Source organism: Pseudomonas sp. GL_117 (assembly GCF_057835125.1).
Genome location: NZ_CM174418.1, coordinates 171,612 through 284,872, shown reverse-complemented (window position 1 = coordinate 284,872; position 113,261 = coordinate 171,612). Strand labels below are relative to the sequence as shown.

At 62.2% G+C, this 113,261-nt stretch carries 102 protein-coding genes and 1 tRNA gene (2 of these 103 cut by a window edge); 39 read left to right on the top strand and 64 right to left on the bottom strand.

Annotated features, from left to right (window positions below):
- The 5 genes from AC3ISR_RS01290 to AC3ISR_RS01270 form a co-directional block, all read left to right on the top strand.
- Window positions 1-228: the 3' end of a putative adenosine monophosphate-protein transferase Fic gene (locus AC3ISR_RS01290; protein ID WP_463983806.1), read on the top strand. 372 nt of this gene lie to the left of the window's left edge; the window shows 228 of its 600 coding nt (coding positions 373-600); its start codon lies beyond the left edge, outside the window; it ends in the stop codon at window positions 226-228.
- Between the two features lie 282 nt (window positions 229-510).
- Window positions 511-1,002 carry a hypothetical protein gene (locus AC3ISR_RS01285; protein WP_463983805.1) on the top strand — a complete coding sequence of 164 codons (492 nt, stop codon included), beginning with the start codon at window positions 511-513 and terminating at the stop codon, window positions 1,000-1,002.
- Window positions 999-1,634 carry a DUF1493 family protein gene (locus tag AC3ISR_RS01280; protein ID WP_463983804.1) on the top strand — a complete coding sequence of 212 codons (636 nt, stop codon included), beginning with the start codon at window positions 999-1,001 and terminating at the stop codon, window positions 1,632-1,634. Before AC3ISR_RS01285 ends, AC3ISR_RS01280 begins: the two co-directional genes overlap by 4 nt.
- Before the next feature lie 269 nt (window positions 1,635-1,903).
- Complete coding sequence (locus AC3ISR_RS01275; RefSeq protein ID WP_226456729.1) at window positions 1,904-2,260, top strand: DUF1493 family protein; 357 nt, start codon at window positions 1,904-1,906, stop codon at window positions 2,258-2,260.
- A gap of 161 nt (window positions 2,261-2,421) precedes the next feature.
- Window positions 2,422-3,273, top strand: a complete 852-nt coding sequence (locus AC3ISR_RS01270) for an EamA family transporter (RefSeq protein WP_192298601.1) — start codon at window positions 2,422-2,424, stop codon at window positions 3,271-3,273.
- Window positions 3,274-3,330: 57 nt separating this feature from the next.
- Here AC3ISR_RS01270 and AC3ISR_RS01265 read toward each other — a convergent pair whose 3' ends face one another.
- Window positions 3,331-4,872, bottom strand: a complete 1,542-nt coding sequence (locus tag AC3ISR_RS01265) for a phosphoenolpyruvate carboxykinase (RefSeq protein WP_226456727.1) — start codon at window positions 4,870-4,872, stop codon at window positions 3,331-3,333.
- Between the two features lie 179 nt (window positions 4,873-5,051).
- Entirely contained in the window at window positions 5,052-5,954 is a 903-nt protein-coding gene (gene hslO, locus AC3ISR_RS01260; protein WP_192298467.1) for an Hsp33 family molecular chaperone HslO, read from the bottom strand.
- Window positions 5,955-6,058: 104 nt separating this feature from the next.
- Between hslO and AC3ISR_RS01255 the strand changes: the two genes are divergently transcribed.
- Window positions 6,059-6,856 carry a phosphatase PAP2 family protein gene (locus AC3ISR_RS01255; RefSeq protein ID WP_192298468.1) on the top strand — a complete coding sequence of 266 codons (798 nt, stop codon included), beginning with the start codon at window positions 6,059-6,061 and terminating at the stop codon, window positions 6,854-6,856.
- Between the two features lie 24 nt (window positions 6,857-6,880).
- Here the strand turns inward: AC3ISR_RS01255 and AC3ISR_RS01250 are convergent, their stop codons facing one another.
- A complete protein-coding gene (locus AC3ISR_RS01250) occupies window positions 6,881-7,288 on the bottom strand; it encodes an RNA-binding S4 domain-containing protein (protein ID WP_192298469.1) in 408 nt (135 codons plus the stop codon).
- A gap of 116 nt (window positions 7,289-7,404) precedes the next feature.
- Here AC3ISR_RS01250 and rimA point away from each other — a divergent pair, with 116 nt between their 5' ends.
- The 3 genes from rimA to rimK are packed head-to-tail and all read left to right on the top strand — an operon-like array spanning window position 7,405 to window position 9,582.
- Entirely contained in the window at window positions 7,405-8,184 is a 780-nt protein-coding gene (gene rimA, locus AC3ISR_RS01245; protein WP_192298470.1) for a S6 modification regulatory phosphodiesterase RimA, read from the top strand.
- A 13-nt stretch (window positions 8,185-8,197) separates the two neighbouring features.
- Window positions 8,198-8,680: a retropepsin-like aspartic endopeptidase RimB gene (gene rimB, locus AC3ISR_RS01240; protein ID WP_225595425.1), complete on the top strand. Its 483-nt coding sequence runs from the start codon at window positions 8,198-8,200 to the stop codon at window positions 8,678-8,680.
- Window positions 8,677-9,582 (top strand): 30S ribosomal protein S6--L-glutamate ligase, encoded by a 906-nt coding sequence (gene rimK / locus AC3ISR_RS01235; protein WP_122718247.1) that lies wholly within the window; start codon window positions 8,677-8,679, stop codon window positions 9,580-9,582. The genes rimB and rimK overlap by 4 nt, the downstream gene beginning before the upstream one ends.
- Before the next feature lie 156 nt (window positions 9,583-9,738).
- Here rimK and AC3ISR_RS01230 read toward each other — a convergent pair whose 3' ends face one another.
- Together AC3ISR_RS01230 and ompR are read right to left on the bottom strand one after the other, a co-directional pair.
- A complete protein-coding gene (locus AC3ISR_RS01230) occupies window positions 9,739-11,052 on the bottom strand; it encodes an ATP-binding protein (RefSeq protein WP_192298471.1) in 1,314 nt (437 codons plus the stop codon).
- A gap of 117 nt (window positions 11,053-11,169) precedes the next feature.
- A complete protein-coding gene (gene ompR, locus AC3ISR_RS01225; protein WP_017737550.1) occupies window positions 11,170-11,910 on the bottom strand; it encodes an osmolarity response regulator transcription factor OmpR in 741 nt (246 codons plus the stop codon).
- 357 nt (window positions 11,911-12,267) lie between these two features.
- On the opposite strand from ompR, the gene AC3ISR_RS01220 reads away from it, so the two are divergent.
- The 7 genes from AC3ISR_RS01220 to tauD all read left to right on the top strand — a co-directional run bounded on the left by AC3ISR_RS01220 (window position 12,268) and on the right by tauD (window position 20,467).
- Complete coding sequence (locus AC3ISR_RS01220) at window positions 12,268-14,592, top strand: Tex family protein (protein WP_192298472.1); 2,325 nt, start codon at window positions 12,268-12,270, stop codon at window positions 14,590-14,592.
- The gene (locus AC3ISR_RS01215) at window positions 14,592-14,975 is read left to right on the top strand and encodes a PaaI family thioesterase (protein WP_192298473.1); all 384 of its coding nucleotides are present in this window, start codon (window positions 14,592-14,594) and stop codon (window positions 14,973-14,975) included. The genes AC3ISR_RS01220 and AC3ISR_RS01215 overlap by 1 nt, the downstream gene beginning before the upstream one ends.
- Window positions 14,976-15,190: 215 nt before the next feature.
- Window positions 15,191-16,774 (top strand): glutamate--cysteine ligase, encoded by a 1,584-nt coding sequence (gshA, locus tag AC3ISR_RS01210; RefSeq protein WP_463983802.1) that lies wholly within the window; start codon window positions 15,191-15,193, stop codon window positions 16,772-16,774.
- Between the two features lie 245 nt (window positions 16,775-17,019).
- Window positions 17,020-17,997 carry a taurine ABC transporter substrate-binding protein gene (tauA, locus tag AC3ISR_RS01205; protein ID WP_463983801.1) on the top strand — a complete coding sequence of 326 codons (978 nt, stop codon included), beginning with the start codon at window positions 17,020-17,022 and terminating at the stop codon, window positions 17,995-17,997.
- A gap of 18 nt (window positions 17,998-18,015) precedes the next feature.
- A complete protein-coding gene (tauB, locus tag AC3ISR_RS01200) occupies window positions 18,016-18,795 on the top strand; it encodes a taurine ABC transporter ATP-binding subunit (protein ID WP_192298476.1) in 780 nt (259 codons plus the stop codon).
- Complete coding sequence (tauC, locus tag AC3ISR_RS01195; protein ID WP_463983800.1) at window positions 18,792-19,619, top strand: taurine ABC transporter permease TauC; 828 nt, start codon at window positions 18,792-18,794, stop codon at window positions 19,617-19,619. The genes tauB and tauC overlap by 4 nt, the downstream gene beginning before the upstream one ends.
- A gap of 11 nt (window positions 19,620-19,630) precedes the next feature.
- The gene (gene tauD, locus AC3ISR_RS01190; RefSeq protein WP_463983799.1) at window positions 19,631-20,467 is read left to right on the top strand and encodes a taurine dioxygenase; all 837 of its coding nucleotides are present in this window, start codon (window positions 19,631-19,633) and stop codon (window positions 20,465-20,467) included.
- Window positions 20,468-20,880: 413 nt separating this feature from the next.
- Here tauD and AC3ISR_RS01185 read toward each other — a convergent pair whose 3' ends face one another.
- From AC3ISR_RS01185 to epsC, 5 genes are all read right to left on the bottom strand, one after another.
- Entirely contained in the window at window positions 20,881-22,023 is a 1,143-nt protein-coding gene (locus AC3ISR_RS01185) for a helix-turn-helix domain-containing protein (protein WP_489324335.1), read from the bottom strand.
- A 331-nt stretch (window positions 22,024-22,354) separates the two neighbouring features.
- The gene (gene mgrA / locus AC3ISR_RS01180) at window positions 22,355-23,392 is read right to left on the bottom strand and encodes an L-glyceraldehyde 3-phosphate reductase (protein WP_192298479.1); all 1,038 of its coding nucleotides are present in this window, start codon (window positions 23,390-23,392) and stop codon (window positions 22,355-22,357) included.
- Window positions 23,393-23,500: 108 nt separating this feature from the next.
- A complete protein-coding gene (locus AC3ISR_RS01175; protein WP_463984907.1) occupies window positions 23,501-24,829 on the bottom strand; it encodes an OprD family outer membrane porin in 1,329 nt (442 codons plus the stop codon).
- Between the two features lie 306 nt (window positions 24,830-25,135).
- Window positions 25,136-27,097, bottom strand: coding sequence for a choline transporter BetT (betT, locus tag AC3ISR_RS01170; protein WP_192298604.1), 1,962 nt, complete (start codon window positions 27,095-27,097; stop codon window positions 25,136-25,138).
- A 414-nt stretch (window positions 27,098-27,511) separates the two neighbouring features.
- Entirely contained in the window at window positions 27,512-28,438 is a 927-nt protein-coding gene (gene epsC, locus AC3ISR_RS01165) for a serine O-acetyltransferase EpsC (RefSeq protein ID WP_192298480.1), read from the bottom strand.
- Between the two features lie 166 nt (window positions 28,439-28,604).
- On the opposite strand from epsC, the gene AC3ISR_RS01160 reads away from it, so the two are divergent.
- The 12 genes from AC3ISR_RS01160 (at window position 28,605) to AC3ISR_RS01105 (ending at window position 40,607) form a co-directional block, all read left to right on the top strand.
- Entirely contained in the window at window positions 28,605-29,600 is a 996-nt protein-coding gene (locus AC3ISR_RS01160) for a D-cysteine desulfhydrase (RefSeq protein WP_489324557.1), read from the top strand.
- Between the two features lie 281 nt (window positions 29,601-29,881).
- Window positions 29,882-30,676 carry a cystine ABC transporter substrate-binding protein gene (gene tcyJ / locus AC3ISR_RS01155; RefSeq protein WP_192298482.1) on the top strand — a complete coding sequence of 265 codons (795 nt, stop codon included), beginning with the start codon at window positions 29,882-29,884 and terminating at the stop codon, window positions 30,674-30,676.
- Window positions 30,676-31,341 (top strand): cystine ABC transporter permease, encoded by a 666-nt coding sequence (gene tcyL / locus AC3ISR_RS01150; RefSeq protein ID WP_017734622.1) that lies wholly within the window; start codon window positions 30,676-30,678, stop codon window positions 31,339-31,341. The genes tcyJ and tcyL overlap by 1 nt, the downstream gene beginning before the upstream one ends.
- Before the next feature lie 3 nt (window positions 31,342-31,344).
- The gene (gene tcyN / locus AC3ISR_RS01145) at window positions 31,345-32,091 is read left to right on the top strand and encodes an L-cystine ABC transporter ATP-binding protein TcyN (RefSeq protein ID WP_192298483.1); all 747 of its coding nucleotides are present in this window, start codon (window positions 31,345-31,347) and stop codon (window positions 32,089-32,091) included.
- 380 nt (window positions 32,092-32,471) lie between these two features.
- The gene (locus AC3ISR_RS01140) at window positions 32,472-33,236 is read left to right on the top strand and encodes a hypothetical protein (protein ID WP_192298484.1); all 765 of its coding nucleotides are present in this window, start codon (window positions 32,472-32,474) and stop codon (window positions 33,234-33,236) included.
- A gap of 187 nt (window positions 33,237-33,423) precedes the next feature.
- Entirely contained in the window at window positions 33,424-34,665 is a 1,242-nt protein-coding gene (locus tag AC3ISR_RS01135) for an SfnB family sulfur acquisition oxidoreductase (RefSeq protein WP_192298485.1), read from the top strand.
- Window positions 34,666-34,690: 25 nt separating this feature from the next.
- Window positions 34,691-35,884 carry an SfnB family sulfur acquisition oxidoreductase gene (locus tag AC3ISR_RS01130; protein ID WP_192298486.1) on the top strand — a complete coding sequence of 398 codons (1,194 nt, stop codon included), beginning with the start codon at window positions 34,691-34,693 and terminating at the stop codon, window positions 35,882-35,884.
- Window positions 35,885-37,237 (top strand): LLM class flavin-dependent oxidoreductase, encoded by a 1,353-nt coding sequence (locus AC3ISR_RS01125; protein WP_489324556.1) that lies wholly within the window; start codon window positions 35,885-35,887, stop codon window positions 37,235-37,237. It begins immediately after the preceding gene.
- A gap of 142 nt (window positions 37,238-37,379) precedes the next feature.
- A complete protein-coding gene (locus tag AC3ISR_RS01120; RefSeq protein WP_489324555.1) occupies window positions 37,380-38,195 on the top strand; it encodes a MetQ/NlpA family ABC transporter substrate-binding protein in 816 nt (271 codons plus the stop codon).
- Window positions 38,192-39,307, top strand: a complete 1,116-nt coding sequence (locus AC3ISR_RS01115; RefSeq protein WP_489324554.1) for a methionine ABC transporter ATP-binding protein — start codon at window positions 38,192-38,194, stop codon at window positions 39,305-39,307. Before AC3ISR_RS01120 ends, AC3ISR_RS01115 begins: the two co-directional genes overlap by 4 nt.
- The gene (locus AC3ISR_RS01110) at window positions 39,297-39,941 is read left to right on the top strand and encodes a methionine ABC transporter permease (RefSeq protein WP_017736886.1); all 645 of its coding nucleotides are present in this window, start codon (window positions 39,297-39,299) and stop codon (window positions 39,939-39,941) included. Before AC3ISR_RS01115 ends, AC3ISR_RS01110 begins: the two co-directional genes overlap by 11 nt.
- Window positions 39,942-39,980: 39 nt before the next feature.
- Complete coding sequence (locus AC3ISR_RS01105) at window positions 39,981-40,607, top strand: class I SAM-dependent methyltransferase (RefSeq protein WP_226456700.1); 627 nt, start codon at window positions 39,981-39,983, stop codon at window positions 40,605-40,607.
- Between the two features lie 93 nt (window positions 40,608-40,700).
- Here AC3ISR_RS01105 and AC3ISR_RS01100 read toward each other — a convergent pair whose 3' ends face one another.
- From AC3ISR_RS01100 to AC3ISR_RS01085, 4 genes are all read right to left on the bottom strand, one after another.
- The gene (locus tag AC3ISR_RS01100) at window positions 40,701-42,875 is read right to left on the bottom strand and encodes a glycoside hydrolase (protein ID WP_489324553.1); all 2,175 of its coding nucleotides are present in this window, start codon (window positions 42,873-42,875) and stop codon (window positions 40,701-40,703) included.
- A gap of 197 nt (window positions 42,876-43,072) precedes the next feature.
- Window positions 43,073-46,132, bottom strand: a complete 3,060-nt coding sequence (locus tag AC3ISR_RS01095; protein WP_192298492.1) for an efflux RND transporter permease subunit — start codon at window positions 46,130-46,132, stop codon at window positions 43,073-43,075.
- Window positions 46,129-47,199 (bottom strand): efflux RND transporter periplasmic adaptor subunit, encoded by a 1,071-nt coding sequence (locus AC3ISR_RS01090; RefSeq protein WP_489324552.1) that lies wholly within the window; start codon window positions 47,197-47,199, stop codon window positions 46,129-46,131. Before AC3ISR_RS01090 ends, AC3ISR_RS01095 begins: the two co-directional genes overlap by 4 nt.
- Window positions 47,196-48,278, bottom strand: coding sequence for an efflux RND transporter periplasmic adaptor subunit (locus tag AC3ISR_RS01085; protein ID WP_489324551.1), 1,083 nt, complete (start codon window positions 48,276-48,278; stop codon window positions 47,196-47,198). The genes AC3ISR_RS01090 and AC3ISR_RS01085 overlap by 4 nt, the downstream gene beginning before the upstream one ends.
- A 217-nt stretch (window positions 48,279-48,495) precedes the next feature.
- Here AC3ISR_RS01085 and AC3ISR_RS01080 point away from each other — a divergent pair, with 217 nt between their 5' ends.
- Window positions 48,496-49,656: an AAA family ATPase gene (locus AC3ISR_RS01080; protein ID WP_192298495.1), complete on the top strand. Its 1,161-nt coding sequence runs from the start codon at window positions 48,496-48,498 to the stop codon at window positions 49,654-49,656.
- Between the two features lie 134 nt (window positions 49,657-49,790).
- Here AC3ISR_RS01080 and AC3ISR_RS01075 read toward each other — a convergent pair whose 3' ends face one another.
- The 11 genes from AC3ISR_RS01075 to AC3ISR_RS01025 all read right to left on the bottom strand — a co-directional run bounded on the left by AC3ISR_RS01075 (window position 49,791) and on the right by AC3ISR_RS01025 (window position 58,883).
- Window positions 49,791-50,645, bottom strand: coding sequence for a transporter substrate-binding domain-containing protein (locus tag AC3ISR_RS01075; protein ID WP_192298496.1), 855 nt, complete (start codon window positions 50,643-50,645; stop codon window positions 49,791-49,793).
- Window positions 50,642-51,418 (bottom strand): amino acid ABC transporter ATP-binding protein, encoded by a 777-nt coding sequence (locus AC3ISR_RS01070; protein WP_192298497.1) that lies wholly within the window; start codon window positions 51,416-51,418, stop codon window positions 50,642-50,644. The genes AC3ISR_RS01075 and AC3ISR_RS01070 overlap by 4 nt, the downstream gene beginning before the upstream one ends.
- Complete coding sequence (locus AC3ISR_RS01065; RefSeq protein WP_192298498.1) at window positions 51,415-52,074, bottom strand: amino acid ABC transporter permease; 660 nt, start codon at window positions 52,072-52,074, stop codon at window positions 51,415-51,417. Before AC3ISR_RS01065 ends, AC3ISR_RS01070 begins: the two co-directional genes overlap by 4 nt.
- Window positions 52,055-52,720, bottom strand: a complete 666-nt coding sequence (locus AC3ISR_RS01060; protein WP_065941074.1) for an amino acid ABC transporter permease — start codon at window positions 52,718-52,720, stop codon at window positions 52,055-52,057. Before AC3ISR_RS01060 ends, AC3ISR_RS01065 begins: the two co-directional genes overlap by 20 nt.
- Before the next feature lie 286 nt (window positions 52,721-53,006).
- Window positions 53,007-53,789 carry a MetQ/NlpA family ABC transporter substrate-binding protein gene (locus AC3ISR_RS01055; RefSeq protein ID WP_192298499.1) on the bottom strand — a complete coding sequence of 261 codons (783 nt, stop codon included), beginning with the start codon at window positions 53,787-53,789 and terminating at the stop codon, window positions 53,007-53,009.
- Window positions 53,790-53,933: 144 nt separating this feature from the next.
- On the bottom strand, window positions 53,934-54,854 hold the full coding sequence (locus AC3ISR_RS01050) for a sigma 54-interacting transcriptional regulator (protein WP_192298500.1): 921 nt from the start codon (window positions 54,852-54,854) through the stop codon (window positions 53,934-53,936).
- Between the two features lie 49 nt (window positions 54,855-54,903).
- Window positions 54,904-55,485 carry an alpha/beta hydrolase gene (locus AC3ISR_RS01045; protein WP_192298501.1) on the bottom strand — a complete coding sequence of 194 codons (582 nt, stop codon included), beginning with the start codon at window positions 55,483-55,485 and terminating at the stop codon, window positions 54,904-54,906.
- Between the two features lie 316 nt (window positions 55,486-55,801).
- Window positions 55,802-56,203: an ExbD/TolR family protein gene (locus AC3ISR_RS01040; RefSeq protein WP_124526239.1), complete on the bottom strand. Its 402-nt coding sequence runs from the start codon at window positions 56,201-56,203 to the stop codon at window positions 55,802-55,804.
- Window position 56,204: 1 nt separating this feature from the next.
- A complete protein-coding gene (locus AC3ISR_RS01035) occupies window positions 56,205-56,927 on the bottom strand; it encodes a MotA/TolQ/ExbB proton channel family protein (protein ID WP_192298605.1) in 723 nt (240 codons plus the stop codon).
- Between the two features lie 51 nt (window positions 56,928-56,978).
- On the bottom strand, window positions 56,979-57,791 hold the full coding sequence (locus AC3ISR_RS01030) for an energy transducer TonB (RefSeq protein WP_192298502.1): 813 nt from the start codon (window positions 57,789-57,791) through the stop codon (window positions 56,979-56,981).
- A gap of 240 nt (window positions 57,792-58,031) precedes the next feature.
- Entirely contained in the window at window positions 58,032-58,883 is an 852-nt protein-coding gene (locus AC3ISR_RS01025; RefSeq protein WP_192298503.1) for a LysR family transcriptional regulator, read from the bottom strand.
- A gap of 108 nt (window positions 58,884-58,991) precedes the next feature.
- Here AC3ISR_RS01025 and AC3ISR_RS01020 point away from each other — a divergent pair, with 108 nt between their 5' ends.
- Window positions 58,992-60,161: a CynX/NimT family MFS transporter gene (locus AC3ISR_RS01020; protein WP_192298504.1), complete on the top strand. Its 1,170-nt coding sequence runs from the start codon at window positions 58,992-58,994 to the stop codon at window positions 60,159-60,161.
- A 98-nt stretch (window positions 60,162-60,259) separates the two neighbouring features.
- Complete coding sequence (locus AC3ISR_RS01015; protein WP_226456689.1) at window positions 60,260-61,195, top strand: LysR family transcriptional regulator; 936 nt, start codon at window positions 60,260-60,262, stop codon at window positions 61,193-61,195.
- Here the strand turns inward: AC3ISR_RS01015 and AC3ISR_RS01010 are convergent.
- A complete protein-coding gene (locus tag AC3ISR_RS01010) occupies window positions 61,086-62,180 on the bottom strand; it encodes a fatty acid desaturase (RefSeq protein ID WP_489324550.1) in 1,095 nt (364 codons plus the stop codon). The two genes, AC3ISR_RS01015 and AC3ISR_RS01010, sit on opposite strands and share 110 nt — an antisense overlap.
- A gap of 100 nt (window positions 62,181-62,280) precedes the next feature.
- Here AC3ISR_RS01010 and AC3ISR_RS01005 point away from each other — a divergent pair, with 100 nt between their 5' ends.
- On the top strand, window positions 62,281-63,285 hold the full coding sequence (locus AC3ISR_RS01005; RefSeq protein WP_226456687.1) for an AraC family transcriptional regulator: 1,005 nt from the start codon (window positions 62,281-62,283) through the stop codon (window positions 63,283-63,285).
- Window positions 63,286-63,408: 123 nt separating this feature from the next.
- Here the strand turns inward: AC3ISR_RS01005 and AC3ISR_RS01000 are convergent, their stop codons facing one another.
- Together AC3ISR_RS01000 and AC3ISR_RS00995 are read right to left on the bottom strand one after the other, a co-directional pair.
- Entirely contained in the window at window positions 63,409-63,774 is a 366-nt protein-coding gene (locus tag AC3ISR_RS01000; RefSeq protein ID WP_489324549.1) for a response regulator transcription factor, read from the bottom strand.
- A 38-nt stretch (window positions 63,775-63,812) separates the two neighbouring features.
- Window positions 63,813-64,499 (bottom strand): Crp/Fnr family transcriptional regulator, encoded by a 687-nt coding sequence (locus AC3ISR_RS00995; RefSeq protein WP_192298509.1) that lies wholly within the window; start codon window positions 64,497-64,499, stop codon window positions 63,813-63,815.
- Window positions 64,500-64,582: 83 nt separating this feature from the next.
- Here AC3ISR_RS00995 and AC3ISR_RS00990 point away from each other — a divergent pair, with 83 nt between their 5' ends.
- Window positions 64,583-65,110: an Mpo1 family 2-hydroxy fatty acid dioxygenase gene (locus tag AC3ISR_RS00990; RefSeq protein ID WP_192298510.1), complete on the top strand. Its 528-nt coding sequence runs from the start codon at window positions 64,583-64,585 to the stop codon at window positions 65,108-65,110.
- 129 nt (window positions 65,111-65,239) lie between these two features.
- On the opposite strand, the gene AC3ISR_RS00985 is transcribed toward AC3ISR_RS00990, so the two are convergent.
- The 6 genes from AC3ISR_RS00985 to dibA form a co-directional block, all read right to left on the bottom strand.
- Window positions 65,240-66,220 (bottom strand): sulfate/molybdate ABC transporter ATP-binding protein, encoded by a 981-nt coding sequence (locus AC3ISR_RS00985; RefSeq protein WP_463985073.1) that lies wholly within the window; start codon window positions 66,218-66,220, stop codon window positions 65,240-65,242.
- A gap of 3 nt (window positions 66,221-66,223) precedes the next feature.
- Window positions 66,224-67,096 carry a sulfate ABC transporter permease subunit CysW gene (cysW, locus tag AC3ISR_RS00980; RefSeq protein WP_192298512.1) on the bottom strand — a complete coding sequence of 291 codons (873 nt, stop codon included), beginning with the start codon at window positions 67,094-67,096 and terminating at the stop codon, window positions 66,224-66,226.
- A gap of 13 nt (window positions 67,097-67,109) precedes the next feature.
- On the bottom strand, window positions 67,110-67,928 hold the full coding sequence (gene cysT / locus AC3ISR_RS00975) for a sulfate ABC transporter permease subunit CysT (RefSeq protein ID WP_192298513.1): 819 nt from the start codon (window positions 67,926-67,928) through the stop codon (window positions 67,110-67,112).
- A 198-nt stretch (window positions 67,929-68,126) separates the two neighbouring features.
- Window positions 68,127-69,137, bottom strand: a complete 1,011-nt coding sequence (locus AC3ISR_RS00970; RefSeq protein ID WP_226456681.1) for a sulfate ABC transporter substrate-binding protein — start codon at window positions 69,135-69,137, stop codon at window positions 68,127-68,129.
- Between the two features lie 74 nt (window positions 69,138-69,211).
- Window positions 69,212-69,394 (bottom strand): sulfur starvation response protein OscA, encoded by a 183-nt coding sequence (oscA, locus tag AC3ISR_RS00965; protein ID WP_003170956.1) that lies wholly within the window; start codon window positions 69,392-69,394, stop codon window positions 69,212-69,214.
- Window positions 69,395-69,711: 317 nt separating this feature from the next.
- A complete protein-coding gene (gene dibA, locus AC3ISR_RS00960) occupies window positions 69,712-71,625 on the bottom strand; it encodes a phosphodiesterase DibA (protein WP_463985074.1) in 1,914 nt (637 codons plus the stop codon).
- Window positions 71,626-71,791: 166 nt separating this feature from the next.
- On the opposite strand from dibA, the gene desA reads away from it, so the two are divergent.
- Together desA and AC3ISR_RS00950 are read left to right on the top strand one after the other, a co-directional pair.
- Entirely contained in the window at window positions 71,792-72,976 is a 1,185-nt protein-coding gene (gene desA, locus AC3ISR_RS00955) for a delta-9 fatty acid desaturase DesA (RefSeq protein ID WP_192298516.1), read from the top strand.
- Window positions 72,977-73,164: 188 nt separating this feature from the next.
- Window positions 73,165-74,166 (top strand): GGDEF domain-containing protein, encoded by a 1,002-nt coding sequence (locus AC3ISR_RS00950; protein ID WP_192298517.1) that lies wholly within the window; start codon window positions 73,165-73,167, stop codon window positions 74,164-74,166.
- Window positions 74,167-74,302: 136 nt separating this feature from the next.
- Here AC3ISR_RS00950 and AC3ISR_RS00945 read toward each other — a convergent pair whose 3' ends face one another.
- The 4 genes from AC3ISR_RS00945 to gabD form a co-directional block, all read right to left on the bottom strand.
- On the bottom strand, window positions 74,303-75,511 hold the full coding sequence (locus tag AC3ISR_RS00945; protein ID WP_463985075.1) for an HDOD domain-containing protein: 1,209 nt from the start codon (window positions 75,509-75,511) through the stop codon (window positions 74,303-74,305).
- An 86-nt stretch (window positions 75,512-75,597) separates the two neighbouring features.
- A complete protein-coding gene (locus AC3ISR_RS00940; RefSeq protein WP_192298519.1) occupies window positions 75,598-75,858 on the bottom strand; it encodes a hypothetical protein in 261 nt (86 codons plus the stop codon).
- Window positions 75,859-76,113: 255 nt separating this feature from the next.
- The gene (gene gabT, locus AC3ISR_RS00935; RefSeq protein ID WP_463985076.1) at window positions 76,114-77,391 is read right to left on the bottom strand and encodes a 4-aminobutyrate--2-oxoglutarate transaminase; all 1,278 of its coding nucleotides are present in this window, start codon (window positions 77,389-77,391) and stop codon (window positions 76,114-76,116) included.
- 185 nt (window positions 77,392-77,576) lie between these two features.
- The gene (gabD, locus tag AC3ISR_RS00930) at window positions 77,577-79,019 is read right to left on the bottom strand and encodes an NADP-dependent succinate-semialdehyde dehydrogenase (protein ID WP_017734500.1); all 1,443 of its coding nucleotides are present in this window, start codon (window positions 79,017-79,019) and stop codon (window positions 77,577-77,579) included.
- Between the two features lie 371 nt (window positions 79,020-79,390).
- Here gabD and AC3ISR_RS00925 point away from each other — a divergent pair.
- Window positions 79,391-79,467: transfer RNA gene (locus tag AC3ISR_RS00925), tRNA-Arg, on the top strand.
- 57 nt (window positions 79,468-79,524) lie between these two features.
- Here AC3ISR_RS00925 and AC3ISR_RS00920 read toward each other — a convergent pair.
- From AC3ISR_RS00920 to AC3ISR_RS00910, 3 genes are all read right to left on the bottom strand, one after another.
- A complete protein-coding gene (locus tag AC3ISR_RS00920; protein ID WP_463985077.1) occupies window positions 79,525-80,118 on the bottom strand; it encodes a hypothetical protein in 594 nt (197 codons plus the stop codon).
- A complete protein-coding gene (locus AC3ISR_RS00915; protein WP_226456645.1) occupies window positions 80,115-80,687 on the bottom strand; it encodes an RNA polymerase sigma factor in 573 nt (190 codons plus the stop codon). The genes AC3ISR_RS00920 and AC3ISR_RS00915 overlap by 4 nt, the downstream gene beginning before the upstream one ends.
- 76 nt (window positions 80,688-80,763) lie before the next feature.
- A complete protein-coding gene (locus tag AC3ISR_RS00910) occupies window positions 80,764-82,398 on the bottom strand; it encodes a vWA domain-containing protein (protein WP_463985078.1) in 1,635 nt (544 codons plus the stop codon).
- 670 nt (window positions 82,399-83,068) lie between these two features.
- Between AC3ISR_RS00910 and AC3ISR_RS00905 the strand changes: the two genes are divergently transcribed.
- Window positions 83,069-84,337 carry a M10 family metallopeptidase C-terminal domain-containing protein gene (locus AC3ISR_RS00905; RefSeq protein ID WP_463985079.1) on the top strand — a complete coding sequence of 423 codons (1,269 nt, stop codon included), beginning with the start codon at window positions 83,069-83,071 and terminating at the stop codon, window positions 84,335-84,337.
- An 84-nt stretch (window positions 84,338-84,421) separates the two neighbouring features.
- On the opposite strand, the gene AC3ISR_RS00900 is transcribed toward AC3ISR_RS00905, so the two are convergent.
- The 5 genes from AC3ISR_RS00900 to AC3ISR_RS00880 form a co-directional block, all read right to left on the bottom strand.
- The gene (locus AC3ISR_RS00900; protein WP_192298534.1) at window positions 84,422-85,072 is read right to left on the bottom strand and encodes a DUF799 domain-containing protein; all 651 of its coding nucleotides are present in this window, start codon (window positions 85,070-85,072) and stop codon (window positions 84,422-84,424) included.
- Window positions 85,069-85,431, bottom strand: a complete 363-nt coding sequence (locus AC3ISR_RS00895; protein WP_192298535.1) for a DUF4810 domain-containing protein — start codon at window positions 85,429-85,431, stop codon at window positions 85,069-85,071. The genes AC3ISR_RS00900 and AC3ISR_RS00895 overlap by 4 nt, the downstream gene beginning before the upstream one ends.
- A 29-nt stretch (window positions 85,432-85,460) precedes the next feature.
- Entirely contained in the window at window positions 85,461-86,132 is a 672-nt protein-coding gene (locus AC3ISR_RS00890; RefSeq protein WP_192298536.1) for a CsgG/HfaB family protein, read from the bottom strand.
- Window positions 86,133-86,176: 44 nt separating this feature from the next.
- The gene (locus AC3ISR_RS00885; protein ID WP_192298537.1) at window positions 86,177-86,758 is read right to left on the bottom strand and encodes a hypothetical protein; all 582 of its coding nucleotides are present in this window, start codon (window positions 86,756-86,758) and stop codon (window positions 86,177-86,179) included.
- Between the two features lie 71 nt (window positions 86,759-86,829).
- Window positions 86,830-87,330: a hypothetical protein gene (locus tag AC3ISR_RS00880; RefSeq protein WP_463985080.1), complete on the bottom strand. Its 501-nt coding sequence runs from the start codon at window positions 87,328-87,330 to the stop codon at window positions 86,830-86,832.
- Window positions 87,331-87,355: 25 nt separating this feature from the next.
- On the opposite strand from AC3ISR_RS00880, the gene AC3ISR_RS00875 reads away from it, so the two are divergent.
- Window positions 87,356-87,925: a hypothetical protein gene (locus AC3ISR_RS00875; protein ID WP_463985081.1), complete on the top strand. Its 570-nt coding sequence runs from the start codon at window positions 87,356-87,358 to the stop codon at window positions 87,923-87,925.
- Window positions 87,926-87,928: 3 nt separating this feature from the next.
- Window positions 87,929-88,516 carry a hypothetical protein gene (locus tag AC3ISR_RS00870; protein ID WP_463985082.1) on the top strand — a complete coding sequence of 196 codons (588 nt, stop codon included), beginning with the start codon at window positions 87,929-87,931 and terminating at the stop codon, window positions 88,514-88,516.
- A 1,131-nt stretch (window positions 88,517-89,647) separates the two neighbouring features.
- On the opposite strand, the gene AC3ISR_RS00865 is transcribed toward AC3ISR_RS00870, so the two are convergent.
- The 18 genes from AC3ISR_RS00865 to AC3ISR_RS00780 all read right to left on the bottom strand — a co-directional run.
- On the bottom strand, window positions 89,648-90,229 hold the full coding sequence (locus AC3ISR_RS00865) for a hypothetical protein (protein ID WP_463985099.1): 582 nt from the start codon (window positions 90,227-90,229) through the stop codon (window positions 89,648-89,650).
- 14 nt (window positions 90,230-90,243) lie between these two features.
- Window positions 90,244-91,032, bottom strand: a complete 789-nt coding sequence (gene lepB / locus AC3ISR_RS00860; protein WP_463985100.1) for a signal peptidase I — start codon at window positions 91,030-91,032, stop codon at window positions 90,244-90,246.
- A gap of 9 nt (window positions 91,033-91,041) precedes the next feature.
- Window positions 91,042-91,344 carry a hypothetical protein gene (locus tag AC3ISR_RS00855; protein ID WP_192298543.1) on the bottom strand — a complete coding sequence of 101 codons (303 nt, stop codon included), beginning with the start codon at window positions 91,342-91,344 and terminating at the stop codon, window positions 91,042-91,044.
- 84 nt (window positions 91,345-91,428) lie between these two features.
- Window positions 91,429-94,017 (bottom strand): autotransporter family protein, encoded by a 2,589-nt coding sequence (locus AC3ISR_RS00850; RefSeq protein ID WP_463985101.1) that lies wholly within the window; start codon window positions 94,015-94,017, stop codon window positions 91,429-91,431.
- Between the two features lie 614 nt (window positions 94,018-94,631).
- Complete coding sequence (pgaD, locus tag AC3ISR_RS00845; protein WP_192298545.1) at window positions 94,632-95,114, bottom strand: poly-beta-1,6-N-acetyl-D-glucosamine biosynthesis protein PgaD; 483 nt, start codon at window positions 95,112-95,114, stop codon at window positions 94,632-94,634.
- A gap of 2 nt (window positions 95,115-95,116) precedes the next feature.
- Window positions 95,117-96,457: a poly-beta-1,6-N-acetyl-D-glucosamine synthase gene (gene pgaC, locus AC3ISR_RS00840; RefSeq protein WP_192298546.1), complete on the bottom strand. Its 1,341-nt coding sequence runs from the start codon at window positions 96,455-96,457 to the stop codon at window positions 95,117-95,119.
- Between the two features lie 2 nt (window positions 96,458-96,459).
- Complete coding sequence (pgaB, locus tag AC3ISR_RS00835; protein WP_192298547.1) at window positions 96,460-98,457, bottom strand: poly-beta-1,6-N-acetyl-D-glucosamine N-deacetylase PgaB; 1,998 nt, start codon at window positions 98,455-98,457, stop codon at window positions 96,460-96,462.
- 12 nt (window positions 98,458-98,469) lie between these two features.
- Window positions 98,470-100,950, bottom strand: a complete 2,481-nt coding sequence (gene pgaA / locus AC3ISR_RS00830) for a poly-beta-1,6 N-acetyl-D-glucosamine export porin PgaA (RefSeq protein WP_463985058.1) — start codon at window positions 100,948-100,950, stop codon at window positions 98,470-98,472.
- A 286-nt stretch (window positions 100,951-101,236) separates the two neighbouring features.
- Window positions 101,237-102,733, bottom strand: a complete 1,497-nt coding sequence (locus tag AC3ISR_RS00825; protein WP_226456624.1) for a YdgA family protein — start codon at window positions 102,731-102,733, stop codon at window positions 101,237-101,239.
- A 147-nt stretch (window positions 102,734-102,880) separates the two neighbouring features.
- Window positions 102,881-103,513, bottom strand: a complete 633-nt coding sequence (locus tag AC3ISR_RS00820) for an NADH:ubiquinone oxidoreductase subunit N (protein WP_192298550.1) — start codon at window positions 103,511-103,513, stop codon at window positions 102,881-102,883.
- 94 nt (window positions 103,514-103,607) lie between these two features.
- Window positions 103,608-105,050 (bottom strand): efflux transporter outer membrane subunit, encoded by a 1,443-nt coding sequence (locus tag AC3ISR_RS00815; protein WP_226456622.1) that lies wholly within the window; start codon window positions 105,048-105,050, stop codon window positions 103,608-103,610.
- Entirely contained in the window at window positions 105,047-105,919 is an 873-nt protein-coding gene (locus AC3ISR_RS00810) for an efflux RND transporter periplasmic adaptor subunit (protein WP_192298552.1), read from the bottom strand. Before AC3ISR_RS00810 ends, AC3ISR_RS00815 begins: the two co-directional genes overlap by 4 nt.
- A complete protein-coding gene (locus AC3ISR_RS00805) occupies window positions 105,916-106,125 on the bottom strand; it encodes a DUF1656 domain-containing protein (RefSeq protein WP_010214247.1) in 210 nt (69 codons plus the stop codon). Before AC3ISR_RS00805 ends, AC3ISR_RS00810 begins: the two co-directional genes overlap by 4 nt.
- On the bottom strand, window positions 106,122-108,200 hold the full coding sequence (locus tag AC3ISR_RS00800; protein ID WP_226456621.1) for an FUSC family protein: 2,079 nt from the start codon (window positions 108,198-108,200) through the stop codon (window positions 106,122-106,124). Before AC3ISR_RS00800 ends, AC3ISR_RS00805 begins: the two co-directional genes overlap by 4 nt.
- Window positions 108,197-108,607: a MarR family winged helix-turn-helix transcriptional regulator gene (locus tag AC3ISR_RS00795; RefSeq protein WP_192298554.1), complete on the bottom strand. Its 411-nt coding sequence runs from the start codon at window positions 108,605-108,607 to the stop codon at window positions 108,197-108,199. Before AC3ISR_RS00795 ends, AC3ISR_RS00800 begins: the two co-directional genes overlap by 4 nt.
- Window positions 108,608-108,802: 195 nt before the next feature.
- Entirely contained in the window at window positions 108,803-109,048 is a 246-nt protein-coding gene (locus AC3ISR_RS00790; protein ID WP_463985059.1) for a DUF2789 domain-containing protein, read from the bottom strand.
- A gap of 116 nt (window positions 109,049-109,164) precedes the next feature.
- Window positions 109,165-110,679 (bottom strand): TolC family protein, encoded by a 1,515-nt coding sequence (locus AC3ISR_RS00785; RefSeq protein ID WP_192298556.1) that lies wholly within the window; start codon window positions 110,677-110,679, stop codon window positions 109,165-109,167.
- 41 nt (window positions 110,680-110,720) lie between these two features.
- Window positions 110,721-113,261 carry the 3' portion of an Ig-like domain-containing protein gene (locus AC3ISR_RS00780; protein WP_489324828.1) on the bottom strand. It continues 5,247 nt past the right edge of the window, so only the last 2,541 of its 7,788 coding nucleotides appear in the window; its start codon lies off the right edge, out of view — the gene reads right to left on this strand; its stop codon occupies window positions 110,721-110,723.

Here is a 113,261-nt window from a genome sequence, read left to right as displayed (position 1 = left end):
GCCGAGGCGTACGGCGACCTCAACGTTATTCACCCCTTCCGCGAAGGCAACGGGCGGGCGCAGCGGATTTTGTTTGAACAGATCATCGTGAATGCGGGGTTTTCAGTGAACTGGTGGCTGGTGAAACACGCCGCTTGGGTGCCGGCGAATATTGATGCGGTGGCGTGTGATTACCGGGGGTTGGAGGCGATTTTTGAGCGGTGTATCAGCAGGCCTGCCAACAACTGATCAACCACACCTGTGGGAGCTGGCTTGCCTGCGATAGCGGTGTGTCAGCCTGCCCTTCCATACCTGACACACCGCCATCGCAGGCAAGCCCGACTCCCACAATTGGCGCGTTTTTCCTGTGAAACCACTGCCAAGCTACCAACGCCGGACGCCGCTGTAAGAAACCGCCAAACACCGCGCCATCCGCTTCCGAAACTGCTTAAAACACTCACGCGCCCCTCTACAAAACCCATATTCGCCTGTCCGAAACTAGCGCCCTTTCCACGGCCAGGACAAAACCCTTTGAACATCGAAAGGACTCAATACGTCGGCCACTACGGCGTCACTTTCACCGTGCTGCGCGTTACCGTTTTACCTGCCAATCGGAACGCGCTGGCAAACCTCTGCCTACTAGAAGCTGGCGCGTCCGCAAATGAGGTCCGCCAACAACTGCTGGATCTCTACGGAAAAATGCTTGCTCGTGATTTGCGTTGCGTGATGACTATCGCGATCACCAAACCGCTAACCCGACAGCAGGCGGACCTGTTCAATGAGCGCGGGACCATCATCGCTTTGTTGCTAGCGGGGGCTTTCAGCGCGCCAATTCACCCATTTTCAAAACCCGTGGCACGCGTCGTTGCCACAACGGTGGGAGTGATCACCAAAAGCATCATTCGCACCTATCACGCAGGCGATGTGGTTATCGGAATTGAAGCGCAGGTCGAAGGTGGGATAGGCCCCCAGCGCTCCATGTCTGCAATGGTTATCCCATTCATGGGGGGCATCACCCAATGATGGAGTACCTGCAGTGGCTGATTTTTATCGTGCTGAACGTTGTCATCGACAACAAAATACGCGCGCAAAACCCAAGGAAGTATGTCGGTTTGTCTCTGCTAGCCACAGGGCTGGCCTGTGCAATATGGCTCCCTTACTGGGCACACGAAGCCCAGTTGCCCAGCGTGCCGATAGGTGCAGTCCTATTAGGTTCGGGACTGTTCCTGGACCGCAACCGCTACAGTCGAACCCAATCCGCTCACCCACTGCTTGTGGCACCCACGCTTAACTTGGCCGCCGATTTCCCAGACGACCCCCTCATGCTCCATCTTCTGCAACTCGTACATGAAGATGTGGGCCTGCCCAAGCACCAGGCCATTAACCTCAATACCTCAATCAACCACGATCTCGGCTGTAGCAGTAGCGAGGCCAGACGATTGATGGCAGCGCTGAAACAAGATTTCGGTTTGAAACTCGGTGACTATAAAAACAACCGCTACTTCAAGCGCCGAGGTTTCGACGTCTATTTGCGATATGTAGAAAGAGGGTGCGAAGGCAAGACGCCACTCACCATCAACATGCTCTACCAAGCCATCAAAGCCAAACGCTGGGACTCTGAGACGCTCGAAGCAATCGGTTACCAAATGTCATGAATATCTATCTGCAAACAGCCCTTTTCCTCGGCCTTTACTTGCTGCTGCATCTACAAGTCACAGACCCCACCCTCAGAAAGCGTTTCGCACTCACATTTCTCGTGACCGGGCTCACTTTGACGTTCCTACTCCCCTACGTGGCGGTGATTCTCAGAATGCCCTTCCTACCTGTCTTCATATTCTTGATAGGCTTGGCACTCTTCATCACCCGCAACAAATACCGCCGGCAACATAACCATCCCCCTCACCCACTCCTGCGTGCCCCCACCATGAACCTCGCCCCCGACTTCCCCGAAGACCTCGCGATGCAGCAACTCCTGCAACTGCTGCACGAAGAAATCGGTCTGCCGAAACACAAGACCCTGCGCCTGCAAACCGCGATCAACTTCGACCTCGGTTGCGACGGTGCAGAGGCCAAGCAGTTCATGGAAGCCGTTGAAGAGGAATTTGCGCTCGATATGGGCGACTACGACGCCTATCGCTACTTCAACCCGCCGGTGTTCGATGTATTCCTGAAGCATCGCGCCAAGGGTCGCGGCGACAAAATCCCGCTGACCATCGGCATGTTGTACCTGGCGATCAAGACGCAAAGATGGGACACACAGACCTTGGAAAACCTGAGCTGATTGAGCGCAGACCCAAAGCACAGCAACGTTCCAATGTGGGAGCGGGCTTGCCCGCGAATACGGAGTGTCAGCCAACACACCTCCAACTGAAGCACATATTCGATCTGCGCTAGTCTGGCGAGCCGCTGACAGAACAACAAGGACCTTACATGGACGTAACAATGGGCCTGCTGGCCGCTCTGCTCTGGGGCGGCACGGACTTTCTCGTGGGCCTCAACGCCCGTGCCGTCGGGGTCAAGCGCGCGGTGTACTTCGGCCAGGCCCTGGGCTTTTTGATCATGACCCTGTTGCTGGTCATCTTCCCGGCCTTCCTCGTCAAATCCCTCGATGCCGCGCTGAGCGTCTGGCTACTGGGCATCACCGCCGCCCTGCTCACCGTCTCCGGCGCTCTCGCACTGTCCAAGGCGTTCGCCCTGGGCAAGGCTGCCATCGTCGCACCGCTGGTGACCTCCTACGGCGTAGTCACCACGCTGCTGTCCTGGGCCAGCGGTGAACACATCAGCCTGACGCAACTGTGCTGCATCGCGCTGTGCGTGATTGGCGTGATCCTCTCCAGCATCCACAAGGACAACGACGTCCCTCACAACAACCCGCGGCTGTCCATCATCTACGCCATGCTCGCGGCAACGCTGTACGGCACCAGCTTCTGGCTGCAAGGCCGCTATACATTGCCGGCGCTGGGGCCGATCACCATGCTGTGGTTGGGTTACCTGGTGGGCCTGTGCGTGCTGGTGGTGATGGTGCTGAAGATCAAGGACGGCCTGAAAATCCCGCCGCTGAAAAACTGTGCGACGCTGACCGGCGCGAGCTTGATGAACCTGGGTGGGTTCTCGGCGTTTTCGTGGGGGGCGATGGCGGGGTCGGTGTCAGTGGTGACGGTGATCAGTACGTTGTCGGGGGGGATTGCGGCGATCTTGGGGTTCGTGTTTTTCAAGGAGCGCTTGTCGGCCGTACAAATTCTGGGGGTCGTGCTGGTGCTGGTCGGGGCCGTGGTTTTGCACATCGCCGACTGACCTGTCGCGCACAAAAAAGCCGCCTGCAAGAGGCGGCTTTTTCACAACTACCGAATCTTACAACTGAGGACCGGCAGCCTTGATCGCATCGCTCACGTCAAACTTCTTGAAGTTCTCGATGAACAGACCTGCCAGCGCCTTCGCTGCTTCGTCGTAGGCAGCCTTGTCAGCCCAGGTGTTACGTGGGTTCAACAGGCCGGTCTCAACGCCCGGTACGGCCAGTGGCACGTCGAGGTTGATGGTGTCGAGGTGCTCGGTTTGTGCACCGACCAACGCGCCGCTCTGGATCGCTGCGATCACGCCGCGAGTGGTCGGGATGTTGAAGCGGTTGCCAACGCCGTAGCCGCCGCCGGTCCAGCCGGTGTTGACCAGGTAGACCTTGGAGCCGAAGCCGCGGATGCGCTTGATCAACAGCTCGGCGTATTCACCAGCCGGACGCGGGAAGAACGGCGCGCCGAAGCAGGTGGAGAAGGTCGACTTGATGCCGCCGCCGGAACCCATTTCGGTCGAGCCCACCAGTGCGGTGTAGCCGGACAGGAAGTGGTAGGCCGCTTGTTCTTCACTGAGGATCGACACGGGCGGCAGAACGCCGGTCAGGTCGCAGGTCAGGAAGATCACCGCGTTTGGCTCGCCGCCCAGGTTTTTCTCGGAACGCTTGGCAACGTGCTCCAGCGGGTAGGCTGCGCGGCTGTTCTGGGTCAGGCTGACATTGGTGTAGTCCGCGTGCTTGGCGTCGTCGATGACAACGTTTTCCAGGACGGCGCCGTGCTTGATGGCTTTCCAGATGACCGGCTCGTTCTTCTCGGACAGGTCGATGCACTTGGCATAGCAACCGCCTTCGATGTTGAACACCACGCCTTCGCCCCAGCCGTGTTCGTCGTCACCGATCAGGTAACGGCTTTCGTCGGCGGACAGGGTGGTTTTACCCGTGCCCGACAGACCGAAGAACAGGGTTACGTCGCCCGCTTCGCCGATGTTGGCGGCGCAGTGCATAGGCAGCACGTCGGAAGCCGGCAGCAGGAAGTTCTGCACCGAGAACATGGCTTTTTTCATCTCACCGGCGTAACGCATGCCGGCGATCAGCACTTTCTTCTGTGCGAAGTTGAGGATCACGCAACCGTCGGAGTTGGTGCCGTCACGCTCTGGCACGCACTCGAAGTTGGCCACGTTGAGCACTTGCCATTCATCGCGACCGGCAGGGTTGTACTGGGCCGGGTTGATGAACAGGCAACGACCGAACAGGTTCTGCCAGGCAGTCTGGGTGGTCATTTTCACGGCCAGGTAGTGGTCTTCGGCAGCCCCTACGTGAACGTGGGAAACGAAATGCTCTTGCGCATTGTTGAAGGCCTCGACACGAGCCCACAGCGCATCGAACTTGTCGGCCGGGAACTTGCGGTTGATCGGGCCCCAGGCGATGGCGTCCTGGGTGGTTGGCTCTTCAACGATGAAACGATCGACTGGCGAACGGCCGGTGCGGTGACCGGTTTCTACGACCAGCGCGCCAGTATCGGCAAGCACGCCTTCACCGCGCTGCAGGGCTTCTTTGACCAGATCGTCAACACTCAGATCGGTGTATACGGCGTTATTGGCTTGCGTCATGAGGTTCCCCGTCGGCCTATGGCCGAGTGCTCCAAACGTTTTGTAGTAGAAAGTTGCGCACTACTACCGCGAAAAAAGTGGGCCGGATTATGCCAGAAAAGCCCAAAAAGAGTAGGGCCCTCCCGTCAGAACTGCGCTAATCCGGCGTTTGTCAGGTGATTTACCTGTGCTTAAACGTTTTAGTGGCGGGTATCGGAAGGGGTGTCAATGCCTGCGCCAGCGAACAATTGGGCTACATCGGCGGCGTCAAACAGGTAACGTTCATTGCAGAACTGGCAGTCGATCTCGATATTGCCGCCGTGTTCCACCACCAGATTCTGTGCATCTTCCAGGCCCAGGCTGACCAGCGCATTGGCCGAGCGCTCGCGTGAGCAGCTGCAATTGAAGCGCAGGGACTGTGCGTCGAACAGGCGCACGGCCTCTTCGTGGTACAGGCGGTGCAGGATGGTTTCGTTGCTCAGGCCCAGCAATTCCTCAGCCGTGAGCGTACCGGCCAGGGCGGTGAGGCCGCGCCAGCTTTCGGCGCGATCGTCGTCGTCCTTGATGCGGTCAGCCGGCAGTTGTTGCAGCAGCAGGCCACGGGCGCGATGGCCATCGGCGTTGAGCCAGAACTTGGTGCCCACTTGCTGGGACATCACGAAATAGTTGGTGAAGCAGTCCGACAGGGTCTCGCCGTCGAGGTCGACGATACCCTGGTAGCGCTGGCCTTCGGTCGGATCGACGGTGAGCGCCAATACGCCGTTGGGCATCAGGTCGGACAGGGTCGCGTCCGGGGCGATCTGGTCGGCTTCGTAACGGGCCAGGCCACGGATGTCGCGCTCGCTGGAGCATTCGATCATCAGCAATGGGACAGGGCCTTCGGAACGGGCCTGCAGGATCAGCAAACCGTCGAACTTCATGGTGCCCACCAGCAGCGCAGCCGCCGCCATCAGCTCACCGAGCAATTGCGCGACCGGCTCCGGATAGGGGTGCTTGGCGAGGACTTCGGCGTAGCTGCGCTCCAGCGAGACCAGTTCGCCACGGGCGTCGGTCTCGTCGAAGATGAAGCGTTGGGTGAAGTCGGTATCCGGTAGATCAGTCATAGGTCTGGGTATCTGAATTGATGACAAATTGATTACAAGGTTTATAGAATTAAACGCTTTAGCACTAATTTGGTGCGGTTTTTTAGAGCGATGGGGGACAGTTTATGAACAATCCGGGTTTGTTCCAAGCCAAGTGGAACCTCGGGCGATGGGCCGTTTGCAATCTACTCGCAATCGGACTGCTGTGTTTTTGGCTGTGGCCCACGGGCCAGATGCTGTGTGTGGTTTTCGACGAATGGCTGTTTCATCTGCTCAATGATCCGCTGGCAACCCACTCAAGCTGGCTGCACGTATGGGCCGTGGCCAGTCTGCGACCGTTTGATGCAGTGGTCGGCGTGATTCTGCTGATGCTGCTGATTCGCGGCGACTGGGTCTTCAACGCCGTGCAGGTACGCCAGGCGCTGTTAGGTTTTGTCGGCATTTTGTTGCTGTTGCTGTTTATCCGCATGCTGTTTTCCAAACTCGCGGCACACATGGGCTGGCAACACAGTAGCCCGTCGATGGTGATCAGCGGGGCCATTCAGATGAGCGACTACTTTCCCGGGCTGGAGAAGACCTGGGAGCTCAAAGACCGTTCGAGCCAGAGTTTTCCGGGGGACCATGCCTCGGTACTGTTGATCTGGGCGATGTTCATGACGGTGTTCACCAAGCGTATCGGCCAGGTGCTGGTGATCTGGGGCCTGGCGCTGCTGTTCATGATGCCGCGCCTGGTGGCGGGTGCGCATTGGGGGCAGGACGATTACATCGGTGGTGTATTGCTGGCGCTGTTGGCTTTGGGGTGGGGGTATTACACGCCGTTTGCGGCGAAAGTATCGCAGGGGTTGCTACGGGTGACGGCGCCGGTTTTCGGACTGTTTCAGCGCGTGCCACTGATCAGCCGCCTGAGCGTCATGCACCCGTAATACGTAGGATTGCCCGAGCCGGGGTTAGTCGTCATTGCCGCTGCCGCGAAACTTGAACAGATCGCGGCGCTGCTTCTTGCTCGGCTTGCCATCGGTGCTCAGGCCCATGGCCCCGGCCTTGCGCATCGCCGCCGCATTCTCGCGCTTGGCGATGCTGGCTTCGGTCTCGACGTAGAGCGTCTGCGCTTGCGGCGCGCCACGGCGCACGATGGACAGCGCCTGGACCACCACGGTCTTTTCATCAAACCCCGTACGAATCTGGAATTCGTCGCCGACGCGCGGTTCCTTGCCCGGCTTGCAGCGTTCACCGCGATGGTGCACCTTGCCGCTCTCGATGGCGGCCTTGGCCAGGGCGCGGGTTTTATAGAAACGCGCGGCCCACAACCACTTGTCCAGACGGACCTTCTCTTCCTCTTCCTGCTTTTGAGCCACTTGAATTCCCCGCTCTGAAAAATGTCGCAACTTTACCGTTGAACCCCTTCGACGCATAAACCCTTGGGCTCACCTAAGATACGCCAGGTAGCAACCTGTATTGCGAGGATTATGCCGTGACCGATTTCCCCATTTCACTCACCTCGCCCAACCAGCGCTGCACGGGTTGCCAGGAAAGCGAGCCCCTGGGCTTCGATTTTTCCTTCGCCTATCAACCGATTGTCGACCTTCGCGACCGCTCGATTTTCGCCAACGAAGCGCTGGTGCGCGGGGTTAATGGTGAAGGTGCGCTTTCGGTGCTGGAGCAAGTCAACGAGACCAACCGCTACCGCTTCGACCAGCGTTGCCGGACCCAGGCCATTGCCGGCGCCGCGGCCCTGGGGATGCAAACCCACCTTTCGATCAACTTCATGCCTAACGCCGTCTATCGCCCGGAGCTGTGTATTCGCAGCACCCTGGAGGCCGCACGTGCGCATAATTTCCCGCTGGATCGGCTGGTTTTCGAGACGCTGGAAAGCGAGCATGTAGATAACTATCGCCATTTGACGAATATTCTGCGTGAATACCGCGAATTCGGCTTCAAGACCGCCATCGACGATTTCGGTGCGGGCTATTCGGGGCTGAATCTGCTGGCCGATTTCCAACCTGACCTGATCAAACTCGACATGGCGTTGATTCGCGATGTCGATCAGGACCGTGTCCGTCAGGTGATCGTCCGGGGGATTGTCACAATCTGTGAGCAGTTGGGGGTTACTGTCATCGCCGAAGGCATCGAAAGTGCCGGCGAGCGTGACTTCCTTTCCGACTGTGGAATATTTCTGATGCAGGGATACTGGTTCGCCAAGCCCGCATTCAAAGCCTTGGCTGAGGTTTCCCCTCATGCCTGGGCGAATTGATCGGTTACCCATATTGAAGACATTTGACCATTTGACCGTTGTCGGTCTGCGTGAGTGGGTGGCACTTCCCGACCTGGGAGTGGCAGGCCTGCGCGCAAAGATCGACACCGGCGCCAGCACCTCAAGCCTGCACGCCACCGACATCGAGCCGTTTGAGCGCGACGGTGAGCAGTGGGTGCGCTTTACCGCGCACCTGGGCAGTGTGGTGCAACTGCGTCACCGCCGCTGCGAAGCGCCGCTGGTGACGATGAAAACCATCAAGAGCTCCAACGGTCATGCGCAGGTGCGCTATGTGATCAGCACCACCCTGGCGCTGGGTGATCGGGTCTGGCGGGTGGAGTTCACCCTCGCCTGCCGTAAAGCCATGCGTTACCGCCTGTTACTCGGTTCCAAGGCGCTGATTGACGGCCAGTTGGTGGTCAATCCAAGCGTCAAGTACGTTCAAGACAAGCCGGTGTTCCCGGTCTCTACTATTTCTGCCCCAGGTGCTGCATGAAGATTGCTGTGCTGTCGCGAAATCCGCGTCTGTATTCCACCCGCCGCCTGGTTGAGGCCGGCACCGAACGTGGCCACGAAATGGTGGTGATCGACACGTTGCGTGCCTATATGAACATTGCCAGCCACAAGCCGCAGATCCACTACCGGGGCAAGCCGCTGGAGGGTTTTGATGCGGTGATCCCGCGCATTGGCGCATCGGTGACGTTCTATGGCTGCGCAGTGTTGCGCCAGTTTGAAATGATGGGGGTGTTCCCCCTCAATGAATCGGTTGCCATAGCGCGCTCACGCGACAAGCTGCGTTCACTGCAATTGCTCTCGCGCCGGGGCATCGGCCTGCCGGTCACCGGCTTTGCCCACTCCCCCGACGACATCCCCGACCTGATCGAAATGGTCAACGGCGCGCCGCTGGTGATCAAGGTACTGGAAGGCACCCAGGGTATCGGCGTGGTGCTGTGTGAAACCGCAACGGCGGCCGAGTCGGTGATCGAAGCCTTCATGGGCCTCAAGCAGAACATCATGGTGCAGGAATACATCAAGGAAGCCGGCGGTGCGGATATTCGCTGCTTCGTGGTCGGCGACAAGGTGATTGCGGCGATGAAGCGCCAGGCCAAACCGGGTGAGTTCCGTTCCAACCTGCACCGTGGCGGCAGTGCCAGCCTGATCAAGATCACTCCGGAAGAACGCATGACTGCGCTGCGGGCTGCCAAGGTCATGGGGTTGAGCGTGGCGGGTGTGGATATATTGCGCTCCAACCACGGGCCACTGGTGATGGAGGTAAATTCATCCCCAGGGCTGGAAGGGATCGAGACCACCACGGGCAAGGACGTGGCGGGGATCATCATTCAGCACCTGGAGAAGAATAGTGGCCCGAACATGACGCGGACCAAGGGCAAGGGCTGATCAAACACGGCGGTTGAAACGCCGCAACCCAATGTGGAAGCGGGCTTGTGTGGGAGCGGGCTTGCTCGCGAATGCGATAGATCAGCCAATACATGTGCAAGCTGATCCACCGCATTCGCGAGCAAGCCCGCTCCCACATTTGAATGGTGTTGCTGCCTAGACCGCATCCCGGGGCAACATCAGCCCCAACGGCAAGCGCACCCGCGCTTCCAGGCCACCCTCTTCACGGTTGCGCAACTCAACATTGCCGCCATGCATCGAAGCAATCCGCCGCACAATCGCCAGCCCCAGGCCAGTGCCTTTGCCACCCCGGGCACGGTCGCCACGGGTGAACGGGTTGAAAATGCCTTCCAACTCGTCCGGGTCGATGCCCGCTCCCCGGTCCATCACACTCAGCACCACATAAGGCGCCGCGCTGTCGCCGGAAACGTACGCCGCCACTTCCACATCCGAACCCGCGTGATGCAAGGCATTGCCGATCAGGTTGTTCAACAGGCGCTTCATCGACACCCGGCGCAACGCAAACGGCTGGATCGGCTCAAGGCGCATGCGGACCTGTTCGCCATTCTGGTTATAGGGCGCCACGACTTCACGTACCAGATCCGTCAGGTCGACTTCCTCCAACACTTCATCACGGCCATCCCGGATAAACGCCAGGAACTGGTCGAGAATCGCGTCCATGTCTTCGATGTCACGGACCATGTCATCGGTCAGGTCGTTATGGTTGCCCATCAGCTCCAGTGACAGCCGCAATCGCGTCAGCGGCGTACGCAGGTCATGGGACACCCCCGCCAGCATCAGCTCGCGTTCACGCCCGGCCTGTTCGACATCCTCCGCCATCTGGTTGAACGCGCTGTAGACCTCGGTCATCTCACTGGGCGTGTCGCTGACCGGCAGGCGCACACTGCGCCCCTGGCCCAGTTGCCGGGCGGCAAACACCAGGCGTTTGAGCGGCTGGTTGAGCTGGCGCACGAAAATCCACGCAGACGCGGTTGAAAGCAGCCCGATCGCCAGGAACCAGCCCAGCACGTTCCAGATCTTCTGCCCCCGCAGCGGATGCGGATACAGCGGCACTTTCAGCCAATCCTCACCCAGGCTCGGCGCCCTCACCCATAACGCCGGCGATACATGCATGCGCAGCCGCACCTCGGTGTCATCGCCCAGTTCGGCCTGCATCTGGCGCTGGTAGATCTCACTGTAGGGCCAGTGCTGCTCGCCCTCGGGCACACCTGCGCCCGCCACACGGACCAGAGTGGCAGCCTTGGCGATCTTCTCGCGGTTCTCGGGGTCGGCGGCCCAGTAGGCGCGCAGCGTCAGGGCCACCCCGTGGCTGTATTGTCGGTCCACTAGCACGTCTTCGTTCATCAACAGATAAACCAGCGTGAGTGCCTTGGAAAACAGAACGACGATCAGCACCAGCCAAAGGGTGCGGGAGAAGAAACTTTGCGGGAACCACAGCGGGGTTTTCATAGGAAACAGCTAGACACCTTGCAGGAACGAGCGGCGCTCGCAGAATTGCAGACGCCGGGCACCCCGTCGACTCTCATGGAGCCGAACGCCAGGATGCCCGCCCCTGCAAATCATCGGTCACTTGGTTGCAGTGCCATCCGGCACAAACACATATCCCACGCCCCACACCGTCTGGATGTATCGCGGCTTGGACGGGTCCGGCTCGATCATCCGACGCAGACGGGAGATCTGCACATCGATGGAACGCTCCAGGGCGTCCCATTCTCGGCCACGGGCCAGGTTCATCAGCTTGTCGCGGGTCAGCGGTTGGCGCGCGTTCATCACCAGCGCCTTGAGCACGGCGAACTCGCCGGTGGTCAGCATGTGCACTTCATCGCCACGCTTGAGCTCACGGGTCGCCAGCGACAGTTCATAGTCGCCAAAGGTGACGCTTTCGTCTTCACTGCCCGGCGCGCCTGGAACCGGCGGAGCCTGGCGACGCAATACGGCCTTGACCCGCGCCATCAGCTCGTCGGGGTTGAACGGCTTGGCCAAATAGTCATCGGCGCCCAGTTCGAGGCCCTTGATGCGGCTCAGCTCATCGCCCTTGGCGGTCAGCATGATGATAGGAATCTGATTGTTCGCGCTGCGCAGGCGTTTGCAGGCGGTCAGGCCGTCTTCGCCGGGCAACATCAGGTCGAGCACGACCAGGTTGAATACTTCACGCCCCAACAGGCGGTCCATCTGCTCGGTGTTCGGCACCGCGCGGGCACGATAGCCCTTGGAGTTGAAGAAACGCTCCAGCAGGCTGCTCAGCCCCGGATCGTCGTCAACGATGAGAATTTTTTCGCCTTCAGCAGTTTGTGCAGTGCTGCTCATTGGATGCTCCTCTTATCTCGGCGCGCATTATGGCCTAGCTGCCGTTATACGCACCGTGTGCATTGTTAGCAGATTTTTCCTCTACCGACAGCGAACCCGCGCCCTGCAACCTCCAGGCGCAGTACCCCCCAAGGGCAGAACGCTGGTTATAATGCGGCGCCTTTGTGCAGGGCAACGTCAGATCGTTACCGTTTACTGCCAGGCTTTTTTTACCCGCTTGTCGTGATTTTTTCGATTTCGAGGGTCAATAGGCTGCCTCTTGACCCAGGTAGCGGCGCCAGTCGGGCCGCTCAACCAGCCTTGCCGGGCCTTGTTTTCCGGGCCTGCGAGCTGCTTTTCAGAATTTCAGGTGGTTTTATGGACAGCATCAACAGCCGCATCGCCGAGGAACTCGGCGTACGCCCACAACAGGTCGAAGCGGCCGTCGCTCTACTGGATGAGGGCTCCACCGTGCCCTTCATCGCCCGTTACCGTAAAGAAGTGACCGGCAGCCTCGACGACACCCAACTGCGTCACCTGGAAGAGCGCCTGCGCTACCTGCGAGAACTCGACGAACGGCGCATCAGCATCCTCGCCAGCATCGAGGAACAGGGCAAGCTGACCCCACAGCTGGAGCGCGACATCAAGCTCGCCGACACCAAGACCCGCCTCGAAGACCTCTACCTGCCGTACAAGCAGAAGCGTCGCACCAAGGGCCAGATCGCCTTGGAAGCCGGCCTGGGCGAACTGGCCGACGGCCTGTTCAACGACCCGACACTGACCCCGGACACCGAAGCCGCACGCTTCATCGATGCCGAAAAAGGCGTCGCCGACGTCAAGGCCGCCCTCGAAGGCGCCAAGTACATCCTCATGGAGCGCTTCGCCGAAGACGCCAGCCTGCTGGAAAAACTGCGCACCTACCTCAAGCAGGAAGCGATCCTCAGCGCCCGCGTCATCGCCGGCAAAGAGGAAGAAGGCGCCAAGTTCCGCGACTACTTCGAACACGACGAACCGCTCAAGAGCATGCCGTCCCACCGTGCGCTCGCCATTTTCCGTGGCCGCAACGAAGGCATTCTCAGCTCCGCGCTGAAAGTCGGCGACGAGCTGCCGGGCACCATGCACCCGTGCGAAGGCATGATCGGTCAACAATTCGGCATCCAGAATCAGAATCGTCCTGCGGACAAGTGGCTCGGTGAAGTCGTGCGCTGGACCTGGAAGGTCAAGCTCTACACCCACCTCGAAACCGACCTGCTCGGCGAACTGCGCGACGGCGCGGAAACCGAGGCGATCAACGTGTTCGCCCACAACCTGCACGACCTGCTGCTGGCCGCCCCGGCCGGCCCGCGTGCCACACTGGGCCTCGACCCGGGCCTGCGTACCGGCTGCAAGGTCGCGGTGGTCGACTCCACCGGCAAGCTGCTGGACCACGCCACCGTGTACCCGCACGTGCCGCACAACAAGTGGGACCAGACCCTCGCGATCCTGGCCGCGCTGTGCGCCAAGCACGCGGTAGACCTGATCGCCATCGGCAACGGCACCGCCAGCCGCGAGACCGACAAGCTGGCCGCCGAACTGATCAAAAAATACCCAGCCATGAAGATGACCAAGGTCATGGTCTCCGAAGCCGGCGCATCGGTGTACTCGGCGTCGGAACTGGCCTCCAAGGAATTCCCGGACCTCGACGTGTCGATCCGTGGCGCGGTGTCGATCGCTCGCCGTTTGCAGGACCCGCTGGCCGAACTGGTGAAGATCGACCCTAAATCCATCGGCGTCGGCCAGTACCAGCACGACGTGTCGCAGCTCAAATTGGCACGCGGCCTGGATGCGGTGGTGGAAGACTGCGTAAACGCCGTGGGCGTGGACGTGAACACCGCCTCCGTAGCCCTGCTGGCGCGTATTTCCGGCCTCAACGCGACCCTGGCGCAGAACATCGTCACCCACCGTGACGAAAACGGCGCGTTCAAAACCCGCGCCGCGCTGAAAAAAGTCGCACGCCTGGGCGAGAAAACCTTCGAGCAAGCCGCTGGTTTCCTACGCGTAATGAACGGCGACAACCCGCTGGACTCCTCCGCCGTCCACCCGGAAGCCTACCCGCTGGTGCAACGCATCGCCGCCGAGACCGGCCGCGACATCCGCTCGCTGATCGGCGACGCCGCGTTCCTCAAGCGCCTGGACCCGAAGAAGTACACCGATGAAACCTTCGGCGTACCGACCATCACCGACATCCTGCAAGAGCTGGAAAAACCTGGCCGCGACCCACGCCCCGAGTTCAAGACCGCCGAGTTCCAGGACGGCGTCGAAGACCTCAAGGACCTGGAACTGGGCATGATCCTCGAAGGCGTCGTCACCAACGTGACCAACTTCGGTGCCTTCGTGGACATCGGCGTGCATCAGGACGGTTTGGTGCATATCTCTGCGCTTTCGGAGAAGTTCATCAAGGACCCACGCGAAGCGGTAAAAGCCGGTGACGTGGTCAAGGTCAAGGTCATGGAAGTCGACATCCCGCGCAAACGCGTCGGCCTGTCGATGCGCATGAGCGACACCCCCGGCGAAAAAATCGACGGTGCCCGTGGCGCCCGCCCAGGCTCGGCGCCACGCCAGTCTCAAAACAGCGCACCACGCAAGGAAACCGCCACCGCCGCGCCAAGCAACAACGCCATGGCCTCGCTGTTCGCCAACGCCAAGCAGTTGAAGAAACGTTGATGCAAATCCCGGCCGGGTTGACCCAGAGCGCCTTTAGCGAACTGATCGGCTGCCGCCTGCAACGCCTTGAAGAGGGCGTTGCCGAGGTGGCCCTGACCCTGGAGCCGCACCTGCGCAACCGCGCGGGCAAGCTCCACGGCGGGGCGATTTTCAGCCTGGTGGACATCACCATGGGGCTGGCCTGTTCCAGCAGCCATGGTTTCGACCAGCAGAGCGCGACCATCGAGTGCAAGATCAACTACATCCGCGCCGTCGAAGACGGTGAGGTGCTGTGCACCAGCCGGGTGATTCATGCCGGCCGACGCACGTTGGTGGTCGAAGCGGATGTGTACCAGAGCGACAGACTTGTCGCAAAAGCACAGGGCACCTTCGCTGTCCTATAGCTCCCCACCCTCGATTTGAGTTAATTTCGGCGCTGCACTAAACAGCGTCGGAATTTTCTTGCTGCGCTATAGCCAAATTCATGGAGTGAAGTCGGCTTTTTCAGAGCGGGTCAAATCGACTCTAGACCAGGCGATAACGCCAGTTTTAACTTCACCCTTGTAGACCGTCTTGCCCACCCCCATATTGGGGCGACTGACGCGTGAAGGAATCCAACTTGAGCGAACTTCTCAACCGCCGCCTGGCTCTGCTCGGCAAGCGCGAACACCTCTCCCTGCTGGAGCAGTGCCTGCACGGCATCGAGCGTGAATGCCTACGCGTCACCGGCGAGGGTCGCCTGGCACAAACGCCGCACCCCGAAGCCCTGGGCGCCGCGCTGACCCATGAACAGATCACCACCGACTACTCGGAATCGCTGCTGGAGTTCATCACTCCCGCCCTGCCAGACCCGGCCGATACCCTGAGCAGCCTGGACAAGATCCACCGCTTCGCCTACACCAAGCTCGGCAGCGAATACCTGTGGAGCCCTTCGATGCCGTGCCCGTTGCCGGCCGAAGAAGACATTCCGATTGCCTACTACGGCACCTCCAATATCGGACAGCTCAAGTACGTGTATCGCAAGGGCCTGGCCCTGCGCTACGGCAAGACCATGCAGTGCATCGCCGGTATTCACTACAACTTTTCCCTGCCGGAACAGTTGTGGCCGTTGCTCAAGGAGGCTGAAGGATTTGTCGGCACCGACCGCGATTACCAGTCCACGGCCTACATCGCGCTGATCCGTAATTTCCGGCGCTACAGCTGGCTGCTGATGTACCTGTTCGGCGCGTCGCCGGCCCTGGACGCGGGTTTCCTGCGCGGTCGCTCGCACCAGCTCGAAGTACTGGACGCCGACACCCTGTACCTGCCGTACGCCACCAGCCTGCGCATGAGCGACCTGGGTTACCAGAGCAACGCCCAGGCCGGCCTCACGCCGTGTTACAACGATTTGAACAGCTACACCGACAGCCTGCGCGAAGCGGTGGCAACGCCCTACCCGCCCTACGTCGAAATCGGCACGCACAAGGACGGTGAGTGGGTCCAGCTCAACACCAACATCCTGCAGATCGAAAACGAGTACTACTCCAACATCCGCCCAAAACGTGTGACCTACACCGGCGAGCGGCCGATCCAGGCATTGATGGCCCGTGGCATCCAGTACATCGAAGTGCGTTGCCTGGACATCAACCCGTTCCTGCCGATGGGCATCGACCTGCCGGAGTCGCGTTTCCTCGACGCATTCCTGCTGTACTGCGCGCTGAACGACAGCCCGCTGTTCGCCAGCAACGAGTGCGGCAACGCCACGTCCAACTTCCTCAGTGTGGTCAAGGAAGGTCGCCGTCCGGGCCTGCAATTGCAGCGTGAAGGTGCGCCGGTGGACATGAAGGAATGGGCCACCGAGCTGCTGGAGAAGATCGCCCCGTTGGCCGCGCTGCTGGATCAGAGCCACGGCATCAACGAGCACAGCCAGGCGTTGGACGCCCAGTTGGCGAAGGTCCAGGACCCGTCCCTGACCCCGTCGGCCCAGGTGTTGGCGGCGATGGCCGAGCGTAAAGAGAGCTTTGCGCAGTTTTCCCTGCACCAGAGCCAGGTGCATGCCGAGCATTTCCGCCGCGAACCGCTGCCGGCCGCAGAGCAAGCACACTTTGAAGAACTGGCGCGCACGTCGCTGGCACAGCAGGCAGAGCTGGAGCAGAACGAAGTGGGCGATTTCGATGTGTTTGTCGGGTCGTACCAGGCCAGCATCCTGGCAATTAGTAACTAAGGTTCCACGCGGGCCCCTGTGGGAGCTGGCTTGCCTGCGATAGCGCTGTATCAGTTGGCACCTGTGCGACTGACCCACCGCTATCGCAGGCAAGCCAGCTCCCACATTTGCTTGTGCCAGCCTGAAGGTCTAGCTCCGCGCTTCTCCTCATAAGCTAATTCGAAAATGTTATTTATTTTCGGATTCTTAGATCATTTAGTCTCCTCACACGCCGATCCTCGGCCGCCTGATTGAGGAGCTTCCCCTTGAAACTATTGACCCCTCTGCGCCTGTTGGCCGCACTGTCCCTGGCCGGCGCCAGCCTGTTTGCCCAGGCGGCGGATGTGACCATCGCGTACCAGACCACCGTGGACCCGGCCAAAGTCGCTCAGGCCGACGGTGCGTACGAAAAAGCCACCAACGCCAAGATCGACTGGCGCAAGTTCGACAATGGCGCCGACATCATCGCCGCCATCGCCTCCGGCGACGTGCAGATCGGCTACCTCGGTTCCAGCCCGCTGACCGCTGCCATCACCCGCAAAGTGCCGGTGGAAACCTTCCTCGTCGCCACCCAGATTGGCGGCGCCGAAGCCCTGGTGGCGCGCAACGGTGCAGGGATCAACAGCCCGCAGGACCTGATCGGCAAGAAAATCGCCGTACCCTTTGTTTCCACCGGCCACTACAGCCTGCTGGCCGCGCTGAAGCACTGGAACATCGACCCGTCGAAAGTGACCATTCTCAACCTCGCGCCACCGGCGATCATCGCCGCCTGGAAGCGTGGTGACATCGACGCCACCTACGTGTGGGACCCAGCCCTGGGCGTGGCCAAGGAAAACGGCAAGGTGCTGATCACCTCCGGCGAACTGGCCAAGTTTGGCGCACCGACCTTCGATGCCTGGATCGTGCGTAAGGATTTCGCCGCCAAGCACCCGGAAATCGTCACAGCCTTCGCCAAAGTCACTCTGGATGCCTACGCCGCCTACCGCAAAGACCCACAAAACTGGCTCGCCGACAAAGGCAATGTCGACAAGCTGGTGAAACTCTCCGGCGCCAAGGCCAGCGACATCCCGCTGCTGCTGCAAGGCAACGTCTACCCGCTGGCGGCCGACCAGGTGACGCTGCTGGGCGCGCCGACCACCAAGGCCGTGACCGATACCGCTGCGTTCCTCAAGGAGCAAGGCAAGGTCGACGCCGTACTGCCGGACTACGCCCCGTACGTCAGCGCCAAGTTCATCACCAACTGATTCAGGGAGTTCATTGCGATGGCCTTGCTACAACTGGAGCGCATCAGCGCACAGTACCCAGGCGCCACACACCCGGTACTGTCTGACATTTCAATCGACCTGGGGCCCCAGCAATTGCTGGTGGCCCTCGGCCCGTCCGGCAGTGGCAAGACTTCGCTGTTGAACCTGATTGCCGGCTTTGTCGAACCGTCCGCCGGGCGCATCAGCCTGGATGGCGTGCCGGTCAAAGGCCCCAGCGCCGAACGCGGCGTGGTGTTCCAGGACGACGCCCTGCTGCCCTGGCAGGACGTGCTGGCCAACGTCGGCTTCGGCCTGGAGTTGGCCGGCGTGCCCAAGGCGCAACGTGAAGTGCGCGCCCGGGAAATGCTCGCGCTGGTGGACCTGGCCGGCTTTGACAGCCGCCGCATCTGGCAGCTGTCCGGTGGCCAGAAGCAGCGTGTCGGCCTGGCCCGCGCGCTCGCCGCCGACCCACGCGTGTTGCTGATGGACGAACCCTTCGGCGCCCTTGATGCGTTCACCCGCGAACAGATGCAGGAGCTGCTGCTACAGGTCTGGCGGCGCACGGCCAAGCCGGTGTTCTTGATTACCCACGACATCGAAGAAGCGGTGTTCCTCGCCACCGACCTGATCCTGCTGGCGCCCAACCCCGGCCAGATCGTCGAACGCCTGCGCCTGGACTTCGGCCAACGCTACGCCGCCGGTGAATCGGCGCGGGCGATCAAGTCCGACCCACGCTTTATCGAAACCCGCGAGCACGTGCTGGGCAAAGTGTTCTCGCAACGGCAGGTGTCCGCATGAGCAGCTACGAACTCGCCGCCAAACCACTGGCGCAAACGGTTATCCCGCTGCGCTGCAGCTTGAGCACCCGCTGGATCAGCGTGCTGACCCTGATCGCCCTGCTCACCCTCTGGTGGGCCGTGACCGCCAGCGGCCTGATCGAACCGCTGTTCCTGCCGCCGCCGTCCGCCGTGCTGCAAAAAGGCTGGCTGCTGGCGACCAGCGGCTATATGGACTCCACCTTGTGGCAGCACCTGGGCGCGAGCCTCAGCCGTATCGGCCTGGGTCTTGGCTTCGCGGTGCTGACCGCCGTGCCGGTGGGTATTGCCATCGGCTCCAATCGCATCGCCCGGGGCATTCTCGACCCGCTGATCGAGTTCTACCGGCCGATCCCGCCACTGGCCTACCTGCCGTTGATCGTGATCTGGTGCGGCATTGGCGAGCTGTCCAAGGTGCTGCTGATTTACCTGGCGATCTTTGCCCCGATTGCCATCGCGACTGCCACCGGCGTACGCACGGTCGACCCGGCCAAGCTGCGGGCAGCGCAGTCGCTTGGCGCAACCCGTGCCCAGCTGATTCGCCACGTGATCCTGCCCAGCGCCCTGCCCGACATCCTCACCGGCGTGCGTATCGGCCTGGGTGTGGGCTGGTCCACGCTGGTCGCTGCCGAGCTGATCGCGGCCACCAGCGGCCTGGGCTTCATGGTGCAGTCGGCGGCGCAGTTTCTGGTCACCGACGTGGTGGTGCTGGGCATCCTGGTCATCGCCCTGATCGCCTTCGCCATGGAAATGGGCCTGCGTGCCCTGCAGCGTAAACTGGTGCCGTGGCATGGCCAGGCACATTGAGTGAGAACAGCATGAGCAGCCTGACCGTTACCCCATTAAGCATCGCCCTCGGCGCCCAGATCAGTGGCGTCGATATCACTCAACCGCTGAACCTCGAACAGCGCGACGCCATCGAACAGGCGTTGCTCACGCACTCGGTGCTGTTCTTCCGCGGCCAAGCCATCATCCCGCAACAGCAAGCACGGTTCGCGGCGAATTTCGGCGACCTGCACATTCACCCGATCTACCCCAACGTGCCGGAGCAACCTGAAGTACTGATCCTCGACACCGCCGTCACCGACGTGCGCGACAACGCCGTGTGGCACACCGACGTGACCTTCCTGCCCACCCCGGCGCTCGGCGCGGTACTCAGCGCCAAGCTGCTGCCGGCGTTTGGCGGCGACACGTTATGGGCCAGTGGGATTGCGGCGTATGAGGCCCTGTCGCAACCGTTGAAGGTCTTGCTCGACGGGCTGACCGCGACCCACGATTTCACCAAATCCTTCCCGCTGGAGCGCTTTGGCAACAGCGCCGAAGACCTGGCGCGCTGGGAAGAAACCCGCAAGAAGAACCCACCGCTGTCCCACCCGGTGGTGCGTACGCATCCGGTGAGCGGGCGTAAATCGTTGTTTGTCAGCGAAGGGTTCACCACCCGCATCAATGAACTGGAACCGGCGGAAAGCGAGGCGATCCTCAAACTGCTGTTCGCCCACGCCACCCGCCCGGAGTTCACCATCCGCTGGCGCTGGCAGGAAAACGACGTGGCGTTCTGGGACAACCGCGTGACCCAGCATTACGCGGTGGACGACTACCGGCCGCAACGGCGGGTGATGCACCGGGCGACGATTTTGGGCGACGTCCCGTTCTAGAAACTGGCGACGTTCAGATATGGCAGCTGGCTTGCCTGCGATAGCGGTGGGTCAGCCAGCACTTTCATCGACTGACACGCCGCCTTCGCGGGCAAGCCCGCTCCCACACGGATCGGGTTGTGACCGCATTCTTCGCAACGCTGTAAAACCAATGTGGGAGCTGGCTTGCCTGCGATAGCGGTGGGTCAGCCAGCACTTTCATCGACTGACCCACCGCCTTCGCGGGCAAGCCCGCTCCCACACGGATCGGGTTGTGACCGCATTCTTCGCAACGCTGTAAACCCGATGTGGGAGCTGGCTTGCCTGCGATAGCGGTGGGTCGGCCAGCACTTTCATCGACTGATCCACCGCCTTCGCGGTGTAGAACCGTAGACATCCTTTACATCTGAAACCGGGGACATCGTTTACACATTTTAGGCTTGGACGCGGCCCATGCCTCGTCCAAGCCTCCCTAGGGGATAGTCACACAGGTACAGATCCCAAACATCATCTTCAACTTCTTTGAGCGCAATCCGCTCTCCTGATAGCGCTTCGCTTACAAACAACAACTTTCCTTTCCACATGATTGAGCCGTTCTGTCTGACGCTTCGTACTTTCATTTCCGCGGCATACTCCACATCCGGCAGACATCCTGGATAAGGTCGAGTAGACGGCACATATACTTCACCCGGGCGCTTCATGCCCAGCGCCTCGTGAGGTCGTATGTAATTGAATTCATGTCGAAAATGCTCCAGCAAGAGCTGCTGCTCAACCAGGTTTTTCCCCAGTGGCAACTCAAACTTCAAACTACGATGCATCCGTTCGTGCCGGCCGTTCTGGGCAGGTCTTCCCGGCATGGTTCGCTCCGGGTAAATACCCAGGCGGATCCACCAAACTGCCAGTGTGGACATTCTTGCCAGGCCTGGAGAAGCAAAAGGAACGCCGTTGTCAGAGCGAATGACTTCCGGCATCCCGTACTCTTGAAAAAGCCTCTCGAATGCCTGTTTGACGGGCAAGGTCTTGATTTTGGGGTGAGCCCTGCAGGCCAAAATCAAGCGAGAGGCATGGTCCGTAACGGTCAGGGGATAGCACATCTGGGCGTTGAGCATCTTGAACTGCCCCTTGTAATCAACGCACCACGTCTTGTTGGGCTCGTTGGCTTCGCGCATTTCCCTGTGAGCAGTGCTGTGCCGTCGCTTGAAGCGCCGTTTACTGACAAGCCCAAGCCGGTCAAGCCATTGGCCTGCCGTGCTGGGCGATGGCCAGGCGACTGACGGATCCTCGATTCGTAATAGCCTGACAAGCTTCTTCGGCCCCCATTTATCGTGGGTTTCTTTCATCGCCACTATGCGAGCCAAGATCTCATCGTCAGTCTTGTTTGGGCTGGTATGAGGTCGTCGAGACAGCTCTGCCAACGACTTCAAATCGCCGTCAACGTGACGAGAGATCCATTTATCTACAGTTGGTCGACTGACGCCGAAGCGCCGAGCTAGCTGGCTTTTGCTGAAGTCACCAGAAAGCCAGTCGATGACCAGTTTGATTCGTTGATCCATGGGAGACTCTTGGTTCCAGGGCATGATCAGTTACCTCCTGATCATGCGTATTAACCTGTAAACCATGTCCCCGGTTAGATATGTAAACGATGTCCCCGGTTTGTACCCGGGCAAGCCCGCTCCCACACGGATCGGGTTGTGACCGCATTCTTCGCAACGCTGTAAACCTGATGTGGCAGCTGGCTTGCCTGCGATAGCGGTGGGTCAGCCAGCACTTTCATCGACTGACACGCCGCCTTCGCGGGCAAGCCCGCTCCCACACGGATCGGGTTGTGACCGCATTCTTCGCAACGCTGTAAAACCAATGTGGGAGCTGGCTTGCCTGCTCCCACATTGACCGCGTACTGCCGGCCGCTTATTCAGCGGTGGATGGTTTTTCCCACAGGTTGATCCCGCCTTCCTGGGCAAACCGGTCGATCTCTGCCAACTCCTCGGCACTGAAGCTCAAGTTTTTCAACGCGCCGACGTTCTCGATGATCTGCTCCGGCCGGCTCGCGCCGATCAGCGCGCTGGTCACCCGTGGATCACGCAGGGTCCACGCCAGCGCCAGTTGCGCCAGGCTCTGGCCACGGCCCTTGGCGATTTCATTCAACGCACGCACGTGGGCGATGTTGGCTTCGGACAAGTGCTTGGCCTGCAACGAACCACCGCCCGGACGATTCACCCGTGCATCCGCCGGTACGCCGTTGAGGTATTTGTCGGTCAGCAGGCCCTGGGCCAGCGGCGTGAATGCGATCACCCCGGCGCCGAGCTCTTCGGTGGTGTCCAACAGGTCTTTTTCTACCCAGCGGTTGAGCAGGTTGTAGGCCGGTTGGTGAATCAACAGCGGCACTTTCCACTCTTTGAGCAGGGCAGCGATCTCGCGGGTTTTCACCCCGGAATACGAAGAGATGCCGATGTACAACGCCTTGCCTTGTTGCACGGCAGTGGCAAGGGCGCTGGCGGTTTCTTCCAGCGGGGTGTCGGCGTCAAAACGGTGGGAGTAGAAGATGTCCACGTAGTCGACGCCCAGGCGTTGCAGGCTCTGGTCCAGGCTCGCCAGGATGTATTTGCGCGAACCGCCGCCCTGGCCATAAGGGCCTGGCCACATGTCCCAACCGGCCTTGCTGGAGATGATCAGTTCGTCGCGGTAATGCTTGAAGTCTTCGCGCAGCAAACGGCCGAAGTTGATCTCGGCGCTGCCATACGGCGGGCCGTAGTTGTTGGCCAGGTCGAAGTGGTTGATCCCCAGGTCGAACGCGGTGCGCAACAGGGCGCGCTGGGTGTCGATCGGGGTGCTGTCGCCAAAGTTGTGCCACAGCCCCAGGGACAGTGCAGGCAGCACCAATCCACTGCGGCCTACGCGGCGATACGGGATAGATTCATAGCGGTTTTCGGCAGCAATGTACGTCATCGAATCCTCTCTGGGCTTAGGGCAAATAAGGCCTGGGAATAACCTTATTCCCAGGCCTTTTAACCAGCTGAATCGCTTAAGTCTGCCCTTTCGTTTTACAGCAATTTCCTACCAGAGTGGAACGACATAGCTGACATAAAAGCGGTTTTCATCCTGTACGGTGGCACCGGAAATATCCGGGCTGGCGTGGGCATTTTTCCAGGTCACACCGAGGCCCTTGAGGGTGCCTGTAGGCACTTGATACGCCACGGCAACGTCACGCTCCCATTCGCTGGTGGTGCCCTGTGCCGTGCGGATGTCATCGCCGTGGGCATAGGCGGCAGAAAAGGTCACGCCGGTGAGGCCGAGCTTGCCCAGATCGTATTTGTACTGGGCCAGCCAGGTGCGCTCACCGGCATGCTGGAATTTGTTCAACTGCAGGTTGGTCAGCGCCGGCGTGTCCGCACCTGAGCCGGGACCTTGGCGGGCATCACCGCTGTTGAGGCCGGAGTCGAGGTAAGGGAAGTCGCTTTCACCGCTGTTTTTCTGGATGCCCAGGCCGACGGTATGACCGTCCAGGCTGTAGCTTTCAAGCAGGCTGGCGGTGGTCTGGTTGATACGGCCTTTGTTCACGCCATCGCCGTAGACACCACTGGCTGCATAGTCCTTGTCGCCATCGGCATTGCCGCCCACACCGAGGCTGCGGAACACACGCACATCGGTATCGAGCGCACCCACCGACAACGCATCATGGCGCTTGGCGCCCACGAAAAACTGCTGGTAGTAATCCTCAAGGTTCGAATACCACAGGCTGACCGTCGTATTCCGGATGCCGGTGTAATCGGCGCCGCCGAACAGGAAGCGATCGCTTTCCTTGGTACCGCCGGCAGTGATCATGCCCTGGTCGCCGGTTTCGTTGCGGATCTTGGTCTTGAAAATATCGCCGCCGGTGAAGGTGAAATCGCTGAGGTCCTTGGATACCCACTGCACCCCGGTATTGGTCTGCTGGTACAGGCGGCCATCGGTGTTGGCCAGCACCGGGTTGTTGCCGTATAGCGTGCCGACGCGCAGTTCATCCTTGGCTAGGCGCATCTTGAACGTCGGGCTGAGTACACCGAACTGGTCGGCGGACTTGCCGTTGTCCAACGGGAACATGCTGCCGGGGTAGCGGCTCTGGTGGTCCTTGTCGTTGAGGTCACCGCCGGAGTCCAGCTTCAACCCGTAGAACGCCTGCAGATCGAGGCCAAAACCCACCGGCCCGTCGGTGTAGCCCGACTTGAAGTTGAACTCGAACCCCTGCCCCCAATCGCGGATGCTGTGGGCCTTGGCGTTGCTGTTCACCACATCGCGCCCCTGCTGGTTGAGATAGCGATTGAGCAGGGTCACGTCGGCATGGCTGTCATCGATAAAATCGGCATGGGCGGACAGCATAAAGCTCGCCATGGCGGCTCCCACCATGGGGCTCAATAACCTCTTCATTGTTACCGGTCTCCGTCACTGTTCTGAAATGAAAGCGTCAAACGCTTCACACAATTACGCAGTGGACAGATGACAGTTGCGCGTCAAAACCGGGGCGCGACGGATGAAATTAAATTCATGAAAGCCCTGTAGATCAGGGCTTTGCGAGGTTTTTTTGTGGGAGCGGGCTTGTGTGGGAGCGGGCTTGCTCGCGAATGCGTCGTGTCAGTCGATGCCTGTGTGACTGATACACCGCATTCGCGGGCAAGCCCGCTCCCACATAAAGCAGGCTTCACAAGCCTGCTATCAACGCACCAAGTGCAGGAACTGCAAATGCCGCTCGTACTGGTCAAGGATGTCGTTGATGATCTGCTCCTTGGTGTAGCCAACCAGATCGTAGTCCTGGCTGCCCTCGGCCAAATGCACTTCCGCCCGGTAGTAGCGGCGGTTGTTGAGCTCTTTGGAACCCATGCCGCCACGGGCAAACGACGGCGTGAAGTAGCCGCGCATCTGCACCTGGTAGATGAACGGATGCTCCTCGCCATGCCCGATTTCCAGGCTGACACTGTCGTTGGACGGGTCGGGCTGAGTCGTCACATTCAGGCCCTTCTCGACAAACACCGCCGTCACTTCTTCAATCGCCGGTCGCACCGTCGATTCAAGGAAGCGGTACACCTCATCCCGCGACGGGAAGTGCACGGCCTGGCTTAAACGCTGACGCCAACCGCCACGGCCTCTGCGCGACGCCGACACCGGCGCCAGGGAATGCAACTGCGCAATCTGCTTTTGCGATTCGAGGTAGAACGCCTTGTGCAGGCCCCACATCATCAGCAGCAGGATCAACGAGAACGGCAGCGAGGTCAGCACCACGGCTGACTTCAGCGAGTCGATGCTGCCGGCAAACAGCAGCGCACTGGTGACCAACCCGGTCATCACACCCCAGAACACCCGCAGCCACTTCGGCCCGTCTTCATCGGCGTTGCCGCCCTTGGACGACAGGGTCGACAGCACCACCGTGCCGGAGTCGGCCGAGGTAACGAAGAACACAAAGCTGATAAACACCGTGACCGCGATCACCACCTTGCTCCACGGGTAGGTTTCCAGCAGCAGGTAGAGGCTCATCGACGGATTGTCGACGGCCGACTGACCGAGCGCCGCCATGCCGTGGTTGAGCACCTGGTCGATGGCGCTGTTGCCGAAGATCGACATCCACGCCAGGGTGAAACCCAGCGGGATCAGCAGCACGCCAAACACGAATTCGCGGATAGTGCGGCCACGGGAAATCCGCGCGATAAACAGCCCTACGAACGGCGACCACGCGATCCACCAGGCCCAGTAGAACACTGTCCAACCGCCCAGCCAGTCGCTCGGTTTGTCATAGGCGTACACGTCGAAACTCTTGGTCGGCAATGCGCCCAGGTAGTCGCCGAGGTTCTGGATCAGGGTGTTGAGCAAATGCTGGGTAGGCCCGGCAAACAATACGAACAGCAGCAGCGCACAGGCCAGCAGCATGTTGATGTCGGACATCACCCGCACACCCTTGTCGACCCCCGCCACCGCGACAATGATCGCGGCGCCCATCATCAAGGTGATCAGGCCGACCTGGATCCACTGGGTGTGGGCGATGCCAAACAAGTAGTCCAGGCCCGAGTTGAGGTGCAGCACCCCGAAGCCCATGTCCGCGCCCAGGCCAAACACCGTGGCGATGATGCCGAAGCCATCCACCGCATAACCGATGGGGCCGTTGATACGCTTGCCGATCAGCGGGTACAGCGCCGAACGCAACGCCAGCGGCAGGTTATGCCGATAGGCGAAATACGCCAGGGCCATGCCGACAAAGGCGAACACCCCCCAGCCATGCAGGCCCCAGTGCAGAAACAGGATCTGCATGGCCTGGCGCGCGGCATCGGCGTTCATTGGCGCGCCTTGGGGTGGCTGCACCAAGTGGGTCAGCGGCTCGGACACGCAGAAGAAAAACAGCGTGATGCTGATCCCGGCAGCGAACAGCATGCCGGCCCAGGACAGGTAACTGAACTCGGGCTCGTCGTGGTCGGCACCGAGTTTTATCTTGCCGTAGCCCGATAACGCGGTGACCACCACGAAGACCAGATACAGGGTCATCGCCAGCATGTAGTACCAGCCAACCGTATTGGCCGCCCAGTTTTGCGCGGCCAGCAACCAGGCACCGGCCTGTTGCGGGATGGCGATGACAATCAGGCCGAACAGCAGAATGAACGTGGCGGCAAAGTAGAAGACCGGCGCATTCATGCGCACCAGGCCGCTGGATGGGGTGGACGATGCACTCATGAGCGATGCACCCCGAGGGTGAGGGATGTGGCTGTATAAAACGGACTCAGCAAAGGTAAGCCTCCTGTTGTGAGCGGGCAGCGAACCACCGGATTTAACTTGAACGAGTGTTCAAGTTAAACATGGATGGGCGCTCCGGGACTAATCGCAGGGCTGAGTGGTAGGTGCTTCCTACACTCGCTCAGGGAAGGCTATGACGAGCGGGGATGGCAAATCGTTCAGCAATAGGGGGGTGAAATGCGCACAAAACTGTGGGAGCGGGCTTGCTCGCGAATACGGAGTATCAGCCAATACATGTGCTGACTGATCCACCGCTTTCGCGAGCAAGCCCGCTCCCACACAAGCCCGCTCCCCCAGGGGATGTGTGCAGGTGCGCTATTTCTGCGCACCGTCATCGTGCTGCAGGTTCGCCTGGGTAATGTTCGCCCCCGCCGGCACGCTGCGCGTCAGCCACACATTACCGCCGATGGTCGAGCCCTGGCCGATGGTGATGCGCCCCAGGATCGTCGCGCCGGCGTAGATCACCACGTCATCCTCGACAATCGGGTGGCGTGGATGGCCTTTCTGCAACTGCCCGTCTTCATCCGCCGGAAAGCGCTTGGCCCCCAGGGTCACAGCCTGGTAGATGCGCACGCGCTCGCCGATGATCGCGGTCTCGCCGATCACCACGCCGGTCCCGTGGTCGATGAAGAAACTCGGGCCGATCTGCGCGCCGGGGTGGATGTCGATGCCGGTGGCCGAGTGCGCGATTTCTGCGCTGATCCGCGCCAGCAACGGCAGCCCGGCGCGATACAGATGGTGGGCCAGGCGATGGTGAATCACCGCCAGGATGCCGGGGTAGCACAGCAGCACTTCATCTACGCTGCGCGCCGCCGGGTCGCCGTGGTAGGCGGCGAGGACATCGGTGTCCAACAGGCTGCGCAGGGAGGGCAGGGCCAGGGCGAAATCCTGGATCAAGCGGATCGCCCGCGCATCGACCTCGCGGTCATCCTGGCCGCCTTGGCGGGCGGCGTAGCGCAGTTCCAGGCGCGCCTGGCCGAGCAAGGCGTTGAGTGCGACGTCGAGGGTATGGCCGACGTAGAAATCTTCACTTTCCTCGCGCAAATCCACCGGGCCCAGGCGCATCGGGAACAGCGCCCCACACAACGCCTCAAGAATCTGCGCCACCGCCTCGCGCGACGGCAACTCGCGCCCGCCATGCTCGCCACTCAAACGGCCATTGCGCGTTCGCCACTGGTCCCGGGCGCCGCGCAGTTGGCTGACGATGGTCTGTAATTGCCAATGACTGGAACGCTCACTCACGGTCTTCACTCCTGACGAAATGCCCATCACTTTACGGTATGCACCCTGGCCGCCATTAAGAACCAATGGTGTGATGCTAAGAACTGTCCGATATAAGCGATTGGCGGTTGCCCGATGAAAAGTGCCTGCCTATAGTCGCTTCATCCTTTATCAACCGTGCGCAGCCATGATCAAACAACAACTCGACCGCTTTAGCCGCCTGGAACTGCTGGGCGGCGCCACCGCCCTGGAAAAACTCGAACGGCTGTCGGCCTGGTTGGGCCGCGACATCTACGTCAAGCGCGACGACACCACGCCCCTGGCCATGGGCGGCAACAAGCTGCGCAAGCTCGAATACCTCGCCGCCGACGCCATCGCCCAGGGCGCCGACACCCTGGTCACCGCCGGTGCGATCCAGTCCAACCACGTGCGCCAGACCGCCGCGCTGGCCGCCAAGCTCGGCCTGGGCTGCGTCGCGCTGCTGGAAAACCCCACCGACACCAAAGACCCGAACTACCTGGGCAACGGCAACCGTCTGTTGCTGGACCTGTTCGACGCCAAAGTCGAACTGGTCGAGAACCTCGACAACGCCGACGACCAACTCAACGCCCTCGCCGACCGTCTGCGCAGCAACGGCAAGAAGCCCTACCTGGTGCCCATCGGCGGCTCCAACGCCCTCGGCGCCCTGGGTTACGTGCGCGCCGGCCTGGAACTGGCCGCGCAGATCGAAGACAGCGGGATCAAATTTGCCGCCGTGGTGCTGGCCTCCGGCAGCGCTGGCACCCACAGCGGCCTGGCGTTGGCGCTGAGCGAAGCGTTGCCGGACTTGCCAGTGGTGGGCGTCACCGTTTCGCGCACCGACGAAGCCCAGCGCCCGAAAGTCGAAGGCCTGGCCGCACGCACCGCCGAGCTGCTCGGCGTGGCGATTCCCGAGGCGTTCAAAGTGATCCTGTGGGACGAATACTTCGGCCCGCGCTACGGTGAACCGAACGCCGGCACCCTTTCGGCGGTCAAGCTATTGGCGAGCCAGGAAGGCCTGCTGCTGGACCCGGTCTACACTGGCAAGGCCATGGCCGGCTTGTTGGACGGGATCGGGCGCCAGCGGTTTGAGGATGGCCCGATCATTTTCCTGCACACCGGCGGGGCGCCGGCGTTGTTTGCTTATGGCGCCGCCTTTAGCTGAAGGAACAAGGATCAAAATGTGGGGGCGGGCTTGCTCGCGAAAGCGGTGTGTCATTGAGCCTATGCGTTGACTGATGCACCGCATTCGCGAGCAAGCCCGCTCCCACATTAGAATTGCGTCTTATTCCACAAAAGAATATCAAATAAGTTTTATATTATTTTCAAGTCTTAAAAACCCGCTCTATCATCGCGCCGCAGGCGAAGACGCGCTACGCGCTTTAAGGCAGGATACGACCACTGCGTCACCTGCTTCGCTCAACACAAAAAACACAGGGGCATTTCATGACTATTTCTGTATTCCGTCGCACGTTGTTGGTTGGCACTTTGGGCCTGGCACTCGGCGCTGGCCTGATCGGCCAAGCCGTCGCGGGTGAACAGCTGGACAACATCAAGAAGGCTGGCGAGATCAAGATCGGCCTGGAAGGCACCTACCCACCGTTCAGCTTCGTCGATGAAAGCGGCAAGCTCAGCGGCTTCGAAGTGGAGCTGTCCGAAGCCCTGGCCAAAGAGCTGGGCGTCAAGGTCAAGCTGCAAGCCACGCCATGGGACGGCATCCTCGCCGCCCTGGAATCCAAGCGCCTCGACGCGGTGGTCAACCAAGTGACCATCTCTGACGAGCGCAAGAAGAAATACGATTTCTCCAAGCCGTACACCGTCTCCGGGATCCAGGCACTGACCCAGGCGAAAGACGTCGACACCATCAAGACCGCCGACGACCTGGCCGGCAAGAAAGTCGGTGTGGGCCTGGGCACCAACTACGAACAATGGCTCAAGGACAACCAACCCAAGGCCATCATCAAGACCTACAACGATGACCCGACCAAGTTCCAGGACCTGCGCATCGGCCGCATCAATGTGATCCTGATCGACCGCCTGGCCGCCCTCGAATACGCCAAGAAAGCCAAGGACACCGCCGCTGCCGGCGCAGCCTTCTCGCGCCAGGAAGCCGGTATCGCCCTGCGCAAAGGCGAGCCTGAACTGCTCGACGCCGTGAACAAGGCCCTCGACAAGCTGCGCGCCGACGGCACCTTGAAGAAGCTGTCCGAGAAGTACTTCAACGCTGACGTCACTCAATAATGGAAGCAGGTTTCCAACTCGCGCTGGACTCCGCGCCCTTCCTGCTCAAGGGCGCGTATTACACGGTGATTCTCAGCCTCGGCGGGATGTTCTTCGGTTTGCTGCTGGGCTTCGGCCTGGCCTTGATGCGCCTGTCGCGCTTCAAGCTATTGAGCTGGACCGCCCGAGTCTACGTGTCGTTCTTTCGCGGCACGCCCTTGCTGGTGCAGCTGTTTTTGATCTACTACGGCTTGCCGCAAGTGGGCATCGAGCTGGATCCGATCCCGGCGGCCATGATCGGCTTTTCGCTGAACATGGCCGCCTACGCCTGTGAAATCCTGCGCGCCGCCATCAGCTCCATCGAGCGCGGCCAGTGGGAAGCCGCGGCCAGTATCGGCATGACCCGCGCGCAGACCCTGCGCCGGGCCATCCTGCCGCAGGCCATGCGCACGGCCTTGCCGCCGCTGGGCAACAGCTTTATTTCACTGGTCAAGGACACCGCGCTGGCCGCCACCATCCAGGTGCCCGAACTGTTCCGCCAGGCACAACTGGTGTCGGCACGCACCTTTGAAATCTTCACCATGTACCTGTCCGCCGCCCTGATCTACTGGATCCTGGCGAGCATCCTGGCGCATTTGCAAAATCGTCTGGAAGACCGGGTCAACCGGCATGACCTGGAGTCTTGACCCATGATCGTGGTTGAAAAACTGACCAAACAATTCAAGGGCCAGGTGGTACTCAACGGCATCGACCTCGAGGTCAAGGAAGGCGAAGTCATCGCCATCATCGGCCCCAGCGGTTCCGGCAAGACCACCTTCCTGCGCTGCCTGAATCTCCTCGAACAACCCACCAGCGGTCGCATCAAGGTGGGTGACATCGAGATCGACAGCAGCAAGTCCATCAACCAGCAACAAGGCCTGGTGCGGCGCTTGCGTCAGCACGTGGGTTTCGTGTTCCAGAACTTCAACCTGTTCCCCCACCGCACAGCGTTGGAAAACGTCATCGAAGGCCCTACCGTGGTCAAGAAGATGCCTCGCGAGGCGGCGGTTGCCCTGGGGCGCAAGCTGCTGGAAAGAGTCGGCCTGGCGGGCAAGGAAGACGCCTACCCGCGGCGCCTGTCCGGCGGCCAGCAGCAACGCGTGGCAATTGCCCGAGCGCTGGCCATGGAACCGGAGGTGATCCTGTTCGACGAACCCACTTCCGCCCTCGACCCGGAACTGGTGGGTGAAGTGCTGGCGACCATCCGCAGCCTGGCCGAAGAGAACCGCACCATGGTCATCGTTACCCACGAGATGAGCTTTGCGCGGGACGTGGCCAACCGGGTGATTTTCTTCGACAAGGGCGTGATCGTCGAGCAAGGCGAAGCCAAGGCCCTGTTCGCCAACCCCAAGGAAGAACGCACCAAACAGTTCCTGAGCAAATTCCTCGCCCACTGACACCCCGCAAGCGGTGGAACACGGCTGACCTGTGGCGAGGGCGCTTGCTCCCGCTGGAGTGCGCAGCGCTCCCAGGATTTTTGGGAGCGCTGCGCACTCCAGCGCGGGGCAGCCCGCTCACTACCCACTGCGAGGCCTACAAAAAGTCCTCGCACGTGTGCCTCTTAAAATCCCCCCGCCAGTCAGACCCTTCTGAATATCTCCCTGCCTGCCGTTTAGCCTTTTGCCGCCATTGACGCTCCTTGGCCAACCCTCTTATCTAGCTCCCTGAGGATTGGATCCTATCCCGGCTATTCACTGCACCGTGCTTTTCAGCCCCCTGCACACCCGCGTGCAAAGGGCCGGAACGATTGCTGCTGGCTGCATCAAGGAGATGACTTATGACGCACACCCTGCTCACCGCGCCAACACTGCCCCAGGCCCTGGGAAACGGCATCAATGCCCTGGCCGCCGCACATTTGCAGGTCGACATTGCGCCCTACCCCGGCATGGAAGAAGGCGACCTGATCGAGCTGTTCTGGAACAACTGCTTTGCCGCCTCACGGCGCGTGACCACGTGCAAGATCGGCACGCCAACCCACTTGCGGGTGCCGGAAAGTTTCGTGCTCGATGGCCCGGCCCAGGTGCATTACCAAGTCATGCAAGTCGGCCACGCACCGGCGCGCTCGGCGGTGACGCGGGTGCGGGTCAAGACCAACTACCCCGGCGGCCTGCCCTCGCCGCTGTACAGCGACGAAAACCTCAACCTCGCCCCCGTGGGCCTGCCCGACACCATTCGCCGCTACGGCATCAACCCCAGCCAGGTGCGGCGCGGTGTTCCCCTGACCATCGAGCCGTACCTGAACATGACCCGCGGCGACGCCATCACCCTGCGCTGGGGCGACGTACGCCTGGACCTGCCCAAGCTCCAGACCAGGGACGTCGGCCAGCCTCTGCACGTGTGGGTGCCTTCGGCCGTGATTGTCGAAGCCGGCGACGACAGCCGCCTGGACATCACCTACTGCATTCTCGATCGCGTGGGCAACAATTCGCGCTGGGCGCCAACGCGCACTTTGCGCATCGCCGCCGGGGCGCCAGCCCGCCCGGCCGGCACGGCGTCGATCTATCAACCACGGCCCCTCGGCTCGCCCTGCGAACCGGGGTGACAGACCTTCTATGCTTATTCCAAAAAGCGCGTTTATTTAAATATTTAACACGCTTAGGGTATATGCACCGGACCACCGGACATCTTTGATTTTTCTGTTTTCATTTCATTGAATGCGAGGTCGGTATGGTCAGAATTACCCCGGTGCATAACGCCAGGGCATTGCGTGCAGCCAAGGAGCGGCGCTGATGTCTAACTTGGCTCTAACACCCCCCCAGAGTGATCTGGACGTCGCCCCCCTGCTGTTGCCGGCCGCCGTGCTGCGCAACGATGCAGAGGCACTCAACGCCGCCCACGAGTTGGCCCAGGCGGCACGCCTGCAAGCCGCCACGCGCGATCAGCAACGCAAGCTGCCGTGGGCACAGCTCGAACAGTTCACCCGCAGTGGCCTGGGCAGTATTTCCATTCCCCGCGAATACGGCGGCCCGCAGGTGTCATTCGTGACCCTGGCCGAGGTGTTCGCGATCATCAGCGCTGCCGATCCCGCCCTCGGCCAGATCCCGCAGAACCATTTCGGCATCCTGCACCTGTTGCAGGGCGCAGCCACCGAGCGCCAGAAAAAGCAGCTGTTCCAGAGCGTCCTCGACGGTTGGCGCATCGGCAATGGCGGCCCGGAACGCGGCACCAAGAACACCCTGGAACTCAAGGCGCGCATCACCGCCAAGGGCGACGGCTACGTGATCAGCGGCCAGAAGTTCTATTCCACTGGCGCACTGTTCGCTCACTGGGTGGCGATCAAGGCACTCAACGATGACGGCAAGCAGGTCATGGCCTTTGTACGCCGCGGCACCGAGGGGCTGCGCATCGTGGACGATTGGTCGGGCTTCGGCCAACGCACCACCGCCAGCGGCACGGTGCTGCTCGATCACGTGCCGGTGGACGCCGAGCTGGTGGTCGACAACTGGCGCATCGGCGACACCCCGAATATCCAGGGCGCCGTGTCGCAACTGATCCAGGCCGCCATCGACGCCGGCATCGCCCGCGGTGCCCTCGACGACACCATCGCCTTCGTGCGCGAACGTTCGCGCCCGTGGATCGATGCCAAGGTCGAACGCGCCAGCGACGACCTGTATGTGATCGCCGACATCGGCAGGCTGAAGATCGAACTGCATGCCGCCGAGGCCCTGCTGCGCAAGGCCGGCCAGGTACTCGACCAGGTCAGTGCCGCGCCGATCACCGCGCAATCCGCCGCCCGAGCCTCGATTGCCGTGGCCGAAGCGAAAGTGCTGACCACCGAAGTGTCGCTGCTGGTCAGCGAAAAGCTCTTCGAACTGGCCGGCAGCCGCGCGACCCTTGCCGAATTCAACCTCGACCGTCACTGGCGCAACGCCCGCGTGCACACCCTGCACGACCCGGTGCGCTGGAAGTATCACGCCGTCGGCGCCTACCGATTGAACGGCACCTTGCCGGCTCGGCATTCCTGGATCTGACCGACCAGACCTCTGGAGAACACCTATGACTTTCTCTGCAAACGTCGCGGTCATCACCAGCGACGAACAAGCCCTTGTTGTCGCCAGCGACCTGGCCGAAGACTTTCGCCGCGACAGCGCCCAGCGCGACCGCGAACGCCGCCTGCCCCTGCCCGAACTGGACGTGTTCTCACGCTCCGGCCTATGGGGCATCAGCGTACCGAAAGAATACGGCGGCGCCGGCGTGTCCAACGTCACCCTGGCCAAGGTCATCGCGCTGATCGCCCAGGCGGACGCCTCCCTCGGCCAGATCCCGCAAAACCATTTCTACGCCCTGGAAGTGCTGCGCGTGAACGGCAGCCCGGCGCAGCAACAACGCCTGTATGCCGAAGTCTTGGCCGGCCAGCGCTTCGGTAATGCCCTGGCCGAACTGGGCACCAAGACCGCCCACGACCGCGTCACCGCGCTCACCCGCGACGGCGACGGTTTTCGCGTCAACGGCCGCAAGTTCTATTCCACCGGCGCGATCTACGCCCAGCGCATCCCCACCTCGGTGGTGGATGAACACGGCGTGCAGCAACTGGCCTTTGTCCCGCGGGACAGCGAGGGCCTGACGGTGATCGACGACTGGAGCGGCTTCGGCCAACGCACCACCGGCAGCGGTTCGGTGGTGTTCGACAACGTGTGGGTCGCCGCCGCCGACGTGATCCCGTTCCAGAGCGCGTTCGAACGCCCGACCACGGTCGGCCCGCTGGCGCAGATCCTGCACGCCGCCATCGACACCGGCATCGCCCGCGCCGCATTCGAGGATGCGCTGCACTTCGTGCGCACCAAGACCCGCCCGTGGATCGATGCCGGCAACGACAAAGCCAGCGAAGACCCCTTGACCCTGAAAAGCTTCGGCCACCTGAGCATCCGCCTGCACGCCAGCGAAGCCCTGCTGGAACGCGCAGGCGAATACCTCGACCGCGCCCAGGCCGAGAGCAACGCCCAGACCGTGGCGGCCGCCTCGATTGCCGTCGCCGAAGTGCGCGCCTTGAGCACCGAGATTTCCCTGGCCGCCGGCAGCACCCTGTTCGAACTGGCCGGCAGCCAGGCGACCCTGGCCGAACACGGCCTCGACCGCCACTGGCGCAACGCCCGGGTGCACACCCTGCACGACCCGGTGCGCTGGAAGTACCACGCGGTGGGCAATTACTACCTCAACGATGCAAACCCGCCACTGCGGGGGACCATCTAAATGGCCAAGAAAAAAATCCTGCTCAATGCCTTCAACATGAACTGCATCGGGCATATCAACCACGGCATGTGGACCCACCCACGGGACACCTCGACCCAGTACAAGACCCTCGAGTACTGGACCGAGTTGGCGCAAATCCTCGAACGCGGGCTGTTCGACGGCTTGTTCATTGCCGACATCGTCGGCGTGTACGACGTGTATCAACACTCCATCGACGTGCCGCTCAAAGAGTCGATCCAACTGCCGGTGAATGATCCCTTGCTGTTGGTCTCGGCGATGGCGGCCGTGACGAAACACCTGGGCTTCGGCCTCACCGCCAACCTCACCTACGAGCCGCCGTATCTGTTCGCCCGGCGTATGTCCACGCTGGATCACCTGAGCCGTGGCCGGGTCGGTTGGAACATCGTCACCGGCTACCTCGACAGCGCCGCCAAGGCCATGGGCCTCACCGAGCAGGTCGAGCATGACCGCCGCTACGACCAGGCCGACGAATACCTGGAAGTGCTCTACAAACTCTGGGAAGGCAGCTGGGAAGACGACGCCGTGCTCAACGATCCGCAGGCACGGGTGTATGCCCAGCCGGGCAAGGTGCACAAGGTCGAGCACCACGGCGAGTTCTATCAGGTGGACGGTTATCACCTGTGCGAGCCGTCGCCGCAACGCACGCCAGTGCTGTTCCAGGCCGGCAGTTCGGAACGTGGCTTGCTGTTCGCCGGGCGCCATGCCGAGTGTGTGTTCATCAGCGGGCAGAACAAGGCGTCGACCAAGGTCCAGGTGGACAAGGTCCGCGCCAGCGCCGTGGAAGCCGGGCGCAACCCGGATGACATCAAGGTGTTCATGGGCCTCAACGTGATCGTCGGCGCCACCGAGGAACTTGCCTGGCAGAAGCACGCCGAGTACCTCGGCTACGCCAGCGCAGAAGCTGGTGTGGCGCATTTTTCGGCGTCCACCGCGATTGATTTCTCCCAATACGCGCTGGACGAACCGATCCAGTACGTGAAGAGCAACGCGATCCAGTCGGCCACCAAGAACCTGCAGAACAACGACTGGACCCGGCGCAAATTGCTCGAACAGCACGCGTTGGGCGGACGCTATATCACCCTGGTCGGCTCGCCCGAACAGGTGGCAGATGAGCTGGAAGCGTGGATCAGCGAGACCGGGCTGGATGGCTTCAACCTGACGCGGATTGTCACGCCGGAAAGCTATGTGGACTTCATTGATCTGGTGGTGCCGGAGTTGCAGAAGCGAGGGTCGTACAAGACTGCTTATGAGACCGGCACGCTGCGCGAAAAAGTCTTCCACGCCAGCGCCAGACTTCCCCAACAACACACCGGATCGACCTACCGACACTAACCCCTGTGGGAGCGGGCTTGCTCGCGAATGCGCTGTGTCAGTCGACACATTCGCCAGCTGACACAGCGCATTCGCGAGCAAGCCCGCTCCCACATTTGGATCTCCATTGTTTGTACCAATACCTTATGACTGGACAATCATTATGAAAAAAACCCTGCTCGCCCACCCAGTCAAAGCACTGGCCCTGGCCCTCGGCCTGTTCAGCTCGGCGGTGTTCGCCAACGACGCACCGCTGAAAGTCGGCACCACCGCCGCCTTCGCCATCCCGCTGGAAGCCGCCGTCGCCGAAGCCGGCAAGCAAGGCCTGAAAGTCGAGCTGGTGGAGTTCACCGACTGGATCGCGCCCAACGTCAGCCTGGCCGCCGGTGACATCGACGTGAACTACTTCCAGCACATCCCGTTCCTGGAAAACGCCAAGGCCGCCGCCGGTTTTGACCTGGTGCCGTACGCGCCGGGGATCATCAACAACGTCGGCCTGTACTCGAAGCAATTCAAAAGCATCAATGACCTGCCCCAGGGCGCCAGCGTGGCCATCGCCAACGACCCGATCAACAGCGGCCGCGGCCTGCAATTGCTGGCCAAGGCGGGCTTGATCACCCTCAAGCCGGGCGTGGGCTACAAGGCCACCGAAGAAGACATCGTCAGCAACCCGAAAAAGCTCAAGATCCTGCAAGTCGAGGCGGTGCAACTGGTGCGCGCGTATGACGATGCCGACCTGGTGCAGGGCTACCCGGCGTACATCCGCCTGTCCAAGACCTTCGATGCCGAGTCGGCGCTGCTGTTCGACGGCCTCGACCACCCGGAATACGTGATCCAGTTCGTCACCCAGCCCAAGGGCACGAGCGACCCACGGGTGATCAAGTTCGTCGACATCTACCAGCACTCGCCGGTGGTGCGCGCCGCGTTGGATAAATCCCTGGGCAAGCTCTACCAGGTCGGTTGGGAAGCCAAGAAATGACCGCCGCCCACTCTCGACTGCGCGACCCGGGCACACCGCCCAGGGACGCCGAGCAGACCGAACTGCACCCGGCGCTGAACCGTGCCCATGTGCGCTTCATCAACCTGGGCAAGAGCTATGACGGCAAGGTGCATGCCTTACAGGGTATCGACCTGGCGATCCAGCGCGGGGAAGTGTTCGGCATCATCGGCCGCAGCGGCGCGGGCAAGTCCTCGCTGATCCGCACCATCAACCGCCTGGAGCAACCCAGCAGCGGGCGGGTGCTGATCGATCAGGTGGACATCGGCGACTTCGACGAAGATCGCCTGGTGGCGCTGCGTCGGCGCATCGGCATGATCTTCCAGCACTTCAATTTGATGTCGGCCAAGACCGTGTGGCAGAACGTCGAATTGCCGCTCAAAGTCGCCGGTGTGCCCAAGCCCCAACGCGAACAGAAGGTGCGCGAGCTGCTGGAGTTGGTGGGTTTGCAGGACAAACACAAGGCTTACCCGGCGCAGCTCTCCGGCGGGCAGAAACAGCGGGTGGGCATCGCCCGTTCGCTGGTGCACGACCCCGAGATCCTGCTGTGCGACGAAGCCACTTCGGCCCTCGACCCGGAGACCACCCAGTCGATCCTCGGCCTGCTGCGCGAGATCAATCAGCGCCTGGGCCTGACCATCGTATTGATCACCCACGAGATGGCGGTGATCCGCGAGATCTGCGACCGCGTGGTGGTGCTGGAACACGGGCATATCGTCGAGCAAGGCCCGGTGTGGCAGGTGTTCGGCGACCCGCAGCATGAGGTCAGCAAGACGCTGCTGGCGCCGCTGCAACACGGGCTGCCGCCAGAGCTGCAAGAGCGGCTGCAGGCCTCGCCGGCGTCGGCCGCGGCGGCCGTGGTGCTGCGTTTGCAATTCACCGGCAGCGACACCGACGAGCCGGACCTGGCGGCACTGTTCGCTGCCCTCGGCGGGCGCGTGCGCCTGCTGCAAGGCGGCGTGGAGCGCATCCAGGGCCACGCGCTCGGGCAATTGTTGCTGGCGGTGAATGGCGCGCCCCACAGCGCCGACGAATTGCGCAACCGCGCCGCGAACTGGGCGCAACAGGTGGAGGTGCTGGGCTATGTGGTTTGATCGTTTGTTGCAGGGTGCCATCGACACCTTGCTGATGGTCGGTGTGTCGTCGTTGATCGCGCTGCTGGTGGGGATTCCGCTGGCGGTGTTCCTGGTCACCAGCGACAAGGGCGGCATCTACCAGGCGCCAGCGCTGAACCGTGTGCTGGGGGCGTTCGTCAATCTGTTCCGCTCGATTCCGTTCCTGATCCTGATGGTGGCGCTGATCCCGTTCACCCGGCTGATCGTCGGCACCACTTACGGCGTGTGGGCGGCGGTCGTACCGCTGACCATCGCCGCCACGCCGTTTTTTGCGCGGATTGCCGAGGTGAGCCTGCGTGAGGTCGATCACGGCTTGATCGAAGCCGCACAGGCCATGGGCTGCCGCCGCTGGCACATCATCTGGCACGTGCTGTTGCCGGAAGCCCTGCCGGGGATTGTCGGCGGCTTTACCATTACCTTGGTGACGATGATCAATTCGTCGGCCATGGCCGGTGCAATTGGCGCAGGAGGCTTGGGTGACATTGCCTACCGCTACGGCTACCAGCGCTTTGACACGCAGATCATGCTCACGGTGATTGTGTTGCTGGTGGTGCTGGTGGCGTTCATTCAGTTGGGTGGCGATCGGTTGGCGCGGGTGCTCAACAAGCGGTGAGGTATAGTCGGGGCATTCCAGTGCCCGGTATTACCCGCCATGACGCTCAAGCCCGACGACCTCGACCAGATCACCTCCACCACCCTCGGCCACTACAACAAGGTGGCCGAGGACTTCCGCGAAGGCACCCGCGACCACGATGTGAGCCAGAACATCGATGCGCTGCTGCGGCATATCCAGGGTACGCCGCCGTTTACCGTGCTGGATTTCGGCTGCGGGCCGGGGCGCGACTTGCAGACTTTTACGCGCATGGGGCATATCGCCGTGGGCCTGGATGGCTCCGAGCGGTTCGCGCAGATGGCGCGCCAGGACAGTGGCTGCGAGGTGTTGCAGCAGGACTTTCTCAAGCTGGCGCTGCCGGCCGGACGCTTTGACGGGATTTTCGCCAATGCGGTGCTGTTCCATATTCCCAAGCAGGAACTGCCGCGTGTGCTCAAGCAGCTGCATGGGGCGTTGAAGCCGGGGGGCGTGTTGTTCAGCTCCAACCCGCGCGGGGATAACCAGGAAGGTTGGAATGGTCCGCGGTATGGGTCTTATCACGATCTTGAGGCGTGGCAGGCATTGCTGGCTGAGGCCGGGTTTGTGGAGTTGGAACATTACTACCGGCCGGCGGGGCTGCCCCGAGAGCAGCAGCCCTGGTTGGCCAGTGTGTGGCGCAGGCTTTAGGGGCGTCTGGTCTGGCGCCTTCGCGGGCAAGCCCGCTCCCACATTTGACCGAGTTCCAATGTGGGCTTGCCCGCGAAGTTCTCAAAGCCACCGCTAATCGACCTGATACACCACCGGTTTCTCACCCACCACTAACACCGTAACACTGCTCGCGGCATAACCCTCTCTCGGGACCGCCGCAAAATTCGCCACCAACCGCGTGCCATCCGCAAAGGTGGTCTCCTGCACCTGCCGATCGTCCGTCAGCCAGCGGAACCCGGTCATCGCCTGGGTCGCCAAGCGCTGGTGCAGCGGCCGGAAAAACCGGTCCTGGCGCTGAATCAGCGGCAGCCGCTGCTCAACCGTCGACGCACTCAGGTGATACAGCGGCGGCACGTTGTAGAGCAGTTGCGTCAGCTCGTTCGCCACCTGCACATTGCTCAGTTTCAGGCTGTCGAACAGCCAGTGGTGCGTGGTGATCACCGAGCCATGGAACACCGCCTGATACAGCGGCAAGCGCATGCCCGGCTCGAAATGCACGGTGCGAAACGGTTCCTTGAGCGGCACCGGCTTGAAGAACACCGTCGGTTGCTCCGGCGGGAACCAATTGCCGACGTAATAGGGCGACTGCTTGTCCTGGGTCATCGCTTGATCACCCCAGCCAATCACCGGCGTTTGCATGCCATGGGCAAACAGGATGCCCTGGGCCGTGATCGCATTGCCGTCTTCGGAACCCGTGGGCAACTTGAGCGTGGTGTTCAGCCAGCGCGAAGCATCGATGTTGCCAGCGGCATTTTGCGCCTGGGTCATGGGCGTGCCGTTGCGATAGCTGTCGAAAACCATGCCGGTGGCGTAGGCATCAAGAAACCAGGCGTTGAAACCGGCCTTGGCCTGCACGGCTTGCGCCCGTGCTTCGAGCAGGGGGCGCACGCAGCGCGGGTCGGTGTAGTGGCCGGATTGCTGGAAGCCGGCCTTGAGCTTGCCGTTCTTCAACACGATCGCGCAGTCGCGGTAGGCCTGGCGGCCCAGGTGGGCGGTGGTCCAGTCCGGGTTTTCGCTGGCGGACAACGCGGTTTCATAGGAGTCGTACGGCGCCATCAGAAACCCGGCGTCGACCCCGGCGCGGATCGCTTCCGGGTGCCAGAGGCCGCCTTCCCAACCGTCGCCCAGGGTCAGCAACAAGCGCGTAAGACCCGCATCGCGCAGCGCTTGAACCGTCTGGCTGCCCCAGCGTTCAGGACGCTCGCTCAACGCCCCGGCAAACGCCACCGCCAGCTCATTGCGCAGCTGGCCATAACGCGAGGCGAGGCGGGTCATATCCGGTTCATCCACCTGCCAACTCTGGCGGGCTTTGGTGTTGATGGCGGCGTTGAGGCCGCGCAACAGCACGGTCTGTTCATAGCGGTTCAACACACGGGTTTGCGCGAGAATCTGCGCGGCTTCCTTGTCCAGCAACCCCTTGAGTTCGTGCCCGCGCAGCCGCTGGATCAGCAGCGGCCAGTCGCGCACATCCTCCGGCGCCAGCAGGTCATTGCCCCACAGGTAGACGTGACTGGCGCCCAGCAGCTTCTCGGCCTCGGGGGTTTGCCGCAGCTTGTCCGCCAGCGGCTCGTAACGGCCCTGCTCCACCAGCCATTGGCGATAACGCTTGGCGCCGGCCAGCGGATCGGCATCGCCCAGGTGCAACACCAAGGTCATCGGCTCGGTGGGGTCCAGCGCGGTGAATTCGTGGGCCACCGACAACGCCAGCGCGTCTTTCCAGCTCAGGCGGTTGTTGTAAGGATTGGTCAACAGCCAGTTCAAGGTGAAGGCACCGTGGTCCATGCCCCACAAGGGCAGGCTGAGGTCCTGGGTGGTGTTGAGGTCGCCCTGTTCCACCAGAAAGGCTCTCCAGACGGCATTGTCGACGGGCACGTAATGCCCTTCGGCCAACGGCCAGATCAGGCCCTTGCCGAGGGCGCTGGCGGGTTGTCGAAGGATCGTTAATTCACCCGGTTCGCGTGCGGTGATGGCAAGCATCAGGTCGCGTTGCGCAAGGCTGGCCGTGACGCGAAAGGCTCCCCACTGCCAACTGGCTTGCTGGGCGCTCTGCGCGAGATCGCTGACCGCGCGCGCGGCAACGCCGCTAGAGGCCTGTACCGGCGCCTGGCCGCTGGGCGTGGCACGGATGGCGAGGGTCGCGGGGTCGAGTTCGATACGCCATAGCGGGTTTTCGAGGACGGTGCTGGCAAGGGCCAGCGGGGAGATGAGGAATGTGCAGAGCAGCAAAAGGTGACGATGCCAGTTCATTTTCTTCGACCGTTTGAGGTGAAGGTCGAGAGGGTAGAACACTGCACAGCCTCAAACGACCGCAGTCAATATTTCAGGAGGTTTCCCACAAGCCAAAAGGCATGTGGAGATCCAAATGTGGGAGCGGGCTTGCCCGCGAAGGCGGTGGGTCAGTCAGCACACTTTTAACTGACAGACCGCTCCCACATTTTTTGACCTTATTCGGCCTGTTGCTCCTGTTTCGGCTCGCGGATCTTGTACCAGGCCACGTACAGCGCCGGCAGGAACAACAGGGTCAACAACGTGGCAATGATGATCCCGCCAATCATCGCGTAGGCCATCGGCCCCCAGAACACTTCGCGGGCGATGGGGATCATGCCCAGGCTCGCCGCCGCCGCCGTCAGCAGGATCGGTCGACGCCGATGTTCGGTGGCCTCCACCACCGCATCCCACGGGGTAAAACCCGCCTGCTCATATTCATCGATCTGCGTCACCAGGATCACCGAGTTGCGGATGATGATGCCGATCAGCGCGAGGATGCCGAGGATCGCCACAAACCCCATCGGCGTGCCCGTGGGGATCAGCGCCAACACCACGCCGATCAGCCCCAGCGGCGCGACGCTCGCCACCAGGAACATCTTCTGCACGCTGTGCAACTGGATCATCAGGAACGTCGCCATCAGGAACAACATCAACGGCACCACGCTGGCAATCGGGCCTTGGGCCTTGCCGCTTTCTTCCACGGTGCCGCCGGTGGCGACCTTGTAGCCCACCGGCAAACCGGCGCTGAATTTTTCGATGGTCGGCGCCAGCTGTTTGACCAAGTCGGTGGGCTGCATCTCATCGCGCACCGAGGCCTTGATGGTGATGGTCGGCTTGCGGTCGCGGCGCCACACCAGCGGTTGCTCCAGCTCATAGCGCACGGTGGCGAACGCCAAAAGCGGGATCGAGGTGCCGTTGGGCGTGACGATCTGCAGGTTCTGCAAGGTTTCCGGCGTACCGCGCTCGGCGTCTTCGGCGCGACCGACCACATTGATCAGGTAGATGTCGTCGTGCACCTGGGTCACGGATGCGCCACTGACCACGCTGTTCATCAGTTGCGCGACGTCTTCCGAAGAAAACCCCAACTGCCGCGCCTTGTCCTGGGCGATGTCCACCCGCAGCACTTTGCCCGGCTCGTTCCAGTCGTAAATGATCTCGCCCAGGTGCGTATTTTTGTCCAGTAAGGTCGCCAGCTCGATCGCGTGTTTGCGCACCTGGTCAGTGTCTTTGCCCGACACCCGATACTGAATCGGCCGCCCCACCGGCGGGCCCATTTCCAGCGGCTGCACAAAGCTGCCGATACCGACGAAATCGTCGCGCAGGCGCTTTTGCAGACGCGCGATCAGGGCGCCGCGCTCTTCCAGGCCTTTGCTCACGATCACCAACTGCGCGTAGTAGGGGTTCTCCAGTTGCTGGTCCAGCGGCAGGTAGAAACGGATCGCGCCCTGGCCGATATAGGTGCTCCAGCGGGCAATGTCCGGGTCGTCCTTGATGATCGCCTCAAGACGGTCCACGGCGCGGCGCGTCTCATTGATCGAGGCGTTTTGCGGCAGGTTGAGGTCCACCAGGATCTCCGGGCGGTCCGACGACGGAAAGAACTGGTTCTGCACAAACTGCATGGAAAACACCGACGCCACGAACAACGCCACGGTGATGCCGATAGCCCACCAGCGGTTGCGCATGGCCCACAGCATGCCGCCGTTGAACGCCCGGCCAATCCGCCCCGGCTCGGCATCGTGGGGTTTCACTTTGGCGCTGAGGATATGCACGCCAATCACCGGCGCAAACAGCACCGCCACCACCCAGGACACCAGCATCGCCACGGCAATCACCGCGAACAGGGTGAAGGTGTACTCGCCCGCCGAGCTGGCGTTGAGGCCGATCGGCACAAAGCCGGCGACCGTCACCAAGGTGCCGGTGAGCATCGGAAACGCCGTCGACGTGTAGGCGTAAGTCGCCGCCTGTTCCTTGGTTTCGCCTTTTTCCAGGCGCGTGATCATCATCTCCACGGTGATCATCGCGTCGTCCACCAACAGCCCGAGGGCGATGATCAACGCGCCCAACGACACACGCTGCATGGTGATGCCGCTGTATTCCATGAACACGAACACCAGCGCCAGCACCAACGGAATCGAGCACGCCACCACCAGCCCGGCGCGCAGGCCGAGGCTGATAAAACTCACCACCAGCACGATGATCACCGCTTCGAACAACGCGCTGGTGAAGCCGCCGACAGCCTCCTCCACCACTTCGGCCTGGTCAGACACCTTGTGCACGCCGACGCCCACCGGCAGGTCGGCGGTCAGCTCATCCATGCGCCCGTGCAGGGCCGCGCCGAACGCCTGGATATTGCCGCCCTTCTGCATGGCGATGGCCAGGCCGATTGCCGGTTGGCCGTTGAACCGGAACAGCGGCCGCGCCGGGTCGACGTAGCCACGGCTGATCTCGGCGATGTCCGCCAGCCGGTAAAAACGATCGTTGAGCCGCAGATTGACGTCGGCCAGGTCCTTCTCCGAGGCGAACTGCCCCGAAGTGCGCACGGAAATCCGCTCCGGCCCGGCCTCGATCACCCCGGCCGGGGTCACGGCGTTCTGCGATTGCAGGCTCTGCACCACCTGGCGCTGATCGATGCCCAGCGCGGCGAGTTTGCGCGTGGAGAAGTTCAGGTAAATCACTTCATCCTGCTGGCCGATCATCTCGACCTTGCCCAACCCCGGCACCGAACGGATCTCGGCGCGCACCTGCTCGACGTAGTCGCGCAACTGGCGCATCGACAGGCCGTCGCCGGTAAACGCGTAGACCGAGCCGAACACATCACCGAACTCGTCGTTGAACGACGGCCCCTGCAAACCTTGGGGAAAGGTGCCGCGGATGTCGTCGATCTTCTTGCGCACCTGGTACCAGATTTCCGGGATGGCCTTGGCGCTGGTGGTGTCCTTCAAGAAGACGAACACCGTGGACTCGCCCGGCCGCGTATAGCTTTTCACGTAGTCGAGGGAGTCCAGTTCCTCGAGTTTTTTCTCGATGCGGTCGGTGACCTGCTTGAGGGTTTCTTCCTGGGTCGCGCCCGGCCAGCGGGTCTGGATCACCATGGTCTTGATGGTGAAGGAAGGGTCTTCCTCGCGGCCCAGGTTCATGTAGGAGAACACGCCCATCAGCAGCGCGACGAACATCAGGTACCAGACGAAGGACTGATGCTTGAGCGCCCAGTCGGATAAGTTGAAGCTGCCTTTCATCGCGGGCTGTCCTCGTCGATTTTGACTTTCTGCCCGGGTTTCAGGCTGTTCACGCCGGCGGTGACGATACGTTCACCGGGCTGTACGCCGCCGCTGAGCACGGCGCTGCTGGCGTCACGGCTGATGACGCTGACCTCACGCGGCTGCACGGTCTGGTTCTGGGTGTCGAGCAGCCAGATGCGGCTCTTGCCGTCGACTTGCTGCAAGGCGCTCAGGGGCAGTTCGATACGCGGCGCGATGGCGCTGCTCAAGGTCACGCTGATCGCTGTGCCGAGGCGGAACGCGGGCGGCGTCTCGGCCAGGCTCAGGCGCGCGCGACGGGTGCGGGTGGCGCTTTGGGCCTGGGGTTCGATCTCGCGCACGATGGCGGTGGTGTTGACGCTCGGGTCCAGTTGCCCGGCAACCAGGAACACCACGTCATGGGGCAGCCGCTCGGCGAGGCCTGCGGGCAGGTCGATCACCGCTTCCTTGATGTCCGGGCGCGCCAGGGTCACCACTTGCTGGCCGGCGCTGACCACCTGGCCGGCCTCGGCGCTCCAGGCGGTGACGATGCCACCGTGGTCGGTGCGCAACTCGGCGTAGTTGAGCTGGTCCTTGGCCTGGTTGACGGCGGCCTGGGCTTGATCGAGGGAGGCCTGGGTGGTTTTCAGGTCGGTCTGGGCGATGTCCAGCTGAGCCTGGGCGCCGACGCCACGGTTGAACAGTTCCTGCTGGCGCCGCGCGTTGGCCTGGGCATTGATGTATTGCGCCTGCACGCGCGCCAGGTCGCCTTGGGCGGCGCGCAGTTGGTTTTGCTGGTCGGTGGGGTCGAGGACCGCGAGCAAGGCGCCCTTCTCCACCTCTGCGCCGACATCCACGGCACGCCGGGCAATACGGCCGGGCACGCGGAACCCCAGGTTGCTTTCATAGCGGGCCTGGATAGTGCCGGCGAAGCGGCCGAGGGTTTCCTGGTCTTCGGCTTTCACTTCCATGGACAGCACCGGGCGCACGGGCTCAGGCGCGGGTTCCTGCTTGGAGCACGCTGCCAGCAACAGGCTGGCGGCGAGTATGGCCGTCAGGTGCTTCATGGCTGGGCTCCTTGTTGGGCGATCTCGACGAGCATGCCGGGGTGCAGCAGTTGCCCACCGGCCACCACGACTTTTTCGCCGCCCTTGAGGCCGTCGCCGATGATGACTTTGCCGGTGAGATACCGCGCCACGCTGACCTTGTGCAACTGCGCCTTGCCGTCGCCGTCGACCAACCAAACAGCCGGTTCGTTGAGGTCTTTGGTCAGGGCTGACCAGGGCAACTCGATGCTGGGCCTGGCCGGGCCACTGGCGGTGGCGCTGACCACCGAGCCGAGTTGCATGCCCTTGGGCAGCGCCTCCAGGGCAATCTTCACCTGAACGGTGCCGGTGTTGGCGGCCACGGCCGGGGTGACTTCGCGGACTTTGCCTTGGGCCTTGATGCTGGGGTTTTCCAACAGGCTGACAGTGATCGGCGCATCCGGCGGCGGCTCCATCAGCAGCGATTCATACACGTTGAACACCGCATCGCGTTCGCCGTCGCGGGCCAGGCTGAAGATCGGCACGGTGGCCTGCACCACTTGGCCGACTTCGGCCTGACGCGCAGTAATCACGCCCGGCGCCTCAGCGATCAACGCGGTGTAGCCCAGTTGTTCGCGGGCGTTGGCCAATTGGGCTTGCGCGGCGGCCAGGGCGCTTTGGCTGCTGCGCAGCGCGGCCTGGGCGGCGTCGTATTCGCTGCGGCTGGTGTAGCCCTTGGGCAGCAGCTTTTCCTGGCGCACAAAGGCGGCGGCCGTCTGCTTGACCCGCGCCTGCTCGGCCACGACCTGGGCCTGGGCGGAATCAACGTTGGTCTGCAAATCCTTGGGATCGAGCTTGGCCAGCACCTGCTTGGCGCTGACGCGGTCACCCACGTCGACCATGCGCTGGATGATTTTGCCGCCGACGCGGAACGACAGGTCGGTCTGCACACGGGCCTGGATGTCCCCGGTGAGCGTGACCGCCGCGGCGAAATCCGTTGGCTGCACAGTGTGCACAAACACCCGCGAATGCTGTTTGGGCTCGGCTTTTTCCTGGCCACAACCACCGAGCAATGTCAGCAAACCCAGTCCGATAATACAGGTGCAAATACGACCGCCCATGCAGGCTCCTTTGCGTGACGCGATAGGTCAGATGTGTATGCGACTGTGAGCTTAGTTCAGCGTTCCCCCCGTGCATGGAATCTGTGTAGCGAGCGGGTGGCGCAGCCGGCCCAACCCAGGCAACTCGGTATTTCTTATACACTGCGGTGTCTCGATTGGGGCGGCTGCGCCACCCGGCGCGGGCAAGCCCGCTCAACCCGCACCCGGTAGGTGACCGATGCTCAAGACCCTCGCGGTGGCCAATTACCGCTCGATCAATAAATTGGTGGTGCCCCTCGCCCGCTTGAACCTGGTGACCGGCCCCAATGGCAGCGGCAAGTCCAACTTGTACCGCGCCCTGCGCCTGCTGGCAGAAACCGCCCAGGGCGGAGTGATCAATGCGCTGGCCCGTGAGGGCGGGCTGGATTCGACCTTCTGGGCCGGGCCGGAAACCCTCAGCCGCCGCATGAAAAGCGGCGAGGTGCCGGTTGAGTCCACGGTGCGCCAAGGCGTCAAACGCCTGCGCCTGGGCTTTGCCGGCGAAGATTTCAGCTACGCCATCTCCCTCGGCCTGCCGGAAAAGACCCTGTCGTTTTTCGCCCTTGATCCGCAAGTGAAGAAAGAATGCATCTGGGCCGGCCCCATCTACCGCCCGGCCAGCCTGCTGGTGCAGCGTTCCGGGCCGATGGTACGCGCCCGCGACGGTCGCCAATGGGACGTGCTGGCCCAGCACACCCCGAACTACCACAGCCTGTTCGATCAGGTCGGCAGCCTGCGCGGCTCGCCGGAGGTGTTGCTGCTGCGCGAAAACATTCGCGGCTGGCGCTTTTATGATCACTTTCGCAGCGACGCCGACGCGCCGGTGCGCCAACCGCAACTGGGCACCCGCACGCCGGTGTTGCACCATGACGGGCGCGACCTGGCGGCGGCGTTGCAGACCATTCGCGAGATAGGCGACCCAGAGGCGTTGCAGCAGGCGGTCAGCGACGCCTTCCCCGGTGCGCGCCTGAATATCCAACCGTTGCAGGGCGGGCGCTTTGCGATCGAGTTCTATCAGGAAGGCTTGCTGCGGCCATTGTCGGCGGCGGAGCTGTCGGACGGCACCTTGCGTTACCTGCTGCTGATCGCGGCGCTGCTGACTCCACGGCCGCCAACCATGATGGTGCTGAACGAGCCCGAGACCAGCTTGCACCCGGACCTGCTGCCGGCGTTGGCGCGCTTGATTATCCAGGCGTCCGAGCACTGCCAGGTGTGGGTGGTGTCCCATGCCAGCCGGTTGATTGCGGCGTTGCAGCAGGATGCGGGGTGCAATTCGATTGTGTTGGAGAAGGTGTTGGGGGAGACGCGGATTGTCGGGCAGGGGATGTTGGATGCGCCGGCTTGGCATTGGCCGGAGTAAGTTGTGACTGGGAGGGCCTCTTCGCGAGCAAGCCCGCTCCCACATTTGACCGAGTTCTTCCTTTGGAATGCGGGAAAATGTGGGAGCGGGCTTGCTCGCGAAAGCGGTAGTTCAGTCACCACAAAAGCAAAGGATCAACCCTGCCACTTGCCCCCTTCAACAATCACGCTCTCAGGCTTGGTGTCATCGCTCAGCTCTTTACGCACATATTGGTCATACAGCTTGAGCAGGAACTTCTCCTCACCCAACTTCGCCAACTCGGCATTCACCCAGTCACGCAGCTCAACGTTGCCCTTCTTCACCGCCGGCGCAATCGGCGCTTCATCGCCGAGCTTCTCTTCCAGCACGCGGTAACCCGGGTTCTGCTTGGCCCAGCTGAACAGCACCAGGTTGTCTTGCGCATAAGCGTCACCACGACCCGCCGACAACGCTTGCAGCGACTCGGAGTTTTTCTCGAACTTGAGCAGTTTCCAGTCCGGGTGGTTCTTGGTCAGCCAGATGTCGGCGGTGGTGCCGGTGGTCACGATGGTGGTGCGGGTCGCCAGGTCATCCAGGCTTTTCACCGCGCTGTCGTTGGGCACCAGGGCCTGTACCGCGACTTTCAGGTTGGGGTTGGTGAAGTCCACCGCTTCCTTGCGCTCCGGCGTCACGGTCATGTTGGCGAGGATCAGGTCGACCTTGTCGCTTTGCAGGAACGGAATGCGGCTGGCCGGCTCGACCGCGACGAATTCCACCTTGTTTTCATCGCCCAGCAGATCCTTGGCGAATTGGCGGCCGATGTCGGTATCGAAGCCAACGTAGCGCCCGGCTTCGTTGACGAAGCCGAACGGCGGCTTGTCGGTGAACACGCCGACGATCAGCTTGTCGCGCGCCTTGATCTTGTCGATGTAGCTCGTGGCAGCGGCGACGGGTTTGGCCGGCTCTTCGGCCTTTTTATCGCAGCCGGCCAGTACGGCGACGGCCAACAGTGGCAGCAGTAGTTTTTTCATAGCAGCTCCAGTTCCTTGGTTTTCTTGGGCAGTGTTGAGACAAAGGAGAACTTCTCCAGGAACTGCTGCGCGCGTGCGGTTTGCGGGTTCGTAAAGAATTCTTCGGGGGTGTTGTGTTCGAGGATGCGCCCGGCCTCCATAAACACCACGCGGTCGGCGACGGCGCGGGCGAAGGCCATTTCGTGGGTGACGATCAGCAGGGTCATGCCATCGCGGGCCAGGCCCTGGATCACTTCCAACACTTCCTTGACCATTTCCGGGTCGAGGGCAGCGGTGACTTCGTCAAACAGCATGACTTGCGGGTTCATGCACAACGAACGGACGATGGCGATGCGTTGCTGCTGGCCGCCGGAGAGCTGGCGCGGGAAGGCGTCGCGCTTGTCGGCCAGGCCGACGCGTTCGAGGAGTTTTTCGGCTTGCTCGCGGGCTTCGCGGGGGTCACGTTTTTGCACTTTCAGCGGGCCGAGCAGGATGTTGTCGAGCACGCTCATATGCGGGAACAGGTGGTAACTCTGGAACACCATGCCGATGTCCTGGCGCACCTGGCGCCAGTCGGTGCTTGTGTCCAACAGCTCGTTGCCGGCAAAACGCAGGCTACCGCTGTGGGCCACTTCCAGCCCGTTCAGGCAGCGCAGCAAGGTGCTTTTGCCGCAGCCGCTGGGGCCGAGGATCACCACTACTTCGCCGCTGCGCACACGCAAGTCGATGCCCTTGAGCACCTGCGTTTCGCCGAAGAATTTGTTGAAACCCTGAAACTCGATCAATGCGCTCATGCTTGGGCCCAGCGCCGTTCCAGCACCTTGGAGGCGGCCGACAACGGGTAGCAGATAAAGAAGAAAAACAGGAACAGCACGCCGTAAATCAACACGGATTCGTAGGTGCGTTCGATGATTTGCTGACCGACCTTGATCACGTCCACCACGCCGATCAGCACCGCCAGGGAGCTGGTCTTGATGATGCGCGTGTAGACGTTGATGGTCGGCGGCGTCATGCGCTTGAGCGCCTGGGGCAGCAGCACGTAGCCGTACAGCTGCGGACCGGACAGGCCAATCGACAAGCCCGCCTCTCGCTGGCCACGGGGCAGCGAATGCAACGCGCCGCGCACCACTTCGCCGACTTCACTGGCCCCCCACAACGACAGCACCAGCACCGCACACCAGAAGCTCGGAATGCTCAGGCCGAAGAAAATCGGCAGGCCGAAAAACAGCAGGTACAGCCACACCAGCACCGGGATCGCGCGAAACAGCTCCAGGTACACCCGCAACACCGCGTTGAGCAGGCGGTTGTTCAAGCTGCGCAACACGCCATACACCACGCCGCCGACGGTGCTGAAGGCGATGCTCAAGAAGGAAATCGACAGGGTTTGCGCAGCGCCCTTGCCCAGTTGCGGCAACGACACCCACAGCAACTCAAGACCCGAACTGGCCATGCTGGAGCCTCCTTTCCAGGCGGCTGAGCAGCAGCGACAGCGGCAAGAACAGCAACACGCAGATCAGCGTCAGCACGGCGAGCATCTCGTAGGTCTTGTAGTAGAGCGCGATGTAGCTTTTGGTGGTGTAGAGAATCTCCGGCACCGCCACGGCAGACACCACGGTGGTCTCCTTGAGCAGGAAGATGAAATTGGCGAACAGCGCCGGCAGGCTGAGAATGCCGGCCTGGGGCAGGATCACGTGGCGCAGCAGTTGCCAGTCGGACAGGCCGATGGACTTGCCCGACTCGATCTGCGCCAGCGGCACCGCTTCCACCCCGGCGCGCAGTACTTCGGTGAGGTAGGCGCCGCCGAGGAACGTCATGGTGATGATCGCCGCCCAGAACCCGGAGATATTCAAGCCCAGGGCCGGCAGCGCGAAGTAGACGAAAAACAGTTGGATCAGCAGCGGCGTGTTGCGCGCCAGCTCCACGTACAGCGCCACCAGGCGCGACAGGTAGGGCGTGCGAAACACCAGCAGCGCAGCGTTGATCAGCGCCACCAGCAGCGAGGTGGCAATGGCGATCAGGCCGACTTGCAGCGTCACCCCGACGGCGTTGAGAAACGCCGGCAGGGTGCTGAGGATAAACGCGAAATCGAAGGTCATCGGAAGTCCAAAACGCCACAGGGGTAATGCGGCGTGCGCGGTTCGAGCCGGCGTGGGTAACGCCGGGTAGCGCAGACTTTAAAGGTATAAAAAAGAAATTTTAAATACCCAAATAGCATATTCATATCACGCAAAAAGCTAACCCTTGCAAACCTACACAAATCTCCTGTGGGAGCTGGCTTGCCTGCTCCCACAGGTTTGATTGCATTCCAAATTTCAGGCAATAAAAAACGCCGACGCTGTAGGAGCCGTCGGCGTTGAAACCTTGAAGGGGTTTTGGGCTACATCAGAACGCAGGCACTACCGCGCCGTTGTACTTCTTCTCGATGAAAGCTTTGACTTCCGGGCTGGTCAGGGCCTTGGAGAGCTTCTGGATCGCGTCGCTGTCCTTGTTGTCCGGGCGAGCCACCAGGAAGTTCACGTACGGCGACTTGGCGTCTTCGATGATCAGCGCGTCCTTGGCCGGGTTCAGACCCGCTTCCAGGGCGTAGTTGGTGTTGATCAGGTCCAGGTCAACCTGGTCCAGCACACGTGGCAGCAGGGCCGATTCCAGCTCCTTGAATTTCAGGTGCTTGGGGTTGTCCTTGATGTCTTTTGGCGTGGACAAGGCATTGGTCGGGTCTTTCAGGGTGATCACGCCGGCTTTCTGCAGCAGCAACAGGGCGCGGCCGCTGTTGGAGCCTTCGTTCGGGATGGCCACGGTGGCGCCATCTTTGAGCTCGGAAATATTTTTGATCTTTTTCGAATAACCGCCGAAGGGTTCAACGTGCACACCAACCACGGTGACCAGGTTGGTGCCCTTGCCCTTGTTGAAGTTTTCCAGGTACGGCAGGGTCTGGAAGTAGTTGGCGTCCAGGCGCTTCTCGGCGACCTGTACGTTGGGTTGTACGTAGTCAGTGAAGACTTTGATTTCCAGGTCCACGCCTTCTTTGGCCAGGGTTGGCTTGACCAGTTCGAGGATCTCGGCGTGCGGGATCGGGGTGGCAGCAACCACCAGCTTCTCGTTGGCCTGGGCGAAGCTTGCAGTCAGGGCAGCCGTCAGTGCGGTAAACAACAGAACCTTTTTCATGCAGTGTCCTTAATTCCGGGGCGTCGGTGACGGCCGCTTGTTATGTGGTGTGCCAGCGATGTGCTATCGCGGCGTGAAGCGGACAATACCTAGATTTTTTATTCCCGAACAATATCTTTTATTCACGTTGATATTCCATTTTGTTCATGTAGCTGCTTTTTGAGATAGAAAGTTGCGCAAGCTTTCCCGTTCAGCGGCGCTGGCGTTATTGAAAATCCGCTGCACCTGCTCAAGGGGCGAACCGGCCACGGGCAGATTCAAATGCTCGGGCAAGATCTCGTCGCCACTGCTTACCAGCAAGGCAAAGTGAATGACGTTTTCCAGCTCGCGGGTATTGCCCGGCCAACTGTGTTGTTCCAGCACCTGCTGGGCCGCATCGCTGATCAGCGGCACCGGCAGGTCCAGGCGCTGACTGTAGATGCCGAGAAAATATTCGGCCAGGGACAGGATGTCGCCAACCCGCTCGCGCAGTGCTGGCAACTCCAGCTGGCCTTCGCTCAGGTAATGGAACAGGCGCTCATTGAACTTGCCCGCCGCCACGGCCTGGGCCAGGTCGATGCTGGTGGCGGCAACCAGGCGCACATCCACCGGGCTTGGCTGATGGGCGCCGACGCGGGTGACTTCGTGGTTTTCCAGGGCGGCGAGCAATTTGACCTGGATCGGCAGCGGCAAGTCGCCGATCTCGTCCAGGTACAAGGTGCCGCCGTTGGCCGAACCGAACCAGCCGGCCCGGCTGCTGGCCGCGCCGCTGTGGGCACCGGCGGCGTAGCCGAACAGCTCGGCGTCGGCGTAGGTCGGGCTGATCGCACCGCAGTTGACCGACACAAACAAGCCGCCGCGATCGCTGCCACGGTGGATATGCCGCGCCAGCAACTCTTTACCGCTGCCGGTCTCGCCGCGAATCAACACCGGCAGGGCGCGGGGCGCGAGGCTTTCGAGGTCTTCGCGCAACTGGCGCGAGCGTGGGTCGACAAACACCAGCGCCTTGGCGCGGATGCTCAACGGGCTTTTATCGGCGTCGGGAAAGGTCAGCAATGGCTGGCCGTAGGTTTCATGCAGACTCATGGCAGGCTCCCGCCCCAGATCCACTCAGGGACGGGGCGTTGAAAAGTGTTCAGGCACTGCGCCGGGCGTGGTGCTCGAGGCGGCTTTGCAGGCGATAGAGGTAGGCGAAGCCCTGTTCCCAGCGCTGGTGGCCGGACTTCACGTTGATATGCCCGGCACCCGCGAGGATGCCGGCTTCGGCGCCCCAGTGACGCGCCAGCTCCAGGGCCCGCGGGGCGCTGACGGCGGCGTCGTTGTCGGAGCTGACCACTTGGCTCGGAAACGGCAGCAGGTCAGTGGGAATCGGTGCGAAATTACGCAAGGCAGGCGAGCAGGCAGGCCGTTCGACATCGGCCGGGGCCACCAGCAAGGCACCCCGCACCTGGCGCAAGAACTGCACCGGGGCAGTCGCAGCCCAATGCGCCACGGTGATGCACCCCAGGCTATGGGCGATCAGGATCACCGGCGTGCTGTCGGCGGCGATGGCCTCGGCCAGCGCGGCCACCCAGTCTTCACGGCGCGGGGTCAGCCAGTCGGCCTGTTCCACGCGTGCACTGTTGGGCAGGCTGTTCTGCCAATGACTTTGCCAATGATCTTCTGGCGATCCTTGCCAGCCCGGCACGATCAGATAACGAATCGACTCGCTGTGCATGGGTGTGCCCTCCTGCAGCGTTTAACGTTGTAGGACAGTATAGGGACGAGGTTTATATTCGTTAAGGAATAAGAAGCTATTTATTAATAACCAAAAACTTAAACCCAATAAAGATCCAAATGTGGGAGCGGGCTTGCTCGCGAATGCGGTGGGTCAGCGATGAAGATGCCGACTGGTACACCGCATTCGCGAGCAAGCCCGCTCCCACAGGGGCCCTCATTCCAGGCTGGCGTTTGTGTTGCTGGTTAAATTCCAGGCAAAAAAAAGGCCGCACCCTGCCAAGGAGACGGCCAAAAACTTGTCGAGGCTTTTGCAATCAACGGGCGGTAATCACCGACAACTTGGTAATGCCCGCACGTTCGATCGACGCCATGGCTCGCGCCACTTCGCCGTAGTTCACACCATCGTCAGCCTGCAGTTGCACCCGCACATCGGGGTCCTTGGCTTTCGCCGCCTGCAGGTTGAATTCCAGCAGGTCCGGCTGGATTTCGTCCTTGTTGATAAACACTTTGCCGGCGCCGTCGATGCTCACCACCAGCGGGTCCTTCTGCTCCACCGGGGCCACGGCCTCGGTCTTGGGCAGGTTGATCGGGATCGCGTTGGTCAACAGCGGCGCGGTGACGATAAACACCACCAGCAGCACCAGCATCACGTCCACCAGCGGCGTGACGTTGATCTCGCTCAGTACCTCATCACTGTCTTGCGTGGAGAAGGCCATCTCAGGACGCCTCCTTCACTTTCTGCGGGTTGCCGGCCGCGGTTTTGTTCAGGGTCGGGTGCAGCAGCACGCGGAACGAATTTTTCTGCGCCAGGCTGTAGAAGTCGTGGGCAAAGTCGTCGAGGTCCGCAGCCGTCAGCTTGAGACGGCGCAGGAAGTAGTTGTAGACCAGCACCGCCGGTACGGCGACGGCGATACCTACACCCGTGGCCACCAGTGCGGCACCAATCGGGCCGGCCACGGTTTCGAGGCTGGCGGAACCGGCGGCACTGATGCCCTTGAGCGCTTCCATGATGCCCCACACGGTGCCGAACAGGCCGATGAACGGCGAGGTGCTGCCGATACTGGCGACCACGGCCAGGCCGGTCTCCAGGGAACGGCGTTCACGCACGATCTGTTGGCGCAGGGCGCGTTCGAGGCGGTCCTGGTGGTTGATGGCCTGGCTCAGGTCGGCAGCGTGTGGCGTCTCGCCCACCTGGATCGCGGCGTAACCGGCCTGGGCCACACGGGCTGCGGCGCCGGGTTGGGTTTCTGCCAGCTCGGCGGCCGAGTCGAGGCTCGACGCCGCCCAGAACTGTTTATGGAACTTGCGATCCTGCGCCTTGAGGCGACCGAACTGCACGCCCTTGAGCAGGGCCAGGCCCCAGGTGGCGACCGAAAAAACCACCAGCAGCCAGATCACCGCGCTTTCGATGGATTCAAGTGGAGATGCTAATGCCATGATGTCTTCCCTCTGTGCAGGTCGCGGCGTGTGCAACACACCGCAGCCGAATAGTTAGTGAATCTTGAAATCGATCGGGACGCTGACCCAGCCGTTCTGGGCGACGTCGCCCTGCTTGGCCGGTACGAAGCTCCAACGCTTCACCGCAGCCAGCGCGGCGTCGTCGAGTTGCTGGCGACCGCTGCTCTTCTGGATCTGGATCTCACCCGGCTTGCCACTGGCCAGCACCTGCACCCGCAGCAACACCGTGCCTTCCCAGCCACGGCGCTGGGCCAGTGACGGGTATTCGGGCGCCGGGTTCTTCAAATACGCGGCGTTGGCCGAAGCGGGCGTTACCGGCGCCGGTGCCGGTGGCGCGGGCGGTGCGGGCGGTGCCGGGGTCGGGGGTGCGGGCGGCGGCTCGACCGGTTTGGGGGCGGGCTCAGGCTTGGGCACCGGCTTCGGCACGGGCTTGGGTTTTGGAATCGGCTTTTTCGGCGCCGGCTTGGCGGCCAACTCATCCACCACGGGCGGCGGTGGCTCAACCACGGGCGGCGGCGGTGGTGGCGGCACAGGCGGTGGCGGTTCGACCACCGGCGGCGCCGGCTGGGAAAATTCGATGGTCATCGGCGGAATTTCCGGCGGCACGATCGGCAGCACCGGTGTCGGCTTCTGCGCCACCCAGTAGATCACCGCAGCGTGCAGGGCCAGCACCAGCAAACCCAGCAGAATGCCTTCGCGACGGCTGGAGAAACGCTTGGGGGTTTGCTGCGTGCGCAGTTGCCCCAGCGGCGCGCGATGCGGCCGGCCAAGGTCGACCAACTCACCACCCGGTGCCTGGCGCCATTGCGCCTCGTGTGCACTGGCGGCGGTCTGGACATTGCCCATGGATTCACTCCCTACGGTTTTCAAACAAAAAACCGACGGGCCTGCGTTGGAAGGCCGTCGAGGACTGAATCATCGGGGCCAGACGCTTATCTCTTAAAGTAATCTTTAAAGTTATACATAGACCGAAACTGCATAACCGAGCCGGACTGAAACGCCAAACCCACGTCGTTCGTGGCCTGGCGCCGAGGCGTGTTTTTTCAATGCTTTACAGGCATACAAAATATTCAGCAAAGGCATGGCTCAACACGGGCTGTTTGCACATAAATCGAACAACTCGCTCTGTAGACACTGCCCCGCCGCCCCCAGGCCGCTGCGCGCATACAACGCCAGGCGCACGCCCTGCACCACCGGCAGGCCGCTGTCCTCACCGAGGATCTGGTGCCCGGCCTGCACCACCCGTACCGGCAGCAAGCTGATACCCAAGCCCGCCGCCACCGCCGCACACACACCTGCCAGGCTGGCGCTGGAATAGCCGATGCGCCAGCGCCAGCCGCCGACTTCCAGGTGTTGCAGCATCTCGTTGCGGTACAGCCCGCCCACCGGGAACGCCACCAGCGGCAGCGGCTCGCGGTCCAGGCACGGCATGCTGCGGCTGTCGACCCAGCACAATGGCTCCGGCCACGAGGCCAGGCAGTCATCGCTGTCGCCCATCTGCTTGACCAGCAGCACGTCGAACTCACCACTGCGGTATTGGCGCTGCAACTCGGGGCCCAGGCCACTGGTGACTTCCAGGCGCACCCGTGGATACGCCCCGACAAACGCCGAGAGCAGCGGCAGCAGGCGCTCGGAGGCGAAATCTTCCGGCACGCCCAGGCGCAGCACGCCGTCGCTTTGCTGGTTGATCAGCACGTCGGCGGCCTCTTCATGCAGCGCCAGGATGCGCCGCGCGTAGGCCAGCAAGCGCTCACCCTCGGTGGTGGCGACCACGCGGCGCTGATCGCGGTCGAGCAACTGGCAACCGGCGACGTCCTCCAGGCGGCGGATCTGCTGGCTTACGGTGGATTGGGTCAGGTGCAGGCGCTCGGCGGCGCGGGTGAAGTTGCCGCAGTCCACTACGGCAACAAAGCTGCGTAACAACACGGGATCGAACATGGCGCTCACCATTCAACTTGCCACTGATTGGCATGGTTATATTTAATTTCAGAATACCTGCGGCGCTGCCCATACTCACGCCTCATTTACCTGCCGCAAGGGCGCCGCATGACCCTCAATAAATCCTTCGCCGGCTGGGGCCTGCTGATCGTGTTGGGCCTCAACCTGCGGCCGATCCTCAGTTCCATCAGCCCGTTGCTCGGCGAAATCCGCCTGGCCACCGGCCTGAGTTTTCAGAGCAGCGCCCTGCTCACCAGCCTGCCGGTGATTTGCATGGGCCTGGTCGCACTGGTCGGCGTGCGCGTCGAGGCGCAACTGGGCGAGCGGCGCGGCATCGCGTTGGGCCTGATGATGATTCTGCTGGCGTGCCTGGCGCGCTGGCTGATGGGCCAGGGCGCGGCGCTGCTGGTGACGGCGCTGTTGGGGGGTGCGGGCGTGGCGCTGATCCAGGCGTTGGTGCCGGCGATGATCAAGCGCGAATTCCAGCACCGCGTGCCGGTGGCGATGGGCGTGTATTCGGCCTCGTTGATGGCCGGCGGCGGTTTGGCGGCGCTGCTCAGCCCGCTGGTGGCCACGCAGTTCGGCGCTTGGCAGGCAGGGCTCGGCGTGTGGCTGCTGCCCGCGCTGGCGGCGTTGTTGCTGTGGGCCTGTTTGCCCCTCGGTGCGGCGAAAAGCGCCAGGCAGATACCGGCGTTCAAGGGCCTGCGCAACCGCCGCGCCTGGCTGCTGGCGTTGTATTTCGGCTTGGTCAATTGCGGCTACATGAGCCTGGTGGCGTGGCTGCCGGCGTTCTATCAGCAACTGGGTTGGGGCGTACTGCCCAGCGGTTCGTTGCTGGCGTTCATGACCATCTTCCAGGTGCTCGCCGCGCTGTTGATGCCGGTGCTGGCGCAACGCGGCATCGACCGGCGGCCGTTGCTCGGCATCAGCCTGCTGGCGCAGACCATCGGGTACCTGGGGCTGATCATGGCCCCGCTGCAATTTCCCCATGTGTGGGTGGCGCTGTGCGGCTTCGGCCTGGGCGCGTGTTTTGCCCTGAGCCTGCTGCTGACCCTCGACCATCACCGCGACCCGCGCCAAGCCGGGCAACTGGCGGCCTTCGTGCAGGGCGTGGGCTTCCTGATCAACGCGGTGTCGCCGTGGATGACCGGCTGGCTGCGCGAACTGAGCGGCAATTTTGTCAGCGCCTGGGTGGTGCTGACCGTCACCGCCGTGGCAATGCTGGTGGTGACACGAGTGTTCAGCCCGGCCACCTACCGCACGGCAGCCGCTCTATAGATATGCATTTAAGATCTAGATAAAACAAACATGCTTCATTGACGGAATAAGCAAGCCCCTTAAAATCCCGGTTCCCCCTCTTGGACGCCGGGCGCCCCATGGATCTTCGCCAACTGCGCTACTTCATCGCGCTCAACGAGCACCGCAGTTTCGTGCGTGCCGCCGACGCCATGGGCATCACGCAACCGGCGTTCAGCCGCAGCATCCAGGGCCTGGAGCAGGAGTTCGGCTGCGTGCTGGTGGACCGCGCCCACAAGGAGCTGCGCCCCACCCCCGAAGGCCAGGTGGTGCTGCAACATGCCCTGAGCCTGGTGCAAGGCGCGGCGTTGCTCAGCCACGAAGTCACGCGCATGACCAAGCTCGACGCCGGTGAAGTACGTTTTGGCAGTGATGGGGCGGCGGCGGTCAATCTGGTGCCCCAGGCCCTCGCGCGGTTTATCACCACCTACCCCAAGGTGCGCAGCGCGTTGCAGGTGGATAACTGGGAAAAACTCGGGCGTAGCCTGAGCCGCGAAGAGATCGAGTTTTTTATCGCCGATGTGCGCCACTTCGAGGCCGACCCGAACTTCCAGACCCGGGCCCTGACACCCCGGCGCAGTGTGTTTTTCTGCCGTGCCGGGCACCCGTTGCTGGCCAAGGACAGCCTGTCCACCAACGACCTGTTCGGCTACCCGCTGGCCACGCCGCTGATCGCGCCGGGCATTCGCAAACTGCTGGCCAACCTCAGCGGGCGTATCGACTTTGTGCCCGCCATCGAGCTTGAGCAGTTCTCGACACTGGCGAGCATCGTGCGCCAGTCCGATGCGATTGGCCTGGGCGCCGAAGAAGCCTTCGTCGAAGCGTTCGCCAGCGGCGCGTTGCAGGTACTGCACTGGCGCAACCTGCCCCACGCCCTCGACAGCCTGAGCAACCGCTGCGGCGTGATCAGCCGCGCTGGGGTGCGCTTGTCGCCTGCGGCGAAGGCGTTGATCGAGACGCTGCAGGCGGTGGAAAGCCAAGCCGATTGGCCCGCGCAAACGTCCCGAAATCATTGAAGCGTACGCCCATCTGCGCCATGACCTGATGCGCGACCCTGGCGGTCAGTTGGCGGATGTAGAACGGCTCCTTGACCACAAAATGGTGGATGCCGTGGGTGCTGCCGAAGTTGAAGCAGAACGCCTGCAGCGGCCACAGCCACCACGGGTTCAGCACCTGGGTCTGCTGGATCACGTTGCCCGGCTCCACATCGCCGTAGTAGTGCATGTTGGAGCTGACAAAGTGCAGGCAAAAGGTGCGCAGCACGTTGGGGCCGATGATCACCACGGCGGCGATGTCGATCACGTGCATCATCTGCAAGGTGCCGGCCGACCACTCGATGGGCGCCCCCAGCAGGCTGGCGACGCCATTGGCCGCGTGAAAGCCGAGGAACACATACCACGCGCCCCAATGCAGCAGCGCCAGCGGTGCGTAGACCAGCAGCGCACGCTTGAGGATGCTGAGTTTGTGCTTCCAGGTTTTGGCCCGCAGCATTCGGATAAACGCCGACATGACGTTGTCACCGACCATCAACAGCCGCGCCAGCCCCCAGGGTTCACCGTTGGTGATGGCGCGCTCCTCCATGTCGGCCTCGGTGCCGGAGACCTTGTGGTGGTTCAGATGCAGATGACGGCGGACCCACGGGTTGATCGTGCTCGGCCGCGCCAGCCAGACCAGGCCCATCATCAGGTTGTGGGGGATGCGCTGCTTGCGAAAGTACATGCTGTGGATCAGGTCGTGTTCCAGCTCGTGGGTCAGCGAGGCGAGAAACGCATTGATCAGCAGGCACGCCCACCAAGCCATGTGACCGCTGATGTAGAGCGCCGCCGAGCCGAGCATGCCGAGCAACGCAAAGGCCAGGATGCCGGCGCCCAGGGCGTCCTGATGCAGCAGCCAGGGGTGCTGCTGGCGCAGGCGCACGCCTTCGGCCAGCACCACGTCACGGATATGCGCCGCACGCTGTTGTGCGTTCATCTGTTGGGGACTTGCAGAAGTACCGTCCATGCTTCCATCCTCTGGTTATCGATGGATGCATCCTGGCCCATGCGGTCCCCCAGGGCATCAGCTCCACACGCCAACCTGTTGACCGCAAGCGCCAATCACCATGCCCGAAGCCACTTCCCTCGCCAGCTGGACCCGCGCCCTGCGCAAGCAACTCGACGCCCTCGGCCTCGACAGCGCCGCGCTGTGCATCGCGGCCGGGCTCGACCCGCAGCTGATGGACGATCCCAATGCGCGCTACCCGCTGTCGGCCACCACACGCCTGTGGGCGCTGGCGGTGCAGGCCAGCGGCGACCCGGCGATCGGTTTGCGGGTGTCGCGGTTTGTCAGCCCCACCACCTTTCACGCACTGGGCTATGCGCTGGTGGCCAGCGGCAGCCTGCGCGAAGTGTTCGAGCGCATCGTGAGGTATCACCAGGTGGTCAGCGATGCCCTGACCCTGGAGCTGAGCGGGGATGGCGAACGCTACCGTTTTCGCCTGCTGCAACCGCAGGGCAGCCCGGCGCCGGCGTTTGAAGCCATCGATGCGTTTGCGGCGATCTATGTGCGCACCTGCCGCAATCGCCTGGGGCGTGACTATGCACCGCTCGCCGTGTACTTGCGGCGCCCGCAGCCGGCTGACCCCACGCCGTGGCACACAGTGTTTCGCGCGCCGGTGTTTTTTGCCGCCGAGGAAGACCGCCTGGAATTCGCCGCCCAGGACTTCGACAGCCACCTCGACGACGCCAACCCCGAGCTGGCCGAACACAATGAAACCGTGCTCAAGCGCACCCTCGCGCAACTGCAACCGCTGACCTGGGAGCGCAGGGTGCGCCGGGTGATCGAAGCGCAACTGCCCGACGGCGAGCCGAGCGCGGAGCGGGTTGCCCAGGCGTTGCACTTGAGCCTGCGCAGTTTGCAGCGGCATCTGGCGGATGAAGGCTGTCGGTTTGATGCGCTGCTCAATGAGTGCCGGGAGAATCTGGCGTTGCTGCACTTGCGGGACCCGCAATGCTCATTGGCGGAGATCAGTCATTTGCTCGGGTTTGCCGATACCAGCAGTTTCAGCCGCGCGTTCAAGCGCTGGACGGGGGTGACGCCGGGGCAGTTCCGGGATGGGTTGCGGTAGAGGGATTTATGGGGGGGTTGAGGGCCTCATCGCGGGCAAGCCCGCTCCCACAGGTGATCGGGTTCCAACCTTGGAATGCAATCAAATGTGGGAGCGGGCTTGCCCGCGATGGCGCCAGTACCGTCAACGCCCACGATCACGCCGCAACACGTTGCGCACCCGCGCCACCAACGCCTTGGCCGCGAACGGCTTGAGCAAGTAGTCATCCTCATGCAGTTCCAACCCGCGCAGGCGGTCTTCAATTCCACCGGGCGTGGTCAGGAACAACAGCGGCGTGTCGCCCTTCTGGCGAATCGCCTGCTGCAACTTCCAGGCATTCAGCCCCGGCAGCATCACATCCAGGATCACCAGATCGTACTCGCTGCTTTCCACAAAGCGCTGGGCCGCCATGCCGTTGGCCGCGACTTCCACGCTGTAACCCGCCTCGTTCAGGCCCTGGGCCATCTGCTGTGCCTCATCGGATTCATGTTCCACTAACAGCACGCGCATAACACACCTCGATTGATCAGGCCTGCAGGCTAACACCCTCAGGTGTGCGCCGCCTCCCGCAGGCGCTCGGCGTCGAGGATTTCGATTGCGCCGTAGCCCAGGCGCACGATGCCCCGGGCTTGCAGGTCCTTGAGCAGGGCGTTGGTGGTCTGGCGTGACAGGCTGAGCATCGCGGCGAGGTCTTCCTGGGGCAGTTGCACGCTGCGCCGTGAGGGCTCGATGTCGCCGTAGCCCTCGACCATCATCAGCAAACGATGGGCCAGGCGCACCGAGGCGGGCATCAGGCTCAGGTGTTCCAGGCCGATAAAACTCAGACGCAGTTTCTGGCTCATCAGCAAGGCCAGGTCGCGCCAATACCGGGGGTTTTGCTCAAGAATGCCGAGCAGCGCCTGCTGCGGCACCTGCAACAGCGTGCACGGCCCGACGGCGCTGGCGTCGTGGGTACGCGGCAGGCCGTCGAACAGGCAGATTTCGCCGAACCAGAACGGCGACTCCACCAGGCTCAATACCGCCTCCTTGCCGTGTTCGTTCACCGCGCTGATGCGCAGGCTGCCGTCCAGCACCGCATACAGGCCGCAGGGTGGATCACCGCGTTTGAACAGGCATTGCCCAGCGACCAGCGAGCGCAATCGGGCGTGAGCCAGCAAGCTATGCTGAAACGCTGTAGGCAGGTGGCTGAACCAGTGACCGGCGGCGAGCCGCGCGTGCCATTGAGCTGCGTCCATGGGAACTCCAGAGATTGTCGCCCAGCTGACAGTCAGGCAACGACTGACAGAGCATGATCAAACATCCTACAGGAGGAACAAGAATGAAAAGCCTCGTCGAGCATCTTAGCCAATACGCCGCCTACCACCGCGACCCACGCAATATCGCCAGCCACTTTATCGGCATCCCGTTGATTGTCGTCGCAGTGGCCGTGCTGCTGTCACGCCCGCAATGGGCGGTGGCTGGGCTGTGGATTTCACCGGCGGTTCTTCTCGCGTTGTTCAGCGCAGTGTTTTACCTGCGCCTGGAACTGGCGCTGGGTGCACTGATGACGGTGCTGATGGGCTTGTCGGTGTGGGCCGGGCATGTGCTGGCGGCGCAGAGCACAGCGGTGTGGCTCGGCAGCGGCATCGGGATGTTCGTGGTGGGCTGGGTGATCCAGTTCGTAGGGCACTACTACGAAGGCAAAAAGCCCGCGTTTGTGGATGATGTGTCGGGGCTGATCGTCGGGCCGTTGTTTGTGGTGGCCGAGTTGGCGTTTCTGCTGGGGCTGCGCCATGACCTCAAGCAGCAGATCGAAGCACGGTCGGGCCCTGTGACACGCCGCGATCTTGAGCCGAGAAAGGTCTAGATGTGGGAGCTGGCTTGCCTGCGATAGCGGTGGGTCAGCCAGCACTTTCATCAACTGACACGCCGCCTTCGCGAGCAAGCCCGCTCCCACAGTTTGATCCCATTCCAGATTGGGCCTGGCGGTGGGTTCTTAGGCTTTTTGCCAGACCTTGGGCTTGAAGAACAGGGTCTCGCCACGGGCCAGACCCGTGAGGCTGTCGTGGTCTTTAACCACTTCAGCTTCGATCAGTTCGCTCTGGCCTTCCACTTTCAACGTCACCCGCGTGGTGGCGCCCAGGGGGCGGATGTCGCGCACTTCGGCGGCGTGGTGGTCTTCCAGTTCATGGCGCGACAGCGACACTTCATGCGGGCGGAACAACACATGATTGTCTTCGCCCAGGTGCAGACGGTTCGAATCACCGAGGAAGTGATAGACGAAATCGCTGGCCGGGTTTTCGTAGACGTCGCCCGGTGAGCCGATCTGCTCGATCACGCCCTTGTTCATCACCACGATACGGTCGGCAACTTCCATGGCCTCTTCCTGGTCGTGGGTCACGAACACCGAGGTCAGGTTGATGTCTTCGTGCAGGCGCGCCAGCCAGCGGCGCAGTTCCTTGCGCACCTTGGCGTCGAGGGCGCCGAAGGGTTCGTCGAGCAGCAGCACTTTGGGCTCCACCGCCAGGGCGCGGGCCAGGGCGATACGCTGGCGCTGGCCACCGGAGAGTTGTTCCGGGTAACGATCCGACAACCAATCCAACTGCACCATGTTCAGCAGTTCGTGGACCTTGCTGGCGATCTGGCTTTCGTTCGGACGCTGGTTTTTCGGTTTCATGCGCAGGCCGAACGCCACGTTATCGAACACGGTCATGTGCCGGAACAACGCGTAGTGCTGGAATACGAAGCCGACGTTGCGATCACGCACGTCGTGGCCGGAGACGTCTTCACCGTGGAACACGATGCTGCCGTCATCCGGGGTTTCCAGGCCGGCGATGATGCGCAGCAAGGTAGTCTTGCCGCAGCCGGAGGGCCCGAGCAACGCCACCAGCTCGCCACTCTGGATGTCCAGATTGATGCTGTTCAGGGCCTTGAAGGCATTGAAGTTCTTGCTGACATTACGCACTTCGATCGACATGACTTATTCCTCACCGGCACTTTTGCGCAGGCGGTTGATACGGTTCTCGCTCCACTGCTTGAGCAGCAGGATAAAGAGCGCCAGGATCAGCAGCAGGCTGGCCACCGCAAACGCGGCAACGTGGTTGTATTCGTTATAGAGAATCTCGACGTGCAGCGGCAGGGTGTTGGTGACGCCGCGGATGTGGCCGGACACCACCGACACCGCGCCGAACTCGCCCATGGCCCGCGCGGTGCACAGCACCACGCCGTAGATCAGGCCCCATTTGATGTTCGGCACGGTAACGTGCCAGAACATCTGCCAGCCGTTCGCACCGAGCAGCCGCGCGGCTTCTTCTTCCTGGGTGCCCTGCTCTTGCATCAGCGGGATCAGTTCACGGGCCACGAACGGCACGGTGACGAAGATGGTCGCGAGCACGATGCCGGGCAAGGCGAACACGATCTGGATGTCGTGGTCCTGCAACCACGGGCCAAAGAAGCCCTGGGCGCCGAACATCAGCACGTAGACCAGGCCCGCAATGACCGGCGACACCGAGAACGGCAGGTCGATCAGCGTGACCAGGATGCTCTTGCCACGGAACGAGTACTTGCTCACGCACCACGCGGCGCTGACGCCAAACACCAGGTTGAGCGGCACCGAGATCAATACGGCGATCACGGTGAGTTTCAACGCCGACAGCGCGTCGGGTTCAAGGATCGCGGTGAAGAACGAACCCAGGCCGTTCTTCAGGCCCTGGGTCACCACGATCAACAGCGGCAACAGCAGGAACAGCACAAACACCAGCCAGCCGAGGCCGATCAGGATACGTCGTGACGTCGCGCTGCCACGGCGGGCGGCGTTGGCCGAAGACGCGGCGGAAATAGACGATTGGGACATGTTCCGCGCCTCCTTATGGACGTTCGATGCGCCGCTGCAACAAGTTGATCAGCAGCAGCAAGACAAAGGAAACCACCAGCATCAACACCCCGATGGAGGTGGCGCCGCGGTAGTCGTATTGGTCGAGCTTGACCATGATCAGCAGCGGCAGGATCTCGGTTTTCATCGGCATGTTGCCGGCGATGAAGATCACCGAGCCGTACTCACCGACGCCACGGGCAAACGCCAGGGCAAAGCCGGTCAGCCAGGCGGGCAGCAGTGCCGGCACCAGGATGTAGCGGAACACCTGCAACGGCTTGGCGCCCAGGCAGGCGGCGGCTTCTTCGACTTCGCGGGGGATGTCGGCGAGTACCGGCTGCACCGTGCGCACCACGAACGGCAGCGTGACGAACGTCAGCGCCAGGGTGATGCCCAGGGGGGTGTAGGCGATCTTGAAGCCCAGGTCAGCGGCGAACTGGCCGACGAAGCCGTTTGGCGTGTACAGCGCGGTCAGCGCGATACCGGCGACAGCCGTGGGCAAGGCGAACGGCAGGTCGATCATCGCGTCGATGATCTTGCGGCCGGGGAAGGTGTAGCGCACCAGCACCCAGGCCAGCAGTGTGCCGATCACGCCGTTGATCAGCGCGGCGTACAACGCGGTGCTGAAGCTCAATTGCAACGCCGCCAACACGCGCGGAGCGGAGATGATGTTCCAGAACTGATCCCAGGTGAGTTGGGCGGCGTGTACAAACATCGCCGCCAGGGGGATGAGTACGATCAGGCTGAGGTACACCACGGTGTAGCCCAGCGTCAGCCCGAAGCCGGGTATGACGGGGGAGATACGACGCGACATAAGAGTCCTTGGTTAGCGGGGAAGATACCACTGTAGGAACAAGCCTTCTGTGGGGCTGGCTTTTCGGTGGGAGCTGGGCTTGCCCGCGATGCAGGCACCTCGGTGTGTCAGTCACACCTTGGTGATGCTATCGCAGGCAAGTCAGCTCCCACACAAGCCAGATCTCACAGAAAAGCGGGTTACTACAGGTAGTGTTGCTTACTGCGCCGTGTAGATCTGGTCGAACACGCCACCGTCGTTAAAGAACTTCGGCTGGGCAGTTTTCCAGCCGCCGAAGTCTTTGTCGATAGTCACCAGGTCCAGTTTCGGGAACTGTTGGGCGTATTTGGCGGCGACTTTGGCATCGCGTGGGCGGTAGAAGTTTTTCGCCGCAATCTCCTGGCCAGCCGGGCTGTACAGGTGTTTCAGGTATTCGGTGGCGATCTCGGTGTTACCCTTTTTCTCGGCGTTCTTGTCGACCACGGCAACCGGTGGTTCGGCAAGGATCGACAGGGACGGTACGACGATGTCGAACTTGTCGGCGCCGCCGTCTTCCTTGAGTGCCAGGAAGGCTTCGTTTTCCCAGGCCAGCAACACGTCACCCTGACCGTTGTTGACAAAGGTGATGGTCGAACCGCGAGCGCCGGTGTCCAGCACAGGCACGTGTTTGAACAGCTCTTTCACGTATTCCTGGGCCTTGGCTTCGCTACCGCCGGTTTTCAGGCCGTAGGCCCAGGCGGCGAGGAAGTTCCAGCGGGCGCCGCCGGAGGTTTTCGGGTTCGGGGTGATCACCGACACGTCTTTCTTGATCAGGTCGCCCCAATCCTTGATGCCTTTGGGGTTGCCCTTGCGCACCAGGAACACGATGGTCGAGGTATACGGGGTGCTGGCGTCCGGCAGGCGGGTCTGCCAGTTTTCCGGAAGGGTCTTGCCCAGCTTGGCGATTTCATCGATGTCACCGGCCAGGGCCAGGGTCACGACGTCGGCGCGCAGACCGTCGATCACGGCGCGGCCTTGCTTGCCCGAACCGCCGTGGGATTGCTGGATCTTCACATTGTCGCCAGGGTGAGCCTGCTTCCAGTAGCTGGTGAACTCAGCGTTGTAGTCCTGGTACAGCTCACGGGTCGGGTCGTACGAGACGTTGAGCAACTCGTAGTCCTTGGCAACGGCGGAACCGGCAAACACGGCGCTGGCCAGGGCGGCCAGGGCATAACGGCGAATCGACGACATAGAAGCTCCTGAAAATTCTGGGTGTTGGCTTTTTCTTATAAGTGCGGGTCTAGCATGCGAATCGCCGTTGCTGCTCAGCTCGGTTTGTTACCCGGGTTCTGCAGGCGGAATTTTTCTTTGCGTTCGATCTGTACCACTTGCGCGTTGTGCACAGTGATTTCCACCGCGCCGAACCGCAGATCGCGCAAGGCGCTCTGGATCTCACGCAAAATGGCTGCTTCGTCCTGGCCGTCGACGCTACGTAGAGATGCGCTCATGGTCTCGCTCCTGAAATGAATAGTGCCTCGCAGTGGCGGCACTGCTTGCGGCGTGAGAGCGATAGTAGATAAGCGCAGATATTCTTAAAAATACTATTTAAGAATGTTTATATAACCAGAAAGAATTTTCTGATGGGACGTGGGGTTGCGCGGGACTTTCAGGCGTCGACACTGAAATCAAGCCTTGCATAGAGCCAAATGTGGGAGCGGGCTTGCTCGCGAATGCGGTCTGTCAGTGACAGATGTGTTGTCTGATCCATCGCTTTCGCGGGCAAGCCCGCTCCCACACAAGCCCGCTCCCACATTCTGGCTGTATTTCACATTTGGATTGCCGGTGCCCTCGCCCAATCGATTTCACTCGCAGGCACCGGCCGGCCAAACCAATAACCCTGCCCCATATCGCAATCCTGGGCCAACAGAAACCGCGCCTGCTCCACCTGTTCGATCCCCTCGGCATGCACTTGCATGCCCATGCTTTTCGCCAAGGCAATCACCACGCGCACGATGGCGGCATCATCCTCATCCCATGGCAACCCAGCGACAAACCCCTGGTCGATCTTGAGCTTCTGCACCGGCAGGCGTTTGAGGCGCAGCAGTGAGGAATAGCCGGTGCCAAAATCGTCGATGGCCAGGCGCAAACCCAGTTCGCGCAGGCGGTGCAGTTGCTCCAGGGCCACTTCGGGGTCTTCCATCACAGCGCTTTCGGTGACTTCCAGCTCCAGATACGCCGGGTCCAGGCCGGTGTCGTGCAGCACTTGGGCGACCTGGTCGTACAGCTCGCGCCGGGCGAACAGGCGGCTGGAAACGTTGACCGCGATAAAGCTCAATGGCAAGCCGTCCGCCAGCCATTGGCACATCTGGCGGCACGCCTGGCCCAGCACCCAAGCGTCGATGTCGGCGATCAGCCCGGTGCGTTCGGCGATGGGGATGAAATCCCCCGGGGGCACCAGGCCGCGTTCGGGGTGTTCCCAGCGCACCAGCGCTTCGACGCCCACCAGGCGGCTGTCTTGCAGGTTGTGCACGGGCTGGTAGTAGACGCGCAACTCGTGCTGGTCGAGGGCGCGGCGCAACTCGCTGGCGATTTCCACGCGGTTTTGCGCGTGGGCGGTGAGTTCTTCAGTGTACAACGCGTAGCTTTCGCGCCCGGCGCTCTTGGCCTTGAACAGCGCGGAGTCGGCGTTGCGCAGCAGTTGTTCGGCGCTCAGGGCGTCGCTGGGGAACACGCTGATGCCAATGCTGGCGCTGATGAACAACTGGTGGCCGTCGAAGATGAACGGCTGTTTCATCACATCCAGCATGCGTTGCGCCACGCCGGCGGCTTGCGCGACCTGTGGACAACTTTCCGCCAGCACCGCAAATTCGTCACCGCCCAGGCGCGCCAGGGTCACACCGGGGCCGAACAGTGCCTTGAGCCGTTCGCCCACCAGTTTCAGCAGTTGATCGCCGACGGCGTGGCCAAGGCTGTCGTTGATGATCTTGAAATGGTCCAGGTCCAGCAGCAGCAAGGCACAGCCACGCTTGTGCACTTGCGCCGAAGCGAGCGCCTGCTCGGCGCGGTCGGTGAACAGCAGGCGGTTGGGCAGGTCGGTGAGAGGGTCGTGGTGCGCCAGGTGGGCCAGTTCGCGTTCGGAATGCTTGATGGCGCTGATGTCGGAAAATACCGCGACGTAGTGGCTGACGTGGCCCAGATCGTCCTGCACGGCGCGGATGGTTTGCCACTGTGGATAAATCTCGCCGCTTTCGCGTCGGTTCCAGATTTCCCCGCTCCATTCGCCGGTGCGCCCCAGGGTATGGAACATCTGTTGGTAAAAACTCGACGAATGGCGCCCGGATTTGAACAGGCTCGGCTGCTGCCCCATCACGTCTTCGCGCCGGTAGCCGGTGATCTCCATGAAGGCCCGGTTCACGTGCACGATCAGGCCCTTGGCGTCGGTGACCAGCACACCTTCGCGGGTGCAATCGAACACGGCGGCGGCCTGGCGCAGGCGTTCGCGGTTTTCCTTGAGGGGTTGATCCTGCTGGCTGGTGCGGTCGAAGCGTCGGCAGATCAGGTAAATCGCCAACGCGCTGAGGGCCACCCATACGTAGCCGCGCATCTGCATCCAATGGCTCAACTGACTCGGTTCATCGAGAAAGTTGATCAATACCTGGCGACTGAGCTGGAGCCAGGCAATGGAAACCAGTAGGTATACCAGCCCTACGCGTAGGGCACCTCGGTATGAAAACAGCATATGCTCAGTAATCCTTACCAAAAAAACAGAATCGTCCTACAACCGATGCGGATTATAGAGTAAGAAACATCCAGTCACTCCTATCTGAAAGGGCGGCTGGTTTTCTCTGTGGGCTTAGTGATAATGCGTGAGCTGTTTTTTTCTTTATCTGAGGGCCATACAGCCTATGTGGTACAACGGTTTTCTTGACTTGTCAGCCTGGCAACTGGTGGCAGTCACTCTGTTGATGACCCACGTGACCATCGTTGGGGTCACCGTCTATCTACACCGTTATTCAGCCCATCGTTCCCTGGAACTCAATGGCGGCCTGAAACACTTCTTCCGCTTCTGGCTGTGGCTGACCACGGCGCAGAACACCCGCGAGTGGACGGCCATCCACCGCAAGCACCACGCCAAATGCGAAACCGTCGATGACCCGCACAGCCCGGTGATCAAGGGCTTGTCCACGGTATTACGCAAAGGTGCCGAGCTGTACCGCGCCGAAGCGGAAAACCCCGAGACCCTGCGCATCTACGGCAAGAACTGCCCGGACGACTGGATCGAACGCAAACTTTACACCCCCTACCCGCTGCTGGGCGTGGCGATCATGGGCGTGATCGATCTGCTGCTGTTCGGCACCATCGGCATCACCATCTGGGCGATCCAGATGATGTGGATCCCGTTCTGGGCCGCCGGTGTGATCAACGGCCTGGGCCATGCCGTCGGCTATCGCAATTTCGAATGCCGTGATGCGGCGACCAACCTGGTGCCGTGGGGCATCATCGTCGGTGGCGAAGAGCTGCACAACAACCATCACACCTACCCCAACTCCGCCAAGCTGTCGGTGAAGAAGTGGGAGTTCGACCTGGGCTGGGCCTGGATCAAAGTGTTCAGCTTCCTGCGCCTGGCCAAGGTGCAGCGCGTGGCACCGATTGCCCACCGGGTCGAGGGCAAGGGCCACCTGGACATGGACACCGCCATGGCGATCCTCAACAACCGCTTCCAGATCATGGCCCAGTACCGCAAGTTGGTGATCGGCCCACTGGTCAAGCAAGAGCTGGAAAAGGTCGATCATTCGGTACGCCACCAGTTCCATCGCGCCAAGCGCTTGCTGTCGCGCGAGACCAGCCTGCTGGATGAGCGCCATCACGTGCGCATCCAGAGCATGCTGGAGCACAGCCACGCCCTGACCGTGATCTACGAGAAGCGCCTGGCGCTGCAACAGATCTGGCTCAAGACCAGCAGCAACGGCCACGATATGCTCGCCGCGATCAAGGAGTGGGTACACGAGGCAGAGGCCAGCGGCATCCAGTCCCTGCGCGATTTTGCCCACCAGTTGAAGACCTATTCGCTGCGCCCTGCGGCAGCCTGACGGTGCAGTGGGAGGGCCTGCCCTCCCACGTATCGGCTTTTTGGCGTCATTTACCGGGCACCGGCAATCGGTGCTGTTGACGGAACTTCACTGCAATTCCCCTCTCTCAATGAACACTTCGCCATCATGGTGGCCCCTTGTAGTGACCGCTGCTTTATCCTGCGGCGCGCCCAGAGAGAGTTGTGCCGATGGTTCACGAAAAGCCCTATCTGCCCGATACCCCCACCACTGAACCGCCCCTTCCGACGGCGGCGGCAACCCTGCTGGCGCTGATGCATGCCCAGGGTGAAGTCGAGCGGCTGAGCGAGCGCGAGCAGCTGTTGAGCTCGCTGCTGGTCAGCGTCAACGCCGTGCTGTGGGCCATCGATTGGGAAACGCGCCGCGTGCTGTACGTGAGCCCGGCCTATGAGCGCGTGTTCGGGCGACCCGCCGGATTGCTGCTGGCCGACCATCGGGAATGGCGCAACAGCATTCACCCCGAAGACCTCGACTACGCCGAACACAGCCTGGCCCGCGTGCTGGAACAAGGCACCGTGGAAGACCGCGAATACCGCATCATCACCGCGGACGGGCAGATCCGCTGGCTCAGCGACAAGTGCTACATCAACCAGCAGGTCGAGCCCGGTAAGCCGGTGATCGTGGTCGGCATGGCCGAAGACATCACCGAAAAGAAGCAGCTGGAACTGGAACTGCACCGCCTCGCCACCACCGACGTGCTGACCCAGAGCAGCAACCGCCGGCACTTCTTCGAATGCGCCAACCAGGCGTTCGACAGCGCCTGCGCCCAGGCCGCGCCGCTGGCGTTCCTGCTGCTGGACATCGATGACTTCAAGGACATCAACGACACCTACGGCCACCTGGAGGGCGATCAGGTACTGCGCCGCATCGCCGAGAGCGGTCGCGGGGTATTGCGCCGTGGCGACCTGTTCGGGCGCATTGGCGGCGAAGAATTCGCCGCCGTACTGCCCGGTTGCGCGCCAGAGATGGCGTTGCAGGTGGCCGAGCGCCTGGGCAGGGAGATTCAGGAGTTGAGTTTCAACTATGAAGGCCAGGCATTCAGCGTGACCGTCAGCCAAGGCTTGGCCAGCCTGGACGAACAGGACTCGACCCTGGACAGCCTGTTCGCCCGTGCGGATGCAGCGATGTATGAGGCCAAGCGCCAAGGCAAGAATCGCGTCGTCGCCAGCTAGACACACATCCAACTGTTAAGCAGATCCAATCTGGGAGCGGGCTTACCCGCGATGGCGGTGGGTCAGCTAAAAATTTGCTGACTGACACACCCTCATCGCGGGCAAGCCCGCTCCCACATTTGCATCTCGCTGTTCTCTAGGCCTTGCGCACCCGCGTCAGCTCCGACAGGCCCATCTTGAGCAACCGCGCGGTCTTGCCATTGGCCAGTGCTTCCAGCCCTTCATGCTCGGTCAGGCGCGCCATCTGCGCCGCCAAGTTGACCACCAGCGCATCCCGCGCATACACCCCGCCTTCCAGCGAATAGATCGCCGCGATCAACTGGCGCAGTTCATGGGGCAAGCGCCAACGCGCGCGCAGTGCCGAGCCATAGGCGGCGCCGAAGGTGTAGAGCGACTCGCCAATCGCCTCGTCGTCCAATGCCCCGCCACCCTGGCGCCAGTCCTCCAGGCAGCGCAGCAGCGCCAGGTCGCCGAGCCGATGCAGCAGGCCGGCGGCATAGCAGCGCTCGTGATCGAGTTCCAAAAGGCGCGCCAGGCGTCGGGCGAAGTCGGCGGTGTCCTGGGAAAACTGCCAGTGCCGTTCGGCATAAGCCACCAGCCCCGGGTCGCCCAGCACCACGTTGTGCTTGAGGGCCAGGCCCAGAATCAGGTTCATGCTTTGCCCCGCCGCCAGCTTGTGCAACGCCGCCGGCAAGGTCTGTACCGGCGTGCCGTGATGGCCGGCGCTGTTGGCGGCGGCGATCAGCACAGCGGTGATTTGCGGGTCCATGCGCACCAGGTCTTCCAGGCGTTTGAGATCCAGGCCGTCGGGGCCAAGGCTCTTTTGCACTGCCGCTTTGACATCAACGCGCAGCGGCGCGCCATCGCAGGCGTCGCGAAGACGCTCCAGAAACACCGGCAACGTCATGCCCGGCGCCAGCGGCGGGATCTCGCAATACACGCTCTCGCCCTCATTGAGCAGCAGGTCCTGCAGGCGCTGGGTCAGGCTTTCCATGTTCAGGGGTTTGGTCAGGTACGCCGTGGGCGCCAGGGGCAAGGCTTCACGCACGCTGGCGGTGTCATTGCGACTGCTCAGCAGAATGAACGGCAGCGCCGGCGTACGGCGCTGCTGACGCACGTGGCGCAGCAGACTCAGGCCATCGACGCCCGGCAGCTCCCAATCGGCCAGGATCAGGTCGTAGGCCTTGTCCCGCAGCAGCGTAGCCGCTTGCAGACCATCGGCACACACGTCCAGCCGTGCGTCACAGCGCACGTTCAACAACACTTGCTTGAGCAGGTCCAGCGACCAGGGGTCTGCTTCAGCGATCAACACTCGGGGTACAGCGGGTAGATCAACAGCCGTCATCCTGCACGCTCCATCGGCAATGCTTGCACCTTAGTCAATGCGCACGCGTACGTACAATGAACGTGGCTAAAAACCACCAACCCCATTCAAGGCATCGGCTTGAAAACCGGCTTTCGCCTCAGCCCCGTCTTGAGCGAATCATTCAGCGCCATGATGCGCCCCGCATCCCATTCAGCTTGCATCGCATGGTAGAGGCCAGGATCGATGCGTGACTGATGCAACCTGAGGGCTTCGGACAATGCTTGTGCAATACGCTCGATGACGAGCCCCGGTTTCTCCACACCACAATGCTTGCGACCGAACTCGATCAACTGCTGGCGATCCGGATAGGTCTTCACTTTGTTCATCTTGATCGCCAGGGTGATCTGCGCACGGATCGGCGAGGGATTTAAGGTCTATCCGCTTGTCGACCACTTCCAGCGCCATGCCCAACGCTGAAATGACCCTGAACACGGTATTCATCGCCACATTCTCCCCCGCCTCCAGATCAATGATCGTCTTGCGGTTGTAATGGACATTTCAACTGCCTTGCATCAGCTAAATCTGCAGGCAAAAAAAACCCGCCGAAGCGGGTTTTTTCTGTCGATCAAGTCAGCGTCCGCTTACAGCTCGGAGAAGCACTCTTCGATGATCGCCAGGCCTTTGTCCAATTGCTCGTCCGGCGCGGTCAGCGGGACCAGTACGCGCAACACGTTGCCGTAGGTACCGCAGCTCAGCAGGATCAGGCCCTTGTCACGCGCCTTGGCCACCACGGCAGCCACGGCCGCAGCGTTTGGCTTGTGGGTGTCGCCGCCGTCGAACAGCTCGACCGCGATCATCGCGCCCAGGGCACGTACGTCGCCGATCACCGGGTACTTGGCCTGGATGGCTTTCAGGCCAGTGACCAGACGCTCGCCAACGGCCTTGCTGCGGTCCAGCAGGTGCTCTTCTTCGAACACTTCCATGACCGCCAGCGCAGCGGCGCAAGCGATCGGGCTGCCGGCATAGGTGCCGCCCAGGCCGCCTGGGGCGATGGCGTCCATGTATTCAGCCTTGCCGCACACACCGGCCAGGGGGAAGCCACCGGCGATGGATTTGGCGAAGGTGGTCAGGTCGGCAGCAACGCCCATCTGTTCCATGGCGAAGAACGTGCCGGTACGGCCGGCACCGGTTTGCACTTCGTCGGCGATCAGCAGAATGCCGTGCTTGTCGCACAGTTCGCGCAGGCGCTTCATGAAGGATTTTGGCGCGACGTAGAAACCGCCTTCGCCCTGCACCGGCTCGATAATGATGGCCGCGATGTCACGCGGCTCGGCATCGTTCTTGAAGATGCGTTCGATGCTGGCGATGGAATCGTCGTCGCTCACACCGTGCAGTTCGTTCGGGTACAGCGCGCGGAACACGCCGCCTGGCATCAGGCCCATGCCGGCCGAGTACGGCACGACTTTACCCGTCAGGCCCAGGGTCATCATGGTACGGCCGTGGTAGGCGCCGGTGAAGGCGATCACGCCAGCACGGCCAGTGGCGGCACGGGCGATCTTGACGGCGTTTTCAACAGCTTCGGAACCGGTGGTGACCAGCAGGGTTTTCTTGGCGAAATCACCTGGCACCTTGGCGTTCACTTTCTCGCACACTTCCACGTAAGGCTCGTAGGCCAGTACCTGGAAGCAGGTGTGGGTCAGCTTGTTCAGTTGCTCGGTCACGGCAGCGATGATTTTCGGGTGCACGTGGCCGGTGTTCAGCACGGCGATACCGCCGGCGAAGTCGATGAACTCGCGACCTTCAACGTCGGTCACGGTGGCATTCTTCGCGGAGTCGGCGAAGATCGGGTGAATCTGGCCAACACCGCGCGGTACAGCGGCTTCGCGGCGTTTCATCAGGGATGCGTTGGTCTTGCTCATAAAGTCCTCATTCGCCACTCATCGGGTGGCGGGGTCCAAGGAATACGTGACGGGGAGGCAACTGCGGCAGCATGCGATGATCGACTGCCACAGCGTTCCCGGCCACTACGAATAACGTCTTGAAACACGCAAAGGGTCAGCGCTCTCGTGCCCTTTGCGTTTGCAGCAATGCCTTGCCGGGCGGGTCAGATGCCCAGGCAGAGGTATTTGATTTCCAGGTAGTCCTCGATCCCGTACTTGGAACCTTCACGGCCCAGGCCGGAGGCCTTGATGCCGCCGAACGGCGCCACTTCGTTGGAGATCAACCCAGTGTTGACGCCGACCATGCCGTATTCCAGGGCTTCGGCCACGCGGAACACACGGCCCAGGTCGCGGGCGTAGAAGTACGAGGCCAGGCCGAATTCGGTGTCGTTGGACATCGCGATCACTTCGGCTTCATCTTTGAAACGGAACAGCGGCGCCAGCGGGCCGAAGGTTTCTTCCTTCGCCACAGCAGCATTTTTCGGCACGTTGGTGAGGATGGTCGGCTCGAAGAAATTGCCTTCCATGACCTTGCCGCCCGCCAGCAACGTAGCGCCTTTGCTCAGGGCATCGGCGATATGTTCCTGCACCTTGGCCACAGCCTTTTCGTCGATCAGCGGGCCGGTGGTGGTGCCGTCTTCCAGACCGTTGCCGATCTTCAACTTGGCTACCGCCACTTTGAGTTTTTCGGCGAACGCGTCGTACACCGAATCCTGAATGTACAGGCGGTTGGCGCAGACGCAGGTCTGGCCGTTGTTGCGGTACTTGGAGATGATCGCGCCTTCGACGGCCTTATCCAGGTCGGCGTCGTCAAACACGATGAACGGCGCGTTACCGCCCAGTTCCAGGGAAACTTTCTTGATGTCCTTGGCGCATTCGGCCATCAACTGACGACCGATTTCGGTCGAGCCGGTGAAGGACAATTTACGCACGATCGGGTTGCCGGTCAGCTCGCCGCCGATGTCGCCGGCGCTGCCGGTCACCACGCTCAGCACGCCTTTGGGGATACCGGCGCGGTGCGCCAGCTCAACCAGGGCCAGGGCCGAGAACGGGGTTTGCGAGGCAGGCTTGATGACCATGGTGCAACCGGCGGCCAGGGCCGGGCCGGCTTTACGGGTGATCATCGCGGCCGGGAAGTTCCACGGGGTGATCGCTGCGGTCACGCCGATCGGCTGCTTGATCACGATCAGGCGCTTGTCGGGCTGGTGGCCGGGAATCACGTCACCGTAGATGCGCTTGGCCTCTTCGGCGAACCACTCGATAAAGGAGGCGGCGTAGACGATTTCGCCCTTGGCTTCGGCCAGCGGCTTGCCTTGTTCGAGGGTCATCAGGCGAGCGAGGTCGTCCTGGTTTTCGATCAGCAGTTCGAACCAACGACGCAGCTTGTTCGCGCGTTCCTTGGCGGTCAGCGCGCGCCAGGCCGGCAAGGCGTTGTCGGCGGCTTCGATGGCGCGGCGGGTTTCCGCGGCGCCCATCTTTGGCACGGTGCCGAGAATCTCGCCCGTGGCCGGGTTGTTGACCTTGATGGTTTGACCGTTGTCCGCATCGACCCAAGCGCCATCGATAAAGGCTTGCTGGCGGAACAACTGGGCATCTTTAAGCTGCATGTCGGGTTTCCTTAACAGCACCGCGCGCACGCGGAGCGAATTAGAGTTGTTGAAAGGCGCCTTGTGGGCTGCCGTCAGGGAAATCAGCCCCAGCGCGCGGACTCAGGTGAAGCGCACGCGGGAGACAGAGCGTTTGAAATCTCAAACGAATCCTAGGATCAATGGGGGGGCAGGGCAATAGTCTGTTCGAAAAAAAGAACGAAAACGGCGCTTTTGCCGAAACTTTCGGATCAGCGTGATTGGGCAGGGTTCCACCGCAATGATCCGCGGTGCCCGGCCCAGGGCGTCAGCGCGCGGATTTCCTACGTTCCAGCGGCCAAAAACCAGCATGGACGCCCAAGGGCGACATGGGTATGATGTCGCCCGCACAAGCATCCGTAGCTCAGCTGGATAGAGTACTGCCCTCCGAAGGCAGGGGTCGTGGGTTCGAATCCCGCCGGGTGCACCAGATACAGACGAAAAAGCCCCAGCTCCAACGACCTGGGGCTTTTTTGTGGGCGTTGGGTCAGCGCAGTTTCAGCGCCTCCAACCGCGCGGGCAAATCCTCTTCGGGAAAGCGTTCGTGCAGTTCCAACAGCTTCTCATCCGCCGCCTTGCTCTGCCCCGCGTCTCGCAGTCGCACAATCTCCCGCAGCCCCTCCTCCAGCGAAGGCAACGCCACCGGCGCACGTTTGCTGAGTTTGGCGGGGGACTCGTCCGCCATCGAGCCCATGACCTGCGCACTCTCGGCCTGTGGCACAGCAGCCATCCGGGCCACCGGCGCCGGGGCGGACATCATCGGCGGTGGTGGGCTGGCTGTCTCTTCGTGGAGTGCGGAGAAGGTCGCGGTGGAGATTTCGGGTTGCGGCAAGGGCGTGCGCGTGACCACGCCGATCATCAGCGCCAGGCCGGCGACGGTGGCGAATGCCATTTGCCAGCGTGGTCGTTGGCAGGCGTGCAGCCAGCGTTGCCACAGGCTCGGCTGTGGTGCCGGGGCTTCGCGGCGGGCGGTGGCGAGGATGAAGGCGTCGAGGGACGCGGGCGGTTCGCCGGTGCTGTGTTGACGCAAGTGCTGGATGAGCACGTCGTCAGAATCCTGGGGGTGTCGAGAGTCGGTCATGCGGGTATCTCCTCGGCCAGCAACCGGCGCAGTTTCTGCTGGGCGTAACGCAGGCGGCTTTTTACGGTTTCCAGCGGGGCTTTGGTGAGGGCGGCGATTTGCGGCACTTCGAGGTCGCCGTGCAGGCGCAGCAGGAAGACTTCGCGCTGGTCTTCGGGCAGGTCTTGCAGCGCGGCGTCGAGGCGCGCCTGGTCGCGGCTCAGGCTCAGTTGCTGCTCGGGGCCGGGGCTGGCGTCGGGCTGGGCGTGCAGCTGTTCGTCGTAGCTGTCGTGCAGCGGGTTGTGGATGCCGTGCTTGCGCCAGTAATCGATCAGGCGGTTGCGGGCGATCTGGAACAACCACGTACGAAAACTCGCCCTCCCCTGTGGCTGGGTAGTGCTGCGGATCAGGCTGAGCCAGGTCTCCTGGTAGATTTCCTCGGCCAGTTCGGCTTTGTTGCTCAGGGACACGAGGAATCGGTACAGGCCCTGGCGATGTCGCGCGTACAAGGCCTCGAACGCGGCACTGTCACCGCTCCGGTAGCGGGCCAGCAGCGATTCGTCGCTGGGCAGGTCATCTGGAACGGCCATGTCGATGGCGAACTCCTTTCTGAAAGTCGACGGTGAATCAAGTGTGGGAGCAAGCAACCCCCTCCCACATCGGGCATCAATGTTTGAGGCTTTGCGCCAATTCCACCAATTGCACGAACTCATTGCGCAGCCCGAACGGGTCATCGCCCCGTGCCGAGCGGGCCAGTGCAGCGATGTCGTGCAGGCGCATGCTGCCAGTGTAGCGGCCATCCCCCTTGAGCTGTTGGGCGAAGGCGGCCACGGCGGCGGCGAAGCGCAGGTCGTCGCTGGCCTGGACAGGTTGAGGGCCGATGGGGCGCTCGATCAGTTGGCTGTCACCGCCCGCAGCGGGTTTGTAGCGCACACGCAGCATCGCCAGTTCAACGGCTTTGCTTTCGGCCTTGGGCTCTGCGGCATAGCGCAGCGGCTCCAGCCAACCCTTCTCGCCCTTCGGCACAATTTCGTACAGCGCAGTTACGGTATGCCCTGCACCCATTTCTCCGGCGTCGACCTTGTCGTTGTTGAAATCCTCACGCTTCAGGGCGCGGTTCTCATAGCCGAGCAACCGGTATTCGCTGACCCGTGCCGGATTGAACTCCACCTGCAATTTCACATCCCGCGCCACCACGGCGAGGGTCGAGCTGAGCTGGTCGACCAGCACCTTGCGGGCCTCGCGCAGGTTGTCGATATAGGCGTAGTTACCGTCGCCGGCATCGGCCAGCTGTTCCATCAGGTGTTCGTTGTAGTTATCCACACCGAAGCCCAGGGTCGTCAGGGAAACCCCGCTTTTGCGCTGGAGCGTGGCCATCTGCTTGAGGCTGTCGAAGTCGCTGACGCCAACGTTGAAGTCACCGTCGGTGGCCAGCAGGATGCGGTTGATGCCGTTGTCGATAAACCCTTCGCGAGCCATCTGGTAGGCCAGTTCGATGCCAGAGGCGCCCGCGGTCGAGCCGCCGGCGGTGAGTTGCTCGATGGCATTGCGGATCTTGGCCTTGTCGCGGCCGGAGGTAGGCTTGAGCACCACGCGGGACTCACCGGCGTAGACCACCAATGACACGCGGTCCTGATCGCGCAGTTGATCCACCAACAATTTCAGGGTGCTTTTCACCAGCGGCAAACCTTCGCGGCGGTCCATGGAGCCGGACACGTCCACCAAAAACACCAGGTTGGCTGGCGCCAGGTCTGCCACGGCGCGGTCGGACGCCCGGATGCCGATGCGCAACAACTGGGTGTGCGGGTTCCACGGCGTCGGGGCGAGTTCGGTGGTCACTCCAAAGGGTGAGCCATCGGTGGGTAATGCATAACGGTAGGGGAAGTAATTGACCATTTCCTCCAGTCGCACAGCCCCCTCGGGCGGCAGGCTGCCCTGATTGAGGAAACGTCGTACGTTGGCGTAACTGCCAGTGTCCACGTCAGCGCTGAAGGTCGAGACGGGCATTTCGGCGACCCGCTGCACCGGGTTGTCCGGCAGGCGTTCGTACTGCTCCCCAGGCTCGTTACGATATGGATTGACCCGCTCGTCACTCATCATCATCGGCGCTGGCGCCACCCCCTTGACCAGTGCGCCTTCGAGGCGTGCCTGCGCGACGCTGGGCATCACCTTTGCGGCTTCTTCGTGGGGCGTGGCGGTGTCTTGGGACGTGGGCACGCCACAGCCTGCCATTGCCATGCAGGAGGTGATGGCAAGGCCTTGTGCGACAGGGCGCAGGAGCGGCAAGAAAAGACGGGGCATGGCGGCTGAACCTCGGGGGTGAATGATGTGTTCACTCCTTCAGACGCAACCGGATCGGGGCTCGGGTTAAACATAGAGGATTTTTCTTAAACCAGCGCTCGGGAATGGCGCTGTCCTGTAAGTGCGTGTGTGGTTCTTTTGTTGTCCATCGGACGCGATCAGGAAAAACCCCAAGACAAACAAAAAAGGAACCCGCTCTGCCCCGCCTCATCTGCAAAAAAACAGACGCCACAGCTCACTGCAACAACTTACGACAGCATCGGATAAACCACCATTGGGTAACACTTGAGCGATTGGCAGTGGTTTTCAGCGGTGAGAACTTGGTCCTGCGCAAAAGGACTTTGCCTACAGACTTTCACCAAGGAAAAATCAAGCAGCGTTTGACGGTAAAACAATGAAAATACATTCTGGCGTGCCTACTTTTTTCGCTCCCTACAGCGCACCTCCAAGCCCACAACGTTTCTTTAGGCCCTTCTCTATTCCGCCGATTTTTCGCCCCTTTATCCGACCATTTGTCACTCACCCCTGGCTGCGACCTTTTAAGCCCCCAATGCCTCGCCCAATGCCTCGCCCGACCCCTCTGCCGGAGAACAGGCCCGTGCGTCCCGAGCGCCGTACGCTTCCCCCAGGCCCCGACAAACCCAGCCCCCACACCTGGGATGGCAAGGACATGACTCAACGGCCAAATGATCCTCACATCGCCCGGGTGAACAAACGCTCCTACGATAACCAGCAGATCATCGAGCAGCTCACGCGCAACGTGCCGACGTGGCAGGACAAGAACCGGAACAACACCACCGAAATTTCAGTTTCATTCAACCCAGGCGGGTTCAACGAGTACCAGAAACAGGAAGCACGACGCTCTTTAACCTCTTGGAGTGATGTCGCCAACCTGCAATTCACCGAGAACGGAGGGCCCTCCGAAGGCCGGGTGACGTTCGGAATTTCAAACCGGGTCCCCACTGCACAGGGCGCTTATCCGACACCCTATGGAGGAGGCGGTGGCGCAACGCTCTACAACCCCCGCATGGCCACACGCGCAGTGATGACCCACGAGATCGGGCATGCCCTCGGCCTGAAACACCCCGGCAACTACGACGGCAGCGCCTCGGAAAGCCAGCGCGTGTATGCCCAGGATTCCAGCGCCCATACCGTCATGAGCTATTTCGGCGATCAGAGCAGTGGCAAACAGCTCGGGGTCAAACCCCTCGCACCGATGATGGATGACATTGCCGCGATCCAGAAAAAGTACGGCGCCAATTATCAGACCCGCAAAGAAGACAATACCTACGGTTTCAATTCCAATACCCAGCGGGATTACTACACCCTCAATTCCGCACGGGACCGGATGATCGCCTGCATCTGGGACGGTGCCGGCAATGACACCCTGGACGTATCCGGCTACAGGTCCAACCAGGTCATCAATCTCAAGGCCGGTGCCTTTTCAGACATTGGCGGGCTCAGGGGCAACGTGTCCATCGCCAGGGGCTGCACCATCGAGAACGCCGTCGGCGGCGCAGGCCACGACGCGTTGATCGGCAATGAGGCCAACAACCGGCTCACCGGGGGCCTGGGGGCGGACCAGATACGTGGCGGCGGCGGCGCGGATACCTTCGTCTACAACGACGCCCGTGACTCCACCCCCGAACAGCCCGACACGCTCATGGACTTCACCAGTGGCACCGACAAGATCGATGTGTCCGGCGCCCTGCAAAAAGCCCGGGTCTCGGGACTGAATTTTGTCCAGGCCTTCAGCGGCAAGGAGGGCGAAACGCTGCTGACGTATGACCCAGCCACCGGCAAAGGCAGTGTCTCCATCGACCTGAATGGCAATGGCCGCGCCGATCTGCTGATCAAGACGCATGGGCAGGTCAAACCCGAGGATATTGTTCAAAGCGACGTACGCAGCCGTAATCGCTGGAACAATCGACGTGGCTGAAAACGCCGAAAAAACGCCATCCACAACGACAAAGGCCCTCCCCGATCATTGCCGGGAAGGGCCTTTGCCTGCGGTGCCGAGGGTTTAGTCAGTACCGTACTTCGGGTTACGCGGACCGTACAGGATCCCCGTGCGCTGGCCCGGCGACAGCAGGCGCGCGCTGGTAATACCGGCAATCGGATGGGCCGCATCAGTCGAGCTGTTGACCACTTGCTTGACCGCGGCCGTGATCAGCATGCCCACCAGGCCGCCGCCGTTGTTGTTGCCCTCCTCGCTGGACGCCCGCGCCGAGCCGGTCCACAGGGTGGTGCCGGTGCGCAGGTCGACCAGTTTGGCCGAGGCCGTCACTGCCGTGTCGCTGGCGATCAGCATGTACTTGGTGCCGTACTCGGTAACGGTGATGTACAGCGCCGCGTCCGCACCGAAGATGTCATGCAACTTGGTCGGTGGCAGTGCCTGGATGTCGTTGGCGGTGGTCAGGCCGTTCTGGCGGAAGGTTTCATCCACCAGGGCAATCGGCAACACGTAGTAGCCGGCTTCGGCCAACGGGTAGGTGACTTGCGAGACCAGGCTGTAGGACGCCTGCACCTCCGGCGACTCATTGAGCGGCGGCAGCACCAGGATCGACTTGGGGCGCGACTGTTTGTACGCGGTGTAATCGACGGTCTTCGGCGCAGCGCAACCGCCGAGCAAGGCCAAGGCCAGCAGGGCGCCGGTGAGTTTCAACAGGCTCATTTGGTGGCGACTCCGGTCTTGGCGTTTTTCAGCAGGAAGTCCATGTACGACGCGGACTCGGGGAACAATGCCTTCTCGGTGCGAAACTCCTGCACCATCTGGTCATCCTTGCCCATGCTCAGGTACAGCATGCCCAGGTGGGCGTGGTAACCCGGCGGGGCCTTGCGGCCACTGGCGTTGATCTTTTGCAGATCCCGTTCCAGCGCCTCGACCTGCGCTTCCTTGGGCTCGCCCTTGAAGTACTCGTAAACCTGCGGCTGGTAGCTTTCCCATTGATACAGGGGCTGGGGCGCCGTGTGGCACCCGGCGACTACCGCGGTTGCTGTCAGCATCAGCGCCAACTTCACTGCCTTGCTCATCCGTGTACTGCTCCTTGAGGTGTTGCTGATCAGTTGCGCGGGTTCCAGGCGCCGGCGTTGATGCCGTCGACCAAGCGGTTGATAGCTTCGCGCATGGCCAGGTCGAGGACCTTGCCATTGAGGGTGGAGTCGTAGCTGGCGGTGCCGCCGAAGCCGACCACTTCACGGTTGGACAGCGCGTATTCACCGGCGCCCTGGGTGGAATACACCACTTCGGAAGTGTTGATGTTGACAATGTTCAACGCGACTTTGGCGTAGGCCACTTGCGTCTTGCCGCGACCCAGGATGCCGAACAGCTGGCGGTCGCCGGTTTCCTTGCGGCCGAACTCGGTCACATCGCCGGTCACCACGTAGTCAGCGCCCTTGAGCTTCTGCACCGTGCCCTTGATCGCGGCTTCCTGGGAGATTTCGCCCATGTTGTCGCGGTCCAGCACGCTGAAGCGGTTGGTCTGTTGCAAGTGGGTGATCAGGATGGTCTTGGCCTGGCCACCGAGGCGGTCGACGCCATCGGAAAAGATGCCGCGCATGTAGCTGGAGCGGTTGTCGAACTTGCCTACGGCGATCGGTACACGCACGCCTGAATAGGCGACGTTGGCGCTGGCGACTTGCTCCACCGGCAGCGCGCGGTTGCTCTCGGTGGCGCAACCGGCCACGGTCAGAAGCGCTGCGGCGGTCAGCAGGATTTTGGACAGTGCTTTCACAGGGTGCTCCTAGAGTGAGAAATCAGCAGGTGCAGCAGGTAAAACTAGCGGGTGGGGATGTCGCGGATGTCGTTGACGATGTCGCGGCTGTAAACACGGAAATAGAAGCCTTCGACACTGGAGTTACTGTTATTGGTCACCAGGGCGCCCATGGTCTTGTACTGCTCGAAGTTGCCGATCACGCCGCCGGGCACTTGGTCATACAGGGCCTTGGAAAAGTGAAGAACCTCGGCGCCGTTCTTCTTGACCGTGACCTTGTAGCTGAAATCGACACTGAGCAGCAGTTTGTTGTCGTCGACGATCAGCGTGGCGAGCCCGCCTTTCGAATCCTGGATATGCCGCGTGTAGACAATGCTCATATCCAGCAGATAGTCGGCCTTGTCCTTGCTGGTGGCGTAGCGACCTGCTTCGAGCAGGCGGTTCACCATATCGACACCCAACGCTTTGCGAACCTTTTCGTCGGACAGGAAGCGCTCATTTTTACCCACCACCTCAACGTCGAGCGTGTCGAGCCAGTAGGTTGCAGTCTTGGGAATGGTGACTGGCGCCGGTGAGATGTAGTACTCCGGCTGGGAGGCACAGCCAGCCATGAGGCAGGCGGCGAAAAAGAGGACAAGCGCGCGCATGTAAGAATTCATCCCTGAACAGTATCGAGCTTTAAACAATCGGCGGCATTTTACGGAGTTGAGAGGGGTTCTCAAGGGATTTCTGAGCCCAGGCCGCCCGTTTCGCTGCCGTCTGTCGGCTCCGGCAGGGCAATCAGCGCCATCAAGGCGCAGGCTGCAGCACCGATGAAAAACGCCGAAATCAGCGCTAAGGCGTTGTCTGTAAAAACAAAACCCTTGGTGCTGCCGCGCATCACCAGGTAGTCCAGCCACGTCAGCCACACAAATGCGACAGCCCCGCCGCTCAGCCCGATAATCGTATAAGTGCGGCGCCCTTTGCTGAACGCGCACAAGGTCACGAACAGCGCAAAACCCAGGGCGGGCAACAGGTACACCACCTGCGCCAGTATCGGCGTAGTGACAAACACCATCCAGAGTTCCAGCCCATGCACTTCCCCGAGTGCACGCGGGTTGCTGAACAGCTGTGCCAACGTGGCGACAAACACCACGGGGCCTGCGGCCAACCCAAACACAAAGGGCATGAACCAGAAGGCGAAGAACACTTTCAGGTGGGGATATTTGTTTGGTTTCATCATGGTTTTTTTACGAGAACGGGCCGTGACTGTACACCGCTGCCCTGACGCTCGAAACCCGGCCGTGCGCGGCGCCCCGCTCCACCCTGCCGCTGTCAGCAGCCCGCGTAGCGCGCAAATCGCCGATGTCGCGGTAACTGCCGCCGACATCAACGACGCCAACAAGACCGCCATCAGCCGCTCCCTGACCGTGCAGCTCAATCAATACGTGCGCAGCGCCGGTTACTTCAAGCAAGTCACCGAATACCCTACGCGCCTGGGCGAAAACGATGTGTCGCTGAAATTCAACATGACCTCACTCAAGGGCCACCGTGGCGTGCACCCGGCCTACGTGCCCGGTGCGTTGCTGACGCTGACGATCTGGATCTGGGTCAACGGGCCGATCTTCGTCGACACCTTTGACGTGGCCGGTGACCTGACGATCGTCGACCGCGACGGCAAGCAACTGGCGAGTGCCAAGCAAGAGGTCAAGTTCGAGCGCAACGTCGGCCTCTACGGGCGTGAATACTGGGCACCGACCATGGGTGCCAAGCAACTGAATGAATTGGTGTCGCAACTGCTCGACAGCGCCACCGCCAAGCTGCCCAAGGAGTAAGTCATGAAAGGATTGATCAAGCACAGCCTGGTGCTCGCTGCCGTGTTGCTGAGCGGTTGCGTGTCGTACTCGCAACACGAACTGCCGGCGGTGCAGACCTGGCCACCGACCGCCAACGTGCCGGCGCAGAAGCCGACGGCCTACGTACGCACCACCGCTCTGCACCAGGTCAACAGCGGCCCGGGCAACGCAGTGGCTGGCGCCCCGGCGCTGCTGTGGGAAAAGGCCGTGGCCGACTCGTTTCGCCAGTCCAATCGTTTTTCGCGGGTGAGCACCGACAAGGTCGACTCGGATATTTATGCCGACGCCACCCTGTCCAACAACGAACAGTTCAGCATGGCCTCGGCGATCATCACCGGCGCGACCTTCTTCATCATCCCGTTCACGGCGAAGAACACCTTCACCCTGGAAACGGTGTTCAAAGACAAGGACGGCAAAGAGCTGGGTCGCGTCAAAAAAAGCGAGTCGGTACGCACGTGGATGCAATTGGTGCTGATCGTGGGTATTCCATTCCAGACCGATACACGGGAAATCGTGGAGGCGTTGACGCGCAGCACGCTGGATGAGGCGGTGCAGCGCAAGTTGCTGTAAGTCGGTTCAGGCAACCTCTCTGCCAGCAGTACCACCGCCTTCGCAGCCTCGCTAAAGCTCGACAACTCCCACAGGGGATTGGCAGTGCCTGGGCAATCTCCAACGGCCCAGCAACCCCAATCACCTGTGGGAGCGGGCTTGCCCGCGAAAGCGGTGGTTCAGCCAACACCTCTACCAGCAGTACCGCCGCCTTCGCAGGCTCGCTAGGGCTCGACAGCTCCCACAGGGGATGGGCAGTGTCTGGGCTATCTCCAGCCGAGCACTGACAGCCCAGCAACCCCAATCAACTGTGGGAGCGGGCTTGCCCGCGAAAGCGGTAGTTCAGCCAACCTCTCTACCAGCAGTGCCGCCGTCTTCGCAGCCTCGCTAAAGCTCGACAGCTCCCACAGGGGATGAGCAGTGTCTGGGCTATCTCCAGCCGAGCACTGACAGCCCAGCAACACCGATCACCTGTGGGAGCGGGCTTGCCCGCGAAAGCGGTAGTTCAGCCAACCTCTCTACCAACAGTGCCGCCGCCTTCGCAGCCTCGCTAGGGCTCGACAGCTCCCACAGGGGATGGGCAGTGTCTGGGCTATCTCCAGCCGAGCACTGACAGCCCACCAACACCGATCACCTGTGGGAGCGGGCTTGCCCGCGAAAGCGGTAGTTCAGCCAACCTCTCTGCCAGCAGTGCCGCCGCCTTCGCAGCCTCGCTAGGGCTCGACAGCTCCCACAGGGGATTGGCAGTGTCTGGGCTATCTCCAGCCGAGCACTGACAGCCCAGCAACCCCAATCACCTGTGGGAGCGGGCTTGCCCGCGAAAGCGGTGGTTCAGACAACACCTCTACCAACAGTGCCGCCGCCTTCGCAGCCTCGCTAGGGCTCGACAGCTCCCACAGGGGATGGGCAGTGTCTGGGCTATCTCCAGCCGAGCACTGACAGCCCAGCAACCCCAATCACCTGTGGGAGCGGGCTTGCCCGCGAAAGCGGTGGTTCAGACAACACCTCTACCAGCAGTGCCACCGCCTTCGCAGCCTCGCTAGGGCTCGACAGCTCCCACAGGGGATGGGCAGTGTCTGGGCTATCTCCAGCCGAGCACTGACAGCCCAGCAACCCCAATCACCTGTGGGAGCGGTGGGTCGACCAACCGATCTACTGAGGCCGGCACACGTTGTATGCCTGATTCTCGGCAACTTCCTCCATGTGATGCCCTATCACCGTATTGAGCACCAACTGCCGCTCCGACTTCCCGGTGGGGCGGTACGCCGAGCCCTGGGCATCGGTCTGGATCTTGAAGCCGCTACCCGCCAGTTGCTTGACCAACTGCAAGCGCCTGGCCTGATCACCGTTGCCGCGATGGTCGCTCGGCGATAGGAAAATGATGCGTTCGCGCTGCAACAGCCACACCGGGCGGTCACTGTGCTCGCTTTCAAACACGTAGGCGCAGTCCACCGCCGCGGCCGGGAAACTGGCCTTGCGCACATAGTGCCCGCCCTCATAGCCCACCAACGTCACCAGCCCAGGCTGCACCACGGCAATCGCGTCCTCGGTCTGCACGCCGTTTTGAATGCCGTAGTTCGAATACGCCCAACGCAATGGAATGAACTGCGCCGCCGTGGCGCCAAGCGCGAGGTCGTTGTTGATCCGCGCCTGATCTTCGGCGCCGCGATAAGGCACGCCCTGGCAGCCGGCAAGTGCGACCAGGCAGAGCAGCGTCAAGGTTCTGGTGAGCATCCGAGAAGTGCTGATCACGGAAATCGCGTCCCGATCCGCGCCCGCTCGCTGGAGAACCAGATCCCGGTGATCTTGCCGACCACATCGGCTTCGGCAACCTGGCCCATGAAGCGACTGTCGTTGCTGTTGTTGCGGTTGTCGCCCAGCAAATAGACGTGACCCGGTTCGACTTTAAGCGGCGCCAGTTCCATCGACGCAGCGCCGTTCACGCTATCCGCCGGTGCGTGGAACAGGCCGAGGTTTTCGCCATTGTGGATCAGCTCGCCGTTGACGATGGCCAGGGTATCGCCGCCCACACCGGCGACGCGCTTGATCGCCTCGGTGCCGTTCCAGCGATACACCACGATGTCGCCGACTTTCGGCGCACCCGGCTTGAGATCGGCGATGACGTAGTCGCCCACCGACACTGTCGGCGACATCGACCCGCTCGGAATGTAGTAGTTCTTGAAGCCCAGCAACGGCACCCGCAGCACTTCCAGCAGCACGAAGGTCAGCACGATCAGCACGCCCACATACAGCGCGTGGAAGCGTTTGCGCGGCACGTCCGGCGGGCCATCGTAGCGCTTGGCCAACACCGCCGAGACGATGGCTGAACCAAGCTTGACCGCGACCACAAAGGCGAAAAACACGTACAGCCCGATAGGCGAGGCGATCAGACCGCATGCACCGAGCAAGATCACCCCGCCGTACATAAACGCGGCGACCCAGATCGCCCATTTGAGACGGCCCACGTAGACCAGCCCCCAGCCCGCCACCAGGCAGGACATCAGGAAGGCTTGAAGGGGGAGTTTTGCGGGTTTCATGGCGGGTCCTCAAGGAAAATTGGTGTCCACAAAGTGTTGCGCGAAATCTTCAGCGTTGATCGCGGTGCCAGCGTTGGCGAACTTCTCGACGTTGGCCTGCCATATTGCCCGGATCTTGTCGGCAACGGTCGCCGGGAAATCCATTTGCACCTCGATCACTGACTGCCAACTGCCCGACGTGCCATACACCTCATGCAGCTTGGGTTCCATGGCGCGCAAGGTGGCCTGCTGCTCATCACTCAGCTCACCGATGGCGGCCAGGACATAGCACTCCAACAGCCGCAGAAACGGCTTGCCTTCATATCGCCTCATAATCCCTCTCCAAAATCACACCGAACCCCATGGCGAGGGAGCTCCCTCGCCACAGGTACCGTGTTTACCCTTGATTGGGCAAGGTTAGAACGCGTACCGCGCCTTGAGCATCACCCCATCAGCGTCAAACCCACTGCGCGCCTGGCGCGTGTAGCTGGCGCCAACGGTGAAGTCCGACACCTGGTAATTCACGCCCACGCTGGCTTCGTAGCTGTCACGCGCCACCGACGCGCCGGTGACGGTAAACGCCGAACCACCCAACACATAGTTGGAGGTTTGCGCGACACGATCCCCCATCAGGTCGTGATACGCCATCAGCGTCGCTTCCGGCTGCACGCTGCCCGCGCCCATCGGCAGGTTACCCGCCAGGCGCACACCGGCGCCCAACTCGCCCACTTCATAGCGCTGCGAACGTGTGCTCAGCGCGGCCGACGAACCCTTCTCGTCGTAACCGTCCATGCACACGCTGGCGTAACGCGCAGCCACACGAGGCTCGATCACCACCGCCTGCGACGGCTTGAAGCTGTAGCCGCCGATCACACTGGCCGACAACACATTGCTGTCGTAGCTGCCCTTGGCCGTGGTGCCGGCGATGTGGCGTTTGCTCTGGTTGTCGTTATGGCCGTAGCTGAGGCTGCCGTCGACAAACCAGTCTTGCAGCGACCAGTTACCGTACAGCGACAGCGCGTGGCCCTCGACGTCGGTCTTGTTGCCCTGGTCGGAATGGATGTTGGAATTGAGGTAGCTGTAGGCCACGCCCAGGGTGGTGGTGTCGTTGACCCGACCGTCCACACCCACCGCCATGCCGCTGCTGTTGGCCGAGTAGCCGTTGGCGCCGCCTCGACCGTCCTGGTCCATGTTGCTGCTCAGGCCCTGCACCCACACGCCACCGCGCTGTCGTTGTTCACGTTGCTCGGTGAGGCGATTGAAGATCGCGCCGTTGACCACGGTTTGCCCGGACAAGGCCACATCCAGCGCACCGCGATTGACGTCCGGCTTGAGCTGGTCGCTGATCTGCGCCAGTCGCTCGGCCGTACTGGCGTTGGCCAGGGCCTGGAACACCTGGTCATCGCTGCCGAGCTGGCTCAACACACCATTCTTGAAGCGGTTGACCGCCGTGGCCGACGCCGCGCTGGCGCCGACGGCGGCGAGGTCTTGCTGGACTTGCCCGTCGGCCTTGACCGCCACCACGGCCTTGACCGTCTGCGCATCGGCCGAGTAGCTGAGCACGTCGAGCAGTGCCGAAGAACTACTCACCGACAAGCCGTTGTCTTGCACCTGGGTGGCTTGCAGCAGGGTGTATTGCGTGCCGTCGTGGGTGCTGGCGAAGTCGCCGGGGTTGGCGCTCACGGTCAGCTTCGAGGCGTCGGCGAAGGTGGCGGTGCCGTTGACGGTCAGGTAGGCGCTGGTCGGCACCACGCGGTCGGACAGGTGCATGTCGATGCCCGCACCGTTGGCGACGTTGAGGTCGCCAGTGATGCTGGTGCCCTGCGCAGAGAGGTTCAGCGAGCCCGAGTTGATCGAGACCGGCGCGCTGATGCGCGTGCCGGTGAAGTTCGCTTGGCCGGCGACGTTGACCGCGTTGAGGTTGAGCAGGTCGCCGACGATGGCGCCGCCGGTCCAGTTCAGCGTCGCCAGGTTGGCGGCGTCCACGGCAACCCCGGAGTTGCTGCGGATTTCGCCGGCTTGCTGGTTGATCTCGAACGGCGAGGTCTGTTCGCTGGCGTTGACCAGGATCGCAGTGCCGTCTGCGGTGATGGTGCCGCGGTTGACGATACCTCGGGCGCCGCTCGCACTATTGGCAGCGAAGGTGGCACCGCTGAACTCGAAGGCACTGGCATCGGTGCCCTTGGCTTCAAGCGTGCCGGTGTTGAGGATGTAATCGATGGTGCCGTTGTAAAACAGCACGCCGCGCGCCGCGCTGCCGTCGGCAGAAACCAGCCCACTGTTTTCGATACGCAGCGCGCTGGTCGCGGTTTCCACTTCAATGCCCAGGGCGTCCTCACCCGTGGCGATGATCGAGCCGGAGTTGAGGATCTTGCCGCCGATGGTGGTCGGGGTGGCGCCGTCGACATCAAGGATCAAACCCGTGGCGCCACGGCCATCCATGTTGATCACGCCGGTGTTGGAAACGTCGCCGCCAATGGTGGTGCCGTGCAGGTAAATGCCTTCGCCACCGCCCACGAAACCCAGCGTCGGTGCATTCGGCAGCGGCGCCGTCGAGCGGATCGTGCCCGAGTTGATCACACTGCCGCCAATGGTCGCGTCACCGATCTCCAGCCCTTCATAACCGCCATGGCTCATCAGGATATTACCGGCCTGAATCACATCCCCCGTGATGGTGCTGGGGGGCAGGTTGTTCGGGCCGGTCCAGTACATCGGGTCGATGGCCATCGCACGGATCGTTTTGCCTTGCGAGTCCAACGTAATGTCGGCGCGGTTGATCAGCGAACCCTGGATGTGGGTATCGGTAAAGCCCAGGCCCGCCGGCAGGGTAGTGCTGGGGTCGACCACTTGGGAGAGCTGCCCGGTGATGGTCACAGGCTCATTGAAGGTCTCACTGGCCCAAATATTCTTGCCCTGCCCCAGGTCGAACTCCACGGCCAGCACCTGGGTGCTGATCGCGCCGACCATGAGAGCCAACAGGGTTTTCTGGAACGGCTTGCGCTTCATTTCTAACTCCATGAACTACGGGTCATTGCCGCCAATACGCCCGACGGCAGTAGGTAAAACGAGTGAATGGATCAATTGATCCGCGTGCATTCCCCCCAGGTGCCCGCCTAAAACCCAGACGCACGAAGACGCACCGCAAGGGGCGGTGGCAGGCAGGGGAATAGAGGGGAGAGGTTCACATCAATCCTTAATGTCATTTGAAAACGCTGCAGTCCATGCAGCCCGACCGCTTGTGGGCGGGCGGGGTAGAGACCCCGGGATAAACGAAATGTTCAAATGGTGTAGAGGTGGGAGCTGGGTTTGTGAACGGGGTCGCAGACCCGGCGCGTGAGGTTCTGCCTCACCTGAGCGGTCAAGCGACTGAGCACTGGGCCAGAGGGCCGCTTTGAGGAGGTTTGGCTATGGCCTGATCTAGGTCGCCTTGCCGAAATCCAGAATGAACCCCGACAAATAAGCCAGAAACCCGACGGGACTGTAGTGAGCGGGCTTGCCCCGCGCTGGGCGGCGCAGCCGCCCCAAACGGGACGCCGCGGTGTTTCAGAAAGACCGAGGTGTCTGGACCTGGGGCGGCTGCGCCGCCCAGCGCGGGCAAGCCCGCTCACTACAGGCTTGGATCAACTGGCGTCTTTGTTGCGATCCTGGCCGGGCACCAGGGTCAATGTGGGTTTTTCCACGTCGCGGGAGACGTGGGATTTCACTTCTTCCACACCGCCCTCTTCGTCGTTGTGGATCACCAGCACACCGGGTTTGCGCAGTTGTTCCAGATCACCCGCGCCGAGCTTGAAGCTCTCGCTGAGGTGCGTGTCGCTGAGCGCGTTGGCCTCGGCGCGGCGCTGGGCGAATTTGCGGCCTTTGCGTTGCTGGTAGCGCGCCCAGGTGACCAGGATCAGCGCGTTGAACAGCGCGATCCACAGATAGATCTGCAAGGTGTTGAGCGCCGCAAAGATGGGCGCCTCGATGCGCGGCCCGCCGTGGGTCTCGAGCATCGCGCCGATCCCGCGTGCCAGCAGCCAGATCAACCCGGCCCAGGCGGCCAGGGTCAGCACCACATCGACGATCCACATCACGGTGTTTTGGCGAGTTCTGACCAGTTTCATGATCACACCTCCTCGTTGGCGGGTTTGATCCCACGATCCGGGCTGACCCAGCGCGCGCGCTTCTGGTGCTGGTTGAACAGCACCTTGGGAAAGCTGACCAATGTAGTGAACAAGCTGACCAGCCAGAACACCATCGGATACCACACGGTCCAGAACAGGGTTTTCCACAGGTCTTTTTCGTAGCGCCGGTCAATCAGGATGCTCACGGCAAACTGCACCAGGCACACCATCGCCAGCACCAGGCCGGTAAACGCCGGGGGCACCAGGGAGTCCACGGCAATCGCCGGTGGCAGCACCATGAACTTGCCCAGGCCCCAGAAGATCACCGAGAGCAGGAAGGTGAACGCCCAGCCGGTGGACAGGCAGTATTCGAACAACAGCGGCCACAGGTAGCGATGGCGCCATTGCCAGATGCCACGGATGTTCTTGAACAGCACTTCGGCGCCGCCCTGGGCCCAGCGCAGGCGCTGTTTCCACAGGCCGCCGACGGTTTCCGGCATCAGGATCCAGCACAGCGCACGCGGCTCGTAGAAGATCGCCCAGTGATCGAGTTGTAGCTTCCAGCTGACGTCGATGTCCTCGGTGATCATGTCGGTGCTCCAGTAGTCGATGCGGTCCAGCGCCTTCTTACGGAACGCCACCACCACACCGGACACCGTGAAGATGCGCCCGAACACCCGCTGCGTACGCTTGATCAAACCGATGATCGAGGAGAACTCGCCCACCTGCACCCGCCCGATCAAGGTCGACCGCGTACGAATGCGCGGGTTGCCGGTCACCGCGCCCAGGCGTGGGTTGTCGAGCATCGGCGCCACCATATAGGCCGCCGCATTGCGGTCGAGCAATGCATCGCCGTCGATGCACACCAGGAACTCGCTGCGCGCTGCCACGGCGCCCATGCGCAAGGCCACCGCCTTGCCCTGGTTCTGCGCCAGGTGCAACACGCGCAGGCGCGGGTGTTCCAGGGCGAGGGCATCGAGCACGGCGGCGGTGTTGTCCTTGGAGCCGTCGTTGACCGCGATCACTTCGATGTTCGGGTAGACCTGGTCCAACGCCGCATGGATGGTCTCGGCCGCGTTATCGCCCTCGTTGTAGCAGGGGATGATGATCGAGATCAGCGGGTTGCCGGCCAGGGTCGGCGCCGGGGTGTCTTCTTCCCACGGCCAGTGGCGCTCCCAGTGCAGCCAGAAATACAGGCCGCCGGCGATCCACAGTGCCGACATGAACAGCGGGTAGAAGAACACGAAGTCCATCAGGAACTGCCCGGTGACCAGGAAGATCAGGCCCAGGGGCACGCCCAATACCAGCGCCAGTACGAATATAGCCAGGATTCTGTCGAACATGGTCAAGGGTTCCATTGATTGGAAAGGGCCGGACGCACGGTCTTCAGGTCCGGGGAGTTTTCCAGGAAGTTGTCCGGGTAGTAGCCAAAACTGGTGACCCCCTGGCGCTTGAGTACACCCATCCATTGCGCCATCTGGTCGCTGTCAATGTCCGGCGCGGCCTTGGTGCGCCAGTCTTTGGCTTGCAGTTCAAACACGGTTTTGTTCAGCGCACCGGGGCGCGCCTTGACCGTGGCGACCAGTTTTTCCAGCCAGGCGTTGGACGTCTTGTACTCCTGGCCTTCCATCAACGGCATGGCCATCGGCGCGGTCCAGTCGTAGGTCTGGAGGAAATCATCGAGGTTCTGTGCGAACCAGGCTTCGCTCTGCGGATTGAGCATCGGCTCGGCGAAGATATTGCGCGCAGTCAGCACCTGCGGCCCGGCAATGGCGCGGACTTTGCCGGTCAGCTCATTGGTGAAGTCGATCAGGTAGCGGCTCTTGAAACGGGTCCAGCGCTGCATCACGGCCGGGTCGGCGCGCAGGGCTTGGATGCTGCCGGGCAAGCCTTGCGCGACATAGGCCTTGAGCGCGGCGGGGCTGGCATCTTCGAAATCATTGAACACCGCGTCGTCGTGATACAGCACGCCATCGATGGCACTGTTGCGCGCCAGGTCCTCGTAGATCTCGCCGATGATCTTGCGCACCTGCGGGTCGAACGGCGACAGGCGCTGGTATTGATCCGGGTCGAGGCCGATTTGCCCGGTTTTCGGGTCCCAGCGCGTCACGCGCGGCAGCTTGGGATCGAGGGCGAAACTCAGCACCGGCATCCACGCATACACGGCGGCATGGGCACGGGTGTGCAGTTGCCAGGCAACGCGGTTGAACAGGTCGGCGCGCACCGGCAGGTGACGGTTGGGGAAGTACACCGAGTGCACCAGGCCGTCACCCTTGGGGTCGGCGAAGGCTTGCAGGAAGACCGTGCTTGCGCCCATGTCCAACACGCGCTGCACCAACTGGTCGAGGTTGCGCGCTTGCTGGGCTGCGTCCGGGTCATACACGTTGTCCAGGTCCACATGCATCACCCGCAGCGGCGCCGGGGTTTGCACCGCGACCATGCTGTTGGCGAAGTGCTCGCCGTCCGGGTCGGAGGCCACCAGAAAGCGCGGGCTGTTCATCAGGTCGCCGAGGTTGTCGAGGCCGTCTTCCAGGGTCAGGGCCATCTGGTAGCCCTGTTCGGCGACGATCGACAACGTGGTGCCTTTGGCGGCGCCGTATGGCCACACCCATACCCGTGGTTTTTTGCCGGTGACGGCCTGGATCTTGTTGGAGATAGCCGTGACGTCCGCACGCATCCGCGCCTGGAACTGCGCCTGGGTTTCGTAGCGGCCGGTGGCCGGGTCATAACGCAGCGAGGCCGCCGCCGGTTCCAGGTTGCCCTGGGGGTTGGCGAGGATCCCGGTGTGGCTGGCATCGGTGTGCGCGGCCACTTCCACCAGACCGGACTGCGACACTTCACGGATCTGCTGCCAGGTCAGGAATTCACCCCGTGGACGTGGCACACCGGCAAAATCCACGGGTTTATCCAGCGGCGTATCGATCCAGTAGCCCACCGGCGCCAGCACGGCATGCCAGTTATAGGCGCGCAGAATCGGCATCACGCGGGTGTAGAAGCTTGAATAGCCGTCATCGAAGCTGAGCATGATGGCTTTGGGCGGCAACGGTGTGCCGCCACGGCGGGCGGCGAGGATCTGATCGACGCTGACCGCCTGGTAGCCGTTCTCGCGCAGCCAGGCCAACTGCTCGATCAAACGTTCGGTGCGTACCGCCACCACCGCCTGATCGGGGTCGCGGTCCTCGACGTCGTGGTAGGCAATGCCCAAGAAGTGGTTCTTCGGCCACGGCAATTCGTTGGGCGCGATCGGCCGCTCGGCGGGTGGGGTGAAAGGCGCGGGTTGCTGGGCACAGGCACTGGCCAGCATTACGCCCAGGATCAACAAGCAACGGCTGAGGACGGTCATGGTCAGGCTCTTCTAGAAACGGTAAGTGAGGTCGACGAGCAGGCGCAGATCGCGTTCGCGATTGCCGTCGTAAGGTCGGCTGATCAGGCTCAGGTTGGCACCGGCTTCCAGCACGTCGTTCCAGCGGTAGCGTTGGCCGTAGCCCACCAGCCCGATGCCGCCGGTGGAATAATCCTGCTGGCTATAGGTACCCGCACCGACCTGGAACTGCTGACTCCACTGAGTCTCGTAGCGGTGATAGAGCACATGATTGATGTTGATGACCGGCAGCACGGTGAAGTCCGACTTCGGGTTGAAGTACACCGTGTCTTCCTTGCTGTTGCGGCTGGCGCCGACCTCCAGGCCCAGGTCCACTTGCACCCGTGGTGAGCTGTAGAGGCCTTCGCGGCCGCTGAGCAGGGCTTCGAAACGGTCGTTGCCGTCACTGAAATGGGACGGGCTGAGGGTCAGTTTCCACTCGCGGCTTTCATTGGCGCGCCAGCGCACAAAACCGCTGCCGCCGTTGGCGGTGATGCCGGCATTCAACGCCCGCAGTGGCGTGGTGGACAGCAGATAACCGAGGCTACCGCCGTATTGCCAGTTGTCGTTGATGTCACGGGCAATCGACACCGCGGCACCTTGCTTGCTGCCATCGCCGTAGGAATGGTTGGAAACTTCGGCCTCCAGGGTCATGTCGCGGGTACGCCGTTCGACGCCCACGGTCTGCCAGCGGTGATGGCCCGTGCCTTCTTCAAAGTCGGCGGTGGCGTAACCGGCACCGGCGAACAGGCGCCAGTCTTCGTCAATCGGCGGCGTGTAGATACGGCTTTCAATGCCCCAGTCACGGCTGCCCGAGACGGCACCGGCCGCGCTGTCGCTACCGCCGCCAAAGCTCTTGCCGGTGTAGGCCTCGACGCGCAGCTCGGCCATGTCGTGCACATCGCGCAACCGGCTCAGACGCTGCACCTGACGGCTGTCCGGGTTGCGAGCGAGCACGTCGTCGGTGAGCACGTCGAGCTGGCGCCACTCCTGCAAATCCATCGCGGTGTAGGCCTGGCTGACTTCCAGGCCGATGTCACGCGGCACCTGGGCTTCGGTTTCCTTGAGAATGCCTTCGGCGCGCCGTGGCAAGTCGCGGGCGCGGTACATGTCGGCCTGGGCCAGGCGCAGGCCGACGTTGCCTGGGGCCTTGTCGACCAACGCGTCCAGGCTGGACTCGCTGCCCGGCAGGTCGCCGCCGTACACGCCGGACTGGGCCGACAGTTGTTGCGCATCCATCCAGGCGTCGTTGGGATTGCCGATGGGCAAGCCTTTGAGTTCAACCCGTGGCTTCTGGCTGGTGGCGAGGCCTTTGGCGACTTCGACCGCCTCTGTGCCCCTGTCGCTTTCCTGCAAGGCGTAGAACAGCGCCGTGGTGTCTTCGACCCGATCATCCGGCTCGGCATCCGGCGCACTCAGGGCCTGACGATACAGCGGCTCGGATTTCTCCGGCTGGCGCTGATCGAGGTAGGACGCGGCCACCCAACGCACGGCATAGGTGGGCAATTGCACGCCTTCGGCGGTGAGGGTTTCGTACTCGCGGATCACTTCGGCGGTACGTGCGCGGGCCTTGAGCGCACCCAGGCGGTCGATGCGCCAGCGCACTACGTCGTCGTGGGCGCTGGCGTCCGGGGTCCAGCGGGCGAGCAGTTTGTCGTAGTCCTGCAGGGCACGGTCGGCGACGACATAGCGTTCGTTTTCCGAACGCGTGGCGAACTCGGCCATGCGCACGCGTTCGGCGGCGAGGTCACCTTCCAGGCGACGCTGGGTCACCGGGTCGACCAGGCCCGGGCGCTTGGCCGACAGGCGCAGGGCCGGTTCCGGCATGCGGGCCTTTTGCAAGGCGACGATGTATTCGCGGGCAACTTCCGGTTTATCCCCGGCATGCAGGAAGGCCTGGTCGAACTCGAACAGCGCGTCATAGTTGAAGCCCGCGCGGGTCAGCGCGTAGCCCAGGGCCATGCGCCGGTTCGGATCATCGGGCTTGGCTGCCACCAGCGCACGAGTGCGCTGCACGGCTTCGGTGATGTTGCCGCCGTCGGCCTGGGTCAGGGCCAGGCCCAGTTGCAGGTCGACATTGTTCGGGTCACGCAGCAGCGCCTGGCGATACACCGCCTCGGCTTGCGCCCACTGCTTCTGATTGCGATAGGTGCGCGCCACGGTGGCGAGCGCCTGGGGCGTCAAGGTGCGATTTTCACCCTGAGCCTCGTACACCTTGAGCACTTCGGTATCCTGCCCTGCCCAACCGGCGATAACCAGGTGATCACTGATCTGGCCCGGCGTCTGGCGCTCGGCAGGCAACTGGCGCAATTGAGTCAGGGCCGGCGTGAAATTGCCGTTGCGGGCCTGAATGATCAGGGCATCGTAGGCAGGGTCGGCCACGGCGAAGGCTGGCACCAATAACTGGCTGCACAAGGCTGCCCCGATGAGCAGTCGCAACCGGCCTGAAGCACTGAGTGGTAGGTTTCGCAGCATATCGTGAGCTTCCTTACACACGGAAAGCTGTAACGATAGGTGGTCCTGAGCGATTTGCATCAGGGTGTCGGCGTCTAGTGACCCGACCTAGCTTTCCTGTAGGAACTATCCCTTAGGAAAGTAGGGAAAAGGCCAATTCATAACAATTGTTCAGAATTGGTGGGGAATCTGAAAAGCCAATGGGGGGACGGACTTACCTGTGATAACGGGGTCAGTGTCGACTGTTTGACCCCGTTCACACGCACGCCCGCCCCCCATTATTTATTTGCGGGTGATGGCGAAATTTTTACTGCGCGCCGCTCACCGCACCGGCTTTGGCCAACACGAAACCAATGAATTGCTCAACGCTCATCTTCTGGCCGTTGAAGGTCACTTCGTTGTTGGCGTAGTGCAACTGGGACACCACGTCATTGCCGACCAGGGTCGCCAGTTGGGTGCCGACGGCCATGCCGCTGACCATTTCAGAAGCCATCTGCGCTTGCTGCTCGACGGCTTTCGGATCGGTCACGCCACCGGCCTGGGCTTGCAGGGCGGCGATGTCGGCGATCATGGGCTTGGACAGGGTCAGGTTGGCATCCAGCAACGCAATGATCTGCTTGCCCAGCTCAACAGGTGGCAGCTCCATGGACGCAGGCTTGGCCAGGTCCAGGACCAGGTTGAACTTGCTTTCGCCGTGGGCGGTTTTCAGCGACAGGTTTTCCAGCGCCACTTGCGGCTTGGCGGCCAGCAGTTGGTTGACGTTGGCTTCGGCCAGGGTCTGCTCGGCTTCGGTCAGTTGCAGTTCCGGCACCGGTTGCCCGGCAGCGGCGGCGGCTTGCACCGGCTGCATCTTGTCCTGGTACAGCTTGGTCAGCAGCAGGCCCGACGGCACGTCGATGTTCTTCACGCTCACGGCCATGGCGGCGGAGCCGACCGGTTTGCCCTGGAAGCCGATCGCGTCGATCTTGTAGTCGACGCGGCCAGCCATGTTGTTGTCTTTGACGTCGCTGGTGTCTTTCTGCTCGAAGCCCTTGAGGGTCAGCACGGTTTGTTGCGGGCCGAAGGTCAGCTTGGTGTCGGTCAGTTCAACGGTGTTCTGCCCGGTGTAGAAGCCGAAGGTGGATTTTTCCAGGTTGCTGGCCACGGTCAGGCCGGACAGGTCGGCGGCAAAGGGCGTGCCGTTGCCATCGACGGCGTTCAGCTTGAGGCTGTTCATGAAGCCGTCGACCTTGACCTTCTTGCCTTCGGCGCTGCTGTCGAAGTCCAGGTTCAGACCGGAGAAGCTGGCGCTGGACGTGTCGTCCTTGTACTCCAGTGGCAGCAATTCGAGATTACCGCTGACCGAACGGCTGTAGCCGATATTGGCCACGCCCTTGAGCGGCGACACGTCTTTGGCGGCGGCGAACCATTTTTCGGTGGTGGCGTTCTTTTCCAGCGCGTAGTGACTGGTGGCCATGACCGGCAGCCACTTCAGCGACACCAGACGCGAGAACGGCAGCGGGCCGTGTTCGATGTGGTCGACGAAGAGCAGTTCCGGGTTCGGGTTCTGCTCACCGAAGAACGAGCCCTGGGCCTTGAGGCGATAGTGCGCGGTACTGCTGAACAAGCCACGGTCGAGGGAGACCAGCTCCAGGTCCAGACGCCCGTCGACGCCGGCCATGGAACGTTGCAGTTCCTTGTTGGCGTCCTGCACCGCCGTTTGCAGCACCGGCTCCAACTGCTTGCCGGTGTACCAGGCACCGCCTGCACTGACGACGCCAACGGCGACAACAAAACCCAAAAGAACTACGGCTGGCTTATTCATGAAGTGACCTGATCAAATCCTGTGAGAAGTGGGCTGTCTTCCTTGAACCCTGAAAGGGTTGGCTCAAGCCCGCCAAAAGCGGGGGAAGATTAGCACTGGCGGCCGCGAACGGCCCAGCTTTTCAGAGGGGTCAGGCCAGCAGATGGTTCACGAATATTCCGAGTCGATCTCATCGAGCTGGTGATCAAAACTCTTCAAACGCGCCGTCCAGGTGTACACCAGCACCTCAAACTCGCGGTGGATCACCGCATTGCCGGGGGTGTCGGCCTTGGGGTCGCAGAAGTCCAGTTGGTAGCGCTCCCGCGCCATTTGCGCGGCGACGTCGGACAATTCCCGCGCATTATTCAGCCAATGCCTACCGTCGGCGACTTGCTGATCCAGGGCCACGCACTGTTTTTTCAGGGCTTCGAGGCTTTTTTCCAGGGGCGTGCCGGTGAGTTCACCCATGACTTCCTGGAAGGTGCGCCCAGGCTGCCAGTAGCTGCCCCAGAAATAGCGGTCGAACACGGTTTCGACGCGGCGCAGGGCGACCTTGGTGTCCCAGATCGCCACGCGGGTCTTGCCCTGTTCGAGCAGCCGACGTTTGATCCGATGGTTCTGGTAGGACGCCCAGGCCACCACGCCGATGGACAAGGTACCGATCACCAGGCAGGCGCTGTCGAGGAACACCATGGCCTTGTCGATTTGATGGGCGAGCATGACGCCATAGAAGTAGGCAGCCGATAACAACACCAGTGCGAAGAACACGCACCAGAAAGCGGGAGCATAAGGGTTTTTCATTATTGGAATCCCCATGAGCAAACGCGAGCAGTGTCAGGTGAGCGCCGTTGCCTGAAAAGCCACGGCGTTCACCTGACAAAGCATAGCTATTCGCTCAGGGTTTGCTGGCTTGCGCCGCTTGCGTTCGTCCGCTTTCCCAACCGCCGCCCAAGGCCAGGAACAGATCGATCTGGCTCATGGCAACCTGGGTGTTCGCCGCCGCCAGTTGCGCCCGTACATCGGTGTAGGTGCGGGTGGCTTGCAGGTCGGCGAGGAACGACGCGCGGCCGGCCTGGAAGAAGCGGTGCGTCTGGTCCGCCGCTTCCTTGGCCGACTCGCCGGCTTCGTTCAAGGCGTCGCGACGCTGCAACTGCGCGGTGTATTGCGCCAGGCCCGTCTGGGTTTCGCGGATGGCGTTGAGCACCACCCCGTCGAAATGCGCCAGGGCGCCCTGGGTCGCGGCTTCGGCTTCGTGGATACGTGCGCGGGCGCCGTTGGTCGGCACGGTCCAGCTGATCAACGGGCCGAAACCCCAGCGGTTGGTCGGTGCAGTGCCGAGGTTTTCCAGAATGCCGACGGTGCCGACCGTGGCGCCGATGCTGATGTCCGGGTACAGCGCGCCGGTGGCCACGCCGATACGCGCCGTCGCTGCCGCCAACTGGCGTTCAGCCTGGCGCACATCGGGACGCCGCTTGAGCAGCGCGGCGCCGTCGCCCACCGGCAGTAACTGGGCGATGTGTGGCAGCTCGGCACAGCTGCCGGTGCCCGCCGGCAATTGATCCACCGGCTTGGCCAGCAGCATCGACAGACGGAACAGACCGGCCTGGCGCGCCGCTTCGTAGCGCGGCATGTCGGCGCGCAAGGATTTGTATTGGGTTTGCGAGCGGGTCACCTGGGTTTCATCGCCGCGCCCGGCGTCGCGCAGGCGCTGGGTCAGGGTGGTGCTCTGGGCTTGCAGTTGCAGGGACTCGTTGGCAATCGCCAGTTCTTCGTTGGCCGCGCAGACCTGGGTGTAGGAACGCACCACGTCCGCCACCAGGGTGATGCGCGCAATATCGGCGGCGGCCTGGGCGGCATCAGCACTGGCCTGGGCGCTTTCGATCCCGCGCTGCAAGGTGCCCCACAGGTCGAACTGGTACGACGTGCTGATGCCGACACTGCCGATGTTCGCCACCGGCACTTTGTCTGCCAGCAAGAACGCCTCGCCGGATTCCTGCAAGCGCTGGGCCTCGGCCTTCACCCCGGCATTCCAGCCACCGGCGGATTCCGCCTGCTGCACCTGATACCGCGAACGCTGCAGGTTGGCGGCGGCCACGCGCAGATCGGTGTTGGAGGCCATGGCCTGGCGCACCAGTTCGTCCAGGCGCGCGTCGTTGTACAGTTTCCACCAGTCGGCCGGCACCGGCGCCGACACCACATTGTGGCCCTCGCCCGCGAGCTGCCCTTGCAGATCGCCGCGCTTCACCGCCGCTGCATCCGGCAGTTTGTAATCCGGGCCCACCGCCTGGCAGGCCGACAGCAACAACCCCAGCGCAGTGATGGCCAGCCGTTGCTTCATGGCTTGTCTCCAATGATCGACACCGTGGCCGTGCGTCCGGCGATCATGCGGAAGTCTGCCGGCACCTCGTCAAACGCGATGCGCACCGGAATCCGCTGGGCCAGGCGCACCCAGCTGAACGCCGGGTTGACGTTGGGCAACAGGTTGGCGCCGCTGCTGCGGTCACGGTCCTCGATACCGGCGACGATGCTCTGCACATGCCCGTGCAAACGGGCGTTGTCGCCGACCACTCGAATGTCCACGCCCATGCCGACGTGGATGCCGTCGAGCTTGGTTTCTTCGAAGTAACCGTCGATGTGGAACGAATTGCTGTCCACCACCGACAACACCGGACGCCCGGCGGTGACAAACTCCTGGCTGCGCGGCGCACGGTCGTTGACGTAGCCGTCCACCGGGCTGCGGATCACCGAGCGGTCGAGGTTGAGCTGGGCGGCGTCCACCGTCACCTGCGCTTCAGCCAGCGCCGATTGGGCACGGGCAACGCGGGACTGGCTTTCTTCCAGCTGCTCGCTCGGCACCAGGTTGCCCAGGCCACGGTTGCGTTTGTATTCGCGGTTGGCCTGGGCCAGGGTTTCCTGGCGGTCGGCGACGGCGGCCTGGGCTTGGCGCAGGGCCAGCTTGAAGCGGTCCTGGTCGACGGCGAAGAGCACCTGGCCCTTGGTCACCAGTTGGTTGTCACGCACCTCGACTTGCTGGATCAGCCCGGACACATCCGGGGCGATCTGCACGATGTCGGCGCGGATGTGCCCGTCGCGGGTCCACGGCGCAAACATGTAGTACATGACCATGCGCCACACCACGACGACCGCAAAGGTCACGATCAACAACGTGAGGACTACACGGCCGATGGTCAAAAACGGTTTTTTCATGTCATCAGGTATCGACTGAGTGAGTCCACCGCGCCCAGCAACAGCGCGTAGAGCCCCACGTTGAACAATGCCCGGTGCCAGACCAGGCGGTAGAAGTGGAGACGGGTCAACAACCCGTGCACCACCAGAAACAACACGTACGTAATGCCCATCAGCACCAGCAGCGTGGGCAGGAACACCCCGCTGATATCCAGATCACCGATCATAAAGGCGCTCCATCGGGTAGCGGCGCTTGCATCTCGGCGCCGCCAATGAACTCCACACCGGGCAACAACGCCAGGCGCAGGCCGGCCAGTGCGTGCAGCAGGTGCACGCGGGTATCGTCTTCGTCTTGCAGGCCCTGGCCGTTGAGCGCACGACGCGTGCGGTCGAGGGTCATCAGCAGACCGCTCGGCGCGGGCAAGCGTTCACCGGCCTTGAGGCAGGCCTTGAAGTAACCGCCGACACCTTCGACCACCTGGTTGAGCAGCACCCGTGGCACGCCAAGGATGCGCGGCGAGTAGGCCAGCAGGTCGAGCAGGTTCAGCGCCACGCGCAGGTCACGCAGGGCAATGCCGGTGTCCTGGCCGATGATCGCCAGGCGCGGCAGGTGCTGCATCAGGCGGTCGAGCATTTGCGCGGCGAGGTGACGGTGTTCGTTGAGGGTCGCCGGTTCAGTCATGCCGACGATGTCGTGCCAGCTGAAACGGGTCAGGCGCTTGGCCGCCAGCTCGGCACCGAAAGGCCGCGCGATCAGGGTCCACACAAACGCGAACAACAAGCCTACGGGCCCGGCCAGGTTGACGTTGGCGAAGTTGAGGAAGTCCGCGTCATACGCCCCTTGGATGCTGATGAACGACGAGGTGTTGACCAGCGTCAGCAGCATGCCCAGGTAGAAACGCGGCTGCACGGTGAGCGTGCCGATGCAGATGAACGGCAACGCGAACGCCAGCACCAGCATCGGAAAATCGTGCAGGTTGGGCAGCACCAAAAACAGATAAAGGCTGGCGAAGAGCACCGACATCGCGGTCCAGAAAAAAAATCGGTAGATCTGCGGCGCGGGGTCGTCCATCGAGGCGAAAAAGCTGCACGCCACGGCGGCGAGGATCACCGCGCTGCCGCCGTCGGTCCAGCCCAAGAGAATCCACAATACCGAGGCGACGATGATCGCGGTGACGGTGGAAAACGCCGAGTAGAACATCAGGCCACGGTCGAGGAACGGGGTCAGGCGACCGAGGCGCCAGTGGCGGTAAACGGCGCGCCAGGTAACCTGGCTTTCGCAGGCGATGGCAGCTTGCAGGCTGCGGCAGTCTTGCCACAGGTCGATCCATTCGCCGAGGCGATAGAGGGCGTTGGAGAACAGCAGCGTGTGGCGTTCGTCCAGCGCTTCGCCGCTGGGTTGCAGGGCTTCGAGTTGGTCGCGCAGGGCGCGCCAGCTGTCCAGCGTGGGGTTTTCTGCGCTGCTTTGCAGCCACTGGTTGGAGGCTTCCAACAGCGGCGTCAGTTGCTCGAGGTACTGCGGCGCACGCTGTTCGACGGCGTAGAGCGCGTCGTCGAGTTCTTCCACCACAGGCAGCAGGTGAATCATGCGCCCGCGCAGTTCCTTGGTGTTGCGCACCGTCTGCGGCCGCGCGCCTTCATGGGGCAACTGGCCGATCATCAGCTCCAGGGTGTTGAAGGTGGCGACCATACCGCCGCGCAGGCTGCTGACCTCTTCTGGCGTGACGTTGCGTGTCAGAAAGCGTTGGCTGTAGACCTGGGCGTCGGCAAACCATTTGCTCACCGAGCCATCGAACACCGGCGCCAGGCGGCGTGGCCAGAACATCGCGCCGACCACGGCGGCGACGGCGATGCCGAGGAAGATTTCTTCGGTGCGCGCTTCGGCCACGTCCCACACGGCCAGCGGGTTATCCACCACCGGCAGGGCGATCAGCGGCAAGGTGTAGCCGGCCAGCATCAGCGCATAGTTGTTGGCGGTGCGCAGGTGCATGGAGAGGAACAGCAAGATGCCGGTCCACAAGGCAATCACCACCACCAGCACATAGGGCGACTGCACGAACATCGGCACAAAAAACACCGCCGCCGCCGCGCCCATCAGGGTGCCGATGGCGCGGTACAACGCCTTGGAACTGGTGGGGCCGACAAACGGGCTGGAGACGATGTACACGGTGGCCATCGCCCAATAGGGGCGCGGCATCTGCATGAGCATGGCGATGTACAGCGCGATCATCGAGGCGGCGAAGGTGCGCACACCGTAGAACCAGTCGCGGGCAGGCGGGAAACCGGTAAAGAATCCGTTCAAAGGCTCGCCGCCTCGAAGGCCCGCAGCACGCGCAAGGCGGCTGCCATATCGTCGGGGGCGATGTCCGCCAGGACTTCCTTGCGCAGGCGCACCAGTTGCACTTCCACCGCCTGCACCAGTTCACGGCCACGCTCGGTGAGGCTCAGGGCCTTGGCGCGGCGGTCGTGAATGTCTTCGGTGCGGCACACGTAGCCGCCGTTGCACAACTGGTCGAGTAGGCGCACCAGCGACGGGCTCTCCATCCCCGAAGCCTGGGCGACTGTTACCTGATGCACACCGTCGCCCAGGCGGCCGATCATCAACAGCGGCACCGCGCAGGCTTCGGAAATGCCGTAGCTCACCAGCGTGGTCTGGCAGATTTTGCGCCAGTTACGGGCGCCCACCACCATGCTGCTGCTGAGGTTCATGTGAAGTTGTTCGAGGGATTGAGGCACTGGATAGTTCGCATACAGTTAGTTTGCTAACTATCAATATGGTGGATGAACGGAAGGCCGTCAAGTTTTGAAACACTTTTGCGGGAGACATCGCGCAACCTCAGAAAAAGTTCACTTGCGCGATTAAAGCCCGGTTTTTTTCAACTTTTGCGGTTGACGCGAAGTTTTTTACACCCCCCGTCCCTTCCTCAACAACACGTCCAACTCATCCACCAACTCAGCCCAATCCGCATCCTTGCGTTTCTCCTCACGCAAAAACGCACTCTGGCTGGGCGTCCAGAAAAACGCATCGGCCAGTTCCAGCTCGGGTTTGAGCGGCGAATGAACCGCCAAGAATTTATCGATACTCTGCGCGTCATCCGGCAGTCCCAACTGCTTGAACAACGACGACAAGCTATGCACAGGCGATTCCATGACAGATTCCTAAGAAGATGAGTCACCCGAGTCTAGCCCAGATGCACGCCCTGCCACGACCGCTCGACGCACCGATACGCTGACGGCGAGTGCGACTCGCCGTCAGCACCAGCCGATTACTTGACGACGGCAGGCGCCACCGGCGCGGCGATGTTGCCCGCCGCCCACGCCGACTCGCGACCGGCCAGGGCGGTGGCGATGCTCTGCACGCGGTCGGAGTCCAGTTGCTCGGGCAGCGGGTCGAGACCGGCGCTGGCGAAGATCTGGCCGTAGGCGTTGCGCAGGTCGGCGTAGGCCAGGTCGCGGCGCAGGTCGGCTTGAAGGGTGTTGAGTTCGCCCTGGATCAGGTCGAGCTCGCCGAGACCAGCAGCTTGGTGACGGTTGCGCAATTGGGTGAGGATCTGCCCGTCGATATTCGCCAGTTGCTCGTTGGTCTTGAACTGACGCACGGCGTCTTGGTAGTTGGCGTTGGCCACGTAGATCTGCGCCAGCACCGCGATGGACATCGCCTGGCGGCGGGCGGTGGCGACTTCTTCGCCGGCCTTGGCCACGTCGATGGCGGCCGGGGCCGAGATCACGTTGAACAGGTTCCAGGTGACCTTGGCACCGTAGTCGGCCCAGCGGTTGTCCACCAGGAACGAGTTGCTGTCGTAATGCCCGCCGGCGCTGAATTCCAGGCCCGGCAGCAAGCGCAGCATGGCTTTGCGGGTTTCGGCGGCGCTGATGCGGGTCTGGTAGTCCTGCTCGCGCAGCTCAGGACGGTTGGCCAGGGCTTCCTGTTCCAGGCTGGCGAGGTTGACCTTCAGTTGCGGCACGCTGTAGTCGTCCGGCGTGGCCAGCTTGAGCTCGGTGCCCATGGGCAGGTTGATCAAGGTCGCCAGCTCGGTCTTGGCCAGGGACAACGCGCGGCGCTGCTCCTGCAATTGGCGCGTGGCCTCGATCAGTGAACGCTGGTAGCCGAGGGCTTGCACCGGGTCGCCGATGCGTTGCTCGCTCATGCTTTGGCTGTTGCTCTGGGCCTGGTCGACGCGGGCCATCAGGCTGTCGATCTGGCCGAGCAAACGTTCGGCCGCCACGGCGCGCCAGTAGGCCGAGCGCACGTCCTGGACGATGGTGTTGATCACCTTGCGGCGGCGTTCCTGGATGATCAGGCGTTGGTCGCCTTGCTGCTTGGCGCTGATGTAGCTGACGCCAAAGTCAAGCACGTTCCACACCATGGTCAGGTCCGCCACGCGACGGTCGCGGTCCTGGGAGGTGGACGGTTCCAGGGACTGGGTGCCGGTACGCACACTCTGGCTGCTGGAGGCGTTGGTGTTGTTGCGCCCGGCATAACCGGCCGACAGCGCCATGCGCGGCAGCATGTCAAAGCTGGAGAGGTCGGATTGACGCTTGGCCAACGCCTCTTCCATCACCTTCAAACGGCCTTCGAGGTTGTACTTCACCGCGCGGGCCATGGCCTGGTGCAGGGTCAACGGGCCGCTCAGCGGTTCCTGATCCTTGTACATGCCCTGCAGGTCGCTGCGAGCGCGCTGCTCGCTGACGCTACGTTCAATCGGCTTGCTGGTGACCGCACAACCGCTGATCGCCAGCGCCAGCAAGCTGGCGCCGAACAACTTATGACTTTTATTCATCCTTGGACTGCCCCTGTTACCGCGCCTTGAATTTAGTGTGATCAGGCCTGCATTTCGTTGATACCGACCTGTTGCAGTGCATGCGCCAGATCAATCACCTGGCGTTGTTGTACGTCATTGATCTGCTGCAATTGTTGACCCAGGGTCGGCGCCCCCAACGTGCCGCCCGAGCCTTGGATCGATTTGCTGTCGAAGGCCTTGAAGCCACCGTCGTCACCCTGGGTTTCGCGGTTGAACAGGCCCGATAAAGTGCTTGAGCCAAACACCCCGCCATCGCCGCCGCCAAACCCGAGGAACCCGGAGGCACCCGCCGCATTGCCGCCGTCCGTGCTGAACACCTGGGCGATATAGCTTGGCGCCAGAGCGTTGTTGCGGATAAAGATGTTGCCGATCGGCGGCAAGCCGCCGCCCGAATCACGCTGCTCGAACAGCGCCGGGAAACCAATCGGCGAGCCCAGGTTGCCACTGGGCAGGCCAAAGATGATCGGTTGCAGCGGCGCGTCCGGCGCCCCCGGTGGCGCCGTCGGGGCGGTGACACGGAACAGCGGGTCGCCGGTCAGCGCGACGGTATTGATCGCGTAGTTGCCGGAGTTGCTGAAGCCGCTGCCGGCATTGCCCGCCGCATCCGTCACCAGGCTGGTGTCGAGGGTGATGAAGTTGCTCGGATCAAAGAGGTTGGCCGTCGGCGTCAGGGTGGCGGTCCAGGTCTTGCCGCCATCGCTGGTGGCGAGGTTGGACAAGGTGCCGTTGGCCACGCTCAAGTCATCCAGGTCAAAACCACTGACTTTTTCACTGAAGGTGAACGTCACGGTGGTGGTCTGGCCGACGGTCAGGTTCGGGTTGGCCACGGAGATCGTCGCGGTTGGCCGGTCGGCGTCGAGCGCATAGTTGTTGGAAATGGCGATGCCCGCACCGGCGTTGCCCGCTGCGTCGTTCACCAGGCTGGCATCCAGCACCACCAGGTTGGTCGGGTCGGTAATCGCGACGGTCGGCGTCAGGGTGGCAGTCCAGGTCTTGCCGCCGTCGTTGGAGACGAGGTTGGACAACGTGCCATTGGCCACGCTCAGATCCGACAAATCAAAACCGCTGACCGCTTCGCTGAAGGTTACGGTGACCGTGGTGGTTTGCCCGATGCCGAGGACGGCGTCGGCCACGGTGATGGTCGCGGTCGGCCGCTGGGTATCGATGCTGTAGTTGTTGGAGTCGGTGGTGCCGACGCCACTGTTGCCCGAGGCATTCGTCACGCCGCTGTTGTCCAGCACGATGAGGTTGCTGGTGTCGGTGATATTGCTGGTCGGCGTGAACGTCGCGGTCCAGGTGACGCCGCCATCGCTGCTGCTCACCGCACTCAGGCTGCCGTTGGCAAGGGTCAGGTCGGCGTTGGTAAAGCCGCTGACGGCCTGGCTGAAGGTGATGGTCACCTGGGAGGTTTCGCCCGCCTTCAGTTGCGTGTCGGCCACCACGATGGTTGCCGTCGGCACCTCGGTGTTCACCGCATAGTTGGCGGAGTTGGTGGTGCCGGTGCCGCTGTTGCCCGCCAGGTCGGCGATGCCGGTATTGTTCAGCACGATCAGGTTGGTGGCGTCGGTCACACTCAGGGTCGGCGTGAACGTTGCCGTCCAGGTGATGCCGCCGTCGCTGCTGCTGACGTTGCTCAGGCTGCCATTGGCCACGCTCAGGTCGCTGTTGTCGAAGCCGGTGACGGCCTCGCTGAAGGTGATGGTCACCAACGAGGTTTCGCCCGGACGCAGGTCGCTGTCACTCATGACAATCGTGGCTGTCGGCCGCTGGCTGTCGACGCTGTAGTTGTTGGAATCGGTGGTGCCGGAGCCGGCGTTGCCCGCCAGGTCGGCGACGCCGGTGTTGTCCAGGGTGATCAGGTTGGTGGTGTCGGTGATGCCGGCAGTCGGGGTAAAGGTGGCTGTCCAGGTGATACCGCCGTCGCTGCTGCTCACCGCGCTCAAGGTGCCATTGGCGATGGTCAGGTCGGCATTGGTGAAACCGCTCACCGCCTCGCTGAAGGTGATGGTCACCTGCGAGGTCTGACCGACGCTGAGGGCCGTATCCGCCACTACGATGGTCGCGGTAGGACGCACGGTATCAATCGCGTAATTGTTCGAGTCGGTGCTGCCGCTGCCGGCGTTGCCGGAGGCGTTGGCCACGCCGCTGTTGTCCAGGGTGATCAGGTTGGTGGCGTCGGTGATACTGCTGGTCGGGGTGAAGGTCGCAGTCCAGGTGATGCCGCCGTCACCGCTGGTCACGGCGCTCAGGGTGCCGTTGGCGATGGTCAGGTCGGCGTTGGTGAAACCGCTGACGGCTTCGCTGAACGTGATGGTCACCAGCGAGGTTTCACCGATGCTCAACGCAGGATTCGCCACCACGATGGTAGCCGTCGGCAGCACGGTGTCGATGCTGAAGTTGGCCGAGTTGGTGGTGCCCGCGCCAGCGTTGCCGGCCAGGTCGCTCACCCCCGTATTGTTCAGGGTGATCAGGTTGGTGGTGTCGCGGATGCCCACGTCCGGCGTGAAGGTGGCCGTCCAGGTGATACCGCCGTCGCTGCTGCTCACGGTGCTCAGGGTGCC

Excerpts from the sequence above, each read along its gene's own strand:
- AC3ISR_RS01280 (WP_463983804.1), top strand. The coding sequence starts at position 999 with ATGATGGAGTACCTGCAGTGGCTGATTTTTATCGTGCTGAACGTTGTC.
- AC3ISR_RS01275 (WP_226456729.1), top strand. The coding sequence starts at position 1,904 with ATGAACCTCGCCCCCGACTTCCCCGAAGACCTCGCGATGCAGCAACTC.
- AC3ISR_RS01270 (WP_192298601.1), top strand. The coding sequence starts at position 2,422 with ATGGGCCTGCTGGCCGCTCTGCTCTGGGGCGGCACGGACTTTCTCGTG.
- AC3ISR_RS01265 (WP_226456727.1), bottom strand. The coding sequence starts at position 4,872 with ATGACGCAAGCCAATAACGCCGTATACACCGATCTGAGTGTTGACGAT.
- hslO (WP_192298467.1), bottom strand. The coding sequence starts at position 5,954 with ATGACTGATCTACCGGATACCGACTTCACCCAACGCTTCATCTTCGAC.
- AC3ISR_RS01255 (WP_192298468.1), top strand. The coding sequence starts at position 6,059 with ATGAACAATCCGGGTTTGTTCCAAGCCAAGTGGAACCTCGGGCGATGG.
- rimK (WP_122718247.1), top strand. The coding sequence starts at position 8,677 with ATGAAGATTGCTGTGCTGTCGCGAAATCCGCGTCTGTATTCCACCCGC.
- AC3ISR_RS01230 (WP_192298471.1), bottom strand. The coding sequence starts at position 11,052 with ATGAAAACCCCGCTGTGGTTCCCGCAAAGTTTCTTCTCCCGCACCCTT.
- ompR (WP_017737550.1), bottom strand. The coding sequence starts at position 11,910 with ATGAGCAGCACTGCACAAACTGCTGAAGGCGAAAAAATTCTCATCGTT.
- AC3ISR_RS01220 (WP_192298472.1), top strand. The coding sequence starts at position 12,268 with ATGGACAGCATCAACAGCCGCATCGCCGAGGAACTCGGCGTACGCCCA.
- AC3ISR_RS01215 (WP_192298473.1), top strand. The coding sequence starts at position 14,592 with ATGCAAATCCCGGCCGGGTTGACCCAGAGCGCCTTTAGCGAACTGATC.
- tauB (WP_192298476.1), top strand. The coding sequence starts at position 18,016 with ATGGCCTTGCTACAACTGGAGCGCATCAGCGCACAGTACCCAGGCGCC.
- tauC (WP_463983800.1), top strand. The coding sequence starts at position 18,792 with ATGAGCAGCTACGAACTCGCCGCCAAACCACTGGCGCAAACGGTTATC.
- tauD (WP_463983799.1), top strand. The coding sequence starts at position 19,631 with ATGAGCAGCCTGACCGTTACCCCATTAAGCATCGCCCTCGGCGCCCAG.
- AC3ISR_RS01185 (WP_489324335.1), bottom strand. The coding sequence starts at position 22,023 with ATGCCCTGGAACCAAGAGTCTCCCATGGATCAACGAATCAAACTGGTC.
- mgrA (WP_192298479.1), bottom strand. The coding sequence starts at position 23,392 with ATGACGTACATTGCTGCCGAAAACCGCTATGAATCTATCCCGTATCGC.
- AC3ISR_RS01175 (WP_463984907.1), bottom strand. The coding sequence starts at position 24,829 with ATGGTGGGAGCCGCCATGGCGAGCTTTATGCTGTCCGCCCATGCCGAT.
- betT (WP_192298604.1), bottom strand. The coding sequence starts at position 27,097 with ATGAATGCGCCGGTCTTCTACTTTGCCGCCACGTTCATTCTGCTGTTC.
- AC3ISR_RS01160 (WP_489324557.1), top strand. The coding sequence starts at position 28,605 with ATGATCAAACAACAACTCGACCGCTTTAGCCGCCTGGAACTGCTGGGC.
- tcyJ (WP_192298482.1), top strand. The coding sequence starts at position 29,882 with ATGACTATTTCTGTATTCCGTCGCACGTTGTTGGTTGGCACTTTGGGC.
- tcyL (WP_017734622.1), top strand. The coding sequence starts at position 30,676 with ATGGAAGCAGGTTTCCAACTCGCGCTGGACTCCGCGCCCTTCCTGCTC.
- tcyN (WP_192298483.1), top strand. The coding sequence starts at position 31,345 with ATGATCGTGGTTGAAAAACTGACCAAACAATTCAAGGGCCAGGTGGTA.
- AC3ISR_RS01140 (WP_192298484.1), top strand. The coding sequence starts at position 32,472 with ATGACGCACACCCTGCTCACCGCGCCAACACTGCCCCAGGCCCTGGGA.
- AC3ISR_RS01135 (WP_192298485.1), top strand. The coding sequence starts at position 33,424 with ATGTCTAACTTGGCTCTAACACCCCCCCAGAGTGATCTGGACGTCGCC.
- AC3ISR_RS01130 (WP_192298486.1), top strand. The coding sequence starts at position 34,691 with ATGACTTTCTCTGCAAACGTCGCGGTCATCACCAGCGACGAACAAGCC.
- AC3ISR_RS01125 (WP_489324556.1), top strand. The coding sequence starts at position 35,885 with ATGGCCAAGAAAAAAATCCTGCTCAATGCCTTCAACATGAACTGCATC.
- AC3ISR_RS01120 (WP_489324555.1), top strand. The coding sequence starts at position 37,380 with ATGAAAAAAACCCTGCTCGCCCACCCAGTCAAAGCACTGGCCCTGGCC.
- AC3ISR_RS01115 (WP_489324554.1), top strand. The coding sequence starts at position 38,192 with ATGACCGCCGCCCACTCTCGACTGCGCGACCCGGGCACACCGCCCAGG.
- AC3ISR_RS01110 (WP_017736886.1), top strand. The coding sequence starts at position 39,297 with ATGTGGTTTGATCGTTTGTTGCAGGGTGCCATCGACACCTTGCTGATG.
- AC3ISR_RS01105 (WP_226456700.1), top strand. The coding sequence starts at position 39,981 with ATGACGCTCAAGCCCGACGACCTCGACCAGATCACCTCCACCACCCTC.
- AC3ISR_RS01100 (WP_489324553.1), bottom strand. The coding sequence starts at position 42,875 with ATGAACTGGCATCGTCACCTTTTGCTGCTCTGCACATTCCTCATCTCC.
- AC3ISR_RS01095 (WP_192298492.1), bottom strand. The coding sequence starts at position 46,132 with ATGAAAGGCAGCTTCAACTTATCCGACTGGGCGCTCAAGCATCAGTCC.
- AC3ISR_RS01090 (WP_489324552.1), bottom strand. The coding sequence starts at position 47,199 with ATGAAGCACCTGACGGCCATACTCGCCGCCAGCCTGTTGCTGGCAGCG.
- AC3ISR_RS01085 (WP_489324551.1), bottom strand. The coding sequence starts at position 48,278 with ATGGGCGGTCGTATTTGCACCTGTATTATCGGACTGGGTTTGCTGACA.
- AC3ISR_RS01080 (WP_192298495.1), top strand. The coding sequence starts at position 48,496 with ATGCTCAAGACCCTCGCGGTGGCCAATTACCGCTCGATCAATAAATTG.
- AC3ISR_RS01075 (WP_192298496.1), bottom strand. The coding sequence starts at position 50,645 with ATGAAAAAACTACTGCTGCCACTGTTGGCCGTCGCCGTACTGGCCGGC.
- AC3ISR_RS01070 (WP_192298497.1), bottom strand. The coding sequence starts at position 51,418 with ATGAGCGCATTGATCGAGTTTCAGGGTTTCAACAAATTCTTCGGCGAA.
- AC3ISR_RS01065 (WP_192298498.1), bottom strand. The coding sequence starts at position 52,074 with ATGGCCAGTTCGGGTCTTGAGTTGCTGTGGGTGTCGTTGCCGCAACTG.
- AC3ISR_RS01060 (WP_065941074.1), bottom strand. The coding sequence starts at position 52,720 with ATGACCTTCGATTTCGCGTTTATCCTCAGCACCCTGCCGGCGTTTCTC.
- AC3ISR_RS01055 (WP_192298499.1), bottom strand. The coding sequence starts at position 53,789 with ATGAAAAAGGTTCTGTTGTTTACCGCACTGACGGCTGCCCTGACTGCA.
- AC3ISR_RS01050 (WP_192298500.1), bottom strand. The coding sequence starts at position 54,854 with ATGAGTCTGCATGAAACCTACGGCCAGCCATTGCTGACCTTTCCCGAC.
- AC3ISR_RS01045 (WP_192298501.1), bottom strand. The coding sequence starts at position 55,485 with ATGCACAGCGAGTCGATTCGTTATCTGATCGTGCCGGGCTGGCAAGGA.
- AC3ISR_RS01040 (WP_124526239.1), bottom strand. The coding sequence starts at position 56,203 with ATGGCCTTCTCCACGCAAGACAGTGATGAGGTACTGAGCGAGATCAAC.
- AC3ISR_RS01030 (WP_192298502.1), bottom strand. The coding sequence starts at position 57,791 with ATGGGCAATGTCCAGACCGCCGCCAGTGCACACGAGGCGCAATGGCGC.
- AC3ISR_RS01025 (WP_192298503.1), bottom strand. The coding sequence starts at position 58,883 with ATGTTCGATCCCGTGTTGTTACGCAGCTTTGTTGCCGTAGTGGACTGC.
- AC3ISR_RS01020 (WP_192298504.1), top strand. The coding sequence starts at position 58,992 with ATGACCCTCAATAAATCCTTCGCCGGCTGGGGCCTGCTGATCGTGTTG.
- AC3ISR_RS01015 (WP_226456689.1), top strand. The coding sequence starts at position 60,260 with ATGGATCTTCGCCAACTGCGCTACTTCATCGCGCTCAACGAGCACCGC.
- AC3ISR_RS01010 (WP_489324550.1), bottom strand. The coding sequence starts at position 62,180 with ATGGACGGTACTTCTGCAAGTCCCCAACAGATGAACGCACAACAGCGT.
- AC3ISR_RS01005 (WP_226456687.1), top strand. The coding sequence starts at position 62,281 with ATGCCCGAAGCCACTTCCCTCGCCAGCTGGACCCGCGCCCTGCGCAAG.
- AC3ISR_RS01000 (WP_489324549.1), bottom strand. The coding sequence starts at position 63,774 with ATGCGCGTGCTGTTAGTGGAACATGAATCCGATGAGGCACAGCAGATG.
- AC3ISR_RS00995 (WP_192298509.1), bottom strand. The coding sequence starts at position 64,499 with ATGGACGCAGCTCAATGGCACGCGCGGCTCGCCGCCGGTCACTGGTTC.
- AC3ISR_RS00990 (WP_192298510.1), top strand. The coding sequence starts at position 64,583 with ATGAAAAGCCTCGTCGAGCATCTTAGCCAATACGCCGCCTACCACCGC.
- AC3ISR_RS00985 (WP_463985073.1), bottom strand. The coding sequence starts at position 66,220 with ATGTCGATCGAAGTGCGTAATGTCAGCAAGAACTTCAATGCCTTCAAG.
- cysW (WP_192298512.1), bottom strand. The coding sequence starts at position 67,096 with ATGTCCCAATCGTCTATTTCCGCCGCGTCTTCGGCCAACGCCGCCCGC.
- cysT (WP_192298513.1), bottom strand. The coding sequence starts at position 67,928 with ATGTCGCGTCGTATCTCCCCCGTCATACCCGGCTTCGGGCTGACGCTG.
- AC3ISR_RS00970 (WP_226456681.1), bottom strand. The coding sequence starts at position 69,137 with ATGTCGTCGATTCGCCGTTATGCCCTGGCCGCCCTGGCCAGCGCCGTG.
- oscA (WP_003170956.1), bottom strand. The coding sequence starts at position 69,394 with ATGAGCGCATCTCTACGTAGCGTCGACGGCCAGGACGAAGCAGCCATT.
- dibA (WP_463985074.1), bottom strand. The coding sequence starts at position 71,625 with ATGCTGTTTTCATACCGAGGTGCCCTACGCGTAGGGCTGGTATACCTA.
- desA (WP_192298516.1), top strand. The coding sequence starts at position 71,792 with ATGTGGTACAACGGTTTTCTTGACTTGTCAGCCTGGCAACTGGTGGCA.
- AC3ISR_RS00950 (WP_192298517.1), top strand. The coding sequence starts at position 73,165 with ATGGTTCACGAAAAGCCCTATCTGCCCGATACCCCCACCACTGAACCG.
- AC3ISR_RS00945 (WP_463985075.1), bottom strand. The coding sequence starts at position 75,511 with ATGACGGCTGTTGATCTACCCGCTGTACCCCGAGTGTTGATCGCTGAA.
- AC3ISR_RS00940 (WP_192298519.1), bottom strand. The coding sequence starts at position 75,858 with ATGAACAAAGTGAAGACCTATCCGGATCGCCAGCAGTTGATCGAGTTC.
- gabT (WP_463985076.1), bottom strand. The coding sequence starts at position 77,391 with ATGAGCAAGACCAACGCATCCCTGATGAAACGCCGCGAAGCCGCTGTA.
- gabD (WP_017734500.1), bottom strand. The coding sequence starts at position 79,019 with ATGCAGCTTAAAGATGCCCAGTTGTTCCGCCAGCAAGCCTTTATCGAT.
- AC3ISR_RS00920 (WP_463985077.1), bottom strand. The coding sequence starts at position 80,118 with ATGACCGACTCTCGACACCCCCAGGATTCTGACGACGTGCTCATCCAG.
- AC3ISR_RS00915 (WP_226456645.1), bottom strand. The coding sequence starts at position 80,687 with ATGGCCGTTCCAGATGACCTGCCCAGCGACGAATCGCTGCTGGCCCGC.
- AC3ISR_RS00910 (WP_463985078.1), bottom strand. The coding sequence starts at position 82,398 with ATGCCCCGTCTTTTCTTGCCGCTCCTGCGCCCTGTCGCACAAGGCCTT.
- AC3ISR_RS00905 (WP_463985079.1), top strand. The coding sequence starts at position 83,069 with ATGACTCAACGGCCAAATGATCCTCACATCGCCCGGGTGAACAAACGC.
- AC3ISR_RS00900 (WP_192298534.1), bottom strand. The coding sequence starts at position 85,072 with ATGAGCCTGTTGAAACTCACCGGCGCCCTGCTGGCCTTGGCCTTGCTC.
- AC3ISR_RS00895 (WP_192298535.1), bottom strand. The coding sequence starts at position 85,431 with ATGAGCAAGGCAGTGAAGTTGGCGCTGATGCTGACAGCAACCGCGGTA.
- AC3ISR_RS00885 (WP_192298537.1), bottom strand. The coding sequence starts at position 86,758 with ATGCGCGCGCTTGTCCTCTTTTTCGCCGCCTGCCTCATGGCTGGCTGT.
- AC3ISR_RS00880 (WP_463985080.1), bottom strand. The coding sequence starts at position 87,330 with ATGAAACCAAACAAATATCCCCACCTGAAAGTGTTCTTCGCCTTCTGG.
- AC3ISR_RS00870 (WP_463985082.1), top strand. The coding sequence starts at position 87,929 with ATGAAAGGATTGATCAAGCACAGCCTGGTGCTCGCTGCCGTGTTGCTG.
- AC3ISR_RS00865 (WP_463985099.1), bottom strand. The coding sequence starts at position 90,229 with ATGCTCACCAGAACCTTGACGCTGCTCTGCCTGGTCGCACTTGCCGGC.
- lepB (WP_463985100.1), bottom strand. The coding sequence starts at position 91,032 with ATGAAACCCGCAAAACTCCCCCTTCAAGCCTTCCTGATGTCCTGCCTG.
- AC3ISR_RS00855 (WP_192298543.1), bottom strand. The coding sequence starts at position 91,344 with ATGAGGCGATATGAAGGCAAGCCGTTTCTGCGGCTGTTGGAGTGCTAT.
- AC3ISR_RS00850 (WP_463985101.1), bottom strand. The coding sequence starts at position 94,017 with ATGAAGCGCAAGCCGTTCCAGAAAACCCTGTTGGCTCTCATGGTCGGC.
- pgaD (WP_192298545.1), bottom strand. The coding sequence starts at position 95,114 with ATGAAACTGGTCAGAACTCGCCAAAACACCGTGATGTGGATCGTCGAT.
- pgaC (WP_192298546.1), bottom strand. The coding sequence starts at position 96,457 with ATGTTCGACAGAATCCTGGCTATATTCGTACTGGCGCTGGTATTGGGC.
- pgaB (WP_192298547.1), bottom strand. The coding sequence starts at position 98,457 with ATGACCGTCCTCAGCCGTTGCTTGTTGATCCTGGGCGTAATGCTGGCC.
- pgaA (WP_463985058.1), bottom strand. The coding sequence starts at position 100,950 with ATGCTGCGAAACCTACCACTCAGTGCTTCAGGCCGGTTGCGACTGCTC.
- AC3ISR_RS00825 (WP_226456624.1), bottom strand. The coding sequence starts at position 102,733 with ATGAATAAGCCAGCCGTAGTTCTTTTGGGTTTTGTTGTCGCCGTTGGC.
- AC3ISR_RS00820 (WP_192298550.1), bottom strand. The coding sequence starts at position 103,513 with ATGAAAAACCCTTATGCTCCCGCTTTCTGGTGCGTGTTCTTCGCACTG.
- AC3ISR_RS00815 (WP_226456622.1), bottom strand. The coding sequence starts at position 105,050 with ATGAAGCAACGGCTGGCCATCACTGCGCTGGGGTTGTTGCTGTCGGCC.
- AC3ISR_RS00810 (WP_192298552.1), bottom strand. The coding sequence starts at position 105,919 with ATGAAAAAACCGTTTTTGACCATCGGCCGTGTAGTCCTCACGTTGTTG.
- AC3ISR_RS00805 (WP_010214247.1), bottom strand. The coding sequence starts at position 106,125 with ATGATCGGTGATCTGGATATCAGCGGGGTGTTCCTGCCCACGCTGCTG.
- AC3ISR_RS00795 (WP_192298554.1), bottom strand. The coding sequence starts at position 108,607 with ATGAACCTCAGCAGCAGCATGGTGGTGGGCGCCCGTAACTGGCGCAAA.
- AC3ISR_RS00790 (WP_463985059.1), bottom strand. The coding sequence starts at position 109,048 with ATGGAATCGCCTGTGCATAGCTTGTCGTCGTTGTTCAAGCAGTTGGGA.
- AC3ISR_RS00785 (WP_192298556.1), bottom strand. The coding sequence starts at position 110,679 with ATGAATAAAAGTCATAAGTTGTTCGGCGCCAGCTTGCTGGCGCTGGCG.